The sequence below is a fragment of the Mesorhizobium sp. 131-2-1 genome (assembly GCF_016756535.1).
In the GTDB taxonomy this organism is placed as follows: Bacteria; Pseudomonadota; Alphaproteobacteria; order Rhizobiales; family Rhizobiaceae; genus Mesorhizobium.
Window position 1 is genome coordinate 4,275,736 of sequence record NZ_AP023247.1, and the last position, 113,336, is coordinate 4,389,071.

At 65.0% G+C, this 113,336-nt stretch carries 107 protein-coding genes (2 of these 107 only partly in view); 44 read left to right on the forward strand and 63 right to left on the reverse strand.

Going from position 1 to position 113,336, the window contains the following annotated elements; all coding sequences use genetic code 11:
- The 3 genes from JG743_RS20670 to JG743_RS20680 all read right to left on the reverse strand — a co-directional run.
- On the reverse strand, window positions 1-1,121 hold the 5' portion of the coding sequence (locus JG743_RS20670) for a M16 family metallopeptidase (protein ID WP_202292612.1). It extends 235 nt beyond the left edge of the window; only the first 1,121 of its 1,356 coding nucleotides appear in the window; its start codon is at window positions 1,119-1,121; its stop codon lies beyond the left edge, outside the window.
- A gap of 136 nt (window positions 1,122-1,257) precedes the next feature.
- On the reverse strand, window positions 1,258-1,812 hold the full coding sequence (gene rsmD / locus JG743_RS20675) for a 16S rRNA (guanine(966)-N(2))-methyltransferase RsmD (protein ID WP_202292613.1): 555 nt from the start codon (window positions 1,810-1,812) through the stop codon (window positions 1,258-1,260).
- Window positions 1,809-3,851: a pseudouridine synthase gene (locus JG743_RS20680; protein WP_202292614.1), complete on the reverse strand. Its 2,043-nt coding sequence runs from the start codon at window positions 3,849-3,851 to the stop codon at window positions 1,809-1,811. The genes rsmD and JG743_RS20680 overlap by 4 nt, the downstream gene beginning before the upstream one ends.
- 180 nt (window positions 3,852-4,031) lie before the next feature.
- On the opposite strand from JG743_RS20680, the gene JG743_RS20685 reads away from it, so the two are divergent.
- Entirely contained in the window at window positions 4,032-4,484 is a 453-nt protein-coding gene (locus JG743_RS20685) for a nucleoside deaminase (protein ID WP_202292615.1), read from the forward strand.
- Between the two features lie 80 nt (window positions 4,485-4,564).
- Here JG743_RS20685 and JG743_RS20690 read toward each other — a convergent pair whose 3' ends face one another.
- From JG743_RS20690 to JG743_RS20705, 4 genes are all read right to left on the reverse strand, one after another.
- Window positions 4,565-5,239: a hypothetical protein gene (locus JG743_RS20690; RefSeq protein ID WP_202292616.1), complete on the reverse strand. Its 675-nt coding sequence runs from the start codon at window positions 5,237-5,239 to the stop codon at window positions 4,565-4,567.
- 202 nt (window positions 5,240-5,441) lie between these two features.
- Window positions 5,442-8,417 (reverse strand): isoleucine--tRNA ligase, encoded by a 2,976-nt coding sequence (gene ileS, locus JG743_RS20695; RefSeq protein ID WP_202292617.1) that lies wholly within the window; start codon window positions 8,415-8,417, stop codon window positions 5,442-5,444.
- 233 nt (window positions 8,418-8,650) lie between these two features.
- Complete coding sequence (locus JG743_RS20700) at window positions 8,651-9,448, reverse strand: MipA/OmpV family protein (RefSeq protein ID WP_202292618.1); 798 nt, start codon at window positions 9,446-9,448, stop codon at window positions 8,651-8,653.
- Between the two features lie 211 nt (window positions 9,449-9,659).
- Complete coding sequence (locus tag JG743_RS20705) at window positions 9,660-9,965, reverse strand: hypothetical protein (protein WP_202292619.1); 306 nt, start codon at window positions 9,963-9,965, stop codon at window positions 9,660-9,662.
- 254 nt (window positions 9,966-10,219) lie between these two features.
- On the opposite strand from JG743_RS20705, the gene JG743_RS20710 reads away from it, so the two are divergent.
- Window positions 10,220-10,774, forward strand: coding sequence for an HdeD family acid-resistance protein (locus JG743_RS20710; RefSeq protein ID WP_202292620.1), 555 nt, complete (start codon window positions 10,220-10,222; stop codon window positions 10,772-10,774).
- A 1-nt stretch (window position 10,775) separates the two neighbouring features.
- On the opposite strand, the gene JG743_RS20715 is transcribed toward JG743_RS20710, so the two are convergent.
- On the reverse strand, window positions 10,776-11,768 hold the full coding sequence (locus tag JG743_RS20715) for a bifunctional riboflavin kinase/FAD synthetase (RefSeq protein WP_202292621.1): 993 nt from the start codon (window positions 11,766-11,768) through the stop codon (window positions 10,776-10,778).
- Window positions 11,769-11,778: 10 nt separating this feature from the next.
- The gene (locus JG743_RS20720) at window positions 11,779-12,639 is read right to left on the reverse strand and encodes a TIGR01459 family HAD-type hydrolase (protein ID WP_202292622.1); all 861 of its coding nucleotides are present in this window, start codon (window positions 12,637-12,639) and stop codon (window positions 11,779-11,781) included.
- Window positions 12,640-12,962: 323 nt separating this feature from the next.
- On the opposite strand from JG743_RS20720, the gene JG743_RS20725 reads away from it, so the two are divergent.
- The 5 genes from JG743_RS20725 (at window position 12,963) to JG743_RS20745 (ending at window position 19,835) form a co-directional block, all read left to right on the forward strand.
- Window positions 12,963-14,879, forward strand: coding sequence for a pilus assembly protein TadG-related protein (locus tag JG743_RS20725; protein WP_244672839.1), 1,917 nt, complete (start codon window positions 12,963-12,965; stop codon window positions 14,877-14,879).
- Between the two features lie 196 nt (window positions 14,880-15,075).
- Complete coding sequence (locus tag JG743_RS20730; protein WP_202292623.1) at window positions 15,076-17,040, forward strand: TadE/TadG family type IV pilus assembly protein; 1,965 nt, start codon at window positions 15,076-15,078, stop codon at window positions 17,038-17,040.
- Between the two features lie 169 nt (window positions 17,041-17,209).
- Window positions 17,210-17,842 (forward strand): LysE family translocator, encoded by a 633-nt coding sequence (locus JG743_RS20735; protein WP_202292624.1) that lies wholly within the window; start codon window positions 17,210-17,212, stop codon window positions 17,840-17,842.
- A gap of 145 nt (window positions 17,843-17,987) precedes the next feature.
- A complete protein-coding gene (locus tag JG743_RS20740) occupies window positions 17,988-19,211 on the forward strand; it encodes a TadE/TadG family type IV pilus assembly protein (RefSeq protein WP_202292625.1) in 1,224 nt (407 codons plus the stop codon).
- Window positions 19,212-19,319: 108 nt separating this feature from the next.
- On the forward strand, window positions 19,320-19,835 hold the full coding sequence (locus JG743_RS20745) for a CAP domain-containing protein (RefSeq protein ID WP_202292626.1): 516 nt from the start codon (window positions 19,320-19,322) through the stop codon (window positions 19,833-19,835).
- Between the two features lie 56 nt (window positions 19,836-19,891).
- On the opposite strand, the gene JG743_RS20750 is transcribed toward JG743_RS20745, so the two are convergent.
- The 4 genes from JG743_RS20750 to JG743_RS20765 all read right to left on the reverse strand — a co-directional run bounded on the left by JG743_RS20750 (window position 19,892) and on the right by JG743_RS20765 (window position 26,335).
- Complete coding sequence (locus tag JG743_RS20750) at window positions 19,892-22,579, reverse strand: EAL domain-containing protein (protein WP_202292627.1); 2,688 nt, start codon at window positions 22,577-22,579, stop codon at window positions 19,892-19,894.
- Between the two features lie 208 nt (window positions 22,580-22,787).
- Window positions 22,788-24,320: a DHA2 family efflux MFS transporter permease subunit gene (locus JG743_RS20755; protein ID WP_202292628.1), complete on the reverse strand. Its 1,533-nt coding sequence runs from the start codon at window positions 24,318-24,320 to the stop codon at window positions 22,788-22,790.
- Window positions 24,321-24,662: 342 nt separating this feature from the next.
- Window positions 24,663-25,859, reverse strand: a complete 1,197-nt coding sequence (locus JG743_RS20760; RefSeq protein WP_202292629.1) for an HlyD family secretion protein — start codon at window positions 25,857-25,859, stop codon at window positions 24,663-24,665.
- Entirely contained in the window at window positions 25,856-26,335 is a 480-nt protein-coding gene (locus JG743_RS20765; RefSeq protein WP_202302779.1) for a MarR family winged helix-turn-helix transcriptional regulator, read from the reverse strand. Before JG743_RS20765 ends, JG743_RS20760 begins: the two co-directional genes overlap by 4 nt.
- Window positions 26,336-26,527: 192 nt before the next feature.
- On the opposite strand from JG743_RS20765, the gene JG743_RS20770 reads away from it, so the two are divergent.
- The 3 genes from JG743_RS20770 (at window position 26,528) to JG743_RS20780 (ending at window position 29,989) form a co-directional block, all read left to right on the forward strand.
- Complete coding sequence (locus JG743_RS20770) at window positions 26,528-27,412, forward strand: glucosamine inositolphosphorylceramide transferase family protein (protein ID WP_202292630.1); 885 nt, start codon at window positions 26,528-26,530, stop codon at window positions 27,410-27,412.
- A 500-nt stretch (window positions 27,413-27,912) separates the two neighbouring features.
- Complete coding sequence (locus JG743_RS20775; protein WP_202292631.1) at window positions 27,913-29,487, forward strand: FAD-dependent monooxygenase; 1,575 nt, start codon at window positions 27,913-27,915, stop codon at window positions 29,485-29,487.
- A 34-nt stretch (window positions 29,488-29,521) separates the two neighbouring features.
- On the forward strand, window positions 29,522-29,989 hold the full coding sequence (locus JG743_RS20780; protein WP_244672840.1) for a hypothetical protein: 468 nt from the start codon (window positions 29,522-29,524) through the stop codon (window positions 29,987-29,989).
- Here the strand turns inward: JG743_RS20780 and JG743_RS20785 are convergent.
- Window positions 29,965-31,500 (reverse strand): winged helix-turn-helix domain-containing tetratricopeptide repeat protein, encoded by a 1,536-nt coding sequence (locus JG743_RS20785; RefSeq protein ID WP_202292632.1) that lies wholly within the window; start codon window positions 31,498-31,500, stop codon window positions 29,965-29,967. The two genes, JG743_RS20780 and JG743_RS20785, sit on opposite strands and share 25 nt — an antisense overlap.
- A gap of 160 nt (window positions 31,501-31,660) precedes the next feature.
- Between JG743_RS20785 and JG743_RS20790 the strand changes: the two genes are divergently transcribed.
- Together JG743_RS20790 and JG743_RS20795 are read left to right on the forward strand one after the other, a co-directional pair.
- Complete coding sequence (locus JG743_RS20790; RefSeq protein WP_202292633.1) at window positions 31,661-32,494, forward strand: AraC family transcriptional regulator; 834 nt, start codon at window positions 31,661-31,663, stop codon at window positions 32,492-32,494.
- A gap of 138 nt (window positions 32,495-32,632) precedes the next feature.
- Window positions 32,633-33,292, forward strand: coding sequence for a hypothetical protein (locus JG743_RS20795; protein ID WP_202292634.1), 660 nt, complete (start codon window positions 32,633-32,635; stop codon window positions 33,290-33,292).
- A gap of 24 nt (window positions 33,293-33,316) precedes the next feature.
- Here the strand turns inward: JG743_RS20795 and JG743_RS20800 are convergent, their stop codons facing one another.
- From JG743_RS20800 to JG743_RS20815, 4 genes are all read right to left on the reverse strand, one after another.
- Complete coding sequence (locus JG743_RS20800) at window positions 33,317-34,252, reverse strand: bifunctional helix-turn-helix transcriptional regulator/GNAT family N-acetyltransferase (protein ID WP_202292635.1); 936 nt, start codon at window positions 34,250-34,252, stop codon at window positions 33,317-33,319.
- Window positions 34,253-34,434: 182 nt separating this feature from the next.
- Window positions 34,435-35,568 carry an alanine racemase gene (locus tag JG743_RS20805; RefSeq protein WP_202292636.1) on the reverse strand — a complete coding sequence of 378 codons (1,134 nt, stop codon included), beginning with the start codon at window positions 35,566-35,568 and terminating at the stop codon, window positions 34,435-34,437.
- Window positions 35,565-36,845, reverse strand: coding sequence for a D-arabinono-1,4-lactone oxidase (locus tag JG743_RS20810; protein WP_202292637.1), 1,281 nt, complete (start codon window positions 36,843-36,845; stop codon window positions 35,565-35,567). Before JG743_RS20810 ends, JG743_RS20805 begins: the two co-directional genes overlap by 4 nt.
- 13 nt (window positions 36,846-36,858) lie before the next feature.
- Window positions 36,859-38,046, reverse strand: a complete 1,188-nt coding sequence (locus JG743_RS20815) for an MFS transporter (RefSeq protein WP_244672841.1) — start codon at window positions 38,044-38,046, stop codon at window positions 36,859-36,861.
- Window positions 38,047-38,173: 127 nt separating this feature from the next.
- On the opposite strand from JG743_RS20815, the gene JG743_RS20820 reads away from it, so the two are divergent.
- Window positions 38,174-38,800 carry a TetR/AcrR family transcriptional regulator gene (locus tag JG743_RS20820; protein WP_202292638.1) on the forward strand — a complete coding sequence of 209 codons (627 nt, stop codon included), beginning with the start codon at window positions 38,174-38,176 and terminating at the stop codon, window positions 38,798-38,800.
- 6 nt (window positions 38,801-38,806) lie between these two features.
- Here JG743_RS20820 and JG743_RS20825 read toward each other — a convergent pair whose 3' ends face one another.
- On the reverse strand, window positions 38,807-39,703 hold the full coding sequence (locus tag JG743_RS20825; RefSeq protein ID WP_202292639.1) for a LysR family transcriptional regulator: 897 nt from the start codon (window positions 39,701-39,703) through the stop codon (window positions 38,807-38,809).
- 98 nt (window positions 39,704-39,801) lie between these two features.
- Between JG743_RS20825 and JG743_RS20830 the strand changes: the two genes are divergently transcribed.
- Window positions 39,802-40,575, forward strand: a complete 774-nt coding sequence (locus tag JG743_RS20830) for an SDR family NAD(P)-dependent oxidoreductase (protein ID WP_202302785.1) — start codon at window positions 39,802-39,804, stop codon at window positions 40,573-40,575.
- Here JG743_RS20830 and JG743_RS20835 read toward each other — a convergent pair.
- Window positions 40,572-41,423 (reverse strand): hypothetical protein, encoded by an 852-nt coding sequence (locus JG743_RS20835; RefSeq protein ID WP_202292640.1) that lies wholly within the window; start codon window positions 41,421-41,423, stop codon window positions 40,572-40,574. The two genes, JG743_RS20830 and JG743_RS20835, sit on opposite strands and share 4 nt — an antisense overlap.
- A 67-nt stretch (window positions 41,424-41,490) precedes the next feature.
- Here JG743_RS20835 and JG743_RS20840 point away from each other — a divergent pair, with 67 nt between their 5' ends.
- From JG743_RS20840 to JG743_RS20865, 6 genes are all read left to right on the forward strand, one after another.
- Window positions 41,491-42,285 carry a class I SAM-dependent methyltransferase gene (locus JG743_RS20840; RefSeq protein ID WP_202292641.1) on the forward strand — a complete coding sequence of 265 codons (795 nt, stop codon included), beginning with the start codon at window positions 41,491-41,493 and terminating at the stop codon, window positions 42,283-42,285.
- A 231-nt stretch (window positions 42,286-42,516) separates the two neighbouring features.
- On the forward strand, window positions 42,517-42,813 hold the full coding sequence (gene groES, locus JG743_RS20845; RefSeq protein ID WP_006203049.1) for a co-chaperone GroES: 297 nt from the start codon (window positions 42,517-42,519) through the stop codon (window positions 42,811-42,813).
- A 69-nt stretch (window positions 42,814-42,882) separates the two neighbouring features.
- A complete protein-coding gene (groL, locus tag JG743_RS20850; RefSeq protein WP_202292642.1) occupies window positions 42,883-44,538 on the forward strand; it encodes a chaperonin GroEL in 1,656 nt (551 codons plus the stop codon).
- A gap of 273 nt (window positions 44,539-44,811) precedes the next feature.
- Window positions 44,812-46,869, forward strand: coding sequence for a TadE/TadG family type IV pilus assembly protein (locus JG743_RS20855; protein WP_202292643.1), 2,058 nt, complete (start codon window positions 44,812-44,814; stop codon window positions 46,867-46,869).
- Window positions 46,869-47,474, forward strand: coding sequence for a TadE/TadG family type IV pilus assembly protein (locus JG743_RS20860; protein ID WP_202292644.1), 606 nt, complete (start codon window positions 46,869-46,871; stop codon window positions 47,472-47,474). Before JG743_RS20855 ends, JG743_RS20860 begins: the two co-directional genes overlap by 1 nt.
- Complete coding sequence (locus JG743_RS20865) at window positions 47,471-47,911, forward strand: TadE/TadG family type IV pilus assembly protein (protein WP_202292645.1); 441 nt, start codon at window positions 47,471-47,473, stop codon at window positions 47,909-47,911. Before JG743_RS20860 ends, JG743_RS20865 begins: the two co-directional genes overlap by 4 nt.
- Before the next feature lie 99 nt (window positions 47,912-48,010).
- Here JG743_RS20865 and JG743_RS20870 read toward each other — a convergent pair whose 3' ends face one another.
- The 10 genes from JG743_RS20870 to JG743_RS20915 all read right to left on the reverse strand — a co-directional run bounded on the left by JG743_RS20870 (window position 48,011) and on the right by JG743_RS20915 (window position 53,856).
- Complete coding sequence (locus tag JG743_RS20870) at window positions 48,011-48,622, reverse strand: LysE family translocator (protein WP_202292646.1); 612 nt, start codon at window positions 48,620-48,622, stop codon at window positions 48,011-48,013.
- Between the two features lie 73 nt (window positions 48,623-48,695).
- Window positions 48,696-49,070 (reverse strand): YkgJ family cysteine cluster protein, encoded by a 375-nt coding sequence (locus JG743_RS20875; RefSeq protein WP_446720868.1) that lies wholly within the window; start codon window positions 49,068-49,070, stop codon window positions 48,696-48,698.
- Window positions 49,071-49,074: 4 nt separating this feature from the next.
- Window positions 49,075-49,233, reverse strand: coding sequence for a hypothetical protein (locus JG743_RS20880; protein WP_202292647.1), 159 nt, complete (start codon window positions 49,231-49,233; stop codon window positions 49,075-49,077).
- A gap of 1 nt (window position 49,234) precedes the next feature.
- A complete protein-coding gene (locus JG743_RS20885; RefSeq protein WP_202292648.1) occupies window positions 49,235-49,642 on the reverse strand; it encodes a hypothetical protein in 408 nt (135 codons plus the stop codon).
- The gene (locus JG743_RS20890; protein ID WP_202292649.1) at window positions 49,642-49,896 is read right to left on the reverse strand and encodes a hypothetical protein; all 255 of its coding nucleotides are present in this window, start codon (window positions 49,894-49,896) and stop codon (window positions 49,642-49,644) included. Before JG743_RS20890 ends, JG743_RS20885 begins: the two co-directional genes overlap by 1 nt.
- 152 nt (window positions 49,897-50,048) lie before the next feature.
- Window positions 50,049-50,258 carry a cold-shock protein gene (locus JG743_RS20895; protein WP_202292650.1) on the reverse strand — a complete coding sequence of 70 codons (210 nt, stop codon included), beginning with the start codon at window positions 50,256-50,258 and terminating at the stop codon, window positions 50,049-50,051.
- Window positions 50,259-50,692: 434 nt separating this feature from the next.
- Complete coding sequence (locus JG743_RS20900) at window positions 50,693-51,472, reverse strand: SRPBCC domain-containing protein (protein WP_202292651.1); 780 nt, start codon at window positions 51,470-51,472, stop codon at window positions 50,693-50,695.
- Window positions 51,472-51,792 (reverse strand): ArsR/SmtB family transcription factor, encoded by a 321-nt coding sequence (locus JG743_RS20905; RefSeq protein WP_202292652.1) that lies wholly within the window; start codon window positions 51,790-51,792, stop codon window positions 51,472-51,474. Before JG743_RS20905 ends, JG743_RS20900 begins: the two co-directional genes overlap by 1 nt.
- 173 nt (window positions 51,793-51,965) lie before the next feature.
- On the reverse strand, window positions 51,966-52,625 hold the full coding sequence (locus JG743_RS20910) for a glutathione S-transferase family protein (RefSeq protein ID WP_202292653.1): 660 nt from the start codon (window positions 52,623-52,625) through the stop codon (window positions 51,966-51,968).
- A gap of 97 nt (window positions 52,626-52,722) precedes the next feature.
- Window positions 52,723-53,856, reverse strand: a complete 1,134-nt coding sequence (locus JG743_RS20915; RefSeq protein WP_202292654.1) for a metallophosphoesterase — start codon at window positions 53,854-53,856, stop codon at window positions 52,723-52,725.
- Between the two features lie 371 nt (window positions 53,857-54,227).
- On the opposite strand from JG743_RS20915, the gene JG743_RS34180 reads away from it, so the two are divergent.
- Window positions 54,228-54,560, forward strand: coding sequence for a hypothetical protein (locus JG743_RS34180; RefSeq protein ID WP_244672842.1), 333 nt, complete (start codon window positions 54,228-54,230; stop codon window positions 54,558-54,560).
- Window positions 54,561-54,593: 33 nt separating this feature from the next.
- Here JG743_RS34180 and JG743_RS20925 read toward each other — a convergent pair whose 3' ends face one another.
- Window positions 54,594-55,244: a TetR/AcrR family transcriptional regulator gene (locus tag JG743_RS20925; protein WP_244672843.1), complete on the reverse strand. Its 651-nt coding sequence runs from the start codon at window positions 55,242-55,244 to the stop codon at window positions 54,594-54,596.
- Window positions 55,245-55,478: 234 nt separating this feature from the next.
- Between JG743_RS20925 and JG743_RS20930 the strand changes: the two genes are divergently transcribed.
- The gene (locus JG743_RS20930) at window positions 55,479-56,252 is read left to right on the forward strand and encodes an NIPSNAP family protein (RefSeq protein ID WP_202302791.1); all 774 of its coding nucleotides are present in this window, start codon (window positions 55,479-55,481) and stop codon (window positions 56,250-56,252) included.
- Here JG743_RS20930 and JG743_RS20935 read toward each other — a convergent pair.
- The 3 genes from JG743_RS20935 to choX form a co-directional block, all read right to left on the reverse strand.
- Entirely contained in the window at window positions 56,238-57,740 is a 1,503-nt protein-coding gene (locus tag JG743_RS20935; protein ID WP_202292655.1) for an amidase, read from the reverse strand. The two genes, JG743_RS20930 and JG743_RS20935, sit on opposite strands and share 15 nt — an antisense overlap.
- Window positions 57,737-58,519, reverse strand: a complete 783-nt coding sequence (locus JG743_RS20940; RefSeq protein WP_202292656.1) for an alpha/beta fold hydrolase — start codon at window positions 58,517-58,519, stop codon at window positions 57,737-57,739. The genes JG743_RS20935 and JG743_RS20940 overlap by 4 nt, the downstream gene beginning before the upstream one ends.
- A gap of 80 nt (window positions 58,520-58,599) precedes the next feature.
- Window positions 58,600-59,538: a choline ABC transporter substrate-binding protein gene (gene choX / locus JG743_RS20945; protein ID WP_202292657.1), complete on the reverse strand. Its 939-nt coding sequence runs from the start codon at window positions 59,536-59,538 to the stop codon at window positions 58,600-58,602.
- 83 nt (window positions 59,539-59,621) lie between these two features.
- On the opposite strand from choX, the gene betI reads away from it, so the two are divergent.
- Window positions 59,622-60,260, forward strand: a complete 639-nt coding sequence (gene betI / locus JG743_RS20950) for a choline-binding transcriptional repressor BetI (protein WP_202292658.1) — start codon at window positions 59,622-59,624, stop codon at window positions 60,258-60,260.
- A gap of 110 nt (window positions 60,261-60,370) precedes the next feature.
- Window positions 60,371-61,147 (forward strand): SDR family NAD(P)-dependent oxidoreductase, encoded by a 777-nt coding sequence (locus JG743_RS20955; RefSeq protein WP_202292659.1) that lies wholly within the window; start codon window positions 60,371-60,373, stop codon window positions 61,145-61,147.
- A 13-nt stretch (window positions 61,148-61,160) separates the two neighbouring features.
- Here JG743_RS20955 and JG743_RS20960 read toward each other — a convergent pair whose 3' ends face one another.
- Window positions 61,161-62,126 (reverse strand): LysR family transcriptional regulator, encoded by a 966-nt coding sequence (locus JG743_RS20960; protein ID WP_202292660.1) that lies wholly within the window; start codon window positions 62,124-62,126, stop codon window positions 61,161-61,163.
- 110 nt (window positions 62,127-62,236) lie between these two features.
- On the opposite strand from JG743_RS20960, the gene JG743_RS20965 reads away from it, so the two are divergent.
- The 4 genes from JG743_RS20965 (at window position 62,237) to JG743_RS20980 (ending at window position 65,343) form a co-directional block, all read left to right on the forward strand.
- Window positions 62,237-62,716, forward strand: coding sequence for a cupin domain-containing protein (locus JG743_RS20965; RefSeq protein ID WP_244672845.1), 480 nt, complete (start codon window positions 62,237-62,239; stop codon window positions 62,714-62,716).
- Window positions 62,717-62,826: 110 nt separating this feature from the next.
- Complete coding sequence (gene fumC / locus JG743_RS20970) at window positions 62,827-64,224, forward strand: class II fumarate hydratase (RefSeq protein ID WP_202292661.1); 1,398 nt, start codon at window positions 62,827-62,829, stop codon at window positions 64,222-64,224.
- A 111-nt stretch (window positions 64,225-64,335) separates the two neighbouring features.
- Window positions 64,336-64,758 (forward strand): DoxX family protein, encoded by a 423-nt coding sequence (locus tag JG743_RS20975; protein ID WP_202292662.1) that lies wholly within the window; start codon window positions 64,336-64,338, stop codon window positions 64,756-64,758.
- Between the two features lie 162 nt (window positions 64,759-64,920).
- On the forward strand, window positions 64,921-65,343 hold the full coding sequence (locus tag JG743_RS20980) for a DoxX family protein (protein ID WP_202292663.1): 423 nt from the start codon (window positions 64,921-64,923) through the stop codon (window positions 65,341-65,343).
- 4 nt (window positions 65,344-65,347) lie between these two features.
- On the opposite strand, the gene ppx is transcribed toward JG743_RS20980, so the two are convergent.
- Together ppx and JG743_RS20990 are read right to left on the reverse strand one after the other, a co-directional pair.
- On the reverse strand, window positions 65,348-66,883 hold the full coding sequence (gene ppx, locus JG743_RS20985) for an exopolyphosphatase (protein ID WP_202292664.1): 1,536 nt from the start codon (window positions 66,881-66,883) through the stop codon (window positions 65,348-65,350).
- A complete protein-coding gene (locus JG743_RS20990; RefSeq protein WP_202292665.1) occupies window positions 66,880-69,075 on the reverse strand; it encodes an RNA degradosome polyphosphate kinase in 2,196 nt (731 codons plus the stop codon). The genes ppx and JG743_RS20990 overlap by 4 nt, the downstream gene beginning before the upstream one ends.
- Window positions 69,076-69,324: 249 nt before the next feature.
- On the opposite strand from JG743_RS20990, the gene JG743_RS20995 reads away from it, so the two are divergent.
- On the forward strand, window positions 69,325-69,570 hold the full coding sequence (locus JG743_RS20995) for a zinc-finger domain-containing protein (RefSeq protein WP_202292666.1): 246 nt from the start codon (window positions 69,325-69,327) through the stop codon (window positions 69,568-69,570).
- 13 nt (window positions 69,571-69,583) lie between these two features.
- Window positions 69,584-70,819, forward strand: coding sequence for an FAD-dependent monooxygenase (locus JG743_RS21000; RefSeq protein WP_202292667.1), 1,236 nt, complete (start codon window positions 69,584-69,586; stop codon window positions 70,817-70,819).
- 73 nt (window positions 70,820-70,892) lie between these two features.
- On the opposite strand, the gene JG743_RS21005 is transcribed toward JG743_RS21000, so the two are convergent.
- From JG743_RS21005 to JG743_RS21025, 5 genes are all read right to left on the reverse strand, one after another.
- A complete protein-coding gene (locus JG743_RS21005) occupies window positions 70,893-71,558 on the reverse strand; it encodes a TIGR02117 family protein (protein ID WP_202292668.1) in 666 nt (221 codons plus the stop codon).
- Between the two features lie 101 nt (window positions 71,559-71,659).
- Window positions 71,660-72,463 carry an amino acid ABC transporter ATP-binding protein gene (locus JG743_RS21010; protein ID WP_274608495.1) on the reverse strand — a complete coding sequence of 268 codons (804 nt, stop codon included), beginning with the start codon at window positions 72,461-72,463 and terminating at the stop codon, window positions 71,660-71,662.
- Between the two features lie 73 nt (window positions 72,464-72,536).
- Entirely contained in the window at window positions 72,537-73,694 is a 1,158-nt protein-coding gene (locus tag JG743_RS21015; RefSeq protein ID WP_202292669.1) for an amino acid ABC transporter permease, read from the reverse strand.
- A gap of 4 nt (window positions 73,695-73,698) precedes the next feature.
- Window positions 73,699-74,886: an amino acid ABC transporter permease gene (locus tag JG743_RS21020; RefSeq protein WP_202292670.1), complete on the reverse strand. Its 1,188-nt coding sequence runs from the start codon at window positions 74,884-74,886 to the stop codon at window positions 73,699-73,701.
- Between the two features lie 63 nt (window positions 74,887-74,949).
- A complete protein-coding gene (locus JG743_RS21025) occupies window positions 74,950-75,978 on the reverse strand; it encodes an amino acid ABC transporter substrate-binding protein (RefSeq protein ID WP_202292671.1) in 1,029 nt (342 codons plus the stop codon).
- A 684-nt stretch (window positions 75,979-76,662) separates the two neighbouring features.
- Here JG743_RS21025 and JG743_RS21030 point away from each other — a divergent pair.
- From JG743_RS21030 to JG743_RS21050, 5 genes are all read left to right on the forward strand, one after another.
- Complete coding sequence (locus JG743_RS21030) at window positions 76,663-77,835, forward strand: cystathionine beta-lyase (protein WP_202292672.1); 1,173 nt, start codon at window positions 76,663-76,665, stop codon at window positions 77,833-77,835.
- Between the two features lie 221 nt (window positions 77,836-78,056).
- Complete coding sequence (locus JG743_RS21035; protein ID WP_202292673.1) at window positions 78,057-79,136, forward strand: HPP family protein; 1,080 nt, start codon at window positions 78,057-78,059, stop codon at window positions 79,134-79,136.
- A gap of 90 nt (window positions 79,137-79,226) precedes the next feature.
- Window positions 79,227-79,916, forward strand: coding sequence for an RNA polymerase sigma factor (locus tag JG743_RS21040; protein ID WP_202292674.1), 690 nt, complete (start codon window positions 79,227-79,229; stop codon window positions 79,914-79,916).
- 131 nt (window positions 79,917-80,047) lie between these two features.
- Window positions 80,048-80,572, forward strand: a complete 525-nt coding sequence (locus tag JG743_RS21045) for a DUF4142 domain-containing protein (protein WP_202292675.1) — start codon at window positions 80,048-80,050, stop codon at window positions 80,570-80,572.
- Window positions 80,569-80,877 carry a cupredoxin domain-containing protein gene (locus tag JG743_RS21050; protein WP_202292676.1) on the forward strand — a complete coding sequence of 103 codons (309 nt, stop codon included), beginning with the start codon at window positions 80,569-80,571 and terminating at the stop codon, window positions 80,875-80,877. Before JG743_RS21045 ends, JG743_RS21050 begins: the two co-directional genes overlap by 4 nt.
- Here JG743_RS21050 and JG743_RS21055 read toward each other — a convergent pair.
- Window positions 80,823-81,731: a crotonase/enoyl-CoA hydratase family protein gene (locus JG743_RS21055; RefSeq protein ID WP_202292677.1), complete on the reverse strand. Its 909-nt coding sequence runs from the start codon at window positions 81,729-81,731 to the stop codon at window positions 80,823-80,825. The genes JG743_RS21050 and JG743_RS21055 overlap by 55 nt on opposite strands.
- An 83-nt stretch (window positions 81,732-81,814) precedes the next feature.
- On the opposite strand from JG743_RS21055, the gene JG743_RS21060 reads away from it, so the two are divergent.
- The gene (locus JG743_RS21060) at window positions 81,815-82,468 is read left to right on the forward strand and encodes a TetR/AcrR family transcriptional regulator (RefSeq protein ID WP_202292678.1); all 654 of its coding nucleotides are present in this window, start codon (window positions 81,815-81,817) and stop codon (window positions 82,466-82,468) included.
- Here the strand turns inward: JG743_RS21060 and JG743_RS21065 are convergent.
- From JG743_RS21065 to JG743_RS21075, 3 genes are read right to left on the reverse strand one after another with little or no spacing between them, the layout of a single operon-like run.
- Window positions 82,371-83,270, reverse strand: a complete 900-nt coding sequence (locus tag JG743_RS21065; protein ID WP_244672846.1) for a LysR substrate-binding domain-containing protein — start codon at window positions 83,268-83,270, stop codon at window positions 82,371-82,373. The genes JG743_RS21060 and JG743_RS21065 overlap by 98 nt on opposite strands.
- Before the next feature lie 54 nt (window positions 83,271-83,324).
- Window positions 83,325-84,440 carry a branched-chain amino acid ABC transporter substrate-binding protein gene (locus JG743_RS21070; RefSeq protein ID WP_446720869.1) on the reverse strand — a complete coding sequence of 372 codons (1,116 nt, stop codon included), beginning with the start codon at window positions 84,438-84,440 and terminating at the stop codon, window positions 83,325-83,327.
- Window positions 84,441-84,494: 54 nt separating this feature from the next.
- On the reverse strand, window positions 84,495-85,817 hold the full coding sequence (locus tag JG743_RS21075) for a serine hydroxymethyltransferase (protein ID WP_202292679.1): 1,323 nt from the start codon (window positions 85,815-85,817) through the stop codon (window positions 84,495-84,497).
- A gap of 221 nt (window positions 85,818-86,038) precedes the next feature.
- Between JG743_RS21075 and JG743_RS21080 the strand changes: the two genes are divergently transcribed.
- The 4 genes from JG743_RS21080 (at window position 86,039) to JG743_RS21095 (ending at window position 90,766) form a co-directional block, all read left to right on the forward strand.
- Complete coding sequence (locus JG743_RS21080; protein ID WP_202292680.1) at window positions 86,039-87,697, forward strand: FAD-dependent oxidoreductase; 1,659 nt, start codon at window positions 86,039-86,041, stop codon at window positions 87,695-87,697.
- A 217-nt stretch (window positions 87,698-87,914) separates the two neighbouring features.
- The gene (locus JG743_RS21085) at window positions 87,915-88,589 is read left to right on the forward strand and encodes a peroxiredoxin-like family protein (RefSeq protein ID WP_202292681.1); all 675 of its coding nucleotides are present in this window, start codon (window positions 87,915-87,917) and stop codon (window positions 88,587-88,589) included.
- Window positions 88,590-88,919: 330 nt separating this feature from the next.
- Window positions 88,920-89,477 (forward strand): OsmC family protein, encoded by a 558-nt coding sequence (locus JG743_RS21090; RefSeq protein ID WP_202292682.1) that lies wholly within the window; start codon window positions 88,920-88,922, stop codon window positions 89,475-89,477.
- 59 nt (window positions 89,478-89,536) lie between these two features.
- Window positions 89,537-90,766: an NAD(P)-binding domain-containing protein gene (locus tag JG743_RS21095; RefSeq protein WP_274608497.1), complete on the forward strand. Its 1,230-nt coding sequence runs from the start codon at window positions 89,537-89,539 to the stop codon at window positions 90,764-90,766.
- 33 nt (window positions 90,767-90,799) lie between these two features.
- Here the strand turns inward: JG743_RS21095 and JG743_RS21100 are convergent, their stop codons facing one another.
- The 11 genes from JG743_RS21100 to iolE form a co-directional block, all read right to left on the reverse strand.
- Window positions 90,800-91,696, reverse strand: coding sequence for an ankyrin repeat domain-containing protein (locus JG743_RS21100; protein WP_202292684.1), 897 nt, complete (start codon window positions 91,694-91,696; stop codon window positions 90,800-90,802).
- Window positions 91,697-91,869: 173 nt separating this feature from the next.
- On the reverse strand, window positions 91,870-92,319 hold the full coding sequence (locus JG743_RS21105) for a CoA-binding protein (RefSeq protein ID WP_202302801.1): 450 nt from the start codon (window positions 92,317-92,319) through the stop codon (window positions 91,870-91,872).
- Between the two features lie 5 nt (window positions 92,320-92,324).
- Window positions 92,325-92,696 (reverse strand): 2Fe-2S iron-sulfur cluster-binding protein, encoded by a 372-nt coding sequence (locus tag JG743_RS21110; protein WP_202292685.1) that lies wholly within the window; start codon window positions 92,694-92,696, stop codon window positions 92,325-92,327.
- Window positions 92,693-94,048: a selenium-binding family protein gene (locus JG743_RS21115; RefSeq protein ID WP_202292686.1), complete on the reverse strand. Its 1,356-nt coding sequence runs from the start codon at window positions 94,046-94,048 to the stop codon at window positions 92,693-92,695. Before JG743_RS21115 ends, JG743_RS21110 begins: the two co-directional genes overlap by 4 nt.
- A gap of 253 nt (window positions 94,049-94,301) precedes the next feature.
- Window positions 94,302-95,240, reverse strand: coding sequence for a sugar phosphate isomerase/epimerase family protein (locus tag JG743_RS21120; RefSeq protein WP_202292687.1), 939 nt, complete (start codon window positions 95,238-95,240; stop codon window positions 94,302-94,304).
- A 33-nt stretch (window positions 95,241-95,273) separates the two neighbouring features.
- Entirely contained in the window at window positions 95,274-96,266 is a 993-nt protein-coding gene (iolG, locus tag JG743_RS21125) for an inositol 2-dehydrogenase (RefSeq protein ID WP_202292688.1), read from the reverse strand.
- Window positions 96,267-96,282: 16 nt separating this feature from the next.
- Window positions 96,283-97,101, reverse strand: a complete 819-nt coding sequence (locus JG743_RS21130) for a carbohydrate ABC transporter permease (RefSeq protein ID WP_202292689.1) — start codon at window positions 97,099-97,101, stop codon at window positions 96,283-96,285.
- The gene (locus JG743_RS21135) at window positions 97,098-98,003 is read right to left on the reverse strand and encodes a carbohydrate ABC transporter permease (protein ID WP_202292690.1); all 906 of its coding nucleotides are present in this window, start codon (window positions 98,001-98,003) and stop codon (window positions 97,098-97,100) included. Before JG743_RS21135 ends, JG743_RS21130 begins: the two co-directional genes overlap by 4 nt.
- Window positions 98,003-99,322 (reverse strand): extracellular solute-binding protein, encoded by a 1,320-nt coding sequence (locus JG743_RS21140; RefSeq protein WP_202292691.1) that lies wholly within the window; start codon window positions 99,320-99,322, stop codon window positions 98,003-98,005. The genes JG743_RS21135 and JG743_RS21140 overlap by 1 nt, the downstream gene beginning before the upstream one ends.
- Window positions 99,319-100,416: an ABC transporter ATP-binding protein gene (locus tag JG743_RS21145; RefSeq protein WP_202292692.1), complete on the reverse strand. Its 1,098-nt coding sequence runs from the start codon at window positions 100,414-100,416 to the stop codon at window positions 99,319-99,321. The genes JG743_RS21140 and JG743_RS21145 overlap by 4 nt, the downstream gene beginning before the upstream one ends.
- A 28-nt stretch (window positions 100,417-100,444) precedes the next feature.
- Entirely contained in the window at window positions 100,445-101,353 is a 909-nt protein-coding gene (iolE, locus tag JG743_RS21150) for a myo-inosose-2 dehydratase (RefSeq protein ID WP_202292693.1), read from the reverse strand.
- 235 nt (window positions 101,354-101,588) lie between these two features.
- Here iolE and mocR point away from each other — a divergent pair, with 235 nt between their 5' ends.
- The 3 genes from mocR (at window position 101,589) to JG743_RS21165 (ending at window position 104,582) form a co-directional block, all read left to right on the forward strand.
- On the forward strand, window positions 101,589-103,070 hold the full coding sequence (gene mocR, locus JG743_RS21155; RefSeq protein WP_202292694.1) for a rhizopine catabolism transcriptional regulator MocR: 1,482 nt from the start codon (window positions 101,589-101,591) through the stop codon (window positions 103,068-103,070).
- Window positions 103,071-103,427: 357 nt separating this feature from the next.
- Window positions 103,428-103,967 (forward strand): flavodoxin domain-containing protein, encoded by a 540-nt coding sequence (locus tag JG743_RS21160; protein ID WP_202292695.1) that lies wholly within the window; start codon window positions 103,428-103,430, stop codon window positions 103,965-103,967.
- Between the two features lie 180 nt (window positions 103,968-104,147).
- On the forward strand, window positions 104,148-104,582 hold the full coding sequence (locus JG743_RS21165) for a pyridoxamine 5'-phosphate oxidase family protein (RefSeq protein WP_244673209.1): 435 nt from the start codon (window positions 104,148-104,150) through the stop codon (window positions 104,580-104,582).
- On the opposite strand, the gene JG743_RS21170 is transcribed toward JG743_RS21165, so the two are convergent.
- The gene (locus JG743_RS21170) at window positions 104,557-105,864 is read right to left on the reverse strand and encodes a mechanosensitive ion channel family protein (RefSeq protein ID WP_202292697.1); all 1,308 of its coding nucleotides are present in this window, start codon (window positions 105,862-105,864) and stop codon (window positions 104,557-104,559) included. The genes JG743_RS21165 and JG743_RS21170 overlap by 26 nt on opposite strands.
- 223 nt (window positions 105,865-106,087) lie before the next feature.
- Between JG743_RS21170 and JG743_RS21175 the strand changes: the two genes are divergently transcribed.
- Window positions 106,088-107,584, forward strand: coding sequence for an ATP-binding protein (locus tag JG743_RS21175; protein WP_202292698.1), 1,497 nt, complete (start codon window positions 106,088-106,090; stop codon window positions 107,582-107,584).
- A 58-nt stretch (window positions 107,585-107,642) separates the two neighbouring features.
- On the opposite strand, the gene JG743_RS21180 is transcribed toward JG743_RS21175, so the two are convergent.
- From JG743_RS21180 to JG743_RS21200, 5 genes are all read right to left on the reverse strand, one after another.
- Window positions 107,643-108,629 carry a substrate-binding domain-containing protein gene (locus JG743_RS21180; protein ID WP_202292699.1) on the reverse strand — a complete coding sequence of 329 codons (987 nt, stop codon included), beginning with the start codon at window positions 108,627-108,629 and terminating at the stop codon, window positions 107,643-107,645.
- An 80-nt stretch (window positions 108,630-108,709) separates the two neighbouring features.
- Window positions 108,710-109,768 carry an ABC transporter permease gene (locus JG743_RS21185; RefSeq protein WP_202292700.1) on the reverse strand — a complete coding sequence of 353 codons (1,059 nt, stop codon included), beginning with the start codon at window positions 109,766-109,768 and terminating at the stop codon, window positions 108,710-108,712.
- Window positions 109,768-111,285: a sugar ABC transporter ATP-binding protein gene (locus JG743_RS21190; protein WP_202292701.1), complete on the reverse strand. Its 1,518-nt coding sequence runs from the start codon at window positions 111,283-111,285 to the stop codon at window positions 109,768-109,770. The genes JG743_RS21185 and JG743_RS21190 overlap by 1 nt, the downstream gene beginning before the upstream one ends.
- Window positions 111,282-112,295 carry a LacI family DNA-binding transcriptional regulator gene (locus tag JG743_RS21195; RefSeq protein ID WP_202292702.1) on the reverse strand — a complete coding sequence of 338 codons (1,014 nt, stop codon included), beginning with the start codon at window positions 112,293-112,295 and terminating at the stop codon, window positions 111,282-111,284. The genes JG743_RS21190 and JG743_RS21195 overlap by 4 nt, the downstream gene beginning before the upstream one ends.
- Before the next feature lie 148 nt (window positions 112,296-112,443).
- Window positions 112,444-113,336: the 3' portion of an anion transporter gene (locus JG743_RS21200; protein WP_202292703.1), read on the reverse strand. It continues 334 nt past the right edge of the window; 893 of the gene's 1,227 nt are visible here — the last part of the coding sequence; its start codon lies off the right edge, out of view — the gene reads right to left on this strand; the stop codon is at window positions 112,444-112,446.

Consider the following 113,336-nt stretch of genomic DNA (forward strand, 5'->3'; position numbering starts at 1 on the left):
TTTTCCAGCTCGTCATCGGTGACGCCGTCCCTGGCGATGCGGGCGACCTCGGCGTCGACCGCCGCTTCGACATCGGCGAGCCTGGCATCGCCGCGCGGCGCGGCGAAGACGGTGAAGTTGGTGGCGTCGAGCATGGTGCCCTGGAAGAAGGCGCCGGCTTCCGCGGCAATGCCCTGCTTGACCACGAGCTGCTGGTAGAGCCGGCTGCGGTTGCCGCCGCCGAGGATCTCGGCCAGCAGGTCGAGCGCCTCGGCTTCGCCTGGCCGGGCCGTGTGATAGGACGGTACCACCCATTGCGTCGAGAAGCTCGGCACCGAAACGCGCGCGTCGGTAAGCGTCACCGTGCGTTTGGTGTTCTGCTCGGGCTCGACCGGGCGGATGCGCGGCGGCAGGTCGGGCCCGCGCGCCACCTTGCCGTAGGTCTTCTCGGCCAGCGCCTTCACCGTGTCCGGCTCGACATCGCCAGCCACCACCAGCACGGCGTTGTTCGGCCGGTAATACTTGTCATAGAAGGCGATCGCGTCGGTGCGGTTCAGCTGTTCCATCTCCTGCATCCAGCCGATGACCGGGATGCGGTAGGGCTGGTTCTGCCAGAGTGTGGCGTCGACCTCCTCGTCCAGCACCGCCTGCGGTTCGTTGTCGATGCGCGAGCGGCGCTCCTCCAGGATCACGTCCCGTTCGGTCTTGATGACGTCGTCGGTAAGGATGAGATTGCGCATTCGGTCGGCCTCGAAAGCCATCATCTCGCCCAGCGCCGAGGGCGCCACCGTCTCGTGGAAGGCGGTGTAGTCGTAGGAGGTGAAGGCGTTGTTGGAGCCGCCGATCTCCGAGACGGCGCGATCGAACTCGCCGGCGGCGTGGTTGCTCGTCGCCTTGAACATCAGGTGCTCGAAGAAATGCGCGATGCCGGATTTGCCCGCCGGCTCGTCGGCGCTGCCGATCTTGTACCACACCATATGGGTGACGATCGGCGCGCGATGATCGGGGATGACCACCACCTCCATGCCGTTGTCGAGCAGGAAATCCGTGACCTTGCCGTCATCGCCGGCGAGTGCGGGGGCGGCAAACGCCAGCGCGGAGGTGAGCAGCGCCGCGCGCAGCCGTCTGGTGCTCGATGTCATCAAATGCTCCGGTTCCGGTTGCGCGACGATAGGCAAGGTTGATAGGCGAGGCAAAGTGAATTGTTCGTCATTTTCGAGGCGGTGTTCGGTTCCTCGCCCCCGCGGAGCGGGGGAGAGGAAGCCAATCGCGACGCCCTCACCCGACCTCGATGAACCGGATCACCGTCTCGCCGTAACCGCGCTCGTCGACCACGGCGAACCCTTCCCCGGCTTCGAACGGCGCGGACGCCGCTTCCTCGACCACGCAGAGCGCGCCGGGCAGCAGCCAGCCGCCTTGCCTCGCGGAGCGCAACGCGCGCTCGCCCATGCCCTTGCCGTAAGGTGGGTCGGCGAAGATCAGGCCGAAGGCGGCAAGCGTGCCAGCCTCTCCCAGAGCGGTGGCGTCGCGCCGGAAAATCTTGGTGCGGCCGGTGAGCCCGAACGCCTCGACATTGCCGCGGATCAGGCCGCGTCCCTCGGCCGATTCCTCGATGAAGACGCCATAGGCAGCGCCGCGCGACAGCGCCTCAAGCCCGAGCGCGCCGGTGCCCGCGAAGAGGTCGAGCACGCGCGCGCCGTCGAGCTTGTCGGCGAAGCGGTGCGCCAGCACGTTGAACACCGCCTCGCGGGTGCGGTCGGTGGTCGGACGGATGGCATTGCTGCGTGGCGTCGCCAGCGGGCGCCCGCGAAACTCGCCACCGACGATCCTCATCTGGTGCGGGGACCCTTGGGGCCACCACGCGGCCTGTCACCACCAGGCCTGCCGCCGCCTTCCGGGCGGTCGCCTCGCGGCTTGCCGTACGGCTTGGCGCCGCCGGGCTTGCCATAAGCCGGCTTGAACGAGGCCTTGCGCGCCTTGGCATCGGCCGCCTTGGCCGCATCGGCCTCCGCCCTGCCCTTGCCGATCGGACGCGCGCCGGGCGCCATCCAGACATTGGCCTTGCGCTGGCCGGGCGGCTCGATCGGCCGCTGCTCTCGCTCGGATTTCTTGCCGCCGAAACCACCACGGGGTTTGTCGCCAAAACCGCCACGCGGCTTGTCGCCAAAGCCGCCGCGCTCGGGTTTCGGACCGCGCTCGCCGAACGCCCGGTCGGGCTTCGTCGACAGCTTGCCCAGCGCTTCGTCGCGGCTGCCCTCGCGGCGCTTGCGCGCCTTGATCAGGCCGCCCTCGCCGATCGGCCGGCGGTCGCCGTCGCGCGAGAATTTCGGCGGTTCGGCCTCCTCGCGGCGCGGCTCGGTGCGGCGCACCGGCCTGTTGGAGAAGGGTTTTGCAATCTCGGCGTCGAAATTGGCGCCGGATTCCTCGATCAGGCGCTCGCCGAGCTGCTCACGCAGCACGCGGCCCTTGATCTCCAGCACATGGCCCTCGGCCAAGTCCTCGAGCTGGAACGGCCCGTAGGAGATGCGGATCAGCCGCGTCACTTCGAGGCCGAGCGCGCCGAGGATGTTCTTGACCTCGCGGTTCTTGCCTTCGCGCAGGCCGATCGTCAGCCAGGCGTTGGTGCCCTGCTCGCGGTCGAGGCTGGCTTCGATCGCGCCATAGAAGACGCCGTCGACGGCGATGCCTTCGCGCAAGCCCGCGAGCGCGCTTTCCTCGACCTTGCCGTGGACGCGCACGCGGTAGCGCCTGAGCCAGCCGGTGGCCGGCAATTCGAGCACGCGCGACAGGCCGCCGTCATTGGTGAGCAGCAGCAGCCCTTCGGTGTTGATATCGAGGCGGCCGATGGTCATCAGCCGCGGCAGTTCGGCCGGCAGCACGTCGAAGACGGTCTTGCGGCCCTCGGGATCGCGGTTGGTGGTGACGACGCCGGCGGGCTTGTGGAACAGGAACAGCCTTGTGCGCTCGATCGGCGGGATCTCCATGCCATCGAGATGGATGATGTCGTTGGGCATGACGTTGAAGGCCGGCGAGGACAGCACCCGGCCATTGACCTTGACGCGGCCGGCGGCGATCAGTTCCTCGGCGTCGCGGCGGGAGGCAAGGCCGGCGCGGGCAAGCCGCTTGGCGATGCGCTCGCCGGCTTCCTCAGTTGCCTCGGCGGGGCGCGGCCGCGGCTTGAAGCCGCCGGCTGATGCGCCTTGCGGCCGGTCACCAAAGTCACGCTTGGGGCGATCGCTGAAGTCGCGCTTGGGACGATCCGCGAAGTCGCGTTTCGGGCGATCCGCGAAATCCCGCTTCGGGCGATCGCCAAAATCACGCTTGGGCCGGTCGAAACGCTTCTCGCCGCCCTCGCCTGAGGCGGCCATCGGCCGGTCGCCGCGCGGCGCATAGGGCTTGCGCGGTCCCTTCTCGTAAGACTTGCCTTCGGGGCGGGGCTTGCGGAACGGCTTTTCGCCGCGCGACGCAGCCCCCTCGCTCGCCTCACGCGGCTTGTACTCGCGCTTGAAGTCGCGCGCCGGTCGCTCGCCGTCGGCTGTCATCGGCCGGTCGCCGCGCGGCGCGTAGGGCTTGCGCGGTCCCTCGCGCTTCTCGAAGGGCTTGCCTTCAGGGCGCGGCCCTTTGCGGAACGGCTTTTCCGCCCGAGCCTCACCAACCTCGCGAGGACGGTCGTCGCTCTTGAAATTGCGCTTTGGCCGCTCGCCTTCGGCGGCCATCGGCCGGTCGCCACGCGGCGCGTAAGGCTTCTTGGCGCCGAAGGACGGCTTGCCGCCTTTGCCCGCGGCGCCGTCGCGGCTGCGCGATCCCGCGGCTTTCGGGCCGCCCCTGACCGGACCCTTCTTAGGTCGGAATTTCTTGTCGTTGTCGTCCATGTGGCCTTTGCCTGTTTGCGCTGCTACAGCGTGGCGCATCCTTTCGGGCGCGCAAAGGACGCTGTAGCACTTTGATTTGGCGCATGATCGTTTCCGAAAACCGAGTCCGATTTTCGAGGTTAGGCGCTAGATAACAGGATCGCTGTCGGGTGGCGAGGAGATAATCGGAATGGAAACCGCGTGAAGCGGCCGGATTTTATGGCATTGGCGCTTGAGGAGGCGGCAGCCGCCGCGCGGCGCGGCGAAGTGCCGGTGGGCGCGGTCATCGCCAGCGGCGGCACCGTCGTGGCAAGAGCCGGCAACCGCACCCGCGAGCTTGCCGACCCGACGGCGCATGCCGAGATGCTGGCGATCCGCCAGGCTTGCGAAAAGCTCGCCAGCGAGCGGCTCACCGGCCACGATCTCTATGTGACGCTGGAGCCCTGCGTCATGTGCGCCGGCGCCATCTCCTTCGCGAGGCTTCGTCGACTCTATTTCGGCGCCGCCGACGAGAAGGGCGGCGCAGTCGTCAACGGCGTGCGCTTCTTCGCCTCGCCGACCTGCCACCACACGCCCGACATCTATCCGGGCATGGGCGAGAGCGAGGCGGCGCTCATCCTCAAGGATTTCTTCAGGGAGAGGCGGGAGGTCTAGCCACGAATTTGGAAGCCGGCGGCACAGCGGGGGCGCGAAGGATCGCTACCTCTGTCGTTGTACAGCGGTGCGCCGAAACCTTACCACCAGTCGAACCAGCCGCCGCTCTTGCTCTTGGCGGCCGCCTCCTTCTTGAGGCGGCGTTCCTTCTTGTACTCGTCCTCGCCGAGTTCGCCCTGCGGCGCGGTGTCGGCGGCAACGCGATAGCCAAGCGGCGGCTCGCTCAGATATTTGCGGGTGGTCGGGTCGCCCTGCTTGCCTTCGGCCGTGCGGCGCTGGATTTCTGCGGCGCGGCCCTTGTCGGAATCCTCCGGCGACCAGCGCGGCGGGTGGCTCGAGGCCGAATCCGCCATCGCCTTCTTCACCGCGGCCGGATCCGTCTGCACGTCGTCGACGATCTGCGACTGGTAGGACGGATCGTCCTGGTGGGCAGTGGCGTCGGCGCGCAGGCGGGCGCGGCGCTGCTCAGGCGATTCGGGCCAATCGGCGCTCGCCGTCTCGATGCTTTCCTGCGGCGGCGGCAGGTTTTCCTTCAGCCCCGGCGCCGGCTTCACCAGATCGGGACGCGGCTTGTAGTCGATCGGGTCCTTGTGCTTGGGCGCGATCGAAAAGGCGCTGGAAAGGTCGCCGGCCAGTTGCTCGCCGGCGGTCTTGTCGGTGCCGTAGGTGGGCGAGCCCATGCAGCCCGACAAGGCAAGGCCGGATGCGACCAGCGGCGCCAGCAGTGCGGCGCGCGCACAGATTCTCTCGGTCATGCCAAAAAGTCCCACTCTAGACAGCCTCTCGATCGCCACCGGCCAAAAGGTCCGGTCCCCATCGACTGATGCACTTGCGACGGAAATCCGGCGACAATTTGTCGTCGGGAGTTTCGCGTGTTTACCTCAACCACCCGTTAAGGGCAACGCACGGGCGGTTTTGGACCGCCCGGCGTGGCATTTGTGCACTTGTTTGACGGCCTTAAAGCCGCCCGAGCGCTTTCAGCTCATGCAGCACCGCCGCATCCCTGGCCGAAACATCGGGGAATGCCTTGTCCTGGCCGACATCGGCGGTGTAGCGCCATGAGCGCGCGCATTTCTTCAGCCCGCGATCCTCGGCTTTCTCGACCACCACCGCCACGCCCTTGACGTCGTCCAGCGTGAACGCGTCATCCGGCGCCTTGCCTTTGGCGATGATGAGATCGCTGGTGATCGCCATTTCGGCCATGTCGACATCCGATATCGCCGCTTCCAGAGCGGCGTCATCGAGAGTGAGGACGGGCACGGCTTCCAGCGAGGAGCCGATCAGTTTCTCGGCGCGCGCGATCTCCAGCGCGCCGGTGACGACGCGGCGCACCTGCCTGACCTTGCGCCACTTCTCCGCCAGCGCCTCGTTGCGCCAGTCCGCCGGGATCTGCTGGAACTGGTCGAGGTGCAGCGAGACGGCATCCGGGTGACGGTCGAGCCAGGCCTCCTCGGTGGTGAAGGGCAGCATCGGCGCCAGCCATTTCACCAGGCAGTCGAACAGGTGGCGCACCACCTGCACGGCGGCCTTGCGCCTGACGCTGGAGGGGGCGTCGCAGTAGAGCGCGTCCTTGCGGATGTCGAAATAGAAGGCCGACAGCTCGACAACCATGAAGTCGAGCAGCGCGCGCGTGATGCGCTTGAACTCGAAGGCGTCGTAGCCCTGGCGCACCACCTCGTCGAGCTCGGACAGCCGGTGCAGCATCAGCCGCTCCAGCTCCGGCATCTTGTCTAGCGGCACCTCCTCACCATCGTCATGGGCGAGCGTGCCCAGCATCCAGCGGATGGTGTTCCTGAGCTTGCGGTAGGCGTCGATGTTGGTCTGCAGCACGTTCTTGCCGAGCCGCTGGTCTTCCCAGTAGTCGGTCGTCACCACCCAGAGCCGCAAGATATCGGCGCCCGACTGCTTGATGACGTCCTGCGGCACGACGGTGTTGCCGAGCGATTTCGACATTTTCCGCCCCTCCTCATCCATGGTGAAACCATGGGTGACGACGGTCTCGTAGGGCGCCCTGCCCCTGGTGGCGCAGCTTTCCAGCAGCGAGGAATGGAACCAGCCGCGATGCTGGTCGGAGCCTTCGAGATAGACGTCGGCCGGCCATTTCAGGTCCGGGCGGTCCTCCAGCGTGAAGACATGCGTCGAGCCCGAATCGAACCAGACGTCGAGGATGTCCATCACCTGATGCCATTGCGAGGCATCGTGATTGCCGAGGAAGCGCTGCTTGGCACCGTCGGCGAACCAGGCGTCGGCGCCCTCCTTCTCGAAGGCGTCCATGATGCGCTGGTTGACCTCTTCGTCCTTCAGCACATTGCCGTCGACGTCGGCGAAGACGGCGATCGGCACACCCCAGGCGCGCTGGCGCGACAGCACCCAGTCCGGGCGCTCCTCGATCATGGCGCGGATGCGGTTCTGGCCGGCCGAGGGCACGAAGCGGGTGTCGTCGATCGCCTTCAGCGCGCGGCTGCGCAGCGTCGTGCCGTCGCCGAGGTCCTTGTCCATATAGACGAACCATTGCGGCGTGTTGCGGAAGATGATCGGCTTTTTGGACCTCCAGGAATGCGGATAGGAGTGCTTCAGGCGGCCGCGCGCGAACAGCGCGTTGCGCTTGATGAGCTCGTCGATCACCGCCTGGTTGGCGTTGCCCTTCTTGCCGTTGTCGTCGATGACGCGCGCCGGCCCGCCGTCGCGGTCCGGGCCGAAGCCCGGCGCGTCCTTGGTGAAGAAGCCGGCATCATCGACCGGGAACGGGATCGTGGTGTCGACGCCGCGCTTGAGCAGGTCCGCCACAGCGTCCATCCAGGCGTCGAAGTCCTCGCGACCGTGGCTGGGCGCGGTGTGCACGAAGCCGGTACCGGCATCGTCGGTGACATGCTCGCCGGCGATCATCGGCACGGGGAATTGATAGCCGTCGGCCAGCCCCCTGAACGGATGCGAAAGCGTCAGGCTGGCAAGCTGTTCGGCCGAAACGTCGTGAAGGCGCGCCAATGTCACCTTGGCCTTGGCGGCGGCGTCCTCGGCCAGCGCGTCGGCGAAAATCAGCTTCTCGCCGGGCTGCGGGCCGAACGCGTTCTCGGCCGCTGTCACCTCGTAGAGACCATAGGCGACGCGCGGCGAATAGCTGACGGCGCGGTTGCCGGGCAGCGTCCAGGGCGTTGTCGTCCAGATGACGACATGGGCCTCGAGCAGGTCGAGCGAGGATTCCGACAGCGCCGCCGCAGCCGCGTCCTCGGCGCCGGTGACCGGGCGCGCAAGGTTCGCGACCGGGAATTTCACCCAGATCGTGTCGCTCTCATAGTCCTGGTACTCGACCTCGGCCTCGGCAAGCGCCGTGCGCTCGACGACGCTCCACATGACCGGCTTCGAGCCGCGGTAGAGCTGGCCCGACATGGCGAATTTCAACAGCTCGCCGGCGATGCGCGACTCGGCATGGAAGGCCATCGTCGTGTAGGGGTTGTCGAAATCGCCGACGACGCCCAGCCGCTGGAACTCGCCGCCCTGCACCTTGATCCAGTGCGTGGCGAAGTCACGGCATTCCTTGCGGAACTCGTTGACCGGCACCTCGTCCTTGTTCTTACCCTTGGCGCGGTACTGTTCCTCGATCTTCCATTCGATCGGCAGGCCGTGGCAGTCCCAGCCGGGCACGTAGTTGGCGTCGTAGCCGCGCATCTGGAAGGAGCGGTTGATGACGTCCTTGAGGATCTTGTTCAGCGCATGGCCGATATGGATGTTGCCGTTGGCGTAGGGCGGGCCGTCATGCAGCACGAATTTCTCGCGGCCGGCCGCGTCCTCGCGCAGCTTGCGGTAGAGGTCCATGTCCTGCCAGCGCTTGACCAGCGCCGGCTCCTTCTCGGGCAAGCCGGCGCGCATCGGGAAGTCCGTCTGCGGCAGGTAGAGCGTGCGGGAATAGTCGATGGTTTCAGCGGTATCGGTCATTGGTCTGCCATGTGCATTGCCCGGCGGCGGGAAAGCTCGGGGCGTTGAACTATCATCATCTGGAAAAAGCGCGAGGGCCACGCGCAAACGTCCCGGCGGCTCCGGCGGCGCTCAGGCCACCCGGAACACCGGGCTCGTAATTCGTATCGCGATCGCAAACAGGCGCGAAAAGCTCGTCATGGCCGGGCTTTTAGCGGATTAGTCAGCAGGAATAAAGCGCGGAGTTCAGACGGCTACATTGAAAAGTCGAAGCGATAGGTGGTCGAGACGCCGACGGTCCATTGGTTGCGGTCGCCGCGCTCCTTGACCAGGCTGGAATCGGCCGCCGGCCCCATCAGGCGCGAATATTCGGTGAAGAGGCTGGCCGTCATCGGCTCCGTCACCTTCCAGGTGATCGCGCCGCCGAGGCCTGTCGACTTCAAGCCGCCGCCCGGATGGTATTCGCTGAGGCCGGAAGCCGCCGCCTCCGTGGCGTTGACGCCGTAATAGGCATCGAAATAGCCCGACGAGGCGAAGGAGACGCGCGGTCCGCCGGAGATACGGACCGTGGGCGTGACGTCGTAGAAGGCGTCGGCCGCGATGTCGGCGACGAAGCCGTCATGGGCGCGAATGCCGTGCCGCAGCTCGGCCCGCGCCCGCACCCAGTCGAGCGGATAGAATTCGAAGAAACCGCCGACCTCGCCACCCCAGCGCACGGGGTCGAGCCCTGCCAGTTCATCCTTGCTGCTACGGGAGAACAGGAACTTGCCGGTCAGGCCGGCGCGCACGCTGCCGTCATCGATCAGGGCCAGCGAGATGTTGTCGTTGCGCGAGGTGAAGCGTGCCTCGGGCCCTGCCTTGCCCAGAGAGATGATCGGCTGGGCGCTGAGCATGTACTTCTTGCCGCCCTCGAAATTCGGCGCGACCAGGCCGGTGGCGCCGAGCGTCAGGTACCAGTCGCCCGAAATCCAGCTGCCCTCACCCGCCTCGGCAGCTGGGACACCCAGCAGGACGGCGGTCAGAACCAGCGGAATCGCCCGGACAATACGCATCGTTACCCCATACGCGAAACACACCGGCGCAAACAACCGGCAGCGCTCAAGCCATGGCGCGGGTTCGGTAAAATTTGACTTAAAATCTGTAACAATGGCGGCGGTTACGGGACGTCCGCCGGGCGCCGGAAGCCGTCGTGGCCGGGCAGCGATGCTCAGCCCGGCACCGCATTCCGCAGCACAAAGCGGCAATGCCGGGCGGCATTCGTCCTTACTGCGCGCCGGACGTCCATTCGGGCAGCGGCGCCAGGCTGCGGTTGAACTGCTTCCACCACATCGACTCATCTATCTCGCAGCAGGCGCGAAGCATGGCGTGCGCCTTCTCAAAGGCCTGGGAGGCGAGATCGTCGAACGTCATCTTGGCGTCGTACGGCAAGGACACCACCAGTTCCTGCCCGGTCTGCATGCCGCCTTCGTCGACCTGAAGATAAAGCCAGACGACGAAATGCGCGCCCTGGCCGCTCGCGTCCGCGTTGCCGATCTTGATGCGGTCGATTCCTGCTGCGGTGACCTTCATAGGGAAGACGCCTCGATTGGATTGACGGAAACCCAGAAATCGGCGGCGATCGGGAAGGTTCCAGAACCTCTATCCCTATGGTGAAGGATTGATGAAGAGCCGGCTCCCGGGGGGATTCGCTCGTCGCCCGCGTGTGCCCATGGCGCCCCGCTCGCTGGACGGGAAGGGCCATCGGCGTTACCTTCGCGGCGCGGTTCTGGAAAGAAATTTGTCCGGCGCGCGTCGCGTCCGCGACTTCCCGAGGAGATGCGGTGATGACCTTGCAAGGCGATGCCCTGAAAGACGCAATCGGCAGGACGCGGGACAAATGGGGATGGTTCGTGGCGCTTGGCGTGCTGCTCTTGATCTTCGGCGGCATCGCCTTCGGCAATCTGTTCATCGCCACGGTGGCCTCGGTCTATGTCGTCGGCTGGCTGATGCTGATGGCGGGCGTGATCGAGATCATCCATGCCTTCGGGGTCAAGACCTGGGGGCGCTTCTTCTACTGGCTGGGGAGCGGCCTGCTCTACGCCATCGCCGGCTTCTTCGCCTTCGACAACCCGCTGCTTGCCTCCGCGGTGCTGACGCTACTGTTGGCGATCGCGCTCGTCGCTTCCGGAGCCCTGAGAGCCTGGGTGGCCTTCAATCACCGGCCGGAGCAAGGCTGGGGCTGGCTGCTCGCGGCCGGCATCATCACCATCCTGCTCGGCTTGATCATCGCCATGCGCTGGCCGGTCAACAGCATGTGGGTGCTCGGCCTGTTCCTGGCCATCGACCTCGTTTTCCAGGGATGGACCTTCATTGCCCTCGGGCTGGCGCTGAAGAGATAGTTCAGAACGCCACGGCCGCGTCCAGCTCCGAGAGCGGCCTGACGCCGGCGAGCAGCGCCCGCGCCTCGGCCTCGTCGCGTTTCATCTGCGCGACCAGCGGGTCCAGCCCGTCGAACTTCAGCTCGGGCCGCAGGAAGCCGAAGAACGAGACCTCGCAGGTCTCGCCGTAGAGGTCGCCGGTGAAGTCGAAGACGAAGGTTTCAAGCAGCGGCGCACCATTGTCATCGACGGTGGGGCGACGGCCGAAGCTGGCGACACCGTCATGCAGCGTGCCGTCGGCGCGGCGGAACCGGACGGCATAAACCCCTTCCTTGAGTGAAGCTTCCGGCGAAAGCCTCATGTTGGCGGTCGGGAATCCCAGCGTGCGGCCGAGCTGCTGGCCGCCGATCACCTCGCTTTCGACGGTGAAGCGGTAGCCGAGCAGGCCTGCGGCCTCGGCCACGGCGCCTTCGCCAAGAAGCGCGCGGATGCGGCTGGACGAGATCACTTCAGCGCCCTCGTCGCGAAAGGCATCGACCAGCGTCACGCCGAAGCCGTGGCGCTCGCCGGCGGCCATCAGAAAGGCGGGGCCGCCCTGGCGATCCTTGCCGAAGTGGAAATCGAAGCCGGTGACGGTGTGCGCGATGCCGAGATTCCTCTCCAGAATCCCGGTCACGAAGGCTTCCGCCGAGAGCGAGGCGAAATCGCGGGTGAAGGGCTGCTCGACCAGAGCTGCGAAGCCGAGAAGCGACAGGAGCCGCGCCTTCATCGGCGGCGGCGTCAGCACGAAGAGCGGGATCTCGGGGCGGAAGACCTTTCGCGGATGCGGCTCGAAGCTCAGCACCAAGGCCGGCGCGCCGCGGCGGCGTGCCTCGGCCAGCGCGCGCTCAAGCACGGCCTGATGGCCGCGATGGACGCCGTCGAAATTACCGATCGCCACCACGCCGCCGCGCAATTGGGCCGGCAGCGGCGACGTCGCGGAGATGCGTGCGAAGCTCTGCGAGGTTTCCGTCATGGAACGCCCCCTATTGCAGTCTCGGAATGACCGCGACCGGACGGTAGCCGTGCTTGTCGAGGAAGGCGGCTAGCCTCTCGGGGTCGGGCTGGAGCGGATCGCCATAGTCGCGGGCATGGATGCCGCCCGAGACATAGAGGACGTCGAAGCCATTGTCGGCCGCGCCCTTGATGTCGGTCATCATGCCGTCGCCGATGGCCAGCACCCGCGAACGTTCGACCGGGCGGCCGAGCAGGCCGGCAACCTCTTTCATGGCAACGTCGTAGATCGGCGCGTATGGCTTGCCGGCAATGAGCGTTCGTCCGCCAAGCTGGGCGTAGTCGCGGGCAAGCGCGCCGGCGCACCAGATCATGCGCTCGCCGCGCTCGACCACGATGTCGGGATTGGCGCAGATGAACGGCAGGTCGCGGGCGCGCAGCCGCCGCAGCAATTCGGCATAGTCGGAAGGCTTTTCCACCTCGTCGTCGAAGAGACCGGTGCAGACCACGCCGGAAGCCTCGAATTCCTCGACCAGATCGACGCCGAGCCCGTCATAGAGGGTGAAATCGCGGTCGGGGCCGATGTGGAAGATTTTTCTCGGCCCCTCGGCGATGAGGTCGCGGGTGACGTCGCCGGAGGTGACGATGCGGTCATAGGCGTCAGCGGGAACGCCGATCGCATTCATCTGCGCCGCCACGTCGGCGGAGCGGCGCGGCGAATTGGTGATCAGCACGATGGGGACGCGAGCAGCGCGCGCCGCGGCCAGGGCCTGCGCGGCCTGCGGGAAATGCCATTCGCCATTGTGCACCACGCCCCAGACATCGCACAGGATGGCCGAATAGGCGCCCGACAGGTCCGCGAGCGAGCCGATGATGTCGGGCGAATCCGCCATGCCGTTTTCCCTGGGTGATCGTTGCGATAGCCGCCGCCGACGGTCCGCCGCGGCCGGTCCCGCATTAACCGAAGCGCCTCATCCTGTCACCAGCTTTCGGCAGACAGTGGCCGCCACCGCAGGACCGATGCCGGGCGCAAGACCCGCGTTCTCGGTGGAATTTCCAGGCCCTCGGCACCCGCGCCGCAAGCCCGATAGTTAACGAGCTTTGAAAACGCAGGTTGATGTTGGATGCAATCGAGCAACCTGAAATTTAACGATCTATGCGCATGGTCGCAGATCAACTACGACTAAGGTCGTACATTAGCGGGGGGCTAAAGGCTATGATCCGCAGATTCGGAGCGATGATCCGCGGCTTCGTGCGCGACAGGCGGGGCAACTATGCCCTGATCGCCGCCATCGCCATGGTGCCCATAATGGGCGGCGTAGCAATGGCGGTCGACTATACGGAACTATTGCGCCAAAAGCAGGAAACGTTGAATGCGCTCGATGCCGCCGGCGTCGCCACGGCGCAGCAGATCGTCGCCAATGTAAGCGATGCCGATGCCAAGGCTTATGCGAAGAACTTCTTCGAAGCCAATCTGGCGCATGTCAGCCCGGCCGACACCACGCTGAGCGTCACCTTGCCCAGCAACAATACCGGCGGCGGTACGCTGAAGCTTTGCGCGAACCTGCGCTACCATCCGTTTTTCCTGCCGGCTGCCGCAATGCTGATCGGCAGGACCGTCAGCGATCGAAGCTTGACCGCATGCTCGGAAGTTCGACTGAAGAACACCCTGGAAGTTGCCCTGGTGCTCGACAATTCTGGCTCGATGAGCACGAATGGATCCGGTACCGGCCAACAGCGAATAGAGTTGCTCAAAACCGCCGCAACAGAACTCGTCAACACGTTGGCCCTGCAGGCCGCGCAAATGAAGCAGGTCACCAAACCGGTACAGTTCGCCCTGGTTCCGTTTTCGGCCTCGGTTAATGTCGGCTCAGCCAACAAGGACAAGACCTGGATGGATCTCGGCGGCATCTCGCCGGTACATCATGAGAATTTCGACTGGACCCAGATGTACAAGACCGTCTCCGGCGTCGATCCGAACAAATACATCGAGAAAGTTGGCGCCGCCTACTACCAGAGGGGCAGCGGCTGGGGCGCGGATACGGGGAAGGCAATGACCCGCTTCACTCTCTACCAGGATATGATGGCCACGACGCGAACCTGCACCAAGAAAAACCACGGCACGTGTCAGACTTATGTCGACACCACCGCCCAGTACCAAGCCTGGAAAGGCTGCGTGGAAGCAAGGCCGTATCCGTACAATGTCGACGACACGACGCCGACGACGGCCACGCCCGCCAGCCTGTTCGTCCCGATGTTCGCTCCGGACGAGGCCGGCAATTTCTGGACCGACTCCACCCACACGAGCACGACGTCATGGGGCTACACCAACAATTGGTGGGTGGATTCGGCCGACAGCCTGGCCGTCGCAAAACGCCAGGCGGATATGCGCAAGTATTTCGTCACAAAGCCCTACAACGCGGCGGCGGAACCGACTGACGGCGGTCCCAATTCCGGGTGCACGACTTCCGCCATCACGCCGCTGCAGGACATAACCACGACCACGGGCAAGAACACCATCACAAACGCCATCAGCGCGATGACGCCGACGGGCAACACCAACGTGCCGGAAGGGCTCGCTTGGGGTTGGCGAGTGCTGTCTAGCAATGAGCCTTTCACGGACGGCAGGGCCAACACCGAAAGAGGCAACGACAAGGTCGTCATCGTGCTGACCGACGGCGCCAACACCTACAGCCCGATCGCCGACGCCACCTATGCCAAGAACATGTCGACTTACGCCGCGTACGGCTACACGGGCCTGACCTATCCGGGCTCCGGCACGGTGACCCGACTGTTCATGAACACCAGCGCTTCCGTTGGCAAGACGACCTACACCGGCGCCAACTATACGACGGCGCTCGACGAGCAGATGCAGACGCTCTGCGCCAATGCAAAGAATTCGAACGTCATCGTGATGACGGTTTCGCTCGACCTCGTGGAAACCAAATCCGCAGAGAAGGCCGCAATCACCGCGCTGAAGACCTGTTCCTCGGACTCGAGGTTCCGAAAAGACCCGGCCGACCAGACCGGCAAAACAGCGGCCAAATTGTACTGGAACGCGACCGGCGCCACGCTGTCGAAAAGCTTCAAGGAAATCGCTGACGAACTGTCGAACCTGCGCATCGTCAGCTGACCGATGAAACCGCCTTACAAACGCCCCGCCCGACGGCGGGGCGTTTTCGGTTCGAGTCGCATCATGCTCCGCTCCGCTTGGTTAGCATTCGGTGAAACACCCGCCCTACAATCGAGCGGTTTCGCACACCCGTCCTTCAGCGTTTTGTGAAACTGTGGCCCGGGTGAAGAATCCGCAGGCGGGGCCGCTTACGAGAATGCGAGAATTTTGGCGTGACTTCTGTCGCGATCGGGGCGGCAACTATGCCCTCATGACCGCGCTTGCCATGGTCCCGCTGATGGGGGCCGTGGCGCTGAGCGTCGACTATTCGGGCATGATCAACGAGAAGCAGAGGGTGGTGAACGCGCTCGACGCCGCCAATTTCGCCACCGCCCGCCGCCTTGCCGAAGGCGCCACCGACGACCAGCTGAGGGCCTATGCGGTGGAGTTCTTCAACGCCAACCTCGGCGACGGTATCGATCCGGCCAACACCACGCTCAGCGTCACTCTGCCCAGCAGCACCACCGGCGGCGGCCTAGTGAAGCTTTGCGCGGCGCTGGTCTACAAGCCCTATTTCCTGCCGGCGGCGGCGATGCTGATCGACAAACAGTCTTCCGACGTCGACTACTCCGTATGTTCGGAAGTGCGGCTGAAGAACACGCTGGAAGTCGCCATGGTGCTCGACAATTCCGGCTCGATGAGCAGCCTCGGCACCGGCGCGGGGCAAAAGCGCATCGACCTGCTCAAGCAGGCCGCCAAGCAGCTTGTCGACACGCTGGCGCAGCAGGCGGCCGCGATCAAGCAGATCGACAAGCCGGTCCAGTTCAGCATCGTGCCCTTCGCCGCCTCGGTGAATGTCGGGACGCAGAACGACAACGCTTCCTGGATGGACACCTATGGCCTGTCGCCGGTCCACCACGAGAATTTCGACTGGACGACGTTGAACGCCACCAACAAATACGCGCAGAAGATCAACGGCATCTGGTACAAGAAGGGCTCCGAATGGGGCGAGCAGGAAGGCCAGATGCTGACCCGCTTCTCGCTCTACCGCGACATGAAGGTGGTCACCAGCCACGAGCGTATCGTCGGCTCCAAGCGCGTCGTCTGCGACGAGTACCGTTCGAACCATACCTGCAAGCGCAGCCACGACGAATATGACTACAACGACACCTATGGTCCGTTCGCCAGCTGGCAGGGCTGCGTCGAGGACCGTCCCTACCCTTACAATGTCAATGACGCGCCGGCCTCGGGCGGCCCCAACAACACCGGTACCGGCGTCGGCGACCCGGCAACCATGTTCGTGCCGATGTTCGCGCCGGACGAGCCCGGCAACCACTGGTACCTGACGCAGGATCCGGACGAGCCGAAGCCGGTGACCTACGGCGCCGCCAACAGCTGGTGGAACGACGATCCGTCGAGCACCACCGGCAAGACGCGGCAGTCCAACATGGCCAAATATTTCCAGCCGCGGCCGATCAATGCGCCGGTGCTGTCGACTGGCGCCGGTCCCAACTACAGCTGCACCACGACGCCGATCACGCCGCTGACCGACGTCACCCAGGCGGCAGGGCTTACGGCGATCAAGGCGGCGATCGACCTGATGCAGCCCAACGGCAACACCAACGTGCCGGAAGGCATGGCCTGGGGCTGGCGCACCGTGTCGAGTACCGAGCCCTTCACCGAAGGGCGGCCGGAGAGCGAGCGCGGCAACGACAAGGTCGTCATCGTGCTCACCGACGGCGAGAACACCTACTCGACGGTCAGCAGCGACCCGGCCGGCAACAAGTCGACCTATGCCGCCTATGGCTACACCGGCCTTGCCTATTACGGCACGGCGGTGACCCGGCTGTTCACCGGCACGTCGAGCGCCATCGGCCAGTTCAACTATACGTCCAGCAACTACACCGCCGCGCTCAACGACCAGATGGCGAGCCTGTGCGACAACGCCAAGGCTGCCAACATCATGGTGATGACGGTGGCGCTCGACATGTCGGCCACGGATTCCGGCGACAAGAAAGCGATGGACGCGCTGAAGGCCTGCTCCTCCGACTCCCGCTTCCGCAAGGATCCGACCGATCCCAGCAAACCGGCCAAGCTGTTCTGGAACGCGACGGGCGCCACGCTGTCCGACAATTTCAAGGAAATCGCCAACGAGCTGTCGAACCTGCGCGTCGTCGGGTGAGCAGCCTCTCTGAAACCCGAGACGTTGGCGGGACGGCGGGCGTGCGACCGAACGCAAGCTGGGCCTTGCCCCACGAGCATTTTCTGGCGCAACGGCCCGGCACAGCCAAGCCCTTGTGCCTGTTTGCGAAGCAAGGCAAATGTCAGGCGAGCCGCCCGGAGACGCATCGATGCCCGATATCGCCAACCACCTCGCCTTCGCGCTGGTCTGCCTCGGCATGGTGCTGACGCCCGGACCGAACATGCTCTACTTGGTCTCGCGTTCGCTGTCGCAAGGGCCGAAGGCCGGGCTGATCTCGCTTGGCGGCGTCGCCTGCGGCTTCCTGTTCTACGTGGTCTCGGCCGCCTTCGGCATCACCGCGCTGCTGCTCGCCGTGCCTTTCGCCTATGACCTGCTGCGCATCGCCGGCGCGCTCTATCTCCTGTGGCTCGCCTGGCAAGCTGTGAGGCCCGGCGGGCGCTCGCCGTTCGAGGTGCGCGAGCTGCCGAGGGACAGGCCGCGCAAGCTGTTCGCCATGGGGCTGATGACCAACCTGCTCAACCCGAAGGTGGCGGTGCTCTACCTTTCGCTGCTGCCGCAGTTCATCAACCCGGCCAAGGGCCATGTGCTGTCGCAGCTGCTGGTGCTTGGCGTGACCCAGATCTCGATCAGCCTCACCGTCAACGCCATCATCGCGGTGACCGCCGGCTCGATCGCGACCTTCCTCGCCGGACGGCCGCTGTGGATGGTCATCCAGCGCTGGATGATGGGCACGGTGCTGGCGGCGCTGGCGCTGAGGATGGCGACCGAGGCGCAGCGCTGACGGGCGTGCCGACATTCAGGTGAAGCCGACCTGTCCTGAAACAAACGCGCTGCATTTTACAATTTAAGCATTTTATCATTTGCTTAAATTGGTCGTAGAGACCCCTGCCGTAACAGTTGAGCTTTGCAGAGTTCGGCGAGGGGCAATGTTCGCATTGAAGCGCTTCCGGGCCTCCGAGCGCGGCAACTTCGCCATGGCGACCGCCATAGCGATGCTGCCGATCATGCTCGGCGTGGCCGGCACCATCGATCTGGTGGGCACCAGCGACGACGCGGCGCAATTGCAGAACTCGCTGGACGCGGCCGGGCTTGCAGTCGCGACGAAGTACTCGGCCGGCATGACGGCGAGTGACGTCCAGTCGCTTGGGCTGACATTCTTCGCGGCCAACATGCGCGCCGCCGACGAGCAGGAATATTCGGACAGCGTCTCCGCCTTTTCTGCTGCCGCCAGCGGAAGCCCGAGCGGCTACTACATCTCGCTTTCATCCAGCCTCAGCCGGCCAAGCTTCCTCAGCGATGCGGCCTCCTGGAACGCCAACCGCTCGGCCAAGGTCAAGATGGACCCCGGCGCGAAGGCCTGCGTGCTGGCGCTCGATCCGCATGTGTCTTCAGCGGTAAGCCTGCAGGGCTCGACCAATGTCTCGATGAGCAGTTGCGTGATCGCGGCAAACTCGGACGCGTCCGATGCCGTCAGCAGAGGCGGCTCCGCGCTGGTCACGGCTGCATGCGTCTCGACCGTCGGCGGCACGTCCGGACTTTCGCTGCCCAGCGCCAATCTCACCTGCGGAGCGCCGCTCGAACGTCAATATGCGTCTTTCGACCCCTTGGCGGACGTCGTCCCGCCCGCCTACACATTGTGCCTGCCGGTCCCGAACGGCAAAACCTACACGCTGTCGCCCGGCACCTATTGCGACAAGACATTGTCGGGAAAGATCACGCTCAATCCGGGCGTCTACATCATGCGCGGCACCACCATCAAACCCGGGGGGAACGGCAGCCTGACCGGCCAGGGCGTGACGATATTCCTCATGGAGGACGCCCAGATCTACATAAATGCCAATGAGAAGGTGATCCTCTCTCCATCCACCAGCGACCCCTATAAAGGCATCACGATTTTCCAGAATCACGGGAACACGTCGGCGCTAACGCTGAACGGCGGCGCAAACTCCGTGATCAGCGGTTTCGTCTACGCGCCGGACGCGCCCGTTGCCTATGCCGGCAACTCCGACATGAGCGGCCAGGGAGACTGTCTGAGGCTCGTCGGCAAGACGGTGCAGATGACCGGAAACTCGTCCATCAAAACGGACTGCTCAGCCGTGCTTGGAAGTCGCGACATGTATGCCAGCCGCCTCATCACGCTGGTGAAGTGAACGGATGGTCGCGCGCCGCACCTGTCTCTGTCTCATCTTTCGATAACGGTTTGCGATTTCTCCCGCCTTGCCCGGCAAAAGCCATGATCGCCATTATCTGAGGCGGGCATGACCGTTGCTAGAATCAAAGACCGCCAGCCCTCGAAGCTGAACAGGCGCCTGCTGCTGAGGGGCGCGGGCCTTGCCGCGCTGGCCGGGCTCGCCGCCTGCTCCACCACAGTGCTGCCGACCGGCGAAGGCGCCGGCGTCTCCTCCTCCGCCACCGGGACGCTCGCCGGCATCCGGTCTTCCGCCGGCCTGCCGGCGCTGGTTCCGGACGGGCAGCTCGAGCAGGCAGCTTTGCAGCAAGCCGGCTACATGGCCTCACGTGCCCGCATGAGCCACACCACCGGCTGGGGCAAGGACTTCGCCTCGCGCATGAAGGACAACGGCGTGCGCGGCGCCGCAGGCGAGAACATCGCCGAGGGCCGTTTCGACCTGCAGAAGCTGTTCGACATATGGATGCATTCGGACGGCCACCGCCGCAACATGCTCGACCCGGACTTCTCCCGCTTCGGCCTCGCCTATGTGCGCGACGGCCGCGATCCGAGCCTGCGCTACTGGAGCCTCGTGCTCGGGAGATAGGCCTCGCCTATCTCCGGTTTGTCATCAGAGTTCTCGACACAGGAACGCCCCGGCCGTCAACCGCCGCGCTCGCCGCCGAGCAATTTCTCGATACCCTCGGCCGAGACCGGCCTGCTGAAATGATAGCCCTGCATTTCATCGCAATTGTTCTTGCGCAGGAAGGCCACCTGGTCGTCTGTCTCGACGCCCTCGGCGATGACCCGCAGATGCAGATTTTGACCCAATGAAATCACGGCGCTGGCGACAGCCTGATCGTTCTCGTCGGCGGCGAGATCCTTGATGAATGACTTGTCGATCTTCAGCCGCGCCACGGGAAACGTCTTGAGCGCACTGAGGCTGGAATAGCCGGTTCCGAAATCGTCGATCGATATCTGAACGCCCAGGCTCTGCAACGCGTTCATCGTTGCGACCGCCAGTTCAACGTCCTGCATGATAAGGCTTTCGGTTACCTCAAGCTCGAGATGCCTAGCCTCCAGGCCGCTGTTCGTCAGTGCGTTCACGACACGGCCGATCAGGTTCGGTTCCCTGAATTGCCGCGCCGAGACGTTCACGCAGACGGTCAAAGGTGGAAGACCGGCATCCTGCCAGGCCCTGTTCTGCCGACAGGCTTCGTGCAGGACCCAGTCGCCGATCGGCACGATCAGGCCGGTCTCCTCGGCGGTCGGAATGAATGTGTTCGGCGCCACCATGCCTCGTGTCGGATGCTTCCAGCGCAGCAAGGCTTCGACTGCAAAGACCTCTCCTGAGCGAAGATCGACTTGCGGCTGATAGAGCAGGATGAATTCCGAGCGAGCCAGGGCATTTCGCAACTCCTCCTGTAGCAGGAATTTCTCATGCGCCCTGGTGTTGAACTCGGGAGCGTAGAACTGGAAATTGTCGCGGCCGAATTCCTTCGCGCGGTACATTGCGGCATCGGCATTGGCCAGCAGCTGATCCGGACTCTTCCCATCCTTGGGATAGTTGGCGATGCCGATGCTGGCCGTCGCCCTCAGCCGATGCCTTCCCAGATGAACCGGCTCCGCGATCGCCGCCCGGATCTTTTGCAGGGTCTCGGAGATCAGATCGACGTTCGTCGGCTGGTCGAACAGAACTATGACGAACTCGTCGCCGCCAAGCCGCACGACGGTGTCGGTTGGCCTTACGCATTCGACCATACGGTTGGCGACGGTCTTCAACAGCACGTCACCGGCATTGTGACCGAGCGTATCATTGACGAGTTTGAAATTGTCGAGATCGATGAACACCACCGTCACCCAGCGATCATATCGCTGCGCATAGAGCAGAGCCTGCGAGAGCCGGTCCTCGAGCAGAGCGCGATTTGGAAGCCCTGTCAGCACATCATGATTGGCCATGAAATGAATCTGGTCTTCAGCCAATTTGCGCTCGATGGCGATCCCTGCAATGCGCGTCGTGAAGTCTATCAGCCGTGTTTCGGCCTCGGTCGGTTCGCGCACCGTCATCGAATACATGGCGAAGACACCCAGCACGGCGCCTTGATGCGACAGGATCGGGGTCGACCAGCAGGAACGATAGCCGAAGGGCGCCACCACCTGGCGGTAATCTTCCCAAAGCGGATCCTGCATGATGTCTGCGACGATGACTGGCTCGCGCCGATAGACGGCGGTGCCACATGATCCAACCTTGGGGCCGATGGCGATGCCGTCGATGGCAGTGGTATAATCCTTCGCCAGGCTCGGCGCGCCGCCGTGCCGCAAATGGCTGCCGTCCTTGTCCAGCAGCAGGACGGAACCGAATATCCCCGTCAACTGCGACTCGACGAGGCGCATCAGACGGTCGAGCACGTCTTCGAGCAGGGCGCTCATCGCGATCATTTCGAGAATATGCGCCTGCCCATCCCGAAGGATGTCCGCCTGCTTGCGCGCGGTGACATCGTGAGCGATGCCAACCAGACCGATAATGTCGTTCTGGGCATTGCGCAGCGGCACCTTCGTCGATGACACCCACTTGCCGGTGCCGGACGCGTCGACAATGAACTCTTCCTTGTCGATCATTGGTTGCCCGCTGCTGAGCACCTTCTGCTCCACCGCGCGAAATTTCTGTGCAAGTTCCGGGGCATGGAGATCAAAATCGGTCAAACCGATCATGTCACTGGTCTTCTGCCGTCCGCTGTCGACCGCAAGAGCCCTGTTCGCCACGACGAAGCGGCTCTCCGTGTCCTTGACCCAGAGATAGTCGGGCACCCAGTCGATCAGCGTTTGCAGCGAGATGCGCTCGTCGACGACCTGTCGATTGGCAACCAGCGCGGTAATGTCCTCATGCGTGGCCACCCAGCTGCCGTCGGGCATAGGCTGATGGCAGACCTGAACTTTCCGACCGTCGGCGAGGTTGGCTGTCCATACCCTTGGAGCCATGCCCGCATTGACGGCGCGGGCCAATGCAAGATAGGCGTCGGCATCGGTCGCGGATGTCCCGGCAACGACGCGACGTTCGACGATTTCCCGGAGCGTCAGCCCCGGCTGCAATTGCTCAGGCGCGATGTGGTAGATTTCCGCATAGCGGCGGTTGCACAGGATCAGCCGTTCAGCGGCGTCGAAAAAGCAGATGCCCTGCGAAACGTTGTCGATCGCCGTCTCAAATCGCAGCGCCTGCCCTTCGAGCGTTGCGATCCTGCCTCGCAGATCGCGCTCGAGCGTTTCGTATGAAGCGATCGTCAGCTTTGCCAGCGCCGCAAGGTTGGCCGACTCGGGTGTCTCGACGGCTTTCCTGGATGATTTCTCGCCCAAACAGAGTTCCTCCAGTTTGGTGCCGGCACAAAGCAACACGGCTCGCCCTCAACCCAAAAGCGACCGCATCGTGATCGATATATACTAATGGTAGATGAACCAGGTGCGGTCGGTTGTAGATATCCGAAAATCCTGGCGCTGTTGCCGAGCCACGATTTTGGGCTCCGGATGCAGGCGCGGCCGCTCCCGTCGCGCCAATCCGCATGTGTCAGTCCATATGCGCGGCTGGCGCGCCGCCCGCCGGCGCTGCCTTCGGCTTGCGCAGCAGGAAGACGAACGGGATGGCAAGCAGCGTCATCACCATCAGGATTTTGAAGTCGTTGACGTAGGAGATCATCATCGCCTGGATGTTGACCAGCCGATCGACCTGCGAAAGCGCCGCCGGATCGCCGCTCGCGGCCGCCGGCGAGGCCGCCCACAGATTGGGGTTGAACGGGTTTATGAAGGCCGAGAGCTCGGTGTGGTTGACCTGCGTGTTGCGCACCAGCAGAACCGTCACCACCGACACGCCGATCGAGGAGCCGAGATTGCGCACCAGGCTGAACAGCGCGGTGGCATCGGTGCGGTAGCGCGCGTCGAGCGTAGCGAAGGCAACCGTCGACAGCGGCACGAACACCATGCCCATGCCCAGGCCCTGGATGACGCCGGAGCTGAGGATCAGCCAGTTGTCCATCTGCGGCGAGAAGCTGGACATGGTGTAGAGCGATTGCGCGGTCAAAAGGAAGCCGATGACGACGAGGATCCTCGCATCGACCCTGTGCATGATGCGACCGACCAGCAGCATCGAAATCATCGTGCCGATGCCGCGGGGACCGATGACGACGCCGATGGTCATGGTCGGATAGCCGAAAATGTTCGCCAGCATGGGCGGCAGGAGCGACATCGAGGCCAGGATGAGCACGCCCATGACGAAGATGAACGCCAGGCCGGTCACGAAATTGCGGTCGAGGAATATCTTGGGATCGATGAAGGGATGCTCCGCCGTCACCGTGTGGATGGTGAACACCCAGAAGCCGGTGATGGCCAGGCCGAGCTCGATCCAGATCTCGACCGAGGAGAACCAGTCGACCTCGCCGCCGCGATCCAGCATCAGCTGCAGCGCGCCGACGCCGAGCGAGATCATGGCGAAGCCGAAGAAATCGAAGCTGCGCAGGCGCTTGGCGACGGCAGGCAGATAGGCGGCCATGCCGAGGAAGGCGAGGATGCCGACCGGCAGGTTGATGAAGAACACCCAGCGCCAATTGAAGTTCTCGGTCAACCAGCCGCCGAGTGTCGGGCCGAGGATCGGCCCCAGCATGATGCCGGCGCCCCAGATCGCCATCGCCTGGCCGTGGCGCTCCTTCGGGTTGATGTCGAGCAGGAAGGTCTGCGACAGCGGCACGATCGCGGCGCCGAACACGCCTTGCAGCAGCCGGAACAGCACGATCGTCTCGAGGCTCCAGGCCAGCCCGCAGAGCATCGAGAAAATGGTGAAGCCGACCACGGCGGTCAGGAACAGCTCCTTGCGGCCGAGCCGGTCGGCAAGCCAGCCGGTGACCGGCGTCATGATCGCCGCGGCGACGATGTAGGAGGTCAGCACCCAGTTGATGTTGTCCGGAGAGGCGCCGAGATCGCCGGTCATGGTCGGCAGCGCGACATTGGCGATCGTGGTGTCGAGCGCCTGCATGACGGTGGCCAGCATCAGCGCGACGGTGATCAGGCCGCGGTGCGGCACTTCCTTGAAGGGTTCTGGCGTGCTCATGATGCGGAACTTCCAGCAGGTAACAAAAACGTGTACACGAGGGTTTCCGGGCGGCGAGGCCTTCCATTGAAAGACCCTCATCGCGGTGGGACGCGACTATCGATGTGGGGGTTACATCGATCGAACGTCTCTCTTGATCGGACGCCTGCCGCCCGGAAACCTGAGGACCGAAGAGGCCTGTGTCGAAGGCTTCAGGTTTCGATCAGGCCGCGACGCGGCCCGGTCCAATCCCGGTCCTTCCCACTCCTCCCATCGGGCCAATCTGCCGTTTGCTTCCACCCGCCAGGTCCCGGCAGGATTCCGCCATTTGTCCATCCCAGCCGCCAAGGCGCCCGGGATCGTCTACTCGGCCGCCTCGCCGGCCGTGGCGTGGCCGAAGATCTTCGGCAGGCCGCGCGCCACACCGGTGTCGACGCTGACGGTGGCGCTCATGCCGGTGCGCAGCGCCATCTTGGCGTCGGGGTCGGTCAGTTCCAGGCGCACCGGAATGCGCTGGGTGACCTTGACCCAGTTGCCGGTGGCGTTCTGCGCCGGCAGCAGCGAGAACTCGGCCCCGGTGCCGGCGCCGATCGCCTTGACGGTGGCCTCGAAGGTCTTGCCCGGATAGGTGTCGACGACGATCTCCGCCTTCTGGCCCGGCTTCATATGGGTGAGCTGGGTTTCCTTGAAATTGGCGTCGATCCAGGTGTCGCCGGTCTCTACCAGCGAGAACAGCGGCGTGCCGACGGCGACATACTGGCCGATCTTGAACGAGGAGGCCTGGCTGATGACGCCGTCCGACGGCGCCGTGACCGTGGTCTGCGCCAGGTCATAGGCGGCCTTGTCGCGCGCGGCGAGCGCCGCCATCACCGTCGGGTGCTTGTCGGTCTCGATGTCGGGATTGCCGCCGAGCGCCGCCTTGGCGCTGATGATGCCCTGCTCCGCCACCGCCAGCTGCTGCCTGGCCTTGTCGAGATCGTTCCTCGCCTCGTCCAGCGACGACTTGGCGTTGATGCCCTTTTGGGCAAGGTCGGCGGCGCGGTCATATTGCGACTGCGCATAGGCGACTTCGCTGGTGTCGGACTTCTCCTGCGCCATCGCCTGGCTGTAGGCGGCGCGCAGCTGCTCGACATTGAGGCGGGCGGTGGCGACCGCCGCATCGGCCTGGGCGAGCACGATCCGGTAGGATTCGGGGTCGACCGCGAACAGCACGTCACCCTGCTTGACGAGCTGGTTGTCGGCGATGCCGACCTTGACGATGCGGCCCGCCGTGTCGGAAGCGATCGACACCTTGGCCTGCTGCAGATTGGCGTTCTCGGTCTCCTGGTAGCGGCCGCCGGTGACCCAGACGTAGGCACCGCCGGCAAGCAGCGCCGCGGGCAGCGCGACCATCAGGAGAAAGCGGCCGGCGCGGCGCTTCTTCTTCAGCGCCACCGCTGCCGGCTGCGGTGTTGGCGCTACCGACACCGGGGCAGCCGCCGGCGCCTCGGCGACCGGCTGCGCCGGCGCCTCCCTTTCCAGCCTGGTGACCTTCTCGTCCACCTTTACGACCGCGTTCATGCTGCTGTGCCTTCCGTATTCTTCATTTTCTCCAGGGCCGACGCTTCGCCGTCCGCGAGATTCTGCACGATCGCATCCAGCGCCCGGATCAGGACACGGCGATCTTCCGGCGACACGCCGACCAACGATTCCTCATAGACCTCGCCGGCGAGGCTCTTGACGTGGGCATAGGCCTCGCTCGCCTTGGCGGTCGGGAAGATCATGCGCACGCGCCGGTCGGTCGCGTCGGGACGGCGCTCGATCCAGCCGCCCTCCTCCATCCGGTCGACGAGGCGCGAGACGCTGATCGGCTCGATTTCGAGAAGCTCGGCGAGCCGCGCCTGCGCGACACCCGCCTCCTTGGCGACACGGACCAGAAGCCGCCACTGCGCCGAGGAAAGGCCGAAGCCGCTGGCGCGCGCCTCGAAGCGCTTGCGCATCAGGCGCTGCACGTCGTGGATCAGGAAGCCCAGTCTGTCGATGCCGTCGGAAACCATAAGCGGCATATATAATAAGCGTGCTTAGTATTCAAGGGACGGCTTGATCCAGAAGCCGGCAACAGTGCATGGCAGACCCGCGATGCGAGCATGGTTAGCGGTTGGTGAACGCGCGGATCGATGCCCGGCTGTTTCCGCGCCGCGCGGTTTGTTGCATAGATGCCGGGGCTCGACGCGGGGGGAATACGGGGGATGGCCGACATCTGGCAGGTGGGGATCGTTCCTGTGCCGATCCAGGGCGTTCTTGCCGCCGATGGCCTCGACAGGAGCCGTGTGATCTGGCTGCCGCCGCAAGGCTCGTTCCGCTTCATCGCCGACCCGTTCGGCCTTTGCCACGGCGATCGCTTCACCGTGCTGGTCGAAGCCTATGACTACCGGGTGAAGCGCGGCGAGATCCACTACTACAGCTACGACCGGGACTGGAGGCTGCGGGAGCGCGGCATTGCGCTGAAGGAACCTTTCCATCTCTCCTATCCGCAACTGATCCGGTCGGGCGAAGATATCTTCATGCTGCCGGAGGCCTATCAGAGCGGCCGGCTGACGCTTTATCGGGCGGTCGATTTCCCGAGGGCTTGGGAGCCGGCCGCGGTGCTGCTGGAAGAGCCGGCGGTCGATTCGACCGTCTTTCACCACCAGCAGCGCTGGTGGATGTTTCATGCGCTCTTCGGAGCGGACGGCAGGGACACCCGCGAGCTTCATGTCGCCTTTGCCGACAGCCTGACCGGCCCGTGGCACAGGCATCCGCAAAACCCGGTGCGCACGGGCCGCGCTTCGTCACGGCCGGCCGGCTCGCCCTTCCTGGACGGCGACAAGCTCTATTTCCCGACACAGGACTGTACGACCGGCTACGGCAGCGCCATCAACCTGCTCGGCATCGAGCGGCTGAGCCCTGGGGAATTTTCGGCAGACATCGTCGAGCGCCTGTCGCCCGACGGCTGGCTCGAAGGTTTCGACCAGGGGTTTCACACGCTTTCGGACGGCGGCGGCGTTACCTTGATCGACGTCAAGCGCATCGACCGCTCGCCGATGCGCCATCTGATCAAGCTGCAGCACTGGCTGCGCAAACGGCTGACTTGAGCGGCCGCAATCACAGCCGGTTGCGGATCAGCATGGTGACGACGAAGAACGCGCCGAGCGAGCCGGCGACGATGGCGCCCAAAGCGGGTCTCACCGAGTTCCCTTTTCACCCTCGCCTTTCGATCCAGGAACCATCATCATTTTTTCCACGGTAGATTGCCTCCGGCAGTTGCCGCTTTGTGCTGTCAACACCCGGCTTCGACGAGCCCGGCGGCGCGTGGATCGCCAAAACATCGGAAAATTTTCAGAAACCGTTCGGGATTTCGCGGGCCCGGAGACGCAAAAAGATCGGGCTGGAGAACGAAGGGCCGCAACGCCCGATCGCCCAGGCCACCGCATTTTCCCGGTCGACGCATCCTCCCGCGCGGCCGCAACCTTGGTCACGGAGACAACATGATTGCCGCACTCCTCCACAGGCCGCTGAGGCGCATCGTCGTCACCGCCGGCGTCAACCGGCTGCGGGAACATGAAAAAGTCCGTATCGTTGAAGGGGAAGAGAAATGAGCATGTCCAAGACCAAGGTCCTGATCGCCGGCGCCGGCCCGACCGGGCTGACGCTCGCGCTGTGGCTGACCAAGCTCGGCGTGCCGGTGCGCATCTTCGACAAGGCCGCGGCGCCCGGTGAAACCTCGCGCGCGCTCGCCGTCCAGGCGCGCACGCTGGAGTTCCACAGCCAGGTCGGCATTGTCGAGGATATCCTTGCCGAGGGTATTCGGCTCGAGCGGCTCACCCTACACACGCCGGCCGGCGTTGCGGCAAGGCTGCCGCTGTCGGATTTCGGCCGTGGCATCAGCCCCTATTCCTTTGCCTTCGCGCTGCCGCAGGATATCCACGAGCGTGTGCTGATCACGCATCTTGAGCGCGCCCGCGTCGAAGTCGAACGCGGCACCGAGCTCGTCGCTTTCCAGGACAAGGGCGACGCTGTCATTGCCACACTTTCCCGGAACGGCCGCACTGAGACCGTCAGCGCGGCCTATCTCGCCGGTTGTGACGGCGCGCGCAGCGCCGTGCGCCATGGACTGAACATCGGCTTCCCCGGAGGCACCTATGAGCAGGCCTTCTACGTCGCAGACGTGAAAGGCAGCGGCGAAATCACCCGCAACGGCATGGACACGACGATCAGCAGCTATGGTTTCGCGATCGTCATGCCGGTCCGGCAGTCGGGTTCGGTCAGGCTGATCGGCATCGTGCCGAAGGCGCATGAGGCGGACGAGACGATCACCTTCGAGGCGATCCGCGCCGATGTCGAGCGAGACACCGGCGTCAAGGTCGACGAGGTCAACTGGTTCTCGACCTACCGGGTCCATCACCGCGTCGCCGAGCGCTTCCGCGTCGGCCGCGTGTTCCTTGCCGGCGATGCCGGCCATATCCACAGCCCGGCCGGCGGCCAGGGCATGAACACCGGGATGGGCGATGCGGTGAACCTCGCCTGGAAGCTCGCCGCCGTGGTCCAGGGCCGCGCCGACGCGCGCCTGCTCGACAGCTACGAGCCGGAACGCATCGCCTTCGCCCGCAAGCTGATCGAAAGCACCGACAAGGTGTTCCGCTTCATCACCAGCCGCTCGCGGCTCGTCGGCCTGTTCCGGCGCTACGTGATGCCGAAGATCATGAATGTCGCGCTGCACACCTCGTTCGGCTCGCGCGCCTTCTTCGGCGTGATCTCGCAGGCGGCGATCGAGTACCGCTCCGGACCGATCAGCTCGGGCGCGGCCGGCAAGGTCAGCGGCGGCGACCGCCTGCCCTATGTCGTCGGCTCCGACGGCGACAATTTCGAGCCGCTGCGCTCGCTCGACTGGCAGGTCCATGTCTATGGCGAGGTCAATTGCGATTTCCGGGCGATGCTCGCGCCGGCCGGCGTTCCGATCCACGCCTTCGCCTGGTCCGAAGCCGCCGGTAAAGCCGGCCTGCAGCGTGACGGCGCCTATCTGGTGAGGCCCGACGGCCATGTCGCGCTCGCCTCGCCCGTGCAGGAGGCGGCCGCCTTCCAGCGCTACCTCGCGGGCCTCGCCATCAGGCCGAGGACGGGAGAGCGCGCGCCGTATCGTGTGGCCGGCACCATGCACAGCCTGGCCTGATTATTCGGCGCCCGCCTGAACCGCGGGCGCCGATGTGCTCATCGTCGGCTACGTCACAACAGCGGCGCGCTTTCTGTTCGTGGTTGCGCACATGGCGGCGCTGACGGGCTCGGCCCGGCTTGCCGCATCCTCCAACCAAACTTTGATCGACAACTTAAGGAGAGAGAAAATGCCTATGAAATCCATGAAGAAAATCCGCTCAATGGCCGCCCTGCTCGCCATCGGCATGGCCGCTGTCGAAATCATCGGAAGCACCGTGCCGGCCCTGTCGCTGGTCGGCGCGGCCGAGGCCCGCATCGGCCAGCCCTGGACGCCGCGCAGCGCCGCGGGCGTGGCGCGTCGCAACACGACATGGCGTGTGCTCAGGCACACCACCGCCTGGGTCGCGACCTTGCCGGTCGGCTGCGTCCGCACCAAGGTCAAAGGCTTCGACGTCTTGCGTTGCGGCGGCACCTACTACCGGGCCTATCAGGGCCGCTACATCGTGGTGGTCGTCGATTGAGGCGCCTCGGGCGCAACCTCGCCGAGGGCAAGCCTGACGCCCTCGGCGAGATGCTCGGCATCGGCGGGACTTTCGAACGGCACACCGCGCAGCGCATAGTCGAGCGGCGAGAAAGGATCTCCTTCCTCGATAAGAGCGATCTGCCGCCGCGCCTTCTCCATTTCGCCCATCTGGGCATAGCAAGCCGCCAGGCGTGTCCGGATCCACGGCGCCGGGCGCGTGGCCAATTCCAGCGCTTCCGCCGCCTGCCGGTATTCCCCCATCATGTAGAGCGCCAGCGCACGGTCGAACTGGTACCAGTGAGGGTGCAAGGGATCGATGCGGATGCCGCGTGCCAGCCAGGTCAGCGCCTCCAGCGGTCGGCCGCGCATGGTCAGCAGCATGCCCATCTGCTCGATGCTGTCGGCATCATAAGGGTTGAGCTGCAGCGCGATGCGCATGTGATGCTCGGCCGCCTCATGTTCGCGCATGTAGAGGCGGATCAGCGACTGCACGCGATGGCCGGTCGGCTGGTCCGGCGACAAGGCCAAGCCTTTGTCGGCAAGATCGCGCGCGTTTTGCAGCACCGCGTCGCTGGCGCGGCCGAACTCCCCATCCAGCGCCCGCGCCAGAGCGAGATAGGTGTAGGCCAGCCCGTAGTTCGGATCCTTGGCCACTGCCGCCTCGAACAGGGCCTCGGCGCCACGCTGGTCGGTCTGCGCCGGGTCGCGAAGCAGCGCAAAACCGCGCACCAGAAGTTCATAGGCGGCAAGGCTGGTCACCGGTTTGCGTGAAGCCTGTTCGAGACCGGCATTGGTGACGCGCGTGACCAGCCGGCTGACGATCTGCTCGACGATCTCCCCCCCGGTCGCGAACAGACCCGCCCCTTGCGACTGATAGCGGTCGCCCCAGAGCTGGCTGGCGGTCGCGATGTCGACGAGGCTGACCGCCACCACGACATGCTCGCCCTGCCGGCGCAGCGATCCTTCGACCAGGTAGTCGGCGCCGATGCGGGCACGGATCTGCGGCCACTCCGCGCGGCCGAACGAGGAGAAGGAAAAGCTCGAATTGCGCGCCAGCACGGTCACCGTGCCGAAGCGGGCGACGCCGTTGATGAGATCCTCGGCGAAGCCGTCGACCATCGCCTCGTCGGCCGGGTCACTGCTCTCGTTGCGGAAACGCACCACCGCCACGATCGGCTGCGCGCCGATCTCCGGCGCCGCCTCCGCCTCGGCGGCAAGCATGTAGCCGCGCTTGGACACGGTGCGCACCATGTCCTCACCCAGCACCTTGCGGATCTCGCGCACCGACTGGGTGAGCGAATCCTCGGTGACGTAGACACCCGGCCAAACGACATCCATCAGCTCCGATTTCGGAACCACGCGTCCCATGTTGCGGGCAAGGTGGGCGAGCAGCGCATAGGCTTTCGGCCGCAGGAACAGCGGCTCGTTGACGCCGCGCAGCGTCCCCATGGCGAGGTCCAGCGTGAACCCGCCAAATCGGAAAACCTGATCGGCCGCCACCGCGGTCATCGGGACACCCCTCTCCCCTGACACTGCGTATCATCATGCCCGCATCGATCCCACATCGAACGGGATGGACGAAACGCATTATTGCCCAGTGCGCAATTTGGATCAAACTGGCCGTCCGCGCAGGCGCTATCGTCGGCCGGCCAAATGCGAAAGGAGCCGCATGAACCCGACCGAGAAAGCGCTGTGGTTTGTCGAAAGCCATCTGCCGGAAGCTATCTCGCTCGACGACGTCGCGCAAAGCAGCGGCGTGTCGCGTTTCCACGTGACGCGCGCCTTCGGCGCCGCCACCGGCCGTTCGGTGATGGGTTATATGCGCGCACGCCGGCTGAGCGAGGCGGCGCGCAAGCTCTCCGGCGGCGCGCCCGACATCCTCGCGGTCGCGCTCGATGCCGGCTACGGCTCGCATGAGGCTTTCACCCGCGCCTTTCGCGACCAGTTCGGCACCACGCCGGAACTGGTGCGCGCGCAAGGCAACCTCGACACTCTCGATCTTGTGGAGCCGATCCTGATGGACCAGTCATTCCTGCCTTCGCTGGAGCCGCCGCGCTTCGAGACCAGCCGCCCCTTCTTCATCGCCGGGCTTGGCGAGCGCTACAGTTGCGAGACCAGCGCCGGCATCCCGATGCTGTGGCAGCGTTTCGGTCCCTATATCGGCAACATCCCCGGCGAGATCGGCGACGTTGCCTATGGCGTCTGCGTCAATGGCGACGATGCCGGCAATTTCGACTACATCGCCGGCGTCGAGGTCGCCGATTTCTCGGGGCTGCCGAAAGAGTTCTTCCGCGTACGCGTGCCGGCGCAGAAATACGCCGTCTTTTCCCACCGCGAACACATCTCGACCATCCGCCGCACCGTCAACACGATCTGGAACAAATGGCTGCCGGCCTCCGGCCACGAGGTCGCCGATGCGCCGGAGTTCGAGCGCTACGGCCCCGAATTCGATCCGCGCAGCGGCGATGGCGGGCTGGAGATATGGATACCGGTGAAGGGGTGAGGAGCTGTCCAGTTTTCTCGCAACGTCTTAGGTGGCATCTGAAGGGCCGAGGACTCGCAGGGCAAGAAGAATGAAATATTGAAGAAGACGTGATGTCGAAGCTGGCAACCTTCCTGGATACAAGTTACTTGATGGGAATTGCTTGGAATTGAATTTCAGGAAAGCATTGCAGCAATGACGCAGTCTCGAAACGCACGGGTCTGGGCCAGCCGCGCCTTCATGGACTCATCACGGATCAAGGGATTCACCGCTGATCGTTTGCCAACCGGAATGAACCTCGGCCAGATGGCCGAGTTGAATGAAACCGGCGAACGAATGTCGGCCGAGCATTTCCCGAAGGAGATATTCGCCAACTATCCGGACCGACGAGAAAAGAAGCAGGCGGACCTGGTGCTTGCCGCTGGCGCAGTGGTGGTTTCGGCGGCCTGCGCCGATGTGCTCAAGCAATTCGATCTCGGCCATTCCTCGCTCTATCCGATCAGGCTTTTCCAGCACGACCGCAAGACGCCAGTGGAGGGAGTGTATTTTTGTCTAAACATCGGCGAGCGCAAGGGTGCTTTCTTGCGCGAGCATTCGCCGCTGGTCGAGGAGTTTGGCGACAGGACTCTGATGATGCCGCCAAACCTTCATGACGATGAGGTTGCCGTCAGCCCGGCTGCCCTGGAGGGACCCGACCTGTGGGTTAGCCCGCCCCTGATCCGCATTTTCTTCCTGAGCGACCGGCTGACCCAAGCGCTGCGGGCGGCAAAAATGGGCAGGGTCTTTGGTTTTCGCGCCTGCCGCATTGTCGAAGTCTAGCCAGGTGTCATCTCGGGGGAAGACCTACAGTTCCAAATTCCAGGTCTGGCCGACCAAATCCTTGCCGAAGGAATGGTGGCGCACCTCTTCGGCGAGCTTGAAGCCGGCGGCCTCGTAGATGCGGCGGGCCGAGACGAGGATGTCGTTAGTCCACAGCGTCAGGGTCTTGTAGCCTTTGGCGCGGGCAAAACCGATGCATTCGTCGACAAGCCGCTTGCCGATGCCGAGGCCACGCGCGGACGGCTCGACATAGAGCAGGCGGAGCTTCGCCACCTCGTCCGACTTGCGCACGATGAAGACCGAACCGACGACTTCCGCTTCCCGCTCGGCGATCCAGGCGCGCTCCCATTTCGGGTCGAACTTCTTGACGAATTCAGCCAGGATTTCGGCGACCAGCGCCTCATAGGTTTCGTCCCAGCCATAGTCCTGCGCGTAGATGAGGCCCTGGCGACGCGTGACCCAGCCGATGTCACCCACCTGCAAAGGCCGCAAGATGTAGGGGACCCTGGGTTCCGGCTGATCGCCGAGCAGGCGCTGCACGATGCCCATCGCCTTGACCAGCCTGTCCTGCTCGGCCGGCGGAAGCTTGTCGAGCAAGGCCTGGACCTGCGCATGCGAGTCCTTGTTGAGCGGCGCGAAGGCATCCCTCCCCGCCTGCGTCAGCGCGATCGAGGAGCGCCGGGCGTCGGCTTCGCTGGCGGCGCGCTCGACCAGGCCGCGCTCCTCGAACTTCTTCAGGAGACGGCTGACATAGCCGGGGTCGAGGCCGAGGTCGCGCACCAGATCGCTGGCGACGAGGCCATCGCGATTGGCAAGCTCATAAAGCACCCGCGCCTCGGTCAGCGAGAACGGGCTCTTCAGCAGGCCTTCGTCGAGCAGGCCGATCTGGTGGGTATAGAAGCGGTTGAAGGCGCGCACGGCGTCGATGCGCTCTTTGGCGGGTGGGTGATGGATGGTCATGGCGCTTCTCCTGTCGAGGAGAAGATCATGCATTTAGTTGACTGAGTCAAGCAAATGCTGGTACCGATGCGTCTCACAACTTCGTCATTCTAGGGCGGAGCAAGGAGCGAAGCGACGCGCGCAGACCCTAGAATGACGACCTCACGTTCGCCTGCGCAAATAGCGAGCGCTGAAGCGTCGCCTCACCCCATCGGGAGCGCCGGCCAGAACTCCACGATGCGCCCGCCGGAAAACACCGCGATCGAGCCGAAATGCTGCAGCACCGCCTCGCTCTGCGTCGGGCGCAGGAAGGCATAGTCGCCGGGCTTCACGTCCGCTCCCGCCGGCAGGCCCATGAACTGCTGGTTGGAGGACAGGCCGACCAGGCTGTTCGTCTTCATCCCCTCGGGACACACCGGCTCGGCCATCCACTTGCCGCCATAGAGGTAGCAGCCTCTGCGTGGAAACAGGCCAAACGCTTGCATCGTCTTGGACACCACAAGCGGACCCGGCAGCACCGGCTCGACCACCTTCAGGATCGGCGTCGCGATGAAGGCGGCGGGCTCGAAGCCGGCGAGCCCGGGCTTGTCGAAATCGCTGGGCAGCACAAAGGCGGAGCCGATCGACACGTCGTTGGCGACGCCGCCATGATGCAGGAGCGCCGTCTTCGAGCCGCCTATGTTGAGGATGCGGCGCTGGTCTTCGCCGAGGCAGTCGGCGAATTCCTCGGTCAGGGCCTGGGCTTTCCTCAGCGCGCCAGCCTCACCGCCGAACAGGCCGGGGATTTCCGGTGCATGCGCCTCATAGGCCATGATGCCTTCGCAGCGCAGGCCCCTCGGGATGGTAAGCGCTTTCAGGTCTTCGGGGCTGGCGAAGCCGCCGCGATGCAGCCCGACATCGACCTCGAAGGCAAAGCGCAGTTCCGTGCCAAGTTCGGCGGCGAGCGCGCCATACTCGGCCAGCCGCTCCTCAGTATCGATCAGCCAGCAGACGCGCAACCAGCCGGAGCCGCCCTTCGCGAGCGCGGCCCTGGCCGCGCCGACCGGCATCGGCTTGCCGTAGAGCAGATCGGCGTCCGGAAAGGCGTCGAGCACGGCTTGCGTTACTGGCGGATGGAAGGTCATGAAACGGCTGCTGCCCAGCGCGCCGGCAATGTGCGCGAGCAGCGGCAGGCAGGCGAGCGACTTGTCGACCAGTCGCACGGCCAGGCCCGGCGCCAGCCTCTCCCTGACCAGCGCGATGTTGCCGTCCAGCCGGTCGCGGTCGAGGAGGAGCGTCGGTTGGAAAATGCCGGCTTGCCTCAGCGCCTCGGAGATGTCGGCGAAATAGGCGCTCATTTTTCGATGCCGAACAGGCCGGCCATGTAGGGCGAGACGAAGCGGTTTTCGGGATCGATGTCGCGGCGCACGGCAAGCGCTTCATCCCAGCGCGGGTAGAGTTTCTTGAAGTCCGCCGCCTTTAGGCTGTGCATCTTGCCCCAATGCGGCCTGCCGCCATATTTGCGGAAGATCGGCTCGGCCGCCCACATGAAGGGCCCGGGATCGTTTGCCGCGTCGTGATGGATGGCGATCGAGCAGGTGAGCCGCTTGTGGAACGGCGACAGCCAGAACTCGTCCGGCGCCACCGAGCGCACCTCCATCGGGAAATAGACTTCCGGGAAGTGCTTTTCGGTCAGCTCGATGATCTCGGCCAGCGCCTTCGGCCCCTCCTCGAAGGGCAGATGATATTCCATCTCGTTGAATTTGGTCTGCCGGTCGCTGGCATAGACGTTGAGCCAGTCCTGCACGTAGTCCTCGGCCGGCAGCTTGGCGATCGCGCCCAGGATCAGCCGGCGGCGCAGCGACGGCAGCCAGCGCAGCGCGGTGCGCAGCTTGCGCAGCGTCGCCAGCCCGGCCTCGTCATCCTCGGTCGGGCGTGCTGTGGTCGCCGCGTCGGAGAGATCGCTGGCGATGAACTGCGCGTAGCCCGAAAACGGGATGTAGTAGAACTCGGCCGAGCGATGCGCCGCCATCATCGTCTCGAAGCTCTTCAGCATGTCGGCGATCGGCAGCACCCATTTGCGGCGGCGCAGCCGGTAGGTCGGGATGTTGTTGATCGTCACTTCGGTGAGGATGCCGAAGGCGCCAAGCGCGACGCCGGTGGCGTGGATCATGTCCTGATCCCCCGTCCGGCTGTATTCGCGCAGTTTTCCGTTACCGTCGACGAGTTGCACAGTTTCCAACTGCGTGTGATAGGCGCCGAGTTTAGGGCCGGAGCCGTGCGTGGCGGTGCCGAGCGCGCCGCCGATCGCCTGCTTGTCGATGTCGCCCATATTGGGCAGGCCCTGGCCGATGCCTTGCAGGAGATGCATCAGCGGCCCGAGCCTTGTGCCAGCCCGCAGCCGCGCCCGGCTGGTCGCGGGCTCATGCGAGACCAGCCCCTCGATCTTCTCCAGCGACACGATCGTGCCTTCGGATTTGACCAGCGGCGTGAAGGAATGGCCGGCGCCGGCGACGCGCAGCGGACCGGGCGCGGTGCGCACGAGATCGGCGAGCTCGCCCGCATCGGCCGGGGTGGCGATCAGCTTGGGTGCTGCCTGCACCAGGCCGGACCAGTTGCTCCAGGTGTTCAGCATCGGCCCTCTCCGCTCAGGCAATGGCGCGGCGGCGCCGCGCAAGGAGGATGAACAGGCCAAGCAGCGCCACGCTGACGGCAGCGCTGGCGGCGGCGAATTCCGGCACCGGACGGAAATCCTTGCCGTCGATGAGCAGCGAGGCCGCGATCGGCCCGATCGCCAGGCCGAAGAGCTGGGCGGCCGGCACCAGGAGCACCGCCGTGCGCGTCTCGTCGGCGGTGATCGCCAGCCGGATCTGGTAAGGGACGATGAAGAGCAGGATGAAGCCCATCGCCAAAGCGGCGGTCCAGAATATCGTCAGCCCCGGTCCGCCGGCGAGAACGAGCGAACAGACAAGGGCGACGGCGCCTATCGCGGTGATCGCCAGGCGATAGTCGATGCGCGCCTCGAAGGCGGTCGCGGTCATGGCGCCGACCACTTGCGCGGCGAGGCTTGCCGAAACGATCAGGCCGACGGTGCGGCCATCTATGCCGAATTGCGCGCCGAGCGGTTCGAGAAAGGCCCAGATGGCGCCGAAGAACATGAAGTAGCAGAAGATCGACAGCAGTGCGGTGATCGAGCCGGGCGTCAGCAAATTGGCCAGATGCTCTTCCTTCGGCAGGTCGGCATAGTCGTCCGGCACGATCCAGGCGACCGCCAGCGAGAGGATGCAGACCACGCCGAGGGCCAGGAAGCCGCCGGACGAGCCGGCGGCGGGGACGACATAGAGCGCCAGTATCAGCGCCAGCGCGCATTGCGCCAAAGTCTGCACGGTGACGAAATAGCCGCCGATGCGCTCGGCCCGGCGCGAGCGGGCGATCAGCTCGGTGGCGACGGCGACCAGCCCGCCCTCGGCGAACCCGGCCAGGGTGCGCGCGCCGATCAGCGCGTTCGGGGTGGCGGCATAGGCCGTCCACCAGTTGGCGGCCGCCAGCAGGACCAGGAGAATGGTGCTCTTCCAGCGCATGTTGCGGGCAGGCAAGGCCATCGCCACGACCCCCGAGCCGATGGCAATGGCGATCATTTCCGCCGTTGCGACCAGCGCCAGCTCGTCGCCGGTGACGTGGCCCTCGGTGTAGAGCGCGCCGAGTAGCACTGGCTGAAGCCCGAGGATCAGCAGGCCGACGGAGCCGATCCACAGCGCCGAAGCGAGCTGCAGCCCGCTCGGATTGCCGACCAGCCAGTCGCCATCCTGCATCTGCCCCGCATGTGTCGAAGTCAAAGGCGCCTCCTCAACGTCCTTGCCGCACAACGAAAAAACTGACAATCTGTCAGCATTTCTGGAAACTGATAGTTAATCATGTTTCTTGTCAACCAGAAATTTGGAGCTCTCGCGAGAGATCGGCGTAATGAGCGAAGCAAGGCGAATGGCGACGGCGCCCAGGCGCAAGCCGAAGCAGGAGCGCAGCCGCGACCGCATCGATGCGATCCTTTCGACGACCATGCGGCTGATCGGCGAGAAGGGCATCGACGCCGTGACGATGAAGGAAGTGGGGGCGCTGGCCGGCGGGCCGATCGCTACCGTCTATCACTACTTCCCCAACAAATCGGCGATCCTGGCCATGCTCTACGAGCGCTTTGCGGAGGAAAGCCGCGCCCGCTTCGGCGCGATCATCGCCGGGATCCGCGGAGTGGAGGACGTGACGGCGGCCGCGGATCGCCTGCTCGACGACTACTATCAACGCGTCGCCGAAGATCCGGCCATCCAGGACCTGCAGAATGCGATCCAAGCCGACAAGGCGCTGCAGAATCTCGACATCGCCGAGACAAGACTGCAGGCCAGGATGTTCTGCGACCATGTCGGCCCGATGCTTGAGCCCGACAGGCGCGAGGCGTTCGGCCGCGTGGTGTTTCTCATCTTCCAGCTCGCCGGCGGCGTGGTGCGGCTGGCGCTAACGCAGGATCAAGCGGAAAGCCGGCGCACGATCGATGACTACCGGTCGATCATCCACACGCAGTTGCGGCTGTTTCTTTGACCGGCGTCAGGCATCCAGCTTCGGCGCCAGGATCTCGACCAGCCAGTCGATGAACACCCTGACGCGCGGTGACAGCTGGCGGCTGCGCGGATAGAGCACCGAGATCGGCGTCGGCGCCGGCGGATTGTCGGGCAGCACCTCGACCAGCCTGCCCGCCTTGAGGTCCTCGGCATAGCGAAGCTTGGGCGCCTGGAACAGGCCGAAGCCAAGTCGCACCAGCGTGGCGCTGGTGTCGGAGTTGGCAACGGTGACGCGGGACGGCAGCACCACTTCCCGAACCCCGCCCTCGACCGTGAACTCCAGCGGAATCACCTGCCCGGTGCGCGAGGAGACGAAGCCGATCATCGTGTGCCCGGTGAGATCATCCAGGGAGCGCGGCACGCCGTGGCGCTCGAGATAGGCAGGGCTCGCCACCGTGATCTCGCGGGCGATGCCCAACCGGCGCACGATCATATCGCTGTCGGGCAGCGCGCCCGCCCGGATGACGCAATCGACGCCCTCGCGCACGAGGTCGACCAGCCGATCCCCCTCGCCGATGTGCACGGTGAGGCCCGGATGCCTTGCCAGCAGCGCTGGCAGTTCCGGCAGGATGAAGGTGCGCGCCATATGGCCGTTGACGTCGATGCTGAGCCGCCCGCGAACCTCGCCCGCGCCGAAGCCGCCCTCGGCCTCCTCCACATCGGTCAGGATGCCGAGGCAGCGCTGGTAGTAGGCCTCGCCGTCGAGCGTCGGCGTGACGTGGCGGGTGGTGCGCCTGAGCAATTGCACGCCGAGCCGCTGCTCCAGCTGCTTGATCGACGACGTCGCGCTGGAGCGCGGCAGGCCGAGATCGGCGGCCGCCGCGGTGAAGCTGCGCCGCTCAACGACGCGCGTGAAGAGCCGCATGCAGTCGAGCCTGTCCATACGCCGATTGTTCGCATGGATTGAATAGAGAAGGCAATCTCTGCCCAATTATTCCTGGAAGATAGACGAATATATGGGTGTCATCGCAACCGATGGAGATGACCATGACCAATCCCAATCGCCCCATTGCCCTGATCACCGGCGGCAGCCGGGGCCTCGGCCGCAACACAGCGCTCAGCCTCGCCCGCAAGGGCGTCGACGTGGTGCTGACCTATCGCTCGCGCGCCGACGAGGCGCAGGCGACTGTCGCCGAGATCGAGGCGGCCGGCGGCCGCGCCGCCGCCCTGCGGCTCGATACCGGCGCAGTTTCGACCTTCCCGGCCTTCGTCGAAGCGCTGACCCGCACGCTTCGGGAGACCTGGCAGCGCGACCGCTTCGACTTTCTCGTCAACAATGCCGGTACCGGCCTGCGCAAGGCGATCGCCGAGACGACCGAGGAGGAATTCGACACGCTGATGAACGTCCATCTCAGGGGCGTGTTCTTCCTCACCCAGGCGCTGCTGCCGCTGATCGAGGATGGCGGCCGCATCATCAACGTGTCGAGCGGGCTGGCGCGCTTCTCGGTCCCCGGCTCGTCCGCCTATGCGATGATGAAGGGCGGCATCGAGGTGTTCACGCGCTACCTAGCCAAGGAACTCGCCGTCCGCCGCATCACCGCCAACACGGTGGCGCCGGGGGCTATCGCGACCGACTTCAACGGCGGCCATGTGCGCGACGACGCCGACATCAACCGCGTCGTCGCCGGCATGACCGCGCTCGGCCGGGCTGGCGTTCCGGACGATATCGGCCCGATGGTCGCCTCGCTGCTGTCGGAGGACAATCGCTGGGTCAACGCCCAGCGCATCGAGGTGTCGGGCGGCATGAACATCTAGGTAACCTGGCGGATCAGCTCTTCGAAGCCGTCGGCGAGATTTGAATTGCCGGCGGCGACGAAGCTCGAAAGGCTCCTGGCTCGGCCAGGGGTCTTATTGGCATCGAGCAGCACCGCCCTGCCCTCATGCATGACGAAATCGAATTTCCCGTAGTCGAAGCCAAGTTGGCGCCTTAACGCGCGAAGCTCGTCGGGAACCGGAACAGGTTCGTGGCGGATTGTGTCGTCGCCCTTCACGAGACTTTGCGGCGACACGTGGCGGGTGCAGCGTTCGCGTTCGCCGCAAAACAGCCAGAAGCGGGCTCCAAAGCCGTCCGGCTCCGGTTCGGGAACGAATTTTTCCACCACGAGATCCTCGCGGTCGAACACTGTCGTCGGAACATCGGCAAGCGAGCGATGGACACGATAGCTGTCTAAAGCTTCGAGGCTGGGAAACGGCTCCGGCTTTCCGGCGCGTCGCGACCGCCGGTTCAGCGAGCGCTCACGCGTTCCGAGGTTGTTGAGGCTGCTCTTCACGATGACGGGCCCCTGCCATCCGTCGCCCCTGCCGATCACGGCACCGCTAACGCGACGCTTGGAGATGTCGGCGGCGCCGATGTTGAGGCAGAAGGGAAAGGCGCGCGCGTATTCGACATATTCGGCCGGCGTCACGGTCGCGTCGACATGCAGTACCGCAATGTCGGCTTCCGGCCTGGCCGCCGTGCCGGCAAGGACGCGGACCGAATGGCCGCGCCGCTTCAGTTCTTCCAGCAGGTCGAAGAGCATGTAAGGGCTGTCGCGGCGCAGCAGTAGCCCACGCCGGGTCTGAAACCGGTCGAACTCATGCGTGATGACCGCGATGCGTGACATATGCCCCTTGGTTTCCAAGCGGCCATCAAGTAATCGACACGGTCGCGTGGGAACCGGGGCGTTTTGCATGACGCAGCACTGGAATGCAATTCGCAAGCACTGGCAGTTGCTGGGGCCGCCACTCAGGCCGCCGGCGGAAGCTGTCGCAACATATGAGCGAGAACTTGATCCCTCCGGAGCACATGTCGTTCTGCTCGGCGTGACACCGGAACTCGCCGGCCTCGGCGCGACGATGACGGCCGTCGACGAGTCACCCGAAATGATCGCGGGAATCTGGCCGGGCGACACGACGTCGCGCAGAGCGGTGAACGGCGACTGGCTTGACCTGCCCGTTCCTGGCGCAAGCGTCGATGTGGTCATCGGTGATGGCTGCCTTTCCGCGCTCGCTTTGTCGGTCGCACGGCGGGCGCTGTTCGCGGCAATCGCACGCGTGCTCCGTCCAGGCGGCCGAGCGGGGGCGCGCCTGTTTGCTGGTCCGCAAGCACCCGACGACCCGCATGCGGTACGGGGGCTCGCGCTGTCCGGTGGCGTCTCCACCTTCCATGAGCTCAAATGGCGCGTTGCCATGACCGCGGCCGGCAATGCGCCCGATTATGCTATCCCCGTGAAGACCATCGCGGAACGCTTCGACGCGCTGTTCCCCGACCGCGCGGAGCTTTCAGCACGCACCGGGTGGGAATTGCCGGTCATCGGCACCATCGACGTCTACCGCAACTCTTCGGCCATCTACAGCTTCGCCCCGGCTGACGCGCTGATTGGCGAGGCGCATGCGTTCTTCGACAATGTCGGCGTCGTTCCGACAGGCAGCTATGGCCTCGCCGAGCGATGCCCGTTGCTGGTGCTGCGCTCGCCGAGGCGTTAACGGGCACCTATGAAGTTCCTTCGCGATCCCATCGGCGAAGGACCGCATTCCTCATGCGAATGCAGGCCGGGAAAAATTTCGCGCGGTTCGCTCCTTGCGCGCGCCTTGACTCTCGAAACCCTCCGGCCTATCTCAGCGCCACGTTAGCACTCGCCAATGGTGAGTGCTAACCAAGTCCGGCTTCGCCGGATGGAGGAACAGTTCTCACCGTTCTCATCGAGGAAGACACTAATGGCAAAGTCCAAGTTCCGCCCGCTTCATGACCGCGTGGTCGTTCGCCGGGTCGAATCCGAATCCAAGACCGCCGGCGGGATCATCATCCCGGATACGGCGAAGGAAAAGCCGCAGGAAGGCGAGATCATCGCCGTCGGCTCCGGCGCACGCGACGAGGCCGGCAAGCTCGTGCCGCTCGACGTCAAGGCCGGCGACCGCATCCTGTTCGGCAAGTGGTCCGGCACCGAAGTCAAGCTCAATGGCGAAGACCTTCTGATCATGAAGGAATCCGACATCATGGGCATCATCGGCTGAACATCGGCCTCACCGTCAACTGAATCTTGAATCTGCGGGTTCGACCCGAACCCCTGACAGGAGCTTACAATGGCTGCAAAAGACGTAAAATTCTCCCGTGATGCCCGCGAGCGCATGCTGCGCGGCGTCAACATCCTCGCCGACGCGGTGAAGGTGACGCTGGGCCCCAAGGGCCGCAACGTCGTCATCGACAAGTCGTTCGGCGCCCCGCGCATCACCAAGGACGGCGTCACCGTCGCCAAGGAAATCGAGCTTGAGGACAAGTTCGAGAACATGGGCGCGCAGATGGTCCGCGAAGTCGCTTCGAAGACCAACGACATCGCCGGCGACGGCACGACCACCGCGACCGTTCTCGCCCAGGCGATCGTCCAGGAAGGCCACAAGGCTGTTGCCGCCGGCATGAACCCGATGGACCTGAAGCGCGGCATCGACCTCGCCGTCAGCGAAGTCGTCGTGGCGCTCGGCAAGGCTGCCAAGAAGATCAAGACCTCCGAGGAAGTCGCCCAGGTCGGCACGATCTCGGCCAATGGCGACGAGTCGGTCGGCGCCATGATCGCGGAAGCGATGCAGAAGGTCGGCAACGAAGGCGTCATCACCGTTGAGGAAGCCAAGACCGCCGAGACCGAGCTGGAAGTCGTCGAAGGCATGCAGTTCGACCGCGGCTACCTCTCGCCCTACTTCGTCACCAACGCCGACAAGATGGTCGCCGATCTGGAAGACGCCTACATTCTCCTCCACGAGAAGAAGCTCTCCAACCTGCAGGCCATGCTGCCGGTGCTCGAGGCTGTCGTGCAGACCTCGAAGCCGCTGCTCATCATCTCGGAAGACGTCGAAGGCGAGGCGCTCGCCACGCTGGTCGTCAACAAGCTGCGCGGTGGCCTGAAGATCGCCGCCGTCAAGGCTCCGGGCTTCGGTGACCGCCGCAAGGCCATGCTGGAAGACATCGCCATCCTCACGGGTGGCCAGGTCATCTCGGAAGACCTCGGCATCAAGCTCGAGAACGTCGGCCTCAACATGCTCGGCCGCGCCAAGAAGGTGTCGATCTCCAAGGAGAACACCACCATCGTCGACGGCGCCGGCAAGAAGGCCGAGATCCAGGGCCGCGTTGCCCAGATCAAGCAGCAGATCGAGGAGACCACCTCGGACTACGACAAGGAGAAGCTGCAGGAGCGTCTGGCCAAGCTCGCCGGCGGCGTCGCGGTGATCCGCGTCGGCGGCGCGACCGAGGTCGAGGTCAAGGAAAAGAAGGACCGCGTTGACGACGCCCTGAACGCGACCCGCGCGGCCGTGGAAGAAGGCATCGTTGCCGGCGGTGGCGTGGCCCTGCTGCGCGCTTCTGGCAATCTCAAGGCCACCGGCGCCAACTCGGACCAGGCCGCCGGCATCAACATCGTGCGTCGCGCACTGCAGGCTCCGGCCCGCCAGATCGCGGCCAACGCCGGTGCTGAAGCCTCGATCGTTGCCGGCAAGATCCTCGACAACAAGGGCGCGACCTTCGGCTACAACGCCCAGACCGGCGAGTATGGCGACATGATCGCCATGGGCATCGTCGACCCGGTCAAGGTCGTTCGCACCGCCCTGCAGGACGCGGCTTCGGTCGCCGGCCTGCTGGTCACCACCGAAGCCATGATCGCGGAGGCTCCGAAGAAGGAGTCGGCTGGCGGCGGCATGCCTGGCGGCATGGGCGGCGGCGGCATGGGCGGCATGGGCGGCATGGATTTCTAATCTAGGCTATCCAGCTATCGCATGTGGAAGGGCGGCAGAAATGCCGCCCTTTTTCGTGATCGTTTTGCGCTGTGTCAGCGCAACGCCTCAACGCCCTTGCCCCTGCCCGCTAACTTTTCCCAGGCAAATTGCCAACGAAATCAGCAATTTCGATCAGGCGCCCAGGGTCCAGGCCTGAAATTGTCGGACAATAAATTTTAACACATTCGAGGTTACTAAAGGACTTGAGCACGCCAGGGTTGCTCTAGAGTGTAGGTTCTTCAGGTCAGCCTCATGCAGATTTTCCGGCGGTTTGCGCGTAGCCGCGATGGCAACGTCCTCATCATCTCGGCGCTGGTGCTGCCGCTGCTCATCGGCATGGCGGCGCTGGTCACCGAATATGGCGGCGCGCTCGTCGAGCGGGCCAGCAACCAGCGTGTCGCCGATCTCGCGGCCTTTGCCGGCGCGCTTGCCTACAACGCGACGAAATCCAGCGACCAGATGAAGGCGACGGCGGTCAATGTCGCCGTCCTCAACGGGGTGCCCGCGGCCGACGTACAAGCCTCGCTGGTGACGTCGCCGAAGACCAGCGGCATGAACGCCGTTTCGGTGTCGATCAACACCCAGAAATCGCTGATCCTGGCGCGGGTGCTGCAGGACCGCCAGCAGCTCAACATCCACGCCAACTCGATCGCCGAAGTCGGCGCGGCGGCATCGACGCCCGGCTGCATGCTGGCGCTCGACGGCACCCAGACCGGCATCACACTTTCCGGCGGCACCAAGATCACCGCGCCGAAATGCACGGTCTCGTCCAACAACACGGTGACGGTGCCGTGCGGCACGACCATCTCGGCGATCGGCGTCAACTACAATTCGACGGCGGCGCCAAGCCAGCCCTGCAGCGGCATCACCGGCACGGTCTCCAAGAAGTACACCGCCGATCCGCTGGCCGGCAACACGGCCGTCGCCGCCGCAGTCGCCCGCATCTCCACCGTGGCCGCGCTTTCGGCGACGACCGCGCCGACGGCTCCGACCAGCGTCAGCGGCGGCGATATCGCCTTTGCATGGAACCAGAGCTCGACGCAGAGCCAGGCGACCGCGCTCGGCTGCACGGCCAGCTGGGCGTCATCGACCTCGACCTGGACGCTGAATTGCGGCAGCAAGACCACGGTCAACCTCGGCACCATGACCATCGGCGGCGGCATCAACCTCAACTTCGCGACCAGCGGCGCGGCGACGACCGTCTACAATATCGCCGGCGACCTGACGACCAGCGCCACGACCAAATTTGGTCCGGGCACCTACAATTTCGCCAAGACGCTGACCACCGCCGGAACCACGACCTTCGGCGCCGGCACCTATAATTTCGGCAAGCAGGTGACCACCGCCGGAACCACCACATTCGGCGCCGGAAGCTTCAACTTCACCAAAGGGCTGACGACCGGCGGCGGCGCCACCACGACCTTCGGCGCCGGCACCTTCAAGATCGGCATCAGCGACAACATCTGCGGCGGCACCGCGCGCGTCAGCCTCTGCAACACCAGCACCTTGACCTTCGGCGGGCCGAGCACGTTCGAGCTGCCCGGCGGCTTCAACAACACCGGCGGCGCCACGCTGACCTTCGGCTCGGGAACCTCCAACAGCTACAAGATCGGCCCCGGCGGCAATGGCGACGCCATCACGCTCGGCGGCGGCTCCAAGACCATCATGGCCGACGCCAGCAGTTCCGGCGTGTTCCAGGTGGTCGGCAATGTGAATGGCGGCGGCGGCGGCAGCTGCTTCGTCGTGCCGGCAACGGCGCAGCACGACATCAAAGGCAACTTCATCGGCTCGGGCGCGATATTGCTCGGCGCCGGCATCTACACGGTGGACGGCTATTTCGCGCTCGGCGGCAGCGGTGGCGGCAGCGCCAGCTGCGGCGGCAGCACGATCAGCATCAGCGGCACCGACGTGACCCTGGTGCTGTCAGGCAAGGCCAAATCGAGCTCGGGAAGCTGCAGCGGCTACGTCTTCTGCGTGGCGGCGGGCTACAGCAACATCGTGCTGACCGCGCCGCAGTCAGGCACCATGGCAAAGCTCGCCGTGATCGGGCCGACATCGACCTCGGTCACCGCCGGCGCCACCTTCGCCGAAGGCGGCTCCAATGCCCAGATCTCCGGCGCCTTCTATTTCCCCTATGGCCCGATCATCATGAATGGCGGCTCCAGCGTGCTTGGCTCGGCCACCGATAGCACCAAGTGCCTGCAGATGATCGGCTCGCGCATCACACTGTCGGGCGGCACTGCGGCTGCGTCCGAATGCATCGCTGCCACGAGCGCCACCACCGCAAGCAAAGTGAGCCTGGTCCAGTAATGATCTCGAACATTCTTCGCGGCCTGCCGCGTGCCTTGTGCGATTCCGCCCTCACCCGGTTCCTTCGCCGCGAGACGGCCGGCGTGTCGGCAGTGGAGTTCGCGCTGGTCAGTCCGGTGCTGATCGTCATCCTGGCCGCAACCGTCGATATCGGCGCCTCGCTGAAGGCCAAGTTCGACCTCAGCTCCGCGATCTCCGCCGGCTCCAACTATGCCCTGCTCGGCGCCGACAAGGTCAGCTCGACCGGCGGCGGCACGCTTGCCGCCAACATCATGGCGGTGGCGGCAAGCGGCCTCGGCAGCAGCGGCGGCAATATCAAGGTCGTCGTCAACAACGGCGCCGCGGTGAACTATAACGCCAGCACCGCGACAGCGACCCAGAGCGGAACAGCGTCCAATGCCGACCTGTGCTACTGCCCGACCGTCTCCGGAAGCACCGTCACCTGGGGCTCGTCGGTGACCTGCAGCACCGCCTGCCCCAAGGGCGGCGTCTCCGGGAAGTTCGTGGCGATCACCGCAAGCAGGCCGTTTGCACCGCTCTTCGGCGGCCTCGGCATCGTCAACAGCGGTAACATCAGCATCGAGGCCATGGTACAGCCGAAATGAGAAAGCTGCCGTCATTTCTCCGCGACAGGTCCGGCGCCAACGCGGTGGAGTTCGCCCTGCTTTCGGTACCGCTGCTGCTGGTGCTGTTCGGCACGGTGGAGTTCGGCCGCATGTACTGGGCGCAACACGTGCTGCAGGAAACCGCCACCACGGGCGCGCGCTGCGTCGGCGTGCTGCAGAGCGGATGCACGAAAAGCGGCGTCTACAATGCCGCGACCACGATCAGCTACATCAGCAGCATGGCGGCGACGGACGGCATCGTGCTGACCGGCAGCAACATCACCGTCAACAACAACACCACATGCTCAGGCCTCAGCGGTTTTTCGACGGTGCGGATCTCCTACACGTTCTCGACCGTGCTGCCGACCTTCCTGACCGCGCTGGCCAGCGGGCCGCTGCTCAGCGCAACGGCCTGCTTCCCCAACCAGGGTGCTTAAGGCGCGTCGCCCGGATTCGGACGACGCGCTTTAAGTCCTTGCTTTCATGCATGTCGTTATCCCAAAACCGCCGCACACTTTTGGGCGACATGCATTGGACTACCGCTCCGTCAGCGCCAGCTTGGCGCCGAGCATGACGAACGCACCGGCAAAGGTGCGGCGCATCCAGGTCAGCACCTTCGGCCGCGACACGACATGGCTGCGGATCGAGGCGGCGAAGATACCGTAGCCGGCGAAGACGACGAAGGTGACGAGCATGAAGACGCCGGAGAGCTCTAGCATCTTCGACAAGGCGTTCGGCTCGGTGGTGCTGACGAATTGCGGCAGGAAGGCAAAGAAGAAGATCGACAGCTTCGGGTTGAGGATGTTGATGAGGATGCCGGACGTGATGACCTTGCCAGCCGAGCGCGGCGCGACGTTCTCGTCGACGCTGAGGCCGCCCTTCTCCTTCAGCGTGTTCCAGGCCATGTAGAGCAGATAGGCGACCCCGAGATATTTCAGCGTCTCGAAGGCGACCGCGCTGGTGTGCAGCACGGCGGCGAGGCCGGTGATGGCGGCAGCCATATGCGGGATGATGCCCAGCGTGCAGCCGAAGGCGGCGACGATCGAGGCGCGCGCGCCGCGCGAAAGGCCGGCGCTCAGCGTGTAGAGAACGCCGGTGCCCGGCGAGGCGACGACGATCAGCGTCGTCAACAGGAATTCGATGCTCAAGGGTTGATCCTCCGCGGCCCTGCCCGGCCGGAAGGTATCGGGGAGACGGCGGTGGCACAAGCGGGGTGAGGACCTAGCTTAGCGGCAGTCCATGCGCCTGGCGCGCCATCAGGCAGTCGTCGCCGCCGGGCATGCAGGCGCGGCAGACGTCGGGGCGGAGCTCGTAGATGCCGCAGGCCGTGTGCTTGCCGATTTCGCCGGTCAGTGCCGAACAGCGCACGCCGTCGCAGCGCATGCCCGACAGGTCGGCCGAAACGAATTTCTCCGGGATGCGGTCGAGCTGCTCATCCTCCTCGGTGGAGAAGCGCGGCCATTCGGCCGAATAGGAACAGCAGGCGCCGCAGCTCTGGCAATCGAAAAGCATGCCGTCGACGGCAAGCGGCGAGGCCAGACCGGCGGCCGCGCCGGATGGCCGGCCCAGGTCTCCACGATCCGCGTCGCTCGGCAATGCGCTACTTCTTCCCTTTGGTCTTGCGGGGCGGCGTTTCCACCGGCCCTTCGAACAGGTCGGTCGCGGCCGGTTCGGCCTTCGGCGCGGCGGCCGGCTTGGCCGGCTTTGCAGCGGCGGCGGGTGTCGCCGGCTGGTCCTTGGCGGAGAATTTTATGGCCATGTCAGTCCTCGTCAGCAAAACGCGATGACGGCGCCCGCGGATTGCGCAGACGGCCGATGAGCGCCGAAACCGCCGTGATGTTCATTTCCTCGGGCGACCAGTTCCTGGCCTCCGCCAGGTGATGCGGGGCCAGCTCGCGATGCGTGCTGCCGCTATAGGCGGCGTCCGGATGCGTTACCCGCTCATGGGTTTTGCCATCCTCGCGCACATACTCGATCAGATAGTTGGGGCATCCGGCGCGGCTGCGCACACCGACCCGCACCTGGGCATCGCCATGGGCACGCTTGCAGCGTTCCAGCTTTTCCAGCACGCGCCGGACGTACTCGACCGGCTTGTCCAGGACATCGACCATATCGGCAATCGTCGAATCGGCGGCGATCGGCGTCGGCGGAACGCGCTTGGTGGCCATCAGCGTTTGCCCGTGCGTTTCGGCAAGGCGGCGAGCGCGGCGGCGGCCACCCTGTCCTCGGCTTCCTTTTCCAGCCGCAGCTCGCGCAGCCGCGCGGTCTTGGCCTCGCGGGCCTGGCTGGCGGCATCCTGCTCGGAAACGATGCGGCTTAGCGACATCGACTGGGTCCGGGCCCGGCTGAAAAGCGATTCAGCTTGGTCGCCCTGGGTCTTCGAAGTGAGGGACAAAATCTTCTCCTGGTCCGGCGCATCCATAGGCCGGCGCGACGGTGCTTAGCACATCCCGACCGACCTGCGACGCACAATTCAGTGCCCAAAAGCGAAAAAGGTCAGGCATTGCCTGACCCTCCTCTCGCCATCGACCGGTGCCAGTACATCCGTGGTCACCGGGAAGGCTGAATTCCGTATTACGCCGCCTTCAACTGGTCGGCGGCCATCTTGCCCGACTTGTTGTCGCGGACCATCTCGTAGCCGAGCTTCTGACCTTCGACGATGTCGCGCATTCCGGCGCGCTCGACGGCCGAGATGTGGACGAAAACGTCGGCCGAGCCATCATCAGGCTGAATAAAACCGAAGCCCTTGGTGGCGTTGAACCATTTAACCGTACCTGTGGTCATAACGAACCCTTTCCATTGCAAATATTCATTCGCCGCCATGCGAAAGCACAACGACGTTTATCTCGATTTTTGATGGGGGAAGTTCGTCAAAGGCGCGCTTGGCGCGCGGATAACAAAAGTCGGTCAAACAAATATCGACGTATTTCTTGTAAACTTCTTTTCGTCGCGTGTCAAATTCCTCGTTTGGCGAGCCACCGAAGCGAGCCGCATGGTACCGGGTGATTGCGAGACGAGGCTACTGACCGTCGCGGTCGGGGGCGCAAAGAGCCGTCAAGCGCCAGATCGAAAAAAAATCGCAAAGCGCGGGAACCATCTTGGCATCCGCGCATTTTGGTACGGTCAGCAATTCATGGAAGCAATTTCAGGAAAGGCTGGCACAAAGGACGCCTCCCGCGCGATAAAAGGTGCGAGGGGCGTTCTTTTTGTCTGGCGCCTCACATGATCACGCTCATCATCGGCAGGACCTCGTAGCGGAAGCCGCGCCCCGAAAGCACGACCGGGTCGGCGTCGGTCAGCGCCTTTGCCTCGGCTTCCGTGCCGACGCGCAGGATGCAGAGGCCCCAGGGCCCCGCCGGATCGGCGACCGGACCGGCGATCATCATCCTGCCCTCCCGAAGCTGGCCGCGCAGATAGTCGGCATGGCGGCCCATCAGCGCCCTCTCCTCCTCGGTCAGGGTGAAGGCGAAATCCGGGCGCGGCGGGATCAGCCGGCAATGGTACACGCCGGGCGGCTTGATGCCGGCCTCGCCGGCGAGGAAGGCGCCCAGCCAGCCGAGCACGCGCTCCCAACCCTGACCATGATCGCGGCAGGAGTCGTGGCGCGCGCCAAAACCTTCATGGCGCAGCGTCAGCCGGGTCCCGGTCCCGACCGCCTCCAGCGTATAGGTGACGGTCGTCACTTGATCGCCGTCCCATGGCGCCTTCCAGGTCATCACCAGGCGGTGCGGCGGCTCGATCTCGAGATATTCGCCCTGGACGTGGAAATCACGGCCATCGGCGCCCTTGCCCTCGGAGCGCCAGGCGCCGCCCGGCCTGACGTCGGCGGTGTGCTTCGTGGTGCGGTACATGTCGTCGGCACCCCACCAGAGCGGGATCTGGTCCTCAGCGGTGATCGCGCGGAAGACGCGTTCGGGCGGCACGGCGATCGTCACCGTCGCCAGGATGCTGCCCACCGAAACGTCGGCGATCGCGCGTGGTCTGTCATTGCCCGCCATCACTCGTCCTCCAGATAGGATTTCAGATTGCCGAGGCTCGCCTGCCAGAAGTCGCGGAAGGGCAGGATCCAGTCGGCGACGTCCTTCAACTCCGCCGGCTCCAGCCGGTAGAGCCGTTCGCGGCCGCGCTTCTGCTCGGAGACGACGTTGAGCTCGCGCAGGATGCGCAGATGCTTGGAGATCGCCGGCCGGCTCTGCGAGAACGCAGAGGCCAGTTCGTTGACCGGCGCCGGCCCCTGCCGCAAGCGGTCGAGGATGGCGCGGCGCGTCGGATCGGCAATGGCGCGGAAAACGGAGCGTTCGGGATCAGCCTGCGGCATGATACGTATCCATTTGGTTACGTATTATGCTGAACCGGCGCCGCGGTCAATTCTTTTGAAGAGGTATGGGATGCCGCAGCCGAGGGCGGACGGCCTGATCCATGCCGAAGCCCCCCTGGCAGTCGAAGCGATCGAGGATCGCCTTGAGCCCTTCTGGAGGCCCCTCCTTGTGGTCAGTCCTGTTCGTGAGGGCCAGGCTCCGGCCACGTCTCCTTCGCCGCCTCCGCGTACCAATGCCGCATCGCCGGCGTCGAAAGCACGGCGTCGACATAGGCACGGGTATCCGGCGCCAGCTCGCCGCCATAGGTGTCGAAGCGGGTGACGATCGGCGCGTACATGGCGTCCGCCGCGGTGAAATGGCCGAACAGGAACGGGCCGGCTTTGCCGTATGCGGCCCGGCATTGCCGCCAGATCGCCTCGATGCGCGCCCGCTGCGCCTCGCCCTCGGCGTCGAGCGGCTTGTGGCTCTTCGGCCGGCGCAGGTTCATCGGCCAGCCGTAGCGCACCTCGCGGAAGCCGGAATGCATCTCGGTCGCCACCGAGCGCGCCAGTGCGCGGGCGCCGATATCGTCCGGCCAGAGCCTTTTTTGCGGAAACAGGTCGGCAAGATATTCAAGGATGGCAAGGGTTTCCCAGACGATCCTGCCATTGTGATTCAAGACCGGCACCAGTCCGGTCGGCGACACCTTGGCGAGATTGGCAAAGGTCTCGGGCGTGCGCAGGCGCACGAAACTCTCCTCGAACGGGATCTCCAGATGCCGCATCGCCACCCAAGGCCTCAGCGACCAGGAGGAAAAGCACTTGTTGCCGATGAAGAGCGTGAATTCAGCCATGGTTCCTCCCGTGCGCTCGCCTGCGCAGGCGCACCCTACCCCGCCTGCCTACCAGGCCGATCCCGAAAAAACGACCAGGGCCGCCGTCCGGCCCGCCTCAGAAGCTCAGGCTCTTGGAAAAAGCGTTGGTGAAGACCACTTCGCCGTGGTCGCCTGCCGCCGCGCCCAGCACCACATCCAGGCTGTCGCCGGTCACCCGCGCCAGCGCGAAGCCGCCCCTATAGGCGGCCTTCGGCTTGAACAGGTCGAGCCCATCGCGGCGGTAGATCATCGGCACCTCATGCTGGTGGCCATGAAAAATGGCAATGACGTTGTAGCCCTTGAGAGCGGCGAGCAGAGCCTGGCGGTCGGCCTCGCTCCACCAATGCGGCGCGCCGGTGCCGTCGTCGTCATAGGTTCGTTTGGCCGGATCCCAGCGCTCGATCGAGAACGTGTCCCAGCCATAGTGCTGGAACAGGATGACCGGGCGGCCGTCGCCGGCGTAGGTCGCCAGGTCCTGCCTCAGCCACGGCAGGCTGCTCAGAGTGCCATGGGCGGTGTCGCCGGCAAAACGATGCGTCTGGATGAGATGCAGGCCGCCCCAGTCCCAGGAATAGCAATCTGTGTCGACGTCGTACTCGGTCGCCGGCACAGGCGGCTTGAAGAACACGCCGGCGCGGTGGTTGACCTCGACATAGTCGCGCAGCTCGCGGCGATACCAGTCGACATGCGGCGGCGAGCCGTTCTGGTCGAGATCGTGGTTGCCGAGCCCGACATAGACGGGCATGTGCACGCGGTCCGGCCCGATGCCCTGCTGGTAGCGCTGGCTGAACTGCAGGAGCTGCGTGCCCTCGCTGGGCTCGGTGACCTGGCCGCCGCCATCGTCGGTGATGTCGCCGCCGGTGACGAGGCCGAGCGGCGTACCGATGCGGCTGCCGGCCGAGCGCAGGCCGGTGGCGACACCGCCGATCTCGGCCGGCCATTCTTTGTCGGCGATGCCGTTCAGCGCTGCCACGTTGCGCAGCAGCGCGGCGTCGGTCTTGCCCTCCTGCAGGCAATTCGGGCTCAGCCCGCTTGCCATGCGGCAGGCATGGATATCGGCGATGAACAGGAAGGTGGCGTCGATCGGCTGGATGCGCTGCCCGGTCTGGCCGAATGCCGGACGGGCAAAGACGCCGGTAGCCGCAAAGCTCGCCATCTGCGCCAGGAAAGCGCGACGGGAGATCGAACGGGTTCGCCTGCGATGCATCATGGCCGAGATTGAGCACAGGCGGCGCCCGGCCGTCCAGTTCCCACCCCGGCCCGCCAAGCATCGACATGGCGGTATGGGTCTGGCAGTCTTGGGCCTTCAACTTGAGCGGGAAGAGGAGAATGCGATGAGAGCCGCAACGATCGGCATGGCCCTGCTCGCCATGGCGGGCGCCGCGCATGGCGCCGAATGCGTTGACGCCAAAACCGCCAAGACCGGCTTCGTGCTGGAGATGCCGGGCATCCGCAGCGAGTTCCGGCCGGCCGCTGGCGGCATGGTTTCGGTCGCCAACACATACCAGTCCGAATCGCCGCAGACGCAGTTCCTCTATGCCGGGCTGATCGAGGTGTTTCGCGACAGCACGACCGGCCACCTTGCCGCTCGGCGACCTGAAAAAGCTGTTTCCGCTGAAAGCGGGCGCGAAGAGCACGACGCAGTTTGTCGAACTGTCGCCGAACAAGCAGCCGAAGGGCACCAAGACGCTCGAGCTGGCGGTGAAGGGCAAGGAGACTTTCAGCCTCGGCGGCTGCAAATACAATGTGCTGGCGGTCAAGGAGACATTCAAGAACCAGGCCGGCGAGACGCTGGACACGTTCACCGCGCTCTACGCGCCGGATCTCGGAGCATCGCTGGCCAGGCGCTATGACGAGGGCACGAGTTCGGAGAGCGTGGTCGGCTACGAGACGATCAAGCCGCTGGCGCAGTAGCGCCTGAGGGCCGCAGGCGCCGGCGCTTCGGCATCAAGATGGTCTGAGCAGCACCCTGCGGCGTCGTTTCGCCGCCAATCCGCTGGGTGATGGCGGCGCACTCCGCTCCAGCGCTTCCAAACACTCCCGCAGCACGCCCGCATCCTGCGCCGTCTTGGCCATCGACATGGCGCCGGAATAGGCGGCGACCGCCAGCGCGGCGAAGCGCTCGGGATCGGTGCCTTCGTCCCTGCCGGCCTGCTGGTCGGCACGCACCTTGTCGGCAATCGCCCGCCGCCAGCCGGCAAAAATGCCGGCAAGCGAAGAGCGGAAATCCGGGTCGGCGAGGGACAGTTCATGGGCGAGGTTGTTGAGCGGGCAGCCGCGCACGAAGCCTTGCCGCTCCAGTTCCGCCGCCACTGCTTCGAACACGGCGCGCACGCCTTCGCGCGCCGAAGGGGCGGCGCGCACCGGCACGATCCAGGTCTCGTCCACGGCGGCAGCCACGCGCTCCTCGATCACCGCCAGCGCCAGCGCCTTCTTGGTCGGGAAATGGTGATGCAGCGCGCCGCCGGTGACGCCCGCCGTCGCCATCAGGTCGCCGAGGCTGGAGGCGTGATAGCCGCGTGCCTGGAAAGATTCTTCCGCCACGTCGAGCACACGGCGGCGCATGCCCTCCGGGTCATTGGTGCGTTTTTGGCGCATCGCCATCTCCTCCTTCTCCCCTTGCGGGAGAAGGTGCTTGAACGAAGTGAAGGCGGGTGCTCCAGCTTGGCAAAGACGGCGATCCGTCCAGCACCCCTCATCCGTCTTGGCGCTGCGCGCCAATCCACCTCCTCCCACAAGGGGAGAAGGCAAAGGAGAAATAGCAGATTGACAAAACAGGACAACCGGTCTGTTTTGGAAAACAGGATGACCACCCTGTTTTGGAGACCGACTATGGACCTTGCTCGAAACAAAACGGCCTCACCCGTCGCCGAACTCCGGCAGTACACGCTGAAGCCCGGCCGGCGCGAAACGCTGATCGATCTCTTCGACCGCGAGTTCATCGAGAGCCAGGAGGCGGCGGGCATGACCATCATCGGCCAGTTCCGCGACCTCGATCGGCCCGACATGTTCGTCTGGATGCGCGGCTTCGATGACATGGCGGCACGGAAGGACGCGCTGACCGCCTTCTATGACGGGCCGGTCTGGGCGGTGCACAAGGATGCCGCCAATGCGACGATGATCGATTCCGACGACGTGCTGCTGCTGAGGCCGGCATGGCCGGGCGCCGGCTTCGACCTCAAAGGGCTGTGCCGGCCAGCGCCGGCCGAAGTCGAAAACCAAAGCGAGAATAATCGCTTGCCCGGTATTGTTGAGATCCGGATTCATCATTTGCGATCCGGCGCTGAAGCCGGTTTCGCAAACCGTTTCGAGACCGATGCCGTTCCGCTGCTTGCGGCGAACGGTGCCCGGTTGCTCGGAGCCTTTCTCAGCGAACGTGCGGAAAACACCTTCCCGCGCCTGCCGGTACGGTCGGACGAAAACGTCCTTCTCGTCGTCACCGGTTTCGACGACGAAGCTGCGCGAACGGGGCATCTGACCGCCCTCGCCGCCTCGCCGGCATGGCAAGTGTTTCTCGGCAAGGCCGAGCCGGATCTGGCCAGGCCGACGGAAACCCTGCGGCTCTCGCCGACATCGCGGTCGCTGCTCGGGCTAGCCTTGCAATGATCGCTCCGGCGCACGCATGCTGCCGGTGACGCCCGCACCGATGGCGGGGGCATGCATGGCCTGGACGGGCGGACAACGCTTGCTCCAGCCGGTTGCCTGCTCCAGCGCGTGGGAAATCCCAAGCAGCCTGTGGTCCTCGCTGGGGCGGCCGACAAGCTGAATGCCGATCGGCAGGCCGCCTTTGGACAGGAAAAGCGGAAGGCTGGCGGCTGGTTGCCCAGTGACGTTGAAGATTTCCGTGAACGGCGCAAAGCCGTAGGCTCGGTCCACCCATGCTGCGTAGTCGAATGCGACGTCATTGCCACGGACGGTGCCAATCGGGGGCGGCAAGTCGGCCGTCGCCGGCGTCATGGTCAGGTCGAACCCCTCGAACGTCCGCGCCATCGCAAGCGATGCCCGATGCTGTCGGGCCTGCGCCCTCAGATAGTCGGCGGCCGACGACCGGCGGAAACGGTCCAGCGCATGCAAGCTCAGCGCTTCGATCTCGCCGGGCAGAGGCATGCGGCCGATCTCGTTCGCACGCTCGTCGACAAGCAATGCGACCTCCGACATCCAGAAAATGCTCCATTCGGCGCCGCCATCGGCCTCGGGCGGAAAGCGCGCCTGGGTCACCTCGTGCCCCATCTCCTCCAGAAGCACCATGGCTTGCTGGAACTTCTCCTCGATCTCCGCGGCCACGGGCGTGCCGTCCGGCCGCTGCGCCAGGCAGGCAACGCGCATGCGTTCATCGGGCGACGACAGCCAATCCAGATAGGACGGCACCGATCTCGACACGAAACAGGGCGAGCCCGGTTCGGGACCGGCGGTGATGTCGAGCATTGCGGCAGTGTCACGCACGGTTCGGGAAAGAACGTTCTCCACAAAAAGTCCGGCGCCGACCTGATCGCGATAAGGGCCGACGGGATTGAGCCCCCGGGATGGCTTCATGCCGAAAACGCCGCAACACGCGGCCGGGACCCGGATCGAACCGCCGATGTCGGAGCCGTGGGCAACCGGCACCATGCCGCTTGCCACCGCGGCCGCGGCGCCGCCGCTCGAGCCGCCCGCTGTCACCGACAGGTCCCACGGGTTCAAGGTCGGGCCGTGAACGAGAGGCTCGGTGACGAAGTCGTTGGCGAATTCCGGCGTGTTCGTCTTGCCGAGCAAGGTCAGGCCAGCGGTCCGCCAGCGCCTGACGATTTCACTGTCGGGCTTCGGCGCGGCATCCCTGAAATACAGCGACGCGTGGGTGGTCGGCCACTCCCGCACATGGACGCCGGTGTCCTTGACCAGGAACGGGACGCCTGCCAGCGCAGCCTTTGCGTCGCAGCGCGCGGCGGCGGCAAGCGCGCGCTCCGCGTCGATCAGCGTCACCGCGTTGATTGCCGGGTTGAGCAGTTCGATCGCTTCGATCGCGGCTTCGGCAATTTCGACGGCGGACAGTTCGCCGGAGCGGACGTGGCCGGCCAGGGCTACGGCGTCCAACGCCATGTATTGCGCAAGGTTCATGAGCGCCCTCCATCCATCCGGCGAGGCCCGTCGTCCATCCGCGTCTGGACGTAGTCCGAGATGGCGGCTGCGACCAGCGCCGGATCTTCCCAGTGCGGATTGTGCCCGCAATGCGCCGCGGCCACGAGCATCGCGGCGGGAATCTCCTGGACGAGCCGTTGCTGATGGGTTGCGTCGAAGATCGGATCGCGCCCGCCCGCGATGACAAGTGTCGCGACACGCAAGGCGCGGGCGGCGGCGGTGAGGTCCGTTCCGCGTATTTCGTCCAAAATCGCGCGCCAGCACGCCGCTGGCATCGCCGATGCCTCGCTGGCGGCGGCCGTGAGAAAAGCCTGTGGCACGCCGGGCTGGCAGGCATGCCACCAGGCATAAAACGGGTCCGCCGGCGAGATCGGATCGCGCAATTCCCGCACGCCTGCGACCATTGGATGGTCCGCTGCGAGATCGGGCTTCAAAGTGCCGGCCAGAAGCACCAGCCCGCCGATGAGTTCCGGCTGCCGTGCAGCCATCTCGACCGCAATCATGGCGCCCAGCGAATGGCCGACCACAATCGGTCGCTCTAGCCGCAAGCATTGCACCAACCTGGCGATATCCGCGGCGAAGTCGCCAATGCTGAAGCCCCGGCCCGTCCGCGTTGCCCCATGGCCGCGCAGGTCTGGAATGACCAGGCGGCGACCGGCAAGGTACGGCGCAAGAAGCGAAAAGCTGCGGCTGGTGTCGGTGAAGCCGTGCACCAGCAGCAGCGCCGGCTCCGACCCGGCGATCTCGACATAGGCCATTTCGAGGCCGTCGAGGTCGATGACCCGCTTGCGGCTGGCCCAGACTTCCTGTTCCGGCCAAGGGGCGAGTGCGGCAGGGCTCACAGGCCGAGCTTCTCCTTGACGGCGGCAAGGCCTGGCTTGCCGTCGAAGGTGGTGACGCCGGCGAGCCAGGCGTCGAGGCGGTCCTTGTTCAGCGTGATCGCCTTCAGTCCAGCCTCCTCCGGCTTCATGCCGTCATTGATCAGATAGCCCATGCCGACATTCTCGAAATCGACATCGAAGACGAGATTCTTCAGGAGCTGCGCGACGTTCGGGCATTGCTGGAGGTAGCCCTTGCGGACCTGCGTCGTCACCGTCGCGGCGCCGAAATTGGGCCCATAGAACTTGTCGCCGCCGGTCAGATACTTGAAGTCGTACATGGTGTTCATCGGATGCGGCGCCCAGCCCTGGAAGACGATGAACTGCTTTTCCTTGATCTCGTAGCCGACCTCCGAAAGCATGCCGGCTTCGCTCGACTCGACGACCTGCCAGCCGCCGAGGTCCAGCGACGGGTCGGCTATGGCATCCATCATCAGCTGGTTGGATCCGGGCTCGATGCCGTACATTTTCTTGCCGAACTTGTCGGCGAACTTGTGCAGGTCCGAGAAGTCCTTGACCCCGGCCTCCCAGACATAGGTGGGCACCGCGAAGGTGTATTTGGCGCCCTCGAGATTGACCCGCACATTCTCGACCGAACCGTCCGTCTTGTAGGGTTCGTAATAGGTGACCATCGCCGGGTTCCAGTAGCCGAGGAACAGGTCGAGATCATTGTTCTTCATGCCCTCGTAGATGACGTTGATGCCGAGCACCTGGCTTTGCGGCTGATAGCCGAGCGCCTGCAGCAGGACGTTGGCTATTCCCGTGGTGAAGGCGAGATCGTTCCAGCCGGGTTCGGCCATGCGAACAGCGCTGCATTCCTTGGACTCCGCCGCCAGCCCCGGTTGCGTCGAGAGCGCCAGCACGCAGAGCGCGGCGCCTGCCCCTAGTAAGCGATGCATTTCGGTTCTCCTCATTTGCGGGTCGTTGACCATTTGGTCGTTATATTGTCCCACTGGTCAATTCTTGATCTCGACGGACGAAAATGTCAACCTCGATTCTCGATGCATGGAATTCGCCTGTGAAACTCAAGCGTCTCAGTGACATACGCCGCACGGAGCTGCGGCAGGCGGCCTTTGCCGTGCTTCAACGCGAAGGCATTGCCGGCGCAACCATCGAGAAGGTCGCCGCACAGGCGGGCGCCTCGAAGGGCATCGTGCTGCATTATTTCAGCAGCAAGCAGGAACTCTTCGAACATGCGATGCGCGAATCGAACCTCGTCTTGCGCAAGGCCGTGGTGGCGCGGCTGCGGCACGCCCATACGCCGATGCAGCGGGTGGATGCCATCATCGACGGCAATTTCGAACCGCACCTGTTCCAGCCATCGCTCTGCCATGCCTGGCTTTCGCTCTGTGCCGAGGTGCCACGCGACGAGAAGCTGGCGCGCATCCAGAAGGTGCTGCATGCGCGCATGCGCTCCAATCTTTTGTCCGGCCTCAGCGCCCTTGCCCCGTCCGAGGACGCCGACGAGATCGCGCTCGGCGTCACGGCGCTGATCGACGGGTTGTGGCTGCGGCTCGGCCTACAGCCGGGAAGTGTGTCGCGCGAACAGGCGATCCGCCAGGTGAAGGACTATGTCGCGGCGCGGCTGGCCATGCGCGAGCCTTTACCGGCCGGCGCTTAGGCGCAGCCTGCCCAGGTCAGGCGAAGTTCATACTGTGGGATAGCCCTTCGGGTTGACCGCCCCTGCCCGTCAGCGTTGCACTCCTGGCGCGACAATGACGGGAGCATCCCATGAGACTTCACTGCAAGCGGGCGCTGGTGACGGGCGGGTCGGATGGGATCGGCCTGGCGATAGCGGAAGCGTTTTTGCGCGAAGGCGCCAACGTGCTGATCGTCGGCCGCGATGCCGGCAGGCTGGAGACGGCGCGCGGCGCTCTGGCCAAGGCGGCGAAGGGCGGTGCGGTGGTAGAAGCGCTGTCGGCCGATCTTGCCACCAGCGCCGGCATCGATGCGGTGGTTGCCCGGGTCAACGGATCCAGCCGGCCGCTCGATATCCTCGTCAACAATGCCGGCGTCGCCTATCTGGTGCCGTTCGAGAGCGTCAGCGAAGAGCAGTTCCAGCATTCCTTCGCGCTCAATGTGACGGCCGCCTTCTTCCTGACGCAGCGGCTGTTGCCGCGGCTCGGCGCCGGCGCCTCGATCATCAACATCTCGTCCTATTTCGCCAACAAGATGATCCCCAACCGGCCGTCGAGCCTCTATTCGCTTTCCAAGGGCGCGCTGAACTCGCTGACCAAGTCGCTCGCCTTCGAGCTCGGTCCGCGCGGCATCCGGGTCAACGCGATTGCCCCCGGCACCATCGACACCGCCATGCGGCGCAAATCGATCGAGAACCTGCCGCAGCAGGCGCAAAACGATCTCAAGGCCTATGTCGAGCGCTCCTATCCGCTCGGCCGCATCGGCCGCACCAGCGACCTCGCCGGCATTGCAGTGTATCTCGCCAGCGACGAGGCGGCATGGACCAGCGGCGGCATCTTTGCCGTCGACGGCGGCTATACGGCGGGTTGAGGCCGTCGACCGACTAGTCGCCCGTCCCACCGGCGTCAGCCGCATCGCGGAATCCAAGCGCCGCGACGGCTTCGAGGATCTGGTTGCGAAGCCAGCGGTGTGGCGGCTCGTCATCATGGCGGCCGTGCCAGTACATCCGGATCTCGGGCACGGCAATCGGGAGTGGCGGCTCGTAGGTGGCAACCGGCAGGCTCTTTGCCGCCCACACCGCGAACTGGCGCGGGACCGCGGCAAGGTAGTTTCCGTTCGCCACCGCCAGCACGACTGCCTGAAAGTGCGGCAATGCCAGGCTCACCCGGCGCTTTCGCCCGATCCTGTCCAATGCCTCGTCGGTGGAGCCGGACATCGAACCATCGATGGAGCGAAGAACGTGAGGCAGTTCGCAGAAAAGCTCCATCGGCAGACGCTCGCCCTCGGCGATCCCGGCTTGCCTGACCGCGGTGTTGCCTCTCGCGGCAATGATTGCGAATGGCGAATGGAAAAGCGGCGTGCTGGAGATCCAGTCGGCAACATCGAGCGGGCGTTCGAGCGCCGCGTCGATTTCATCCTCCTGAAGCAGCCGGGAAACGTCGCCGCGCGCGCTGTCCAGAAAACGGAACGACACGCCGGGCGCCAAGGTCGCGATGCGCGCCGCCAGCGGCGGCATCAGCAGCATGGAGAAGAAATCAGCGCCCATCAGGGTGAAGGTCCGGTCGAGCTCCGCCGGATCGAACTTTTCCGCCGACTGGAAGACGCGTTCGATCTCACGCAGCGCCGCGCGCACCGGCTCAGCCATGCTCTCGGCGCGCGGCGTCGGCACCATGTCGTTGCCGCGCCGCACGAAAAGCTGGTCGTTGAGGGCGTGGCGCAGGCGATTGAGCGCGGCACTGACGGCGGGCTGGCTGAGGCCGATCCGCTCGCCGGCGCGCGTCACGCTCCGCTCGCGCAAGAGGGCGTCGAACACCCGAACGAGATTGAGGTCGAGCGCGTTCAAATTCATCGCATCAATTCGCCCCATACGATCATTCGATTTCCGCCGCCCGCCCATCCTTGGTTAGGTCGCCGTCGAAGCCACTCGGCCGGCACCGTCAACAGGAAGGAACAGCGCTCATGACAATGATCAACCGGATCGTCGCAGGCAAGGAACTCTTCTGGTTCAACAACACGCTCGTCGCCATTCGCGTCTCCTCGGCCGATGGCGAGGACGGCATCTGCGTCGTCGAGCATCGCATGCCGCATGGCGACTCCCCGCCGCTGCACGTCCACCGGAACGAGGACGAGGTGTTCCATATCCTGGAAGGACGGCTGCGTTTTCAGATCGACGGCCACGAGCAGGTCGCCGCCGCCGGCGAGACGGTGATCGCGCCGAAAGGCCTGCCGCACACGTTCCGGGTCGAATCCGCGGAGGGCGCGCGCACGCTGACCATCACGCGCGGCTCGGATTTCGAGACGATGCTGCGCCAGGCCAGCCGCCCGGCCGGTGGAGCGGACCTGCCGCCTCCGATGCATCCGAGCCCAGAGATGATCGTAGCGCTGACGCGAATCTGCGCGGAGAACGGCATCGATATTGTCGGGCCGCCTTTGGGGTGAGCGGCGCCCCCCTTCAACCGATTTGCATCCTCGCCGCCCGCAATCTCCGCTTGATGCCATTTGTGCAACGCGATACGCCGTTGCCCAAATCGACAGACCGGAGACTTCCCGTGAGCGCTGAGAAGACCAGAACCGAAACCGATACATTCGGTCCCATCGAGGTCGCCGCCGACCGCTACTGGGGCGCGCAGGCGCAGCGTTCGCTTGGCAATTTCAAGATCGGCTGGGAGAAGCAGCCGGCCTCGATCGTCCGCGCCCTCGGCATCGTCAAGCGGGCGGCGGCCGAAGCCAACATGGAGCTGAAACGGCTCGACCCGGCGGTGGGCAAGGCGATCGTCGAGGCCGCGCAGGAGGTGATCGACGGCAAGCTCAACGACCACTTCCCGCTGGTGGTGTGGCAGACCGGCTCGGGCACGCAGTCCAACATGAATGCCAATGAGGTGATCTCCAACCGGGCGATCGAGCTGCTCGGCGGCGTCATGGGCTCGAAAAAGCCGGTGCACCCGAACGACCACGTCAATATGAGCCAGTCGTCGAACGACACCTATCCGACGGCCATGCACATCGCCTGCGCCGAGCGCATCGTGCACGATCTGCTGCCGGCGCTGAAGCACCTGCACAAGGCGCTGGTGGCCAAGAGCGAGGCATTCGCGCATATCATCAAGATCGGCCGCACCCATACGCAGGATGCCACCCCCCTCACCCTCGGCCAGGAATTCTCCGGCTATGCCGCGCAGGTCGCCTCCTCGATCAAGCGCATAGAGATGACGCTGCCCGGCCTGCAGGAGCTGGCGCAGGGCGGCACCGCCGTCGGCACCGGCCTCAACGCGCCGGTCGGCTTCGCCGAAAAGGTGGCGGACCGCATCGCCGCCATCACCGGCATCGCCTTCGTCACCGCGCCGAACAAATTCGAGGCGCTGGCAGCCCATGATTCCATGGTGTTCTCGCATGGCGCGATCAACGCGGCGGCGGCGGCGCTCTTCAAGATCGCCAACGACATCCGATTCCTCGGCTCCGGCCCGCGCTCGGGCCTCGGCGAACTGTCGCTGCCGGAAAACGAGCCGGGCTCCTCGATCATGCCGGGCAAGGTCAACCCGACCCAATGCGAGGCGCTGACGCAGGTTTGCGTGCAGGTGTTCGGTAACAATGCGGCGCTGACGTTCGCCGGCAGCCAGGGCCATTTCGAGCTCAATGTCTACAACCCGCTGATGGCCTATAATTTCCTGCAATCGGTGCAGCTGCTTGCCGACGCCTCGGTCTCCTTCACCGACAATTGCGTGGTCGGCATCGAGGCCCGAGAGGACAACATCAAGGCAGCGCTCGACCGCTCGCTGATGCTGGTGACGGCGCTGGCGCCGACTATCGGCTACGACAACGCCGCCAAGATCGCCAAGACGGCGCACAAGAAGGGCACGACCTTGCGCGAGGAGGCTTTGGCCACTGGCCTCGTCAGCGAGGCCGATTACGACCGGCTGGTGCGGCCCGAGGACATGACGCATCCGGGGTAAGTTAGTATCACCGACGTAACCGAGTGAACGATCTGTCGCCAGATCGGTGTCTTTGGTGAACAGTCCGCCTGCTCTATGTGAGGTGTCATTCCAATCCTCCCGGAGAGAGCCATGTCCATCAACACTTCCGTCGCCGGTTCGGGCGCCACGTCCAACAGTTCTGTCACGATCCTGCTCGGCCGCATCCTGCTGGCCGTCATTTTCCTGCTTTCCGGTTTCGGCAAGCTCACCGCGATTGCCGGAACCGCCGGCTATTTCGGCAGCCTCGGCCTGCCGCTGCCGACGGTGACCGCTGTCGTCGTGGGCCTGATCGAGCTGCTTGGCGGCCTCGCCATCCTCGTCGGCTTCCAGACCCGGGCCGCCGCCTGGGTGCTCGCTATCTTCACGGTCGCCACCGGGCTGGTCGCCCACACCGGCTGGGCCGACCAGATGCAGATGATCCAGTTCCTCAAGAACCTCGCCATCACCGGTGGCTTCATCCTGCTGGCCTCGTCTGGCGCCGGCGCCTATTCGATCGACGCCAAGCGCGGCTGAGACACGCTCAAGTCCGGAAACGAGAAAAGAGCGGCGCGGAAATTTTCCGCGCCGCTTTTTCGTTGTCTCTGCATGCGTCCCGATTTCAGCGTGAGCTTTCGGAGCGTAGACTGAGCAGGATGCCGGGGTGAGTCTAACAGGGTGCCGGCAAAGGAGGTGACGATGCCCCGCAACGCGCTGCTTTTGTTGTCCCGCCTGCTGCTTGCCGCCCTCTTCGTCCCTTCCGGCTTCCAGGCGCTGGCCAATATTTCCGGCACGACCAGCTATTTCGCCGGCCTCGGCCTGCCATTGCCGGCGCTCGCTGCCTGGGGCACCGGCCTGTTCGAGCTGATCGCCGGATTGCTTATCCTCGTCGGCTTCCAGACGCGGATCGTTGCCTTGCTGCTCGCCGCTTTCTGCGTGGCAGCGGGCTTCATCGGCCATCACGGCCAGGGTGGCGACGACGCCATGCTCGCCTTCCTGCACCAGCAGATGCTGATGAAGGACATCGCGATTGCCGGCGGCTTCCTGGCGCTGGCGATGGCCGGCGCCGGCGCCTGGTCCATCGACGGGCGCAGCTTCGGCGTCGGCGCCGACATCACCTGACGCTCTATTTTACCGAAACGCTCGGCCCACCCTCGACCGCCAGAACCAGCCGGCGGTTGGTGATACGCGCCAGTTGCGCCAGCCGCCCGGCCGGACGCTCGCCATAGAGGTCGGAAAGCGAGGCCGGCAGCACCAGCGCCAGCATGCCGTTGCCGCGGTTTTCCCATTTCAGCCTGGGCATCACGCCCGGCATCGCTGCCGTCATCAGGTAGACGACGCGCATCATGGCCGCCAGCACGCGGGCGCGCTCGAGGATGCGCGGCGGCGCCAGCGCCTTGATCTCGGGCGCAATGGATTCGTTGAAGACGCCGTCATGGCGATAGGCGCCGGCCAGCGCCAGATAGGCGCGGCCGGGATGGTCGACGCCGATGAAGGAGGCATGCGCGATGATGTTGAGCGACTGCCTGCCGCGATACTCGGGATGCGCGCGCCAGCCGATGTCGGCGAGCAGGCAGGCGGCCTGGCGATAGCGCGCCTCGTCCTCGGTCTCGTCGATGCCGAAGGCGGCAAAGGCCTTGCCGGTCCATTCGACCAGCTCATGCGCATGGTGGACCGAGCGCGAGCGCAACAGCGCAAGCTCCTCGGCGGCCGAGATCAGCGGATCGGCCTTCTGCTCGGCCTCGTCAAGCAGCGAATAGAGAAAACCCTCGCGCACGCCGAGCGCCGAGACGACGATCTTCGACGGCTGCATCGCCGTCATGATCTCCTGCAGCACGACCGCACCATAGGGCAGCAGCGAGCGGCGGTTCTTGGAAACCCCTTCGATGCCCTTGACCTTCTCGATCTCGGCCTTCGTCACCTGCTTCAGGAAGTTCTGCGCGCTGTCGGCCGAGATCTCGTAGTGGTGCATGACGCCGAGCGGGTAGTTTGTCATCTCCATGTGCAGCCGGGCGAGGTTTCGCCAGGTGCCGCCGACGGCGTAGAAGGCCCGGCCCTGCCCACCCTTCAAGAGCTTTGCCCGCGCCAGATGCTCGCGCGCAATCTTCTGCGCCTGGGCAAGCGAATTCTTCGCCATGTCCTGCAGGCGCAGGCCGCCGAGCGGCAGCGTGATGCCGTCGCCGATCGCCTCGCCGTTGATGTCGATCAGCTCGAGGCTGCCGCCGCCAAGGTCGCCGGCGATGCCGTTGGCCGGGTGGAAGCCGGAGATGACGCCGAGCGCCGAATAGTGCGCTTCCTGGCGCCCGGAGAGCACCCGGATCTCGGTCTTCAGCACATCCTCGGCGCGGTGGATGAAATCCGGACCGTTCACCGCCTCGCGGGCGGCGGCGGTCGCCAGCACATACATGTGCTCGGCGCCGGCCTGATCTGAGAGCGCGCGGAAGCGGCGGAACTCCTCCATCGAGCGGGTCACCGCCTCGGGATCGAGCTTGCCGGTCGAAACGATGCCGCGGCCGAGGCCGGCCAGCATCTTTTCGTTGAACAGCAAGGTCGGCGAGCGCGCCAGCCCTTCATAGACGACAAGACGGATCGAGTTCGAGCCGATGTCGATGATCGACAGCGGCCGCCGGTCCTGGAGCCGGCCCTGGGAAGCAGAAATCACGCGGCGCCGTTCTTCTTGCGGCGCTTGAACTGGGCGATGCGCTTGGGCGCATGCGACTTCAGCGCGTCACCCCGTCCGGACAGGCTCGGATTGGTCATGAAATATTCCTGCGCGTTGAACGGTTCCTCGCCCTCCTCAAGCACGACGCGCCGGGAGGTGCCGTCAGCCAATACGTCGAAACTTTGCTGGTTGTCCATGATGTTGCCCAGCATGATCTGGCCAAGCACCTGTTCATGCACAGTTGGATTGGTGATCGGCACCATGGTCTCGACGCGGCGGTCGAGATTGCGCGGCATCAGGTCGGCCGAGGAGATGTAGACGATCGCCTCGTCCGACGGCAGGCCGTGGCCGTCGCCGAAGCAGTAGATGCGGCTGTGCTCGAGGAAGCGGCCGACGATCGATTTCACTCTTATGTTCTCCGACAGGCCCGGCACCTGCGGCCTCAGGCAACAGATGCCGCGCACGACGAGGTCGATCTCGACGCCGGCACGGCTGGCGTCATACAGCGCGTCGATGATGATCGGGTCGACCAGCGCGTTCATCTTCATCCAGATGCGGGCCGGCCGGCCCTCCCGCGCATGGGCTATCTCGTCCGAAATATGCTTCAGGATACGGTTGCGCAGCGTGAACGGCGAGACGGCGAGCCGCATCTCCTCGGTGGGTTCGGCATAGCCGGTGATGAAGTTGAACAGCTGCGCGACATCGCGGGCGATGGTTGGGTCGGTGGTGAAGAAGGACAGGTCGGTGTAGATGCGCGCGGTGACCGGATGGTAGTTGCCGGTGCCGAGATGCACGTAGTTGCGCAGCTTGCCGTCCTCGCGCCGCACCACCAGCGACATCTTGGCGTGGGTCTTCAATTCGAGGAAGCCGAACACGACCTGGACGCCGGCGCGTTCGAGGTCGCGGGCCCAGCGGATGTTGGCTTCCTCGTCGAAACGCGCCTTAAGCTCAACCAGAGCGGTCACCGATTTGCCGGCTTCGGCGGCGTCGACCAGCGCGCGCACGATCGGACTGTCGTTGGAGGTGCGGTAGAGCGTCTGCTTGATCGCCACTACCTCCGGGTCGGCCATCGCCTGGCGCAGGAACTGCACCACCACGTCGAAGGATTCGTAGGGGTGGTGGACGACGATATCCTTCTCGCGGATGGCGGCGAAACAGTCGCCGCCATGCTCACGAATGCGCTCTGGAAAGCGCGGATTGTAGGGCGTGAACTTCAAATCGTCGCGGGCGACGGCGACGATCTCGGAAATCTGGCTGAGCGCCAGCGGTCCGGTGAGCACGCTGATGCGGCTCCACGAGACGCCGAGCTCGCCGGCGACGAAGTCGCGCAGCTGGGCCGGCATCGACATGTCGAACTCGATGCGGATGACCGAACCGCGGCGGCGGCGCTTCAGCGCCGTCTCGAACAGGCGCACCAGATCTTCCGATTCTTCCTCGACCTCGATGTCGCTGTCGCGGATGAGGCGGAAGGTGCCGGAGCCCTTGACCTCATAGCCGGGGAACAGCTTGCCGATATAGAGGCCGACCGCTTCCTCCAACGGAATGAAGCGGACATGGTGCTTGCGATCGGGCAGACGGATGAAGCGCTTCAGGGCCACTGGCAGGCGCAGCAGCGCGCTCATCTCCTCGCCGTTCTTGCGGTGGCGCAGTTGCAGCGCCATCGAGAAGCCGAGGTTGGGGATGAACGGGAACGGATGCGCCGGGTCGATCGACAGCGGGGTCAGCACCGGAAACACCTGCTCCTGGAAATGCTCTTCCAGCCAGGCTTTCTCGTCCTTGGTCAGCGCGTCGCGGGTGATGCTCTCGATGCCTTCCTTGTTGAGCAGCTCCATCAGCGCCGACAGGCTCTTCTGCTGGTCCTCCTGCAGGCGCTCGACCTCGCGCAGCAGCTGTTCGAGCTGCTGTTCGGGCGTGCGGCCGTCCGGGCTCTTCAGCGCGATGCCCTCGCGCACCTGGCCGGCAAGGCCGGCGACGCGGACCATGAAGAACTCGTCGAGATTGCCAGCCGAGATCGACAGAAACCGGACCCTCTCAAGCAGCGGATGGTGAGGGTTCAGCGATTCCTCCAGCACGCGCCGGTTGAACTGCAGCCAGGAGAATTCGCGGTTGACGAAGCGGTCGGGATTGCCGCTCTCGGCGCTTGCCGCCTCGATGGTGATGAACTCGCTCTGCACCGGCTTCAGTTCGTTCATTGTTCCCTGCCCGCAACCATTCTCTTTTGAGGCGCCGCTATCCCCGATGGGCCGGCGGCGCTCCAACTTGCAATTGTGACGCACGATCCTTCGTGAAGCCGTCCCGATTCCGGGGTCATGCGCTTAACCGGCTCAACTTATCCTCTGACAGGCTTTTGCGACAGTTTCATTTCATCGATCTTGCAAAGAGGCCGGTTATGATCCAGATGCAGACTGGCCGAAACAAGCCGAGACCAATTGGAGACGACGATGGCAGGCGGTTCCATTCCCCATTTCCAGAACGATGCGGGCCATCCGGCGATCGACATCGGCGTCAAGGAATTCATGTGCACGGGCGCCAACCCGCCTTTCGACCATCCGCATGTGTTCCTCGACATGGGCGACGACAATGAGAAGGTCTGCCCCTACTGCTCGACGCTCTACCGCTATTCGGCGAAGCTGAAGGCGACCGAAACGGCCCCCGCAGGCTGCCTCTATATCGACCAGGCCGCCTGATCCCCTTCCGACGATGAGCGAGACGCGGTCCCGGCAGGTCGTCATCGCCGGGGCCGGCATAGCGGGGCTGACGGCGGCGCTTGCCTTCGCCGAGCGCGGCCATCCCGTAACGGTGTTCGAACAGGCCAGGCAACTCGAGGCCGCCGGTGCCGGCATCCAGCTTTCCCCCAATGCGACGCGAATCCTCGGGCAACTCGGCGTGCTGGAGCGGCTCCTGCCGCATGCGGTGCGGCCTGAGGCGGTGGTGCTCAAGGATGCCGCCGCGCTGAGGGAACTGGCGCGTGTGCCGCTCGGACGAGCCGCCGAGAGCCGCTGGGGAGCACCCTATCTCGCCGCCCATCGCGCCGACGTGCAGGCGGCGCTGACGGCTCAGGTGGCGGAACGCCCGGATGTCGAACTCGTCACCGGCGCGCGGGTGACCGGTGTCGCCACCGGACCGCAGGACATTGCCGTGACGGCTGAAGCCGACGGCCGCACGATCGAGGCCAGAGGCCAATTGCTGGTCGGCGCCGACGGCGTCTGGTCGTCGGTTCGCGAAAAGCTCGCCGGTAAGGAGCCGAGCTTCGGCAAAAGCCGTTTCTCGGGCGAGCTCGCCTGGCGCGCCACCGTCGCGGCGGAGAGTGCCGCCGGAGAGGCTTTTGCCGCGATCGGTGCCGCGGATTGCGTCACCACCTTCCTCCATCCCGGTTTCCACCTGGTGGCCTATCCGGTAAGCCAGGGTAGCGCCGTCAACCTCGCCGCCTTCACCAGGGGCGAGCGCATCGCGGAAGGCTGGTCCGGCCATGCCGACCCGGCGATCCTCTCGGGCGCCATGCGCGGCACGGCGCCGGCGCTGGCAAGGCTTGTCGCGCTGGCCGGTCCGTGGACGGCGTTTCCGATCCACACGGTCGAGCAACAGCGCTGGACGATGCCAGACGGGATCGCGCTGATCGGCGATGCGGCGCATGCAATGACGCCGTTCGCGGCGCAGGGTGCTGCCATGGGCATAGAAGACGCCGCCATGCTTGCCGGCCTGATCGCCGACTTCCCTGCCGACTTGCGACAGGGTCTTGCCACTTGGGAGAAGCTGAGGCGGCCGCGCATCGAAAAGGTCATCCGGCGCGGCGCGCTCAACCGCCTTGCCTGGCACGCCCGGGGACCGGTGGCGGTCGCGCGCAACCTGGTGCTGGCGACACGGCCGGCGGACAAGCTCGCCGCGGATCTGGACTGGCTGTACGGGTGGGAGCAGCGGAAGGCTGTGCGCCGGTAGGTTTCGACCTCGGAGAAACGCCCGGAGGGGCGCGAAGGAATAAGGCGTTCGCCCTGATCAGCCGGAACAACGACTAGTCATACAGTTGCATCGACCATCCAAGCGACGCCGGCAGCGGGTTCCACCAGCCGGTGCGCAGGCCGGCGGTGCGCAGGCCCGCCGCCGTCCAGGTGTTGCAACCGACCAGTGCGTTGAAATGGCCGTTGGCCTCGTAGAAGCGGTCGTAGGTCGAGTAGCCGGCGTCTTCAATCACCATCGGCCCGTCTGGCCCTTGTTGAAAACTCGCCGCGATATAGTCGAGCAGTGCTGCAAAACGCGCCTCGTCGACATCGAAACCGGCGACGTCTGGATGCGGCTCCGCGATCGCGCCGGCGACATCGACATGCATCACCGAAGCATCGAGGGTCAGCGCCTTCAACACCGGCACCGCCTTCACCTGCGACCATGTCGGCGTCTCCAGGTAGAAGGCACGGCCGCCCCAGCCGAAGACGATGTAGCGCACCGCCGGCGCGTCGGAAGGCAGGCCGGCATCGGCGAGGAAATGGAAGCGCCGGCGCACCTCGTCGTCGACCGGAATGGCGATGTCGGTGTGGATCGGGTTCCTCAGCACCAGAATGTGCCGCGTGCCCTCGCCCGCGGCCGCCGCCGGCCAAAGCGGCCGCGGCACCAGCGTGCCGAAGGTCGCCGCGAGCACGATCACGGCAACCAGCATGGAAAGGAACCGCCGGAATTTTCTCATCGATGACGCCCCCGCTGCTCTGCCGCCAATCGCATCAGCGGATCCATAAGAAAAAAGCCCGGCCGCATTACGGCCGGGCTTTTTGTTCGGAGTGGAACCGCTCAGTGCAGGATCTGCGACAGGAACAGTTTTGTCCGCTCATGGCGCGGATGGTCGAAGAACTCAGCCGGCGTGTTCTGCTCGACGATCTGGCCCTGGTCCATGAAGATCACCCGGTTGGCGACCTTGCGGGCAAAGCCCATCTCGTGGGTGACGCACAGCATCGTCATGCCTTCCTCGGCCAGACCCACCATCGTCTCCAGCACTTCCTTGATCATTTCCGGGTCGAGCGCCGAGGTCGGCTCGTCGAACAGCATGATGCGCGGGTTCATGCACAGCGAACGGGCGATCGCCACGCGCTGCTGCTGGCCGCCCGACAACTGGCCCGGATATTTGTTGGCCTGTTCCGGAATTTTCACCCGCTTGAGGAAATGCATGGCGATTTCCTCCGCCTGCTTCTTCGGCGTCTTGCGCACCCAGATCGGCGCCAGCGTGCAGTTCTCCAAAATGGTCAGATGCGGGAACAGGTTGAAGTGCTGGAACACCATGCCGACCTCGCGGCGCACCTCGTCGATCTTCTTCAGATCGTTGGTCAGTTCCTTGCCGTCGACGATGATCTTGCCCTTCTGGTGCTCCTCGAGCCTGTTGATGCAGCGGATCATGGTCGACTTGCCGGAACCGGACGGGCCGCAGATGACGATGCGCTCGCCGCGCATCACCTTCAGATTGATGTCCTTCAGCACATGGAACTCGCCGTACCATTTGTGCATGCCGACGATGTCGATGGCGACATCGGTGGTCGAGATGTGCATCTTCTTGGCGTCAACCTTGATCTCGTCGGCGCTGACGGCGTTTTCGGTGGCCATGGTCAATTCCCCTTGTCGTTGTATTTGATGCATGTCGTTACCCCAAAACCGCTACACTTTTGGGCGACATGCATCAGCGTTTGTGGCCGGTGTCGAGCCGGCGCTCCGTGTACATTGAATAGCGCGACATGCCGAAACAGAACAGCCAGAACACGAAGGCGGCGAACACCAGGCCGGACTTGGCTGTCTGCGCCGTCGCCCAATTGGCGTCGGAGAAGTTCTGCTTGACGATGCCGAGCAGGTCGAACATCGAGATGATGAGGACCAGGCTGGTGTCCTTGAACATGCCGATGAAGGTGTTGACGATGCCGGGAATGACCAGCTTCAGCGCCTGCGGCAGCACGATCAGCCCCATCTTCTGCCAGTAGCCGAGGCCGAGCGAATCGGCGCCCTCATACTGGCCCTTCGGGATCGCCTGCAGGCCGCCGCGCACCACCTCCGCCATATAGGCGGCGGCAAACAGCGACACGCCGATCAGTGCCCTGAGGAACTTGTCGAACGTCACGCCTGCCGGCAAGAACAGCGGCAGCATGACGCTGACGAAGAACAGCACGGTGATCAGCGGGATGCCGCGCACAGCTTCGATGAAGATGACGCACAGCATCTTGACGATCGGCATCTTTGAGCGCCGGCCGAGCGCCAGCACGGTGCCGAGCGGCAGCGAGACGGCAATGCCGACGAAGGACAGGCTGAGCGTCACCAGCAGCCCGCCCCATTGCGAGGTCTCGACATGCGCCAGCCCGAACACACCGCCGATCAGCAGGAAGAACGAAACGATCGGCAGCACCAGGAAGAGCAGAATGGCGTTCAGCCCCTTGCGCGGCATGCGGGGCATCAGCATCGGCACCAAAAGCGCCACGAACAGGATGGCGACCAGGATCGGCCTCCAGCGCTGGTCGACCGGATAGGTGCCGAACATGAACTGTCCGAACTTGGCGTTGACGAAGGCCCAGCAGGCACCGCTCCAGCCGTCCGGCTGGATGCCGCCCTGGGCCACGGTGGCGCAGACCGTACGGTCAGGCCCCGTCCATTGGGCGTTGAGGAACGCCCAGTTGATGACCTGCGGCAGCACCCAGGCGACGATGAGGATGCCAAGGACGGTCAGGATGGTGTCGCCGACCGAGCCGACCAGGTTCTTGCGCACCCAGGCATAGAGCCCGCGTTCGCTTGGCGGCGCCGGCTGGGCAAGAGCCATCTCGGTGCGCACCCAGGACATGTCGTGTTCCTGCATGGCCCTATCTCTCCACCAGCGCCATTCTGGCATTGACCACGTTCATGACCGCGGAGGTCACCAGGCTCAGCACCAGATAGGCGATCATCATGATCAGCACGCCCTCGACCGCCTGACCGGTCTGGTTGAGCACCGTGCCGGCGGTCGCCGTCAGGTCCGGATAGCCGATGGCGATGGCCAACGAGGAGTTCTTGGTCAGGTTGAGATACTGGCTGGTCAGCGGCGGGATGACGATGCGCATCGCCTGCGGCACCACGACCAGCCTCAGGATAGGCCCGGACCGCAAGCCCAGGGCGGCAGAGGCCTCGGTCTGCCCCTTGCTGACGCCCCTGATGCCGGCGCGCACGATCTCGGCGATGAAGGCCGCCGTATAGCAGGACAGCGCCAGATAGAGCGACAGGAACTCCGGCTTGACCTGGAAGCCGCCGGTCAGGTTGAAGGTCGATTGCTTCGGCATATCAAAGGCGAGCGGCATCCCGCTCAGCAGGAAGGCAAGCAGCGGCAGACCGACGATCAGCGCAACGGAAGTCCAGAGCACCGGGAACTGCTGGCCGGTCGCCATCTGGCGCTGGCGCGCCGTGCGGGCGACGAACCACGCCATGGCAAGCCCCAGGATGAACGCCACCAGGATCAGCCAGGAGCCGTCTCCCCAGACGGCGCGCGGGAAATAGAAGCCGCGCTGGTTGAGGAAGGAGCCGAAGGGCAGATGATAGCTCTCGCGCGGCGCCGGCAGCACGGCCAGCACGCCGGAATACCAGAAGAAGATGACCAGCAGCGGCGGGATGTTGCGGAAGATCTCGACATAGACGGTGCAGATCTTCTGGATCAGCCAGTTGTGCGACATACGGCCGATGCCGACAACGAAGCCGATGATGGTCGCGGTGATGATGCCGGCGACAGCGACGATGATCGTGTTGACGAGGCCGACAAGGATGGCGCGGCCATAGGTCGAATCCGACGTATAGGCGATCGGCGTGTCCGAGATGTCGAAGCCGGCGCGTCCCTTAAGGAAGCCGAAGCCGGAGGCGATATGCAGACGTGCCAGATTGTCGATGACGTTCTGCACGATCCACCAGACCGAGCCGAACAGAATGACGATCACCAGCGTCTGGAAGAAGAGGCTGCGTACCTTGGGGTCATTGATGAAGGAAGCCCTGCTCGGCTCCTCGCGAAGGATTTCCTGCGATGCCATGCGACCGTCCCCTGGAAAGAGAAACCGGGAGGTAGACAACCTGCCTCCCGGATCACATTTCGATCAGCGGATCGGCGGAGCGTATTGCAGACCGCCCTTGGTCCAGAGCGCGTTGATGCCGCGCGCGATCTTGAGCGGGCTGCCCGAGCCGACATTCTTCTCGAACACTTCGCCGTAATTGCCGACCGCCTTGACGATGTTGACGACCCAGTCGTTGGAGACGCCGAGATCGGTGCCGATCTTGGTGTCCGCCTCCTGGCCGAGCACGCGCTTGATCTCGGGGTTGTCCGAGGCCTTCATCTCTTCGACATTGGCCTTGGTGATGCCGAGTTCCTCGGCGTCGAGCAGCGCGAAATAGGTCCACTTGACGATGTGGTACCACTGGTCATCGCCCTGGCGCACGGCCGGGCCGAGCGGCTCCTTGGAGATGATCTCGGGCAGCACGACGTGGTCGGCCGGCGAGCCGAGCGTCAGGCGGATGCCGTAGAGGCCCGACTGGTCGGTGGTGTAGACGTCGCAGCGGCCGGCATCATAGGCGGCGTTGACCTCTTCCAGCTTCTCGAACACGACGGGGTTGTACTCCATCTTGTTCGACTTGAAGTAGTCGGCAAGGTTGAGCTCGGTCGTGGTGCCGCTCTGCACGCAGACGGCGGCGCCCGAAAGCTGAAGCGCCGAGTTCACGCCGGGCAGCTTCTTGGCGTTGATCATGAAGCCCTGGCCGTCATAGTAGGTGGTGCCGACGAAGTTCAGGCCGAGCGCGGTGTCGCGGTTGATCGTCCAGGTGGTGTTGCGCGACAGGATGTCGACCTCGCCCGACTGCAGCGCGGTGAAGCGTTCCTTGGCGCTGAGCGGTGTGAACTTGACCTTGGAGCCGTCACCGAAGACGGCGGCCGCGACGGCGCGGCAGAAATCGGCGTCGATGCCCTGCCAGTCACCCTTGTCGTCCGGCGCCGAGAAGCCGGCCAGACCGGTCGAGACGCCGCACTGGATGAAGCCCTTCTGCTTGACGGTGTCGAGCGTGCCGGCCGAAGCCGCCGATGCTGTAAACCCAAGCGCGGCGGCGCCAAGAATGCCGAATGCAATGTGTTTCATGACCCACAGACCCTTTTCTGTTTTACAGGTAACCCTGTTCTCAGGTGACCCTGATCTTTTTCCCGCGTGAACGCAGCTCCCTTCCGGCCACTCCCGGACCCCGCATCGTAACCGACGCGCTGCCTCCCATTCACGAACTGCATCGAAGGCGATTATTCCAGTGAGGTCAAGGGAAATGACCGAATTCCAACGCGTTTGAAAACCGATTGCCGGAAATGCCCGAATTGCAGACAAACGCGCCCGCAAATTAGCCACGGCGGCAAACAAAGTCGGCAAAGTCCGGCCATCCCGCAGGCGCCCAACATCGGCAAAGACCAGGCTGACGTTTCATTGGGGAAAACCTCGCCGGCAACCGCGCCCTGCCGAACCGGACGGCCGACTGCATTCATCAATACAGATTGACATGCATGATGATCAGCCCGCGAACAATCACCGCACGCCGGCAAGCAGCCAGACGCCGACGGCCGCCATCGGGGCGCCCGAGATACGCGCAATCGCGCTTTCCCGATAGGCCTGATAGTCGGATCAAAGTCCGATTGTCTCAACGCAAAGGCCGGGCTCCATGTCCGTCCGCCCGGCGCGGATTTGGCACATCGAAACACTGCCGACTGGCGGACGCCGGGCGGTTGCGTGGCCAGGGCCGCCGCATTATGGCTGGCGGCACCCCCACCACAGGCGAGAGACATGGCAAAAGACAGCAGCGAACTGGGCATCAACACACGGCTTGCCCATTCCGGCAATAATCCGCGCGACTATTTCGGCTTCGTCAATCCGCCAGTCGTGCATGCCTCGACGGTGCTTTATCCCGATGCGGCGTCGATGGCGGCGCGCAGCCAGAAATACACCTACGGCACGCGCGGCACTCCCACCATGGACGCGCTGACGCTTGCGGTCGACGCATTGGAGGGCTCGGCCGGCACGATCGCCGTGCCCTCGGGCCTTGCCGCGGTGACGGTGCCGTTGCTTACCTTCCTTGCGTCCGGCGACCATCTCCTGATCGTCGACAGCATCTACCACCCGACACGCCATTTTGCCGACACGATGCTGAAGCGGCTGGGCGTAGAGGTGGAGTATTACGATCCGCATATCGGCGCCGGCATCGCCACGCTGATCAAGCCCAACACCAAAGTGGTGTTCACGGAGTCGCCGGGGTCGAACACCTATGAGGTGCAGGACATACCGGCGATCGTCAAGGCGGCGCATCAAGCCGGCGCCATGGTCATGATGGACAACACCTGGGCGACGCCGATCTATTTCAAGCCGCTCGACCACGGCGTCGACATCTCGATCCATGCGGCGACGAAATACCCGGCCGGCCATTCGGACGTGCTGCTTGGCACCGTCTCGGCCAACGAGACCTACTGGAAACAGCTCTACGAAGGTTTTTGCACGCTGGGCTGCTGTTCCGGGCCCGACGACATCTACCAGGTGCTGCGCGGCCTGCGCACGATGGGGGTGAGGCTCGAGCACCACCAGAAGAGCGCGCTTGCGCTAGCGCGCTGGCTGGAGGATCAGCCGGGCGTGGCGCAGGTGCTGCATCCTGCGCTGGAGAGCCATCCTGACCATCACCTGTGGAAGCGCGATTTCTGCGGCTCGAGCGGCATCTTCTCGATCGTGCTCAAGGGCGGCGGACAGAAAGCGCAGCACGCCTTCCTCGACGCGCTGAAGATCTTCGGCCTCGGCTATTCCTGGGGCGGCTATGAGAGCCTCGCCGTGCCGGTCTTCCTTGGCGACCGCACCATAGCCAAGGGCTCCTATGCGGGGCCGCTGATCCGCCTGCAGGTCGGCCTTGAGGACGTCGACGATCTCAAGGCGGACATATTGCGGGGGCTGGCTGCGGCGGCCGCCGCCGCCTGATCCGCGGACGGGCCCGGCCTGCGGGATCGATTCCGCGAACGGCCGCAAGGCCTTGGCGCGATTGACAAAGCCGGGGCCGCTCGTGGCGGTCCGTCCCGGCCGCGCCACGCAATATTATTCTTCCCGGCCGCAGATTTCCGGATTTGTTTGGCTTCAAAATACGGGAGTTCGGCGCCATTGCGTGCGATGCGAATTCCTCGCCATTCGTTCCAGGGCTTGCCATGGCGTTTCGCCTCTTTGTCCCCATCCTTGCCGGCGCGACGCTGCGCGAGCGGCTGCTTGCCTGCATCGGCGCCACGATCGGCATCGCGCTGACCGGCGTGATCAGCGGGCTGGCGATGGGCGGCGGCCCGCATGTCGCGCTGCTGGTGGCGCCGATGGGCGCGTCGGCCGTGCTCTTGTTCGCCGTGCCGTCCAGCCCGCTGGCGCAGCCCTGGTCGATCATCGGCGGCAATTCGATTTCGGCGCTGGTCGGCGTGACGGTGGCGCATTTCGTGCGCGACCCCGTCATCGCCTCCGGCCTTGCGGTGGCGCTGGCGATAGCGGCGATGTCTTTCACGCGCTGCCTGCATCCGCCGGGCGGCGCGGCCGCCCTCACCGCCGTGCTCGGCGGGCCGGCAGTGGTCAGCGCCGGGTTTTTGTTCCCCTTCGTGCCGGTGGCACTGAACTCGACCATTCTGGTCACACTCGGCTTCCTGTTCCACCGGCTGGCGCGGCGCAACTATCCGCATGTCGCCGCTCCCGCCGCCAACAGCCACGGCACCGCCGATCCGCCGCCACGGCAGCGCGTCGGCTTCCGGCCGGAGGACGTCGACGCGGCGCTCGCCACGCTCGATGAGACCTTCGACATCGACCGCGACGACCTCGAGCGGCTGCTCAGGCAGGTCGAGTTGCAGGCGATGGTGCGCTCGCACCGGACGCTGCTTTGCGAGGACATCATGTCGCGCGACGTGGTTTCGGTGCCAGAGGATGCGCCGGCCGACGCGGCGCGCCAGCAGCTGCTCGACCACAATATCCGCACCTTGCCGGTGGTCGACGCCGAGGCCAGGCTCTCCGGCGCGGTCGGTCTGCGCGAGCTGACGAAGGCGACCGACACTGTGAAGGGCGTGATGTCCAACGTAGGTACTGCTTCCGCCGACACGCCGGCGATGAGCCTGCTGCCGGTGCTGACCGACGGGCGCAGCCATGCGGTGGTGATCGTCGATGCCGAGCGGCGCATCCTCGGCCTGATCACGCAGACCGACCTCTTGGCGGCGGCAGCGCGTGTGCAGACACCGGACAAGGGCTTGGCGGCTGCCTAAAATAGTTTCGCCGGACTGCCGAAATCCGGGAACCTTTTTCAGGCCGGCGCGTCCAACGTCGCGAGTGTCTGTTCAGGAGATCGGCTCGAGATGCACAAGCTCGCAACACCCGTCGCGGCGCCGGCAGGGGCGGAAAGCCTGTCGGGCGACATGACGCTGGTGCGCCGGGCGCTGGCACGCGAGGCCGAAGCCTGCCGCACCATCATCAAGGCTAACAACCAGCGACTCTACCGCATCGCGCGCGGCGTGGTGCGCAACGACGCCGAGGCCGAGGACATCGTCCAGGAGGCGTATCTCCGCGCCTTCGCCAATCTTTCTACCTTTCGCGGCGGATCCTCGCTCTCCACCTGGCTTTCGCGCATCGTCATCAACGAGGCGATCGGCCGGCTGCGCAAGCGGCGACGCATGGTGGCGATGCCCGACAACCCGGAAGCGCAGATCATCCGCTTCCCCCTGAATCCCAGCGACGATCCGGAGCGGACGATGGCGCAGCGGCAGATCCTCGCACTTGTCGAACGGGCGACCGATAGCCTGCCCGACGTCTACCGCACCGTGTTCGTGGCCCGCGTCATTGAGGGCTTCAGCATGGAGGAGACCGCCGACCTGCTCGGCCTCAGGCCAGAAACGGTCAAGACAAGGCTGCACCGGGCGCGTGCGCTGGTGCGCAAGGCGCTGGACGACGAGATCGGCCCGGTGCTGCTCGACGCCTTCCCCTTCGCTGGCCGGCGCTGCGACAGGTTGACCGAAGCGGTGATGAAGCGCCTCGGTTTTGAGGGCTAGCGCGCCTCGCTATTGGCCAGCGGCCGCTTTCTGCACCGCCATCCCTTTTCCGGGAACGTTTCGCCCCTCCCCGCATCCAATGAGCGTCAACTGAAAACGAGAGCCCGGCGCCGCCGGGCGAAGGAGATGCCATGCTTTCCCGACCGACCGTTGCCCTTGCCGCCCTGCTCATGCTCGGCGCCGCGCCGCTGGCTGAGGCCGCCGACAAGCCGACCGATCCGCAGATCGCCCACATCGCCTACACGGCCGGCGTGATCGACGTCGAGGCGGCGAAGCTGGCGATCGAGAAGTCGAAGACCAAGGAGGTCGTCGATTTCGCCAACGACATGGTGCGCGACCATGAGGCGGTGAACGTCCAGGCGCTCGATCTGGTCAAGAAACTGAACGTCACGCCGGAGGACAATCCGACCAGCCAAGCGCTTACCAAGGCGGCGGAGGAGGAGCGCGCCAAGCTCGCCAAGCTCGACGGCGCGGCCTTCGACAAGGCCTATGTCGAGAACGAAGTCGCCTATCACAAGCAGGTCAATGGCGCGCTGGAAACTCTGCTCATTCCGTCAGCCAGCAATGCCGAGCTGAAGGGCCTGCTGGAGACCGGGCTGAAGATCTTCCAGGGGCATGAGCAGCATGCCGAACATGTCGCCGGCATGCTGAAATGAGGGCGCTGCCGCTCATCGGCGCGCTGGCGCTGGCGTTCGCCGCCAGCCCGGCGCCGGCCGCCACGATCACGGTGACCATCGACAGGCTGGTCTTCTCGCCGGCACGCATCGAGGCGAAGGTCGGTGACACGATCGAATGGGTGAACAAGGATGCGTTCGCCCACACAGCCACTGTGAAAGGCGGCTGGGAGGTGATGATCCCGCCGAAGTCGACGGGAAGGATGACCCTCGAGGAAGCCGGCACGGTCGACTATTTCTGCCGCTTCCATCCCAACATGAAGGGCCGTCTCGACGTTTCGCCCTGATCCGCCGCCTGGTCGAGCGCAAGCGAGGCGCGCCTTGCCTCGCTCGGCCGGGTGATGTGTGTCCATGAGCCGTCATAGACGGGTTTGCGGCGCTCGATCCAGGCGTCAAGGCCTTCGCGCAGGTCTGCGGTCGGGGCGATCCGGGCGAACTGCTCGGCCTCGACCAGCAGGCCCTCGGCGATGCCAAGGTTGATGCCGCGCGCCACCGCGGTGAGGACGCTGGCCACCGCCGCCTGCGAATGGCTGATGATGCGCCGCGCGAGATCGTGTGCCGCCGGCATCAGCTCGGCATGCGGCACGATCCCGTTGACGAGGCCGAGCTCCGCAGCACGCTCCGCCGAAAAGGCCTCTCCCGTCAAAAGCAGCTCCAGCGCCCGCTTGCGGCCGGCCAGCCTCGGCAGGCGCTGCGTGCCGCCGAAGGTCGGCGGCATGGCGAGGTTGATCTCGGGCTTGGCGAACAAAGCGCGGTCGCTGGCAATCGCCAGCGGCACGGCCTCGGTGATCTCGCAGCCGCCGCCGAAGGCAATACCATTGACGGCGGCGATGACCGGCTTGCGGAAGGCTTCCAGCCGCGCCGTCAGCCGCTGGCCACGCATGACGAAGTCGCGCAGCGCCACATCCGCGCCCGCGGCGACGCTGGCCGAAAATTCGTGGATGTCGCCGCCGGCCGAGAAGGCCCGCTCGCCGGCCCCGGTGAGGATGACGGCACGGACCGAATCGTCGGTCTCGACCGCGTCGAGGATCTCGAGCAGGCGGTCGATCAGCGCGTAGTTCAAAGCATTGAGTTTCTCGGGGCGATTGAGGGTCAGCACCGCAACGCGGTCGCGGGTTTCGCAAAGCACAGGCTCGGTCATGTTCTTCCTCTCAGGCATGGAATGGCCGGAAAGGATCAGTTTTCGGATTGCCTGTATATTCACTAGTCGGTATACTTGACGGCATGCGCGAACCCGCCAACCCCACCCGCAAACGCCTCGTCGATGCGGCGACGAAACTGTTCTATGCCGAAGGCGTCGGCCGCGTCAGCGTCGATGCGGTGGCTGAAAAGGCAGGGCTCACCAAACGCACGCTCTACTACCATTTCCGGAGCAAGGACGATTTGATCGCCGCCTATCTCGACGGCCGCGACCAGCCCAACATCAAGCAGATGTCCGGCTGGTTCGAAGCGGCCGAGGGCGGCGTCGACAGGAAGGTCGCAGCGATCTTCACCAATCTGGCGCGCGTGGCGAAGCACCCGAAGTGGAGAGGCTGCGGCTACCTGCGCACCGCAGCCGAACTCGCCGCGATGCCCGGGCACCCGGCGGTGAAATCCGGGTCGCGCCACAAGACCAATTTCGAGAAATGGCTGGCCGGAGAGCTTTCAAGCCATAACGTCAGCGAGCCCACCATGCTGGCGCGCGAGATCGTGCTTCTGATGGACGGCGCCTTCTCCAGCATGCTGATCCACCACAATCCCGATTACATCACCGCCGCCGGCCACGCGGCAGCGACGCTGGTCAAGGTGCGGATGCAGACGGCGGCTCCCCCAGCAGCCAGTCGACCATCGCGGCGGCGTGGGCGGGTGATCGGTCGGGCGCCAGGATCGAAAGGCTGAGGCCTGTCGGCACGCGCTGCGGGAACGGCGCCACAAGCGAACCGGCGGCGAGCGCGCGCGACACCAGCGCCTCGTGCCCCATCAGCACGCCGGCGCCGTCGACCGCCGCCTGCAGCGCCATGCTGTAGAGCGAGAATTCCGAACCGGACTCGATCGACGGCCCTTTCACGCCGGCCGCCTCGAACCACAGGGCCCAGTCGCCGGTCCAGGTCGTGTCCCACAACAGAAGCTGCGCGGCGAGGTCGGCCGGTGTCTTCAATTGCCGTGCCAGCGCCGGCGCGCAGACCGGGTAGATGAAATCGTCGCAGAGCTTGAAGGCGCGACTGCCGGCCGGCGCCTGCCTGGTCAGGAAGATGGCGAGATCAAAAGGCTCGCGGCGGAAATCCGGCGGCTCCTCCAGCGCGTGGATCGACGGGCGGAGCGCCGGCAAAGCAGCGCGCAGCGCCGGCAGGCGCGGCGCCAGCCACAGCTGCGCGATCGAAGGCAATGCCGCGATGCTGACCTGCGGCCGCGGCGCCGAGATGCGCAGCTCCTGCACGGCCAGGCCCATGGCATCGAAGGCGGTGGAGAAGGACGGCAAAGCGGCGCGGCCGGCGTCGGTCAGATGCAGCCCTTGCGCATGGCGCACGAACAGCGGCGCGCCGAGCCAGGCCTCCAGCGCCTTGACCTGGTGCGACACCGCCGCCGGGGTGACGCCAAGCTCGTCGGCCGCCTTGGCGAAGCTCTCGTGGCGGGCCGCCGCCTCGAAGGCGCGGAGCGCGTTGAGCGGCGGCATGCGCGGACGCGGCGGATTGACGGCCATGGCTTTCCCGAGACAGCGCCGGCGGCCGTTACCCCGCCGGCGCGAAAAAAACTTCTATTTGAGGGCCACCGGGGTCAGCTTGCCGTCGACCTTCCGCCACTCAAATACGACGAAGCCCGGCTGCTTGATATCCCCCTTGGCGTCATAGGAGATGGTGCCGAGCACGGTCGGGATACCTGCCCCCGAATGGAGAAAGTCCGACGCAGCCTTGGGGTCGTCGGCTTTCGCCTTGTCGATGGCCTCGGCAAGGATCTGCGTCGCGGCATAGGCATAGAGGGTGACGGCCTCGGTCGGCACGTTCTTCGCCTTGAGGTCGGCGACCGCATCCCTGGCCTCGGCGAAGGTCGCCGGATCGGGGAATGACGTCATCAGCGTGCCTACGGCACCGTCGCCGCCGATGGCGCCGAACTCGCTGTTGGAGATGCCGTCGCCACCCATCAGGATGGTGGTGACGCCCTGGTCGTGCATCTGGCGCACGATCAGCCCGGCCTCGGTGTGCTGGCCGCCATAATAGACAAGCTCGGCGCCCGATTGCTTGATCTTGGCGACGAGCGGGCTGTAGTCCTTCTCGCCGGGGTTGATTTCCTCGTGCAGCACTTCCTTGCCGCCGCCGGCGTTGTAGGCGCGCGCCATCTCGTCAGCGAGGCCCTTACCCGCCGTCGACTTGTCGTCGATGATCGCCACCTTCCTGCCCTTGAAACGCTCGAGCACGAATTTGGCGGCGATGGTGCCTTGCTGGTCGTCGCGGCCGCAGGCGCGAAAGGCGTCCCACAGGCCGCGCTCGGTGACCATCGGGTTGGTGGCCGTCGGCGTCACGAATAGCACACCGTTCTCGGCATAGATATCGGAAGCCGGAATGGTGACGCCGGAATTGTAGTGGCCGACGACATAATGCACGCCATCGGCGACGAATTTGTTGGCGACCGACACACCCTGCTTCGGGTCGGAGACATCGTCGCCGACCGAGACGGTGAGTTTCTGGCCGAGCACGCCGCCCCTGGCGTTGATGCGCTCGACCGCCGTCTCGACGCCGACGCGATACTGTTCGCCGTAAGCGGCGTTCGGCCCCGACATCGGACCGGCGACGCCGAGCACGATATCCGCCCTGGCGGAACCGGCGGCGGCGGCCGTCATCAGGGCAGCAGTCATCATTCGCAGAATCATGCGCATTTTATTCCCCTTTGTTTTTGAGAAAGCGGGCTCCTCGCCCGCGCCTTCAGGCGCTCAGGTCACGAAATGCAGTTTTGTGAACCGGCGCCGGAATTCACTGACATCGGCAGCGACCGCGTCCGGCGCGTCGTTGCCGCGCAGCCCCCTGGCGATGAGCGCGGCAAGCTCGGGCATGTCCTTCTCGGTCATGCCCCAGCGCACGATCTCCGGCGTCCCGAAGCGCAGGCCGTTCATGTCGCCGTCGACCGCCGCGATCGGCAGGCCGATGCCGCAGGTGAGGATGTTCGCCCGCCTGAGTTTTTTCGCCGCCGCCTGCCCGCCGCCGAATTCGGCCGCCTGGACGGCGAACTGGTGCGAGGTCGTGTGGCCCTTCGCCGTCGCGAACACCGGCAGGCCGCGCTCCACGAGTTCGCTCGCAAGCGCCTTGGCGGTGCCGGCCATGGCGGCGGCATAGGCGCGGCCATGCGCCTTCCAGTCGAGCAGCGTGATGGCGAGCGCGGCGGACTTGGCGGCATCGAAATTCGCCGTCATGCCGGGAAAGGCGATCCTGTCCAGTTTCTCGGCGATGTCGGCGTCGTTGGTGACGATCAGGCCGGAAGGCGGGCCGCCGAGGCTTTTATAGGTGCTCATCGTGATGAGATGGGCGCCCTCCTCCAGCGGCTGCTGCCAGGCGTGGCCGGCGATCATGCCGCAGAGATGCGCCGCGTCGAACAGCACCAGCGCGCCGACCTCGTCGGCGATCGCCCGGATCTCGCGGATCGGATGCGGCAGAAGGTTGAGGCTGCTGCCGATGGTGATCATCTTCGGCCGCACCTTGACGGCCAGTTCGCGCAGCCCGGCGACGTCGACCGTATAGCCATCGGCATCGACGGGCGCCGTATGGATGTCGAGCCCATAAAGCCCGGCGCAGCCGGCCATGTGGTGCGTGACATGGCCGCCGACGGAGGGCGAAGGCACAATCACGCTGTCGCCGGCCCGCGCCGCGACCATGAAGGCATAGAGGTTGGCAATGGCGCCGGAAGGCACACGGATCTCGGCATAGCGGGCGCCGAACACTTCGGCCGCCAGCTCGGCCGCCATGACCTCGATGCGCTCGATGCCTTCCAGCCCCATCTCGTATTTGTCCCCGGGATAGCCGAGCGACGGGCGCGAGCCGAGGCCGGAGGCAAGCGCGGCCTCAGCCCTGGGGTTCATAACATTGGTCGCCGGATTGAGGTTGACGCAGTCGGCCTCATGGATGGACCGATTGAGCGCGATGCCCGCCTCGATCGCCGCAACCACGGCGTCGCGCCCCTGCCCGCTCGTTTCCGTGGCGAGCCGCTGGATAAAATCCTCAGACTGCGAGGGAACCCAGGGCCTGCGAGCAAGAGCGGTCATTTTTGTCTCCACCGTGATGCTGAATGGTGGCGGCGATGCTATGCCGGCGCAAACGAGTAGTTCTAGGGGCCAGGCTTAGGAATTTTAGGGGTAGGCATAGTTGGCGGCGACCGGGCCATCTTGAATATCGGACATTCGGGCTCCGACCGCTTCCCATTGATTGCGCCCGTTTCCTATTGCTCAAGACCGAAAAACAAAGCTTACTGGTCTCGCGAGGGGCCATGTTGACGATTGATGAAGTTGCAGCGATTCCGCTGTTTTCGGGTTTGTCGGCGGCTGAGCTGGAGCGTCTTGCGCGAACAGCCGCCGACCTCCACCTCAGTGCTGGAGAGTTCGCGGTTCACGAGGGCGGCGAGGCCGCGCTCTTTGCCGTCATCTCCGGCAAGATCGAAGTGGTGAAGACGTTCGACGGGGTCGAGCGGACACTTGGCTGGCGACTGCCGGGAACGATCTTCGGCGAGGTGCCGATTTCCCTTGGCACGAGTTTCCCCGGCGGCTACCGCGCTGCCGAACCATCCCGCGTCCTACGGCTCGAGGTTCAGCAGTATTATGCCGTCGCGGCGGTTTCCAAGGATGTGGCCCAGAAGCTCAGCGCCCTTGCCCGCGAGCGGATGGGCGGGCTGCAGAGCATTACCGCGGAACCGCAGAAGCCGCGCGTGACGCTGATCGGGCATCGCTGGGACACGGCTTGCGGCGAACTGCGCCGGTTTCTGGCCCGCAACCAGATCTCGTTCACCTGGCTGTTGCCCGGCACGCCGGACGCGGAGGCTTTCTGGGCGGCGGCAGGCAAGCCGGCCATTGACGGTCCGGTGGCGCGGCTGGCGGATGGGGAGATGATCGAAGGACCGGCCGTGCGCGATCTCGCCAATCGCCTCGGACTGCAGACACGTCCGCACAGCGCCGAGTACGATGTCGCGATCGTCGGCGGCGGCCCCGCCGGCCTTGCGGCGGCGGTCTACGGCGCATCCGAGGGGCTGCGCACCATCGTGGTCGAGCGCGAAGCGCCCGGCGGCCAGGCGGGCACATCGTCCCGGATCGAGAACTATCTCGGCTTTCCGAGCGGCATTTCCGGTGACGAGCTTGCCAGTCGCGCGCTGCAGCAGGCAAGGCGGCTGGGCGCCGAAATCCTGGTCACCCGCGCGGTCGCCGGCATCGATCCGGCGACGCACCAGGTGTTTCTCGACGGCACCGATGTCGTTCGGGCGCGCAGCCTCATCCTGGCAACGGGCGTGGCATGGCGTCGTCTCGCCATCGATGGTTTCGACCGGCTGATCGGCAAGGGTGTCTATTATGGCGCCGCGCGCAGCGAGGCGAGCGCCACCCATGGCCTGGATGTCTTCCTGATCGGCGCCGGCAACTCGGCCGGACAGGCGGCGCTGCATTTTTCCGGCCACGCGCGCACCGTGACGCTGCTCGTGCGCGGCCAGTCCATCGCCGACAGCATGTCCCACTACCTGATCGAGCAGCTGCGAGCGAAGTCGAACGTGAAGGTGCGGCTTCGCTGCGAGGTCCAGGCCGTGCACGGCGAGACCAGCCTTCAAGCGATCGACATCCTCGACAAGACCAGCAACGAGGTGAGCCGGCACGAGGCTGGCGGGCTGTTCGTTTTCATCGGCGCCAACGCCGAGACCGAGTGGCTGCCGCAAGACGTCGCTCGTGACGCACGCGGCTATGTACTGACCGGGGACGACGTGAAGAAGGCCGGGCGCTGGTCGCACGGCCGCGATCCATATCTGCTCGAGACGAGCGCGCCCGGCGTCTTTGCCTGCGGCGACGTGCGCCTCAGTCCGGTCAAGCGGGTTGCGTCAGCCGTCGGCGAAGGCAGCATGGCGATCGCCTTCGTCCACCAGTACCTGGCGAATGACGAGAGGCACGGCTAGGCCGGACGCGCGTGGGTCAAAGCGACGACCTCCTGCCTTTGGCGGGGCGGCCCCCTCGTCAGGGCGCCATTTTAGCTATAAATTGACTATCGAAGCCGACCTCGACGCTGTCTTAAGGCCGACCGCTATTTCAGCATGCCCAAGTACGTATGTGCACATGGGCTCAAGCCACCCGCCCGCACATCCGTTGTGGATTGACCCGCGAGGAGGGATCAGCATGTCAGAACGTCTCGATAGAGGCCCGCTGCACCTTGGGGAAACGGCGCCCAATTTCGTGCTCGACGCGATTACCCGCGAGGGCAAGATCGCCATCGACGATTTCCGCGGCGAGAAACCAGTGCTGGTTGGGCTGTATCGAGGTCTCCATTGTCCTTTTTGCAGGCGTCATATCGCGACGATTTCGCGGCTCACCCCAGCCCTCCACGAGAAGGGCATCGAAAGCCTGACGGTGGTCAACACGCCTATCGAGCGGGCGCGCCTCTATCTGCGGTACCATCCGATGGTTGGTTTGCTTGCGGCATCCGATCCGGAGCGGACTTCACATCGCGCCTTTGGCCTGCCGAATATGCAGATCACCGAAGACGAGAGCGCTTGGCCGCAAAAGGTTTCGATGAGCGATGTGAAGGCTATGCGGCTCAACGTGCCGGGCGAAATGCCTGAGCCGATGGATCCGTTTACCACGCTCGAATATCTGAACAAAAAAGACAATTACGATATCACTGAAGCGGACCAGCAAATGATGGCTACCGGCGTGGGCCAGCTCGTGGGCCAGTTCCTGCTCGACCGCAACGGCGTCGTTCGCTGGACGTTCTCCGAGGTTTTCGATGGCGGCTTGGGCGCCCACCCGAGCTCTGAGACGATGATGTCGGTCGCGTCGCAAATCGGAAGGTAAGGAGCAGCTTCGGTAGTGGCTGGCGCGTTGAACCGGTCGGCCGGCCGCGCGGTGCCTATGCAGGCCCAGGCGGGTGCGCCTTGGCCGTGCAATCGTCGCTGCCGGCCTGATCATGTCGCATCGTTGAGCGCCCGTGCGCACGATGACACCCTGGGCACCCTGAGCCTGCGAAGGCGCAACTCGGCGCATGAGGGCCCGCCATGCGGCTGCGGAATCACCTTGTCGAAACGCGTGGCTGCCCATACCATGTCAGGTCATGGTGAAATCTGATCAGGAGGTCAGTGGAATCGGTCGGGTTTTTGAGCCAGTGCAAGGTAGGGAGGATAAATTATGGCTTCCGCAGTACAGGCCGACAATGGCGTCAACGTAGAGGCGCTGCTCGCCGCAAAAGAAGCGCTTACCAACGCCCCGGAGGCCGCGCAGTTCAAGTGGCGCGCGGCTTGCGAATGGAAGGACGGCACCCATAGCCACTCGACGGTCGAGAGCTTTTACGGTCTCGGCCAGGACCAGCATCGCAAGACCACCTTCGCATTCGACGCCGACCATCCGGAGGTCTTCGCTTCCCTGGATCAGGGCGCCACGCCTGTCGAATACGTGCTGGTCGGGCTGGCCAGTTGCCTGACCGCCGGCATCGCCGCGGTTGCCCAGAACCGGAACATCCAGTTGAAGTCGGTGAAGGCGACCATCGAAGGCGACATGGATATCGCGGGCATTCTCGGCATCGACAGCGACGTCCGCAACGGCTTCAGCGGCATCACGGTGAAGTACGCCATCGATGCCGACGCCAAGCGCGAGGACATCGAGGCGCTCGTCGCCCAGTCGCAGAAGCGGTCGGCGGTCTACGACATTGTCACCAATCCTACGAACGTCACGGTCGTGGTGAACTGAAAGGCGCTTCGAACCGTAGACTCGCCTGATGAGAGGGCGCGATTAGTTCCGTCACCACAGTGATCGTCGGCGCGGGGCACGCGGGGCTCGCGATGAGCCGCTGCCTCGCGGAGCGCTCTATCGACCATGTGCTGCTGGAGCGCGGCGAGGTCGCCCATAGCTGGCGCACCGAGCGATGGGATTCGCTGCGGCTGCTGACCCCGAACTGGCAGAGCCGGCTGCCCGGCTTCCGCTATGACGGCGACGACCCCGACGGCTACCGGACGCTGCCGGAGGTGATCGAGTTCCTCGGCGACTATGCCAGGGCGATCTCGGCTCCGGTCAGGACCCAGACGACCGTTATATCGGTTCGCAGCGAGGGGGCGGGATATCTCGTGCGCACGGACCGCGGCGAGTGGCGCTGCCGGACCGTCGTGCTGGCGTCGGGCGCGTGCAATATCGCGCGCCTGCCTGATTTCGCCGTGCGCGTGCCGCCGCCGATCGCCATGCTGACGGCGCAGTCCTACCGCAATCCGGGCCAGGTCGCCGACGGTGGCGTGATGGTGGTGGGCGCGTCGTCGAGCGGCACCCAGATCGCACAGGAGCTGCAGCGTTCGGGGCGTCAGGTGACCCTGTCGGTGGGCGAGCACATCCGGGCGCCCCGCGTCTATCGCGGCAAGGATCTGGAATGGTGGATGGATGCCGCCGGCGTGCTCGACGAGCGCTACGACGAGGTCGACGACATCAGGCGGGCGCGACGGGTCCCTTCGCTGCAGCTTGCCGGCACGCCCGACCGCACCACCCTCGACCTCAATGTGCTGGTCGGCCTCGGCGTCAGGCTCGTCGGCCGTCTCGCCGGCATCACCGAAGATGGCAAGGCCCAGTTTGCGGGGTCGCTGCGCAACATGTGCGCGCTGTCCGATCTCAAGATGGCCCGGCTGCTCGACCTCATCGACGAATGGGCGCGCGACAACGGCCTGGACGCGACGGTCGGGCCGCCGGATCGCCTGCCGCCGACCCGTGTCGAGGACAACCCGCCGCTCGGCCTCGACCTCGCCGCAGGCGCGATCAGGACGATCATCTGGGCCACTGGCTACCGGCCGGACTACTCCTGGCTGGAACTGCCGGTCCTCGACCGCAAGGGTTACGTCCGCCACGACGGCGGCGTTGCCGACCATCCCGGCCTGTACGTGATGGGGATGCAGTTCCTGCGCCGCCGCAAGTCAGCGCTGATCGATGGCGCCGGCGACGACGCGCGCGATCTCAGCGACCATCTGGCGTCGTACCTCGGGCGAGATTCAACGTGCTAGCCGACGCAGGCCCGCAGCAGTTGCACAAGACATTCAGGGCAGCGGGATCGGCTTGTCACTGAGTGTGCGCAAGTAGGCAATTACGTCTGTTCGTTCGGTGTCGTCCGGAACACCAGGCGTCTCCATGTAGACGCCGGGCGTGGTGAGCATGGGCCCAAAGAGATATCTGTTCAGGTCCTCGTAGGTCCACACGCCTTCCCAGCCGAGCAAAGCTTCGGAGTAGCGCATTTTTGGCATAGAGGCCTTGTCGCGGCCGACGACGTTCCACAAGTTCGGCCCCGTCTTGGTCTCTCCCTGCGACACGGCATTGTGGCAACCGGCACACAGGCGGGTGAAGTGGGTTCGGCCCTTCTCGACATCGGCAGTAGCCAACTTCATCGAGATCGGAGCTGGTGTGGGCAAGACGACGCCGTGCGACATGAGATAGTCGGCAACTTCGCGTTGCCCCTTGAATTTTGCCAGATGGATCGGTGTCTTGCCGTCCTTTGTCTTCGCATTCACGTCGGCGCCGGCCTCGACCAGTGCCTTCACGCAATCGAGGCAACCGAGATTGACCGCGATGTGGATAGCGTTTTCGCGGCTGCGCTTCGAATTTGGATTTGCGCCCGCGTCCAGCAACAGCTTGATCAAGTCGATCCTGCGTTTTGCCAAAGCCGGCATGAGCGCAGGACCCAAAAGCGGTGTCGGGGCGGCGTTGACGTCGGCACCGCGTTCAATGAGCATTTTTGCCGCTGCAAGATGGCCACCCTTGACCGCAAGATAGAGTGGTGTCGCTTTCCCATCGCTCTCATCAACGCCGGCACCAGCGTCCAGCGCTGCCGTGATCCCCGCGACATCGCCCTTCGTGGCGGCGTCGTGGATGGCGGCGGCATGCGATGCAATCGGAATGTGTAGAAGCACCAACAGAATGAAAGGCAAGAACCCGCGCATTAGCATCTCCCAAGGCAAGCCTGAGGATCCGGCACGATTTCAAAACGGCAAAGCCTACCTCAAAATCGCCGATCGAGACAGTGGCTTCGGGTGTGTGAGTCCACGGCCTGGCAGAACCAACGCCAACACCAAAGGGACCAGGCTGGTCACCTGCGATTTCCGCGACCCTGCAATCAAATTCCCAGATGCAACTTCGGCTTCCAGAACGGGCGGAACAATTCGATCTTGGGACAGCGGTTCATCACCACTTTCAAGCCCGCGTCCTCCGCCAGCCGGGCGGCAGCGTCATCGCGCACGCCAATCTGACCCCACAGAACCTTGGCATGAATTGCGATGGCCTCCTGCGCAACCTCCAGCAGATCCTCAGAGCGGCGAAACACCTCGACCATGTCGACAAGCCGATCGATGGCCGCCAGCGACGGGTACACCTTGAGCCCTCGAATTTCCTCGACACCGGAACTGGGGTTGACCGGGATCATGTCGTAGCCGGTTTCGTGCAGCACCCTGAGGACACCATAGGAGAACTTGGTCCTGTCGGGGCTGGCTCCCACCATCGCGATGGTTTTGACCGATTTCAGAATGTCCTGCAGATAAGCCTCCGGATAGGGCTCATCGTGATTCATATGGGTCATTTCTTGTCGTCCAGCGGGGTCGCGATATCGGCTTTCAATTCATGCGCGGCCAGGGGGTCGAGGAAAGGGTTGCGATAGAGCTTGTCGTGGCTTTCGACGCCGACCTCCAGCGTGCAGTCGCTCATGGGGCGGGCAACGCAGAGGATTATGTAGCCATTGGCGATCTGGCGGTTGTTCAGCGCGACCTGCGCCTTTTGATCGACCTTGCCGCTGATCATCTTGGCCGCGCAGGTGATGCAGCCGCCATACTTGCAGCCGTAGGGCAGGTCCACGCCCTGATCGCGCAGGCTTTGCAGGAGGGGCTTGCGGTGATCGACCTCATAGGCCGCGCCGCCTTGATTGGCCAGCGTGATGGTGAAGCGGGTCATACCCAGATGTCGCTTGTGCAATCGCCGCCGGGATAACGGGTTTCGTGGCAGCGGCTTGGCCCATTCGGTTCCTTGCCGAAATCGACGACAAATCGCGGATCGATTGCCATGCCGCCGTTTTCCGTGTCGCAGTTGACCATCAGCATGCATCCGCCATTGGTACGGATTTCCGGATAGAACTGATTGTCCCAGGTCGAGAACAGCGAGGTCGTCACATAGAGCCGCTTGCCGTCGAGGCTGAGCTGTATCATCTGCGGCCCGCCGGTGACTTTGACGCCATTGACCACGGGTGCGCGGCCGAGCAGTCCGCCCATCCACACCTGCCCGGTGAGCCTGGCGTTGTGCGGGTCCGAGATGTCGTACTGGCGGATGTCGCCATGCAGCCAGTTGCAGAGATAGAGGTATCTATCGTCCATGCTGAGCAGAATGACCGAGATCACGCCGGGGATCGGGATCGGCCATTCGGGATGCGGCTGATTGTCGACGTCGACAATCTTTTCCCATTGCCACTCACCCGCCGCATCCTTCCACCAATGGATGATGTTTGCGGAAAGGGCCGCGCCGACGAAGCCGTGGCTGCTGTCTGGATTGTGATGGAAGCGCACTTCCAGCGGGATCAGGCCATCTTCACCGAGGTAGAATGTCTGCTTCGGCTCCTTCTTCGCAAAATCCCAGAAATGGATCTCGCGGCCATATTTCAGATGGCCAACCTCTTCCAGGTCGAAACCCGGCATGAAGGTGTTGGGCGCGGCCCACTCCGAGCTGACCATCACGTTGTGTCGCGGCTGGTACCAGAAATCGTAACCGAACTTGATGCCGCCCATGGAGTTTTCCCAGCGGCCGACAATCTCGAACTCCTTGCTGAGCTGCAGATAGCCGCCGGGGGCATTGCCCTGCGCGTCGCCAAGCATGGAAACGATGATGTCCGAGCCGAGGCAGTGCACCGTGTGCGGCGCCGACAGGTTGGTCCTGGCTTTGATCTCAGCGCCGTCGATGACCTTGAACAGCGTCGGATTGCGGGGATCGGTAGCGCAATCGACAATATGCAGATTGGACGATCGCACGCCCGGCACGATCAGGTATTTCCGCTCCATGCTCTCATCGCCATGGCACGACGAACAGGCATTCCAGCCCGAGTGATGCAGCTCATCGCCGATACTCGGCATCTGCAGGCGTGAAATCACCTGGCTGTAGGTCGAACTCTGCGGGTCGACATCGATGGTGCACAGATAGTCCGGCTTCTGGATGCCGGTGCCGGTGTAGATGGCAATCGTATAGAGCAGCTTTTCGCGCGGCGCCCGCATCGCCTCGGCGGGAGAGGCATAGCCCGGTCCACAGCAATGTTCGGTCATGGCTATTTCCCCAATTTGAACAGCGGCCGGCCCATGGGGGTCAAGCTGGAATGTAGTGCATGCTTGGTGCTGGCGCTATGGCCGGGGGTGGCGCGGACCGTGATGTGCAAGTTGGAGAAAGAGCGTCCACGAGACCGCCCAACGCGAACTTCGCCCCTGCATCGGGGCCGCCGCGATGACAGCCAGGTCGCCGCTCTTGGCCGCCTCGTGAAGTGGACCGCCTTCAGGGCCGCGTCGCGTCACGGATACGGCTTCAAGCCAGATTGATGGCAACGTTGCGCAGCAGCGCGACGGATTTGCGCATGCCTTCCATCGGCGACAGTATCATGTCCTCGTGCTCGATGGACAGCACATCGTCGTAGCCGACCTGCTCGAGCGCGGTGCAGAACTGCCGCCACCAGAGCTCGCCGTGGCCATAGCCGAGCGTGATGTAGTTCCAGGCCCGTTCGGCATAGTGGTTCGGCGCGCGCGCATCGAGCGTGCCATCTATGCCCGCGGGTATCGGTTCGACGCGTGTGTCCTTCGCATGAACATAGTAGATCGCGGAGCCCAGCTTGCGGACGGCGGCAATGGGGTCGGCGCCCATCCACATCGGGTGGCTCGGGTCATAATTTGCGCCGACCGTTTCGCCGACGGCGTCGCGAAGCCTGAACAGCGTGTGGACGTTGTAGACGGCCTGGTGGCCGTGCAGTTCCAGGCAGAGTTTGCTTATGCCTAGATTGTTCGAGAATTTTACCAGATCGCGCCAGTAGGGAATGATGCAATCGTCCCACTGGTAGCGCTGGATGTCGGCGCATTCGGGCGGCCAGTCGGTGATGATCCAGTTCGGGTTGGCATCGCCCGGACCACCTGGCAGTCCCGACATCATGACGACGCGATCGATGCCCATCAAGCTCGCCAGCCGGATCGTATCCTGCGTCACCTGATGGTGCTTCTTGCCCTGCGATCCCGGATGCAGCGGATTGCCCGAGCAGTTGAGTGCCGCGATCGTCAGCCCGTGATCCTGAACCTTGGCGACGAATTCGCTGCGTGCGGCAGCGCTGTCAAGCATCGCCGCGAGATTGATGTGCGGCGCCGACGACCAATTGCCACAGGCGAACTCCAGCGTCTCCAACCCAAATTCGGCCGAGGCGCGCAGCATCTCTTCGAAAGACAGGTTGCCCAGGCTGTCTGTGATCATGCCAATCTTCATGGGGCGGCTCCTGGTTGACTTGCGACCGTTCCGTCAGAGCTTCACCGGCTCGAACCTGCCGGATCTGACGGAGGCAATCGCTGCTTCGCAAAGGATCATCGCCTTGCGACCATCGCTGGCGGTGACGTCGGGCTTCTTTCCGATCTCGACACATGTGATGAAGTGGTCGATCTCGGCGGCGTAGGACTCGGCGTAGCGCTCGACGAAGAAGTAATAGGGCTTGTCGCGCGAGATGCCGTTGGCGCCGCACATCTCGACCGAGGTCGGCAGCCGATTGCCGGCGAGCAGCATGCCATCGGCGCCATGCACCTCGACGCGCTGGTCGTAGCCATAGGCGGCCCTGACGCTGTTGTTGATGTGGCACTGCCGGCCGGACGCGGTGCGCAGGATGAACATAGCGGTGTCGTAGTCGCCGAGCTTCTTGTACTGCGGCGCGACCAGGGATGACCCGGTCGCAAAGAGTTCGACGGGTTCTTCGCCGAGCATATTCCGCGCCATGTCGAAGTCGTGGATGGTCATTTCGCGAAACACGCCCCCTCCTCCGGCCAGCGCTTCCTCAGTCTCGGGTTCCGGGTCGCGGCTGGTGATGATGACCTGCTCGACGGCGCCGATTTCGCCGGCATTGACGCGCTCCTTCAGCGCCCGGAAGCTCGGATCGAAACGGCGGTTGAAGCCGATCTGAAACGGCACGCCGGCCTTCTCGACCGCCGCCAGGCACTGGTCGGTGCGCTTGAGGTCGAGATCGATCGGCTTCTCGCAGAAGATCGCCTTGCCCTTCGCCGCCGCGGCCATGGCCAGTTCGGCATGCGTCCGCGTCGCCGAAGCGATGAACACCATTTTCACCGCAGGGTCGTCCATCGCCGTTTCGGTGTCGGCGATCTCTGCGCCCGTCATGGCAGCGATCCTCTCGGCGGCCTCCCGGTTTGGATCGACGATGTAGCGCAGCCGCACTCTTGGATGGCGCGCGAGATTGCCGGCATGCACCCGGCCGATCAGCCCCACTCCGAACAGACAGACATCCATCATGCGTTCGACTTTCCTGTCACTTGACGGCGCCCATGGTGAGCCCGCGAACCAGGTGGCGCTGCACCAGCAGCGCGAAGAAGACGATCGGCAGCGCGCCGATGACGCCGGCAGCCGCCATCGAGGCCCAGTCGGTGTCGATGCGCCCGATCAGCGTGGCGGTGCCACGCGGCATGGTCATCGCCCGGGGCGTCGCCGTCAGCGCCAGCGCGAAGAGGAATTCGTTGAAGGTGACCAGCACCGCAAAGATCGCGGTTGCGGCAAGCCCGGGTGCGGCAAGCGGCAGCGTGATGCGACGGAAGGCGCCGAAGCGGGAATCGCCGTCGACCATCGCCGCTTCCTCGAGATCGACCGGGATTTCGCGGAAGAAGCTTTCCATCATCCAGACGCAGAAGGTGACGTTGAAGGCCGTGTAGGTGGCGATCAGTCCCAGCCAGCTGTCGAGCAGGCCGAGGCTGAGCATCAAGAGATAGACGGGGATCAGGATGACGACCGGCGGGATGATGCGCAGCGTCAAAAGGAACAGGCCGACCTTGCCTTCCATGGCAAAAGGCAGCCGAAAACGCGCGATTGCATAGGCGCCCATGGCACCGACCACCAGCGCGATGGCGACGGAAAAGAACGTCACCACCAGCGAGTTTGTCAGGTAGGAGCCGAACTGCTTTTCGGTGAACAGCCTGACGTAATTGTCGAATGTCAGCACATGCGGGTAGAGCGTGCCTTCCTGCGTGATCTCGCGGTTGGATTTCAGCGAGGTCGAGACCAGCCAGTAGATCGGCAGCAGCACGATCGCCAGCACGAAGCTCGTCGTCAGGATGCGTGCCAGACGGACCCTCATGACGCATCGATCCTTCGCAACAGCCTGATGGCGCTGAAAGCGAGCGCCAGCACGACGAGACCGATGGTCACGAACAGGGCGGCCGCATAGCCGGTCTGCTGGAACTTGAAGGCGGTGTCGTAGCCGTAGATCGAGACCAGCCTGGTCGCCTCGCCCGGCCCGCCGCGCGTCAGCACGAAAACCTGGTCGAAGGTGCCGAAGGCGTCGATGGTCCTGAGCACGATGGCCACCGCCAGCACCGGCCGCATCATCGGGAAGGTGAGATCGGCGAACACCCGCCAGGCGCCGGCGCCGTCGACGCGCGCGGCCTCGAACGGCTCGTGCGGGAGCGATTGCAACCCGGCGAGCAGGATCAGGAACATCAGCGGCGTCCATTCCCAGACATCGAGGACGACGAGGCCGATGAAGGCGTTGAGCGGCTTGCCGAGGATCTGCACCGCGCCGCCCCCCAACGCCTCGGAGATCACCGTCAGCATGCCGGCGTCGCTGGCGTAGATGAGCCGAAAGACGATGGCGACGACGACCGGGGTGATCACCATCGGAATGATCAGCACGGTCCTCAGCAAGCGGATGCCGCGAAACTCGCGCAGGCAGAACAGCGCCAGCGCGAAGCCCAGAACCGCTTCGATGGATACGGACAGCGCGACAAACTTCACAGTGACCCAGAGCGAATTCAGGAACTGCGCGTCGCTCCACAGGTGCACATAGTTCTGCAGGCCGACGTCCGAAATGGGTGAGCCGTAGCGGTAGGCCCTGGTACTGGCCCTGAGACCATCCCAGAGCGGATAGACGAGGACGCCGAGAACGATCATCAGGCCCGGCGCCAGCATGAGATATGGGAGGGCGAGGTCGAGCCCCGCCCCCTGCAGGCGATATTTGCGCGCCTGCGTGCCGCTTTGCATCAGTAGTACCCGGCCGTGGTCAGGTAGTCCTTGACCTGCTTGGCGGCGTTGTCGAGCGCCGCACCGCCGCCAGAACCGGCCTGCAGTGCCTTGTTGAGCTCGATGCCGAGCAGCTCCTCGACCTTGGCCCAGTCCGGGGTGCGCGGCCGGGGCAGCGCGCCGGCATCAAGCTGCTGCAAGGCGACCGGGATCAGCCGATTTCCTGGTTTGGCGATGCCGAAGGCGCTGCGTTTCACCGGGATCGAGCCGGCCTCCGACAGCTTAGCCTGCGTTTCGGCGCTGGTGTACCACTTCAGGAACTCGACCGCGTTCGCCTTGTTGGGTGCCGATTTCGGCACGCCGGCGATAAAGATGCCCATCTGGGCGATCGCCGACTGCTGCTTCGGCACGACGCCGAAATCGAGCTTGCCGGCGACCTTGGTCTGCGCCGGATCGTCGGCCTTCAAGGCATTGCCGGAATACTGGATGATCGCGCCGGCATCGCCGCCCAGGATTGCCGCCCCTTCCTGGTCGGAGTCGAACTCGACCACACCGCTCGGCGCGTTCTGCTTCATCGTGCCGACGAAGAAATCGGCCGAGGCCTTGCCTTCCGCCGAATTGAAGACCGGGTTCCACTTGTCGTCGAAGAAGGCGCCGCCGAACGACAAGAAGACCGGATACCAGCTGGTGACGATCGAGTTGCCGGAGACGCCGCGGAAGACGACCGGGTATTTGATCTTGCCGGCCGCCACCCCTTCCTTGCCCTTGGCGATCACCTCGTCCCAGGTCTTCGGCGCGCCGCCGGTGAAGACGTCGTTGCGGTAGGTGAGTGTCTGCAGATCGCCGACGAACGGCACGCAGATCAGCGTCGGCTTGGCGTCCTCGAAACCCTTGACGCGCGGTCCCTTCTGCGGCGGCCAATAGCCCATGTCGATCATCGAGCCGATCCAGTCCTTGTCGGCGCCGTCGATGCCGCCGGCGCCGAGATCCTCGAGCACATTGGCGGCGCCGAACTGCGGCACCCAAGGATCGTCGAGCAGATAGAGGTCGTACTGGCCGGCACCGCTCTGGGCATCGGCGAACCACTTCTCCAGCGTCACGCCGTATTCGTCCTCGAGGAACTCGATGTCGAAGCCGGCCTCCTTGGCCTGCGGGATGATTTTCTGCTTGAACGGCGTCAGCCCGCCATCGGTAAAGGCGCCGATGATGACCTTCTTGCCGGCGGCCCGTGCCGGCATCGGCAGGCCGAGCGTGGTGAGGGCCGTGGTGGCCAAAGCCAGGCCAAGCCCGCCCTTGATGACGGAGCGGCGAGTAAGTCTGCTTCTGCTGGAATGCATCATTTCTCTCTCCCGTTACTGTTGACCCTGTGGACGGCGGTGATGCCGACCGAATTGAAGAAACAGGCGTTCGCGGCGTCGAAGGCGACGCCGATGTTTTCGCCCACGGCACCCCTGAAATCGCGCCCCGTGCGCACCGAGACGTTGCCGCCGTCGACGCGGACGTTGACCAGCGTCTCGTTGCCCATCGGCTCGACGACGTAGATCTCGCCGGGCAGCGCGCCTGGCGCGTCAGGCTGGGCGACGCTGCAATCTTCCGGCCTGAGGCCGATCTCGACGATCTCGGCGAGGCGGCAGGCGACGAAGCGCGTTCGCTCCAGCGGGATGATCTTCCCGCCGGCGAAGACGCCTTGCTCGGCCAGCGACACCGGTAGGATATTCATCGGCGGATTGCCTACGAAGGTTGCGACGAAGCGGTTTGCCGGACGGTCGTAGATGTCGATGGGCGGCGCCATCTGCTGCAACTCGCCGCCATGCATGACGGCTACCAGGTCGGCCATGGTGAGGGCCTCGACCTGGTCGTGGGTGACGTAGATGGTGGTGGCGCTGAGGCGCTGGCAGAGGCGCTTGATCTCGCCGCGCATGGTGAGCCGCAGCCTTGCATCGAGATTGGACAGCGGCTCGTCCATGAGGAAGGCCGCCGGATCCCTGACGATCGCCCGGGCGAGTGCCACGCGCTGCCGCTGTCCGCCGGAGAGCTGGCGCGGCCTGCGGTCGAGCAGATGGCCGATCTCGAGGATGGCGGCGACCTCGCCGATCTTGGCCTTGCGCTCGATGTCCGGCGTGCCGCGGATCCACAGCGGATAGCCGATGTTTTCGGCAACCGTCATCTGCGGGTAAAGCGCGTAGCTCTGGAACACCATGGCGATGTCGCGGTCGCGCGGCTGCAGGCGGGTGACGTCGCGCTCGCCGATGAACACCTTGCCGGCGCTCGGCATGTCCAGCCCTGCCAGGATGCGTAGCGCCGTCGTCTTGCCGCAGCCCGACGGGCCGAGGAGAGCGAGGAATTTGTGGTCTGGCACGGCGAGGTCGAGCGATCGAAGCACGTTGAGTGCGCCGAAATTCTTGACCACGCTCTTGTACAGGACCGAACTCATCGCCTTCCCCGGCGCCCCCGCTTCTAGCCTAGTCCTTGCGTTCGTCGACCTTGAGCCCTGCCCCGCGGGCGAGATCGCGAAGGTTGCGATAGCCCATCGTCGCATAGGTGAGCGGATGCGCCCTGGCCGGATCCTGCTCGGCCTCGACGACCAGCCAACCGGCATAGCCGTGGTCCGCCAGCACATTCAGCAGCGTCGCATAGTCGATCGCGCCATCGCCCGGCACGGTGAAGATGCCTTCCATCACCGCGCCCATGAAGCTCATGTCGGCGGCCCGCGCCCGCTTCAGCACCTGCGGCCGCACATCCTTGCAATGGACATGGACGACGCGGCCGATATGCCGGCGCAGCAGGCTTTCGGGATCGCCGCCAGAGAAGGCGCAATGGCCGGTGTCATAAAGCAGACCGACGGCCTCGCCCGACCCCGCCATCAGCCGGCCGATCTCCTCGTCCGTCTCGATGATGGTGCCCATGTGGTGATGGAACGCCATACGCACGCCGAAATCGGCGAAGCGTTCGGCAAGCCGGGTGATCTTGGCGCCATAGGCCTTCCATTCGTCACCGGCCAATTTCGGGCGCTGCGAGATCGGGTCATGGATGGCGCCGTGGCGACCGCGCGAAGTGTCGGCATAGACGACGTGTTTGGCGCCGAGGTCGCGCAAGAGCGTCAGGTGCGGCAGGATCGCGTCGAATTCTTCCTCGACCGCCTTTTCGCAGATACGGCCATCGTACCAGCCTGAGACAAGCGCGAGATTATATGGCTGAAGAGCGGCCGCCAGCGCCTTGCTCTCCCTTGGGAATTTGCCGCCGAGCTCGGTGCCGGCATAGCCGGCCTGGCGGGTCTCGGAGAGACAGGTTTTGAGTGGCGTGTCGCCGCCCAGTTCGGGCACGTCGTCATTCGTCCACGTAATCGGATTGATGCCTATCCTGACAGCCATCCTGGCTCCCGCCGGCGCAGGCTTCCGTGGCGATGGCGCTCCACCCCGCTCGCTGCGGGCGGTGAAAAACGCTCTGCCTACGGCATCCCTGGCGCGCTGTTCCCGTTTTTCTTTCAATTTAAGCGCCAATCTGTATCCATCGCGAGGGCCAGTTCGGGCAGAAGTGAAGGTGCCAGTTTCACTTTCCGTTGAGGTCGGCTAAGTTTGCCCTTCCCTCTTGCCGCGGGGCTTTTCGATGCAGATGTCGAGGCGCAGGCGCCAGGCCTTTCCGATGGAAGCGCTTGCCATCGAGCGGACGGTGGCCGAGCCGATCCAGCGCCAGCTCTACCGGCAGATCGCCGCGATGATCCGCGACAAGCGGCTGGCGCCGGGATCGGAGCTGCCCTCCACCCGCGCGCTGGCCGAAGATCTCGGCCTTGCTCGCAACACCATCGTCGGCGCTTACGACCAGCTGACGACTGAAGGCTATCTCACCAGCCGGCCGGGCGCGCGCGCCATCGTCGTCGACCTGCCGGCCAGTTCGCCAGGCAAGGACAAGCGCAACGCGTCCACGACCGCCATCCGCCACCCGCTGTCGAAGCGCGGCGAGAGCCTGATGCGCCAGCCCTTCCACCACGGCGCGCCCGGGCGCTTCGCCTTCCACCCCGGCATGCCCGACGCGCAGAATTTTCCGTTCGGGGTCTGGGGGCGGCTGCTCGCCCGCCGCGCCACTTTCGGCGCCGACATGCTCTTCGGCACCTATTATGTCACCGGCCTGCCGGCGTTGAAGGAGGCGATCGCGAGCTATCTGGTGTCGGCACGCGGCGTGCGCTGCTCGCCGGAGCAGATCGTGGTGACGACCGGCGCCCAGGCCGCCTTCGACCTGCTGGCCCGCCTGCTGCTCGACCCCGGCGACGTGGTGTGGCTGGAGGAGCCAGGCTATTACGCCGCCAGGGCGACCTTCACCGTGGCCGGCGCCAACATCCTGCCGCTGGCCGTCGACCGCGACGGCTGGCAGATGAACCCGCCCGAGATCGCGCCGCGGCTGATCTATGTGACGCCGGCCTGCCAGCATCCGCTCGGGATCACCATGCGCATGGACCAGCGGCTGCGCCTGTTCGAGATCGCCGAGCGCCACAATTCCTGGATCATCGAGGACGATTTCGACGGCGAGTACCGCTTCCAGGGACGGCCGGTGCCGGCGATCCAGAGCATGGATTACGCCGACCGCGTCATCTATGTCGGTACCTTCGCCAAGCTCTTGTTCCCGGCTCTCAGGCTGGGCTTCATGGTCCTGCCGCCGGCCCTATGCGAGGGCATTCCGCATGCGCTGAGCACCACCGGCCAGTTCGCGCCGCTGGTGCTGCAGGCGGCGCTGGCCGACTTCATCGACGAAGGCCATATGAGCCGGCACCTGAAGCGCATGCGCCGCATCTATGCCGAGCGGCGCAAGCTGTTCCACGACCTCTTCGCCTTAGAACTCCCCGCCGACGTGACGCTGTCGCCGGCCGAAGCCGGCATCCAGGTGGTCGCGCATCTGCCGCAGCGTTGCGACGACAGCGCCGTCGTCGAGGCAGCCGACAGGCTCGGCGTCAATGCCTCGCCGCTGTCGAAATACTACTGGTCGACCCCCGGCAACGGCCTGGTGCTTGGCTACGCCGCCTGCAACAAGGCGCAGACGGAGGTAGGGATACGAAGGTTGCGGCAGGCAATTGAGCGGGTGCGGGCACAGGGCTGACGCTTGGCTGCAAACGGCAGCATGGATCGAGCGCGCGATGCCGCCATGACGGCACGCAGTCAAATGTGAGCGGCTAGACGATGTCAAAATCAGCGGCGGAGACCATGGCGCACATCCGCACTTCAATGTCTACTTAGCCAAGTCGCAGCACGTCCGCCCCGCGGTGGATGGTCGTGATCGTATGGCTTGCGGTGCTGATCATGGCTCTGGCCACGATCGGGTTCTTCGCGCAGCGAAAAGCAGTTCGTGGAGCCCGTTCCATGGGCTATAATGTGCGAAGCATTGAGGTACCGGGATGCCGGGCTCGCTCGTATCGGTCGTCCCTATGAATGTCTCTTGCGCTGTCGGAGGGACATCGTGAACGTCCTGATCGTCTACGGAACGACCGAAGGGCAGACGGAGAAAATTTCCGCACGGACGGCAACGCATATTCGCGAGCGCGGGCACCAAGTCGAGCTGCTAGATAGCGCAGCGCTCGCATCCGATTTGAAGCTCGGACACTTCGACGCGTTCTTCATTGCAGCGTCGGTCCACCAGGAGCACCACCAGGAAACCGTCACGAACTTCGTATTTGCGCATCACGAAGCGCTGAACGCCAAGCCTTCAGCCCTCATATCCGTCAGTCTCTCGGCGGCGCTGGAAGACCAAAAGACGGAAGCTCAAAAATACGTGGATCGCTTCGTCTCCGTGACAGGGTGGCAACCACGCATGACCCTACTTCTCGGGGGTGCCTTGCGCTTCACCAAGTACGATTGCTTTCAGGAACAGTTCGTAAAATTCGTCGTCATGAAGAGCGGCGATCCGAGCCAAGAGCGCGATCACGAATTCACTGACTGGAACGCACTCGCCACCTTCTCTGATCGATTTCTTGAGATGGCTAAACAAGGAGGTGCCTGAGTTTGGCGCAGCCTGCATCGGCGCACCCTTCGCCGTATTTGCCGGCGTGGCGCATGGAACGTGGCGTATAGCGCGAGCGATCGCGAACCTCGTGGAAACAAGAAGACCACTTCCGCGGCATCGAGATGCACCGAGTGGAGCTGGCTCTTTCACCAAGGAAGTCCGGTGATCATCAGTGAGATGACAGCACAAGAATGCAGGAAGCACCTGGCCGCAAGCAGGGTCGGGCGCCTCGCTTGCGCAAGAGACGGGATGCCGTACGTCGTGCCAATCAGCTTTGTTTACGAGAACGGCCACATCTACAGCTTCTCCCTGATCGGTCACAAGGTCTGGGCGATGCGGGCAAATCCTCAGGTTTGCTTCGAAGTCGACGAGATTGCCAACCCTCGCAGTTGGTGGAGTGTCGTTGCCTTCGGTCGCTACGAAGAACTCGCCGAAGCTGGCTCCCGGCAGAATGAGCGCGACCACGCATGGTCGCTGTTGCAGAAAGCGCGCCCCAACTGGTGGGAACCCGGCAGCGAGACACCTCACTCCGAGGACGAGGTGGCCAGTCCGCCTCACCTCTTCTTCCGCATCAACATCGAGAAGATCACTGGCCGTCGTGCCCTCGTCTGACCGGCCCGCCCTCTCTCATGATGATTTCGCGACGCGGATACGGAATGCTGATGCCGTTGGCCTTGAACGTATCCCACAGCGCCAGCAGCACCTTGCCGCGCACGTTGGTCAGGCCTTGCTGGGGGTCGCGGATCCAGAAGCGCAGGACGAAGTTCAGCGAGGAGTCGCCGAAGTCGGTCAGCCAACAGACCGGCCGCCGGTCGGCCTCGACCCGGCCTACGCTGATCGCGGCTTCTATCGCCAGTTCGCTGACCTTGTGCGGGTCGGCGTCGTAGGAGACGCCGAAATTCACGTCGAGCCGCACGAGGTTGTCGCTGAACGACCAGTTGATGACCCTCTGGGTGATGAAATCCTCGTTGGGGATCAGGAATTCGCGGCCGTCGCGCGTCACCACGGAGACGAAGCGCGCCCGCAACTCGCGGATCCAGCCGAATGTGCCTTCGAGCGAAATGGTGTCGCCGGGTTTGATCGACTTGTCGAGCAGGATGATCACGCCGGAGACGAAGTTGGAGACGACCTTCTGCAGCCCGAAAGCGAGACCGACGCCGATGGCGCCGGAAAACACCGTCAGCGCCGTCAGGTCGAGGCCGACGGCCGAAAGCGCGACGCCGCCCGCCACCAGCACGAGGCCGATCTTGGCCACCTTGCCGACGAGGACGCGGATCGACGGCGTCAGCTCCTCGGAGAGGCGGACACGTTCGTCGATGTAGTTGCCGATGACCACCGCAAGCCAGACCGTGGCGACCAAAAGCAGTGCTGCCTTCAGCACCACCAGCGCCGAAAGGCGAACCGCGCCGAGCGGGATTGCGAGGCTGTCGAGGAAGGTGGCTGCGTCGTCGCTGACGTGCAGGATGACAAGGGCCGCGTAGATCCAGGCCAGCCAGCCAAGTGTGCGCGCGACGAGCCGGTTGCGGATGATGCGCGACAGCACCGCCGCGAACAGCCACGCCAGCGAGAGCAGGAGCACAACGTGGATGAGATGGGTGCGGCTTGGCCAGGTGACGGCGCGCAGGAGGCTAAGCGCGGCAAACAGGAAGAGCGTGAACAGTATCCAGTCGGTGCGCCGCAGCAGGGCGATCACCACCCTTAGCAGCCCGGGATGGCCTTTGATCTGGCGCGCATGGCCCTCCACCAGCGGCTCGACCCGCAGCGCGGCGAGCTTCGCCACCGCAAACAGCGCGGCGATGATGCCGACCTGATAGACGAACCATGGTGTGGCGGCATAGTCGAACCATCCGCCGGCCCAGGCCAGCGATCTATCGATGGCGTCGCGAAAATCCATTTGCCACGACCACTTGGCCAAGGAACTGCAACTTGCGGTCCACAATGTCGCCGGCCTTGGGAATGGTCAAGCCAAGCTTGGCTTGGGCGCGCTCGGGGTTTTCGCGGCCAGGAGTGGACGGCCACGGAAGACCTGGGGAACAAGGGGCGTTCGCCGCCCGGCGCGCTCGACCGGGCGCGCCCGGGTTGATAAGCCCCACAGGGAAACTTTTTCGAGTCGATAGATGACGGTTGCGATCGAGATGGGCGAGACGAGCGCGGGGGCCATGGCGGCCCTCGACCTCGAGGAGCTTTTGGCGACCCGACTTCTGGTCCAGGGCAATTCCGGCTCCGGCAAGTCGCATCTGCTGCGCCGGCTGCTCGAACAGAGCGCGCCCTGGGTGCAGCAGACCATCATCGACCCCGAAGGTGACTTCGTCTCGCTCGCCGAGCGGTTCGGCCATCTGGTGATCGATGCCGAGGAGCACACCGAGCGCGGTCTGCAGGCGGCCGGCGAGCGGGCGCGTATCCACCGCGTCTCCACCGTGCTCAACCTCGAAGGCCTCGACGCCGAGAACCAGATGCGGCGCGCTGCGGCCTTCCTCGGCGGACTGTTCGAGGTCGCGCGCGACCACTGGTACCCGATGCTGGTGGTGGTGGACGAGGCGCAGCTCTTCGCGCCGGCGGTGGCGGGCGAGGTTTCGGACGAGGCGCGAAAGCTCTCGCTCGGCGCCATGACCAACCTGATGTGCCGCGGCCGCAAGCGCGGGCTCGCCGGCATCATCGCCACGCAGCGGCTGGCGAAGCTTGCCAAGAACGTCGCGGCGGAAGCCTCCAACTTCCTGATGGGCCGCACCTTCCTCGACATCGACATGGCGCGCGCCGCCGACCTGCTCGGCATGGAGCGGCGGCAGGCCGAGGCCTTCCGCGACCTCGAACGCGGGCAGTTCATGGCGCTGGGTCCGGCGCTGTCGCGCCGGCCGCTCGGCCTGCGCATCGGCCCGACCGATACGAGCCCGCGCAACGGCACGCCGCGGCTGATGCCGCTGCCGGAAGCTGCGTTGGAAGATGCGCGCGCGATCATCCTCGCCGCGCCGCCGCCCGAGACGGTGCGGCCGCAGCGCCGGGCACCCTCGCCCGACCTGCTCGACCAGCTGATGGCGGCGAAGTCGGCGGCGCTGGAGATCCGCCCCGAGCCAACGGGCGCGGCGCCGAGCGCCGAGGACCTCGCCGAGCGGCGCGAGCGCATGGACCGCGTGCTCGGCGCCGTGCTCGCCGAACCCGACGCCGGCTTCCGCGTCATCGGCGTGCTCTACCAGGAGTTCGTCGTCCGCTGCCGCATCGAGGGCCTCGCCTCGGTCGTGCCGGACCTTGCCGAGTTCCGCCGCATGCTGACGCGGGCTCGGGCCGGGCTCGGCTCCGAGATGGCCGAGGACGACGCTTGGCGCGACGTCTCGGTGCGCGCCTCGCTGCTACCCGAGGACATGCAGGGCGTGTTCATGATGATCGCCCGCGCGGCCAAGGAGGCGCGGCCCTGCCCCAGCGACGCGGCGATCGCACGCGCCTACGGCTCGCATTCGCTGCGCCGCGCGCGCCGCCTGCTCACCTATATCGAGGAGCAGGGCCTGATCGTCTGCCAGGTCGACGGCACCGGCCGGCGGACGGTGACCCTGGTCGAACTCGCCTGGGCGACGGCGCCGGGCGACCCCAATGCCGAGGAAGCGGAGCCGGTCGGTTCGTGAAAAAGGCAAGGCCCCTTGCGGGGCCCTGCCGTATCGCCATCGGGGCTTGCGCCCTGCCCTATTTGCCCATCAGCTGCTTGGCGTTCTCGGCGGTGATCGCCGTCGTCTCTACCGTCACCGTCGGCTCCACCGAGGTCGCGCAGTCGAGCAGGATCTTCTTCGACATCTCGATCGCTTCCTTGGCGCCGGTCGGATAGGTGAAGGTTGCCGCCCAGTCGCCCTTGGCCACGGCCTCGATGCCGCCCGCCGGACCCGGCAGGCCGTCGGTGCCAATGATCTTGACGTCCTTGCCGGCGCCCTTGGCGGCCAGCAGCGCGCCCGCCGCCATCATGTCGTTCGAGGCGTAGAGCACCTTGATGTCGGGATGCGCCTGCAGCATGGCGGCAAAGGCGGTCTGGGCTTTGTCCGGGACCCAGTCGGCGGCTTGCTCGGCGACGACCCGGATCTTGGCGTTCTCCTTCACGCCGTCCTTGAAGCCGTTCAGCCGTTCCACCGCCGGCGTCGAGCTCGGCAGGCCTTCCAGCACCGCCGTCTCGCCGCCATCGGGCAGCAGCGTCTTTGCCGTGTACTTGCCGGCTTCGAGCGCGATCTTGTAGTTGTCTCCGCCGATGAAGGCCGTGTAGTCCTTGCCGGGGTCGCCGACCGTCTTGCGGTCGAGCTCGATCACCGGAATGCCGGCATCCATGGCGCGCTTCACGGCCGGCGTCAGCGGTGCCGCCTCGAAGGGCGAGATCAGCAGGATATCGACCTTCTGGGTGATGAAGTTGTCGACCTGCGAGGTCTGCGTGTTGACGTTGCCGGCGCCGTCGGCGATCTGCAGCGTAAAGCCCGGCACATCCTTGGCCGCCGCCGTCAGCTCGTCATTGACGTGCTGGCGATAGGGCTCGGCGTTGTTGGCCTGCGAAAAGCCGATGACGAACTGACCGTCCTTGGCGCAGGCCTTGACCAGCGGCTCGGCGGCCTGGGCGCTGCCGGCGATACACAGGCCGGCGCCTGCCAGAAGCGCGGCCCGAAGGACGCGCGATCCTCTCAACGTGGTTCTCATGCTCACTCTCCTCCTCGTCTGGCCGGGGGCGGACAGACCTGTTGGTTTCAGTCTCCGGTGTATGCTTGCCGCCTGGCCTCCTACCTGCCCAATCCCTCGCGGCGGCGAACGAGGGATTGAAGCACTGCCGCCAGCACGATGATCGCTGCGGTCGCGAGCAGCTGCGTGGCGGGGGTGATGTTGTTGAGCTGAAGGATGTTGGCCAAAGCGCCGAGCATGATCGTGCCGGCGACCGTGCCGACCATCGAGCCGGCGCCGCCGAACAGGCTGGTGCCACCGATGACAACGGCGGCGATCGCCGTCAGCTCATAGCCCATGCCGTCATTGGCGCTGCCGAAATTGAACTGGCCGGCGTGCACGATACCGGCTAGGGCGGAGGCAAAGCCGGTGATGGCGTAGACCGCGATCTTCACCATCGACACCGGCACGCCGGAAATGCGCGCGGCGCGCTCGTTGCCGCCGACGGCGAAGACATAGCGGCCGAAGCGCGTGGTGTTGAGCACCACGGTGGCGATTGCGGCAAAGACGATGAAGACGATGGTCGCCACCGGCACCGTGTTGTCAAATAGGCGCTCGCCCAGCACCGCGAACACCGGCGGCGCCAGGCCCGGCCCATCGCCATAGGAGATGTTGATGTACTGGTTGCCGGAAACGATGAGCGCAAGCCCGCGCGCCGCCTGCAGGCCGGCAAGCGTGACGATGAACGGCTCCAGCCGGAAGCGGGTGGAAATCGTGCCCTGGACGATGCCGAAGGCGATGCCCATGGCGAGCACGGCCAAAATGGTCGGGATCAGCCCGAAGCCGCCGGAGATCATCATCGTCGCGGTGACGACGCTGGAGAGGCCGAGCACGGCGCCAACCGACAGATCGATGCCGGCGGTGATGATGACGAAGGTCATGCCAATGGCGATGATGCCGGTCTCCGACACGGCGCGCACGATGTTGGCGATGTTGTCGGGGTTGAGGAACAGGATCTCGCCGTGCCGCCTGGGCGAGAAGATGATGCCGCCGATCGCCACCAGCACCAGGCCGATCAGGCTCTGGAAGCGCACGACGAGCGCCAGAGGGTCGACGCGCCTCGCCGCTGGAGCAGTGGGTACCGAAGGGCTTGCGGCCACCGAAATCTTCTGGTCCGACATCAGGCCTCCCTGCCGTTTGCCGCGGCAAGCACCGTGTGCTCGTCGACGCCGCCGATGAATTCCGCCACATTGCGCCCCTGGCGCAGCACCACGATCCGGTCGCAGAGCCCAATCAGCTCCGGCATCTCGCTGGAGGCGACCAGGATGCCCAGCCCCTGCGTGGCGAGGGCTCTCAGCCGCGCGTAAATCTCGCCCTTGGCGCCGACATCGACGCCGCGCGTCGGCTCGTCGAGAAGCAGCAGGCGCGGACTACCGAGGATTTCCTTGGCCAGCACCACCTTCTGCTGGTTGCCGCCGGAAAGCGCGCCGACCGATATGTCCGGGTTCTTCGGGCGGATGTCGAACTGGCCGAAGGATTGTTTCACCGCATCCGCCTGGCGGCGCGGCGACATCAGCCCGGCCGGCGAGATGCGGCGGATCACCGACATCACCAGATTGAGGCCGACGGCCATGCGCAGCATCAGGCCGCTGCCGCGCCGGTCGTCGGTGACGAAGGCGATGCCGGCGTCGCGCGCGGCCTTGATGGACTCGAGCTTCACCGGCCTTCCGTCGACCGCGACTTCACCCTCCCAGCGGCCGGCAAGGCCGGTGCCGTAGAGCGCGCTGAGCAGCTCGGTGCGCCCTGCCCCCATGATGCCGGCAAGCCCGACGATCTCGCCTTCCCTCACCTCTAGCGATACACCGCTCGGCGGCTGCCAGCCGGCGCTCTCACGGGCGAGCCTGAAGCTGGCATCCTTGAGGCTGAGCAGCGTCTTGCCGGCGCTCCTGGCGCGTTTGGGATAGAGCTCGTCCAGCGAGCGCCCGACGAGCAGCCGCACCAGCTCGGCCTGCGGCGCGTGCGGTTCGGTGATGCCGGCGACGCGGCCGTCGCGCATCACCGTCACGCGGTCGGCGATCTCGGGCACCTCCTCGAGGCGATGCGAGATGTAGACGATGCCGACACCGGTCGCGGCGAGCTTCCTCATGATGTCGAACAAGCGCTCGACCTCGCCGACGGTGAGTGCCGCCGTCGGCTCGTCCATGATCAGCACGCGCGACGCATAGGACAGCGCCTTGACGATCGCCACAACCTGGCGCTGGCCGATCGACAGGTCGGCGACCAGCCGCGCCGGGTCGATGGCGAGCTCGATCGCCTCCAGCCGCTTTTTCGCCTCGCGGCGCATCGCCGGCACATCGAGCAGGCCGCCCGGCCGCATCAGCTCGCGGCCGAGGAAGAGGTTCGCCGCGACGTCGAGCGAGGGCACGAGGTCGAGCTCCTGGAAGATGGTGGCGATGCCGGCCGCCTGCGCCTCGCGCGGGTTGCTGAAGGCTACCTGCTTGCCGTCGATCCGGATTTCGCCCTCGTCCGGCGCGTAGACGCCCGACAGAAGATTCATCAGCGTCGACTTGCCGGCGCCGTTCTCGCCTAGCAGCGCGTGGATCTCGCCGGGTTTGAGGTCGAAGTCGACGCCGCGCAGCGCCTGCACGCCGCCGAAATGCTTCACGGCACCGGTGACGGAAAGAAGCGGCGCGCTCATGCCGGCCTCGTGTGGGGCGGTTTCGCGCAGGATGCGCGCGTCTGCAGCCTTGCCTGGAGCCGCACGGCGCGGGGTGCGGCGTCGCTGGACGCGATGCGTTCGCTGAGCAGCGCCGCCGCCTGGCGGCCGATCTCGGTGCAGGGCTGCTCGACCAGCGTCAGCCTGGGCTCGAAACAGTCGGCCCATTCGAAATCGTCGAAGCCAACCAGCGACACGTCGCCGGGGATCGAAAGACCCTTCTCGCGGATGGCGCGGACTGCTCCGATCGTCGTCATGTTGTTGCCGGTAACCAGTGCGGTGGGTGGCGAGGGCAGCGACAGGATCGCATACGCAGATGCCGTGGCGCTCGCCGTGTCGACATTCTCCGGCGAGACATAGTGCGGCAGGCACTCAAGTCCATTGGCGGCGAGCGAGGCGCGGAACGCCTCGATGCGCTCGCGCGTGGTAGCCAGCCCCGGCTGGCCGGCGATGTAGCCGATTCGCTGGTGGCCGAAGGAGGCGACGTGGTCGATGAGGGCATGCATCGCCGTATCGTTCTCGACGCCGACCTGGTCGAAGCGGTCGTCGGCGAAGCGGTCGATCAGCACGCAGGGCAGCTTCTTCTCGGCCAGATAATCGATGGCGCGCTCCGGCGAGCCCGACGGCGCCAGGATGACGCCGTCGACGCGACGCTGGTGGAAGGCGCGCACCACCTGAAGCTCGCGATCCGGGTCTTCCTGCGTGTCGGAGAGGAACACCATCAGCCCGAGCCGGGCGCATTCGGCCTCGACCGCGCAGATGATGTCGGTGAAGTAGGGATTTGAGATCGCCGAGATGGCGAGCCCGACGCTCCGGGTCGAGGCGACCTTCAGAGAGCGCGCAAGCTCGTTGGGCTGGTAGCCCATGGCGGCGATGGCGTCGTTGATCAGCTTCGCCTTCTCGGGCGAGACGAAGCGGGTGCCGTTGACGACGTGTGAGACGGTCGAAACCGAGACGCCGACGCGGCGCGCGACCTCAGCCATTGTCGGCATGCGTATGGAGTACCGGCAAGCGCTCCTCCCTGTGTTTCCCGTCCGCTCTTCGGCGAATTTGGTGAGACAATAGAGTCATCGAAACGTTTGCGCAATCGATTCGACAAAAGCCTCCGACAAATTTTGCCGCGGGCTGAAAACTTGGAGATCAGGAGGTGAAAGCCAACCAGGCCGTGCCGGCGGCGAGCGTGACCAGCGTCAGCGGCAGGCCGACCTTGAAAAAGGCGGAGAAGGAAAGCTCCTTGCCGGCAGCCTTGGCCTGCTCGGCGACGATGAGGTTGGCAACGGAGCCGAGCAGCGTGAAATTGCCGGCCAGCGTCGAACTCATCGCCACCACCAGCCAGGCGCGCTCGGGGTTTTCCAGGCCAGGGATGAACGGCCTCAGCGCCAGCACCGCCGGCACGTTGCTCATGATATTGGATAACACGGCGGTGAAGCCGGACAGCCGCCAGACATCGTCGAGCCCGATATTCTTCGCCCAGGCGATCATGTCCGGCGTGAGCAGCGTGCGCTCGGCCCCGGCCACGACAACGAACAGGCCGGCGAACATGAACAGCAGCGGGCCGTCGATCTCGCGATAGATGCGATGCGGCTTGATCGCGCGGGTGACCAGCAGGAAGGCGCCGGCGATCAGCGCCGCCTTGGCGACGGGGATGCCGGCGAAGAAGGCGACCGCCAGCACGACGCAGACGACAACTGCCTTCAGCACCTGACCCGGCAGCATGCGTCCCCGATAGACCTCGGGGCTGAGCTCCACGTCGCGAGAGAATTCGGCACGGTAGACGATGCGTATGATGACGATGACGGCGGCGAGCCCGAACAGCGCAACCGGCGCGAGCGCGGCCGAAAAGGCCGGATAGGAAATGCCGGACAAGGCGCCGATCACCATGTTCTGCGGGTTGCCGGTGATGGTGGCAACACTGCCGCAGTTGGAGGCGGTGCAGGTGGCGATGAGGTAGGGAACCGGGTTACGGTTGATGACGCGGGTGACATGGACGACGATCGGCGCCATCACCAGGCAGATTGCGTCGTTGACCAGGA

Coding starts and splice junctions, on each gene's coding strand:
- rsmD (WP_202292613.1), bottom strand. CDS start 1,812: ATGAGGATCGTCGGTGGCGAGTTTCGCGGGCGCCCGCTGGCGACGCCA.
- JG743_RS20680 (WP_202292614.1), bottom strand. CDS start 3,851: ATGGACGACAACGACAAGAAATTCCGACCTAAGAAGGGTCCGGTCAGG.
- JG743_RS20690 (WP_202292616.1), bottom strand. CDS start 5,239: ATGACCGAGAGAATCTGTGCGCGCGCCGCACTGCTGGCGCCGCTGGTC.
- ileS (WP_202292617.1), bottom strand. CDS start 8,417: ATGACCGATACCGCTGAAACCATCGACTATTCCCGCACGCTCTACCTG.
- JG743_RS20700 (WP_202292618.1), bottom strand. CDS start 9,448: ATGCGTATTGTCCGGGCGATTCCGCTGGTTCTGACCGCCGTCCTGCTG.
- JG743_RS20705 (WP_202292619.1), bottom strand. CDS start 9,965: ATGAAGGTCACCGCAGCAGGAATCGACCGCATCAAGATCGGCAACGCG.
- JG743_RS20710 (WP_202292620.1), top strand. CDS start 10,220: ATGACCTTGCAAGGCGATGCCCTGAAAGACGCAATCGGCAGGACGCGG.
- JG743_RS20715 (WP_202292621.1), bottom strand. CDS start 11,768: ATGACGGAAACCTCGCAGAGCTTCGCACGCATCTCCGCGACGTCGCCG.
- JG743_RS20720 (WP_202292622.1), bottom strand. CDS start 12,639: ATGGCGGATTCGCCCGACATCATCGGCTCGCTCGCGGACCTGTCGGGC.
- JG743_RS20725 (WP_244672839.1), top strand. CDS start 12,963: ATGATCCGCAGATTCGGAGCGATGATCCGCGGCTTCGTGCGCGACAGG.
- JG743_RS20730 (WP_202292623.1), top strand. CDS start 15,076: ATGCGAGAATTTTGGCGTGACTTCTGTCGCGATCGGGGCGGCAACTAT.
- JG743_RS20735 (WP_202292624.1), top strand. CDS start 17,210: ATGCCCGATATCGCCAACCACCTCGCCTTCGCGCTGGTCTGCCTCGGC.
- JG743_RS20740 (WP_202292625.1), top strand. CDS start 17,988: ATGTTCGCATTGAAGCGCTTCCGGGCCTCCGAGCGCGGCAACTTCGCC.
- JG743_RS20745 (WP_202292626.1), top strand. CDS start 19,320: ATGACCGTTGCTAGAATCAAAGACCGCCAGCCCTCGAAGCTGAACAGG.
- JG743_RS20755 (WP_202292628.1), bottom strand. CDS start 24,320: ATGAGCACGCCAGAACCCTTCAAGGAAGTGCCGCACCGCGGCCTGATC.
- JG743_RS20760 (WP_202292629.1), bottom strand. CDS start 25,859: ATGAACGCGGTCGTAAAGGTGGACGAGAAGGTCACCAGGCTGGAAAGG.
- JG743_RS20765 (WP_202302779.1), bottom strand. CDS start 26,335: ATGGTTTCCGACGGCATCGACAGACTGGGCTTCCTGATCCACGACGTG.
- JG743_RS20770 (WP_202292630.1), top strand. CDS start 26,528: ATGGCCGACATCTGGCAGGTGGGGATCGTTCCTGTGCCGATCCAGGGC.
- JG743_RS20775 (WP_202292631.1), top strand. CDS start 27,913: ATGAGCATGTCCAAGACCAAGGTCCTGATCGCCGGCGCCGGCCCGACC.
- JG743_RS20785 (WP_202292632.1), bottom strand. CDS start 31,500: ATGACCGCGGTGGCGGCCGATCAGGTTTTCCGATTTGGCGGGTTCACG.
- JG743_RS20790 (WP_202292633.1), top strand. CDS start 31,661: ATGAACCCGACCGAGAAAGCGCTGTGGTTTGTCGAAAGCCATCTGCCG.
- JG743_RS20800 (WP_202292635.1), bottom strand. CDS start 34,252: ATGACCATCCATCACCCACCCGCCAAAGAGCGCATCGACGCCGTGCGC.
- JG743_RS20805 (WP_202292636.1), bottom strand. CDS start 35,568: ATGAGCGCCTATTTCGCCGACATCTCCGAGGCGCTGAGGCAAGCCGGC.
- JG743_RS20810 (WP_202292637.1), bottom strand. CDS start 36,845: ATGCTGAACACCTGGAGCAACTGGTCCGGCCTGGTGCAGGCAGCACCC.
- JG743_RS20820 (WP_202292638.1), top strand. CDS start 38,174: ATGAGCGAAGCAAGGCGAATGGCGACGGCGCCCAGGCGCAAGCCGAAG.
- JG743_RS20825 (WP_202292639.1), bottom strand. CDS start 39,703: ATGGACAGGCTCGACTGCATGCGGCTCTTCACGCGCGTCGTTGAGCGG.
- JG743_RS20830 (WP_202302785.1), top strand. CDS start 39,802: ATGACCATGACCAATCCCAATCGCCCCATTGCCCTGATCACCGGCGGC.
- JG743_RS20835 (WP_202292640.1), bottom strand. CDS start 41,423: ATGTCACGCATCGCGGTCATCACGCATGAGTTCGACCGGTTTCAGACC.
- JG743_RS20840 (WP_202292641.1), top strand. CDS start 41,491: ATGACGCAGCACTGGAATGCAATTCGCAAGCACTGGCAGTTGCTGGGG.
- groES (WP_006203049.1), top strand. CDS start 42,517: ATGGCAAAGTCCAAGTTCCGCCCGCTTCATGACCGCGTGGTCGTTCGC.
- groL (WP_202292642.1), top strand. CDS start 42,883: ATGGCTGCAAAAGACGTAAAATTCTCCCGTGATGCCCGCGAGCGCATG.
- JG743_RS20855 (WP_202292643.1), top strand. CDS start 44,812: ATGCAGATTTTCCGGCGGTTTGCGCGTAGCCGCGATGGCAACGTCCTC.
- JG743_RS20860 (WP_202292644.1), top strand. CDS start 46,869: ATGATCTCGAACATTCTTCGCGGCCTGCCGCGTGCCTTGTGCGATTCC.
- JG743_RS20865 (WP_202292645.1), top strand. CDS start 47,471: ATGAGAAAGCTGCCGTCATTTCTCCGCGACAGGTCCGGCGCCAACGCG.
- JG743_RS20880 (WP_202292647.1), bottom strand. CDS start 49,233: ATGGCCATAAAATTCTCCGCCAAGGACCAGCCGGCGACACCCGCCGCC.
- JG743_RS20885 (WP_202292648.1), bottom strand. CDS start 49,642: ATGGCCACCAAGCGCGTTCCGCCGACGCCGATCGCCGCCGATTCGACG.
- JG743_RS20890 (WP_202292649.1), bottom strand. CDS start 49,896: ATGGATGCGCCGGACCAGGAGAAGATTTTGTCCCTCACTTCGAAGACC.
- JG743_RS20895 (WP_202292650.1), bottom strand. CDS start 50,258: ATGACCACAGGTACGGTTAAATGGTTCAACGCCACCAAGGGCTTCGGT.
- JG743_RS20900 (WP_202292651.1), bottom strand. CDS start 51,472: ATGGCGGGCAATGACAGACCACGCGCGATCGCCGACGTTTCGGTGGGC.
- JG743_RS20905 (WP_202292652.1), bottom strand. CDS start 51,792: ATGCCGCAGGCTGATCCCGAACGCTCCGTTTTCCGCGCCATTGCCGAT.
- JG743_RS20910 (WP_202292653.1), bottom strand. CDS start 52,625: ATGGCTGAATTCACGCTCTTCATCGGCAACAAGTGCTTTTCCTCCTGG.
- JG743_RS20915 (WP_202292654.1), bottom strand. CDS start 53,856: ATGATGCATCGCAGGCGAACCCGTTCGATCTCCCGTCGCGCTTTCCTG.
- JG743_RS20925 (WP_244672843.1), bottom strand. CDS start 55,244: ATGCGCCAAAAACGCACCAATGACCCGGAGGGCATGCGCCGCCGTGTG.
- JG743_RS20930 (WP_202302791.1), top strand. CDS start 55,479: ATGGACCTTGCTCGAAACAAAACGGCCTCACCCGTCGCCGAACTCCGG.
- JG743_RS20935 (WP_202292655.1), bottom strand. CDS start 57,740: ATGAACCTTGCGCAATACATGGCGTTGGACGCCGTAGCCCTGGCCGGC.
- JG743_RS20940 (WP_202292656.1), bottom strand. CDS start 58,519: ATGGCCTATGTCGAGATCGCCGGGTCGGAGCCGGCGCTGCTGCTGGTG.
- choX (WP_202292657.1), bottom strand. CDS start 59,538: ATGCATCGCTTACTAGGGGCAGGCGCCGCGCTCTGCGTGCTGGCGCTC.
- betI (WP_202292658.1), top strand. CDS start 59,622: ATGTCAACCTCGATTCTCGATGCATGGAATTCGCCTGTGAAACTCAAG.
- JG743_RS20955 (WP_202292659.1), top strand. CDS start 60,371: ATGAGACTTCACTGCAAGCGGGCGCTGGTGACGGGCGGGTCGGATGGG.
- JG743_RS20960 (WP_202292660.1), bottom strand. CDS start 62,126: ATGAATTTGAACGCGCTCGACCTCAATCTCGTTCGGGTGTTCGACGCC.
- JG743_RS20965 (WP_244672845.1), top strand. CDS start 62,237: ATGACAATGATCAACCGGATCGTCGCAGGCAAGGAACTCTTCTGGTTC.
- JG743_RS20975 (WP_202292662.1), top strand. CDS start 64,336: ATGTCCATCAACACTTCCGTCGCCGGTTCGGGCGCCACGTCCAACAGT.
- JG743_RS20980 (WP_202292663.1), top strand. CDS start 64,921: ATGCCCCGCAACGCGCTGCTTTTGTTGTCCCGCCTGCTGCTTGCCGCC.
- JG743_RS20990 (WP_202292665.1), bottom strand. CDS start 69,075: ATGAACGAACTGAAGCCGGTGCAGAGCGAGTTCATCACCATCGAGGCG.
- JG743_RS20995 (WP_202292666.1), top strand. CDS start 69,325: ATGGCAGGCGGTTCCATTCCCCATTTCCAGAACGATGCGGGCCATCCG.
- JG743_RS21000 (WP_202292667.1), top strand. CDS start 69,584: ATGAGCGAGACGCGGTCCCGGCAGGTCGTCATCGCCGGGGCCGGCATA.
- JG743_RS21005 (WP_202292668.1), bottom strand. CDS start 71,558: ATGAGAAAATTCCGGCGGTTCCTTTCCATGCTGGTTGCCGTGATCGTG.
- JG743_RS21010 (WP_274608495.1), bottom strand. CDS start 72,463: ATGGCCACCGAAAACGCCGTCAGCGCCGACGAGATCAAGGTTGACGCC.
- JG743_RS21015 (WP_202292669.1), bottom strand. CDS start 73,694: ATGCAGGAACACGACATGTCCTGGGTGCGCACCGAGATGGCTCTTGCC.
- JG743_RS21020 (WP_202292670.1), bottom strand. CDS start 74,886: ATGGCATCGCAGGAAATCCTTCGCGAGGAGCCGAGCAGGGCTTCCTTC.
- JG743_RS21025 (WP_202292671.1), bottom strand. CDS start 75,978: ATGAAACACATTGCATTCGGCATTCTTGGCGCCGCCGCGCTTGGGTTT.
- JG743_RS21030 (WP_202292672.1), top strand. CDS start 76,663: ATGGCAAAAGACAGCAGCGAACTGGGCATCAACACACGGCTTGCCCAT.
- JG743_RS21035 (WP_202292673.1), top strand. CDS start 78,057: ATGGCGTTTCGCCTCTTTGTCCCCATCCTTGCCGGCGCGACGCTGCGC.
- JG743_RS21040 (WP_202292674.1), top strand. CDS start 79,227: ATGCACAAGCTCGCAACACCCGTCGCGGCGCCGGCAGGGGCGGAAAGC.
- JG743_RS21045 (WP_202292675.1), top strand. CDS start 80,048: ATGCTTTCCCGACCGACCGTTGCCCTTGCCGCCCTGCTCATGCTCGGC.
- JG743_RS21050 (WP_202292676.1), top strand. CDS start 80,569: ATGAGGGCGCTGCCGCTCATCGGCGCGCTGGCGCTGGCGTTCGCCGCC.
- JG743_RS21055 (WP_202292677.1), bottom strand. CDS start 81,731: ATGACCGAGCCTGTGCTTTGCGAAACCCGCGACCGCGTTGCGGTGCTG.
- JG743_RS21060 (WP_202292678.1), top strand. CDS start 81,815: ATGCGCGAACCCGCCAACCCCACCCGCAAACGCCTCGTCGATGCGGCG.
- JG743_RS21065 (WP_244672846.1), bottom strand. CDS start 83,270: ATGGCCGTCAATCCGCCGCGTCCGCGCATGCCGCCGCTCAACGCGCTC.
- JG743_RS21070 (WP_446720869.1), bottom strand. CDS start 84,440: ATGCGCATGATTCTGCGAATGATGACTGCTGCCCTGATGACGGCCGCC.
- JG743_RS21075 (WP_202292679.1), bottom strand. CDS start 85,817: ATGACCGCTCTTGCTCGCAGGCCCTGGGTTCCCTCGCAGTCTGAGGAT.
- JG743_RS21080 (WP_202292680.1), top strand. CDS start 86,039: ATGTTGACGATTGATGAAGTTGCAGCGATTCCGCTGTTTTCGGGTTTG.
- JG743_RS21085 (WP_202292681.1), top strand. CDS start 87,915: ATGTCAGAACGTCTCGATAGAGGCCCGCTGCACCTTGGGGAAACGGCG.
- JG743_RS21090 (WP_202292682.1), top strand. CDS start 88,920: ATGGCTTCCGCAGTACAGGCCGACAATGGCGTCAACGTAGAGGCGCTG.
- JG743_RS21100 (WP_202292684.1), bottom strand. CDS start 91,696: ATGCGCGGGTTCTTGCCTTTCATTCTGTTGGTGCTTCTACACATTCCG.
- JG743_RS21105 (WP_202302801.1), bottom strand. CDS start 92,319: ATGAATCACGATGAGCCCTATCCGGAGGCTTATCTGCAGGACATTCTG.
- JG743_RS21110 (WP_202292685.1), bottom strand. CDS start 92,696: ATGACCCGCTTCACCATCACGCTGGCCAATCAAGGCGGCGCGGCCTAT.
- JG743_RS21115 (WP_202292686.1), bottom strand. CDS start 94,048: ATGACCGAACATTGCTGTGGACCGGGCTATGCCTCTCCCGCCGAGGCG.
- JG743_RS21120 (WP_202292687.1), bottom strand. CDS start 95,240: ATGAAGATTGGCATGATCACAGACAGCCTGGGCAACCTGTCTTTCGAA.
- iolG (WP_202292688.1), bottom strand. CDS start 96,266: ATGATGGATGTCTGTCTGTTCGGAGTGGGGCTGATCGGCCGGGTGCAT.
- JG743_RS21130 (WP_202292689.1), bottom strand. CDS start 97,101: ATGAGGGTCCGTCTGGCACGCATCCTGACGACGAGCTTCGTGCTGGCG.
- JG743_RS21135 (WP_202292690.1), bottom strand. CDS start 98,003: ATGCAAAGCGGCACGCAGGCGCGCAAATATCGCCTGCAGGGGGCGGGG.
- JG743_RS21140 (WP_202292691.1), bottom strand. CDS start 99,322: ATGATGCATTCCAGCAGAAGCAGACTTACTCGCCGCTCCGTCATCAAG.
- JG743_RS21145 (WP_202292692.1), bottom strand. CDS start 100,416: ATGAGTTCGGTCCTGTACAAGAGCGTGGTCAAGAATTTCGGCGCACTC.
- iolE (WP_202292693.1), bottom strand. CDS start 101,353: ATGGCTGTCAGGATAGGCATCAATCCGATTACGTGGACGAATGACGAC.
- mocR (WP_202292694.1), top strand. CDS start 101,589: ATGCAGATGTCGAGGCGCAGGCGCCAGGCCTTTCCGATGGAAGCGCTT.
- JG743_RS21165 (WP_244673209.1), top strand. CDS start 104,148: ATGACAGCACAAGAATGCAGGAAGCACCTGGCCGCAAGCAGGGTCGGG.
- JG743_RS21170 (WP_202292697.1), bottom strand. CDS start 105,864: ATGGATTTTCGCGACGCCATCGATAGATCGCTGGCCTGGGCCGGCGGA.
- JG743_RS21175 (WP_202292698.1), top strand. CDS start 106,088: ATGACGGTTGCGATCGAGATGGGCGAGACGAGCGCGGGGGCCATGGCG.
- JG743_RS21180 (WP_202292699.1), bottom strand. CDS start 108,629: ATGAGAACCACGTTGAGAGGATCGCGCGTCCTTCGGGCCGCGCTTCTG.
- JG743_RS21185 (WP_202292700.1), bottom strand. CDS start 109,768: ATGTCGGACCAGAAGATTTCGGTGGCCGCAAGCCCTTCGGTACCCACT.
- JG743_RS21190 (WP_202292701.1), bottom strand. CDS start 111,285: ATGAGCGCGCCGCTTCTTTCCGTCACCGGTGCCGTGAAGCATTTCGGC.
- JG743_RS21195 (WP_202292702.1), bottom strand. CDS start 112,295: ATGCCGACAATGGCTGAGGTCGCGCGCCGCGTCGGCGTCTCGGTTTCG.